Source organism: Bdellovibrio reynosensis (assembly GCF_022814725.1).
Lineage (GTDB): Bacteria > Bdellovibrionota > Bdellovibrionia > Bdellovibrionales > Bdellovibrionaceae > Bdellovibrio > Bdellovibrio reynosensis.
Genome location: NZ_CP093442.1, coordinates 690,612 through 805,529, shown reverse-complemented (window position 1 = coordinate 805,529; position 114,918 = coordinate 690,612). Strand labels below are relative to the sequence as shown.

The following is a 114,918-nucleotide window of genomic DNA, read 5'->3' as shown; positions in this document are numbered from 1 at the left end:
GTAACTTCGTGGTTAAAAATGCAGGTGGTGATTTACTTAGTGCTTACACGAAATTAGGTCTTGGAAGCGCGGGTTTCCAAATAGAAAAAGTACTGGGTGCTGATTTCGCAGCGACAGCGCAATTGCATAAAGGGATTAAATCGGTCGCTTCAGCTGACGCTTTATCAAAATCAAAATTGATTGGCGTTTGTACGAACACGGCTAACGACACTGCGGGTCAGTCAGCACTTCGCCCATTTTATGATTTATCTGGCCCACTAGAAAAAGCGGGCTTAGTAGGTAAAATCTTGCCAACAGTTCACCAAGGATCCAATGCCGAAAATATTAAACCTGTTTTCGGTGCTCCTAATTCGACTTTAGAATTAGCAAGTCTTGATTCCATGTTTGGTGCTTTGAACTATTCAAGTGTTCTAGCAAACAATGGGATCTTAAATAAGAAACAAAAAGATCTTTTAAGCCGCTTTGTGGGTCGTATGACAAAAACCCAAGTGGCAAAATTAAATGCCAAAGATGACGGTATTAAAACAGTTCTTGAAGAAGCCGGTGTAAAACAAGGTGATATTATCGCAGCCGGTGGCGCTTCGGGTGTGGATCCACGCACTGATGCGAATGCCTCTGCAGTTTATAAAATCACGTCAACCACGGCGGCTAACAATGCTGACGCGATTTCCGCGGGGGTTGTTTATAATGCCTTAAAAGGAAATGTTTCCCATGGTCGAATTACTTTAGGTGGTTACGATTACCATGCTCCGGGTATTAGAACTGCGGCAGATCAAAAAGACTTTCAAGCGGGTGTGCAAATTGGTCGCATGCTTGAGCTTGCTAGCCGTATGAAAAAGCCACTTTTCATTCTGGTTACGACGGATGGAGCTTGTTCTTCAGAGGTGTCTGAGTCTGCGACTAGCATCTGGTCGAGTGATTACAGTTCTTCTGTGCAGTTTATTATTGCTTATGATCCGACTGGAAAATTAAAAACCAGCGGGACTCAGATCGGTCACTATTTGAATGATCAAAGTGTGGATACAACAACTCTTGTTGGTTCACGCCCAGACTACGTAGCGGCAGCGATCTTAGCAAATTATCTGAATTTGAATAAAAAATTGGGGATGTTCAAACAGTTGGCTCCAGCAACATTGCAAGCCGATGACGTTGAAAAAGTAGTGAAACTTCACGTAGCTTAAGGGGAAGAAGCGAATGAAGCGAATCAAGCGAATGCATGTGGGGAAAATTGTAGCTATTATTGCCGGAGCCTTGCTTCTGATTACAGCCTTTCAAAACTGTGGTCAGCAATTAGGTGAAGGTTTTCAGATGGACCAAAAGGCTTTGCAAGAGCTAAGTCAAAACGCCGAACTGAATGCTGGCGACAAATCCGCTGATGAAAATGAAGATGAAGAAGAAGTCCCAGAGGAACAAAGCACCGGGGATCTTTGTGAAGATCAACTTTATGCAAAGTTCGGTTCTGGTTATTATGTCTTCTTAAAAAACAACTGCGCTTCCTGTCATAATGGTGACCATGAAGCTCCGGGTTTTGCTTCTAAGAACTCTTTGATGTCCTATCAAGTGTTTAAAGATAAAGGTTATCAGTTGATTTCAACGAATGCGTTGAGTGCAGCCCACAATCCCCCTTACACAGGCACTCACCATACAGGCACTATTTCGTCTTTAAAAACAGAGTGGGAATCGGCTGTAAACAGTTGGGTTGATTGTAAAGGCGGATCTGTAGCGAATAATTCGGTCGTCACCGGTTATAAAACCAATGCGGCGATCTTAGAAAATAAAGCCAATGCAGCTTACTGGGGTGCGCTTTCTTGGAATATGAGTACAGCGGCTGATATGCCGACAAATGCTGCTAAATTTCCTTTGTCTATCAAGATTGAAGCGCAAGTGGCGATGGTCAGTGGTAATCAAGTTGGGTATGCAGTTCGTAATCCTATTATGTCTTTAACGACCGGTACACAAAAATATCGCGTAAAAGGTTTGTTCTTTTATGTAAATGATAAACTTTTAGATTCGGCGACAGTCTATCGCAATATCGATGCGGTGATCTGTGCTGGGACGCCGGTGAATTTAGCCCCAGTGGGTAATGCGCAGTTGTTGGTTCTGTCTTCAATCAAGGCGACTGATAAGTTTGCGTTGCAGTTCTCTTCAATTGAAAAAGTGGATGCTACTGCGAAGTGCGGTACGACTTCGACTGAAACAGTTCCAGTGGATAATACTCCAGCGACAGTGAGCTTTACGCAGCTGGTATCAAACGATCCTAAACTGGGCGTGTTTAAGTCGCAATGCTTAAGCTGTCACACAGGTGCTGGTGCGCGTGCGGGTCTTGATTTAACGAATTACAATGCCGCGAAAGCGAAGGCGAGTGTGATTCTTACGAGAATCAACGATGCCGGAAGCCCGATGCCGACAAATGGACTGATGAGCTCAGCCATGAGAGCCGTGGTCGAAAAATGGGTTTCAACGGGGGCTCCGAAATAAATAGAAATTGAAAATCAAAATATAAAGAATCCCCTGAATAAAATCAGGGGATTCTTTTTTGAACCAAGACAATCCTACACTTATTCCAATAGTATATACCCCTTAGGTGCTTCTAAATCGGTCAGGTCTAGATACTTCATCTACCAATATCGCCATCTTTCAAGCGTAACATGGGCGTGTAATTGTCGGTCAGCGAGATTCAATTCCTGCCTCGCGTTTGTATTTCATTCTGTTATGTTGGGAGCACAGGAGCTGTAAGTTATCTATCGTGTTCATTCCACCAGCCCATTTAGAAGTTTTATGATCTATCTGAAGTGCGAAGGTGCTGTGACATTTAGCTCCCGTATCTTTATTTACGTACTGACAACATTTATCCCGCGCTAAAATGAGCTTTCGCATTTTTGGAGTAATTGATTTTCTTTCTACCACCGAATCGGTGGTGATTATTGCAGGATTGGACATTAATTTCTGCGCTGAAGGACGTACTGATTTTTTGATTTCTTCATGTAGGCTTTTTTGTTGAGGGATACGTGAAGATTTAGGTTTCTTAAACTTCTCATCAAGATATTGATCAGCCAAAAACTCTATGACTTCATTTAATGAAACAGAACCATTTCCTTGTAAAAGAATATGCGCTGCTAGATCCTTGCATCGAAGAAGTTTCTCATGCTGTTCCTTAGTAAGCGTGAATTCAAGTCTCACAGATTCATCTTTTTGAAGTCTTTGTGTATCATAATCCTTCAAAGGTAAATCAAAAATTCGCGCCACTTCATATTGTGTCTCTTGGGCTGTTTTTCCGAAAACAGCAGCAACGAGGTCTTGCTTCTGGAAAGAAGACACCTTTTCTCCAGACAATTTTTCCTTTTCCTTAATGGCTCTAGAAAGTTCACCGATTTGTGAAAGGTTTAAAGTACCCTCTTGAAGGTGCTCAGCAACTTGCGGTACTTCACGAAGAAGTCTAGCAGCTTCAAGTCTTCTCATAGCAGCTGATCCAGAGTATCCCAGCTCTTTAGTGAGATAGTCATAAATAGATGAATAACCTTTAGTGAGATAAATCCTTCGACCATCGATTTCACGAATATGCTCAATGATCACATGCAAAAGCTTTCGCTCTTTTTGAACAAGATCCTTTAAACGTGCTTCAAGTTCTTCATTCGTGAATCGTGAAAGTGGATTCATATAAACCTCCCTGAATTTAAGAAAGGTATATCATGGGTTTTAAATTGATGAATTTATCACGACTGATCGATGGGTGTAGGATCGGTTTATTCGCACACACTTCGCCTCAGAAGAGAGAAATTGATCAGTTTCACTGTTGAAAGAAAAAATGAATACGAAATTGAATCTAGCGAAAGTTAAACCTTAAAAAAACCCGTCAAGTAATTCATGAATGACAAATTAGTTATGACATACAGAGTAACCGAATCGGTGGTAAACGAAGACAATAAATAAATATTTTTGATGTCTACAAAACCAATCGATGTCCCAAAGTAAAGTAAATCGGAACACAAATTTTGATTCTGAATTTATAAGTAAGTACTTTCTGCTTGGTAGTGAGAATAGATACGACACTAGAACAGTAATCGAAAAAGTAAAGATGATGATGAAGTAAGTTAAAGAGTAAGAAAAAAGAAAGAGAAAAGGAAAAGGAAAAGGAAAAGGAAAGAGAATCAGCAGTAATTGATTGTGAGTGGAAAACGAAAAATAGACGACAATAAAAGAGGAGCGGAAAATATAAGAAAAAAATGAAGTAGGAGTAAGTAGAAAAGCAGAGATGGGCGAAAAGCAAGCGGTTGAGGTAGTGGAAGAAAGGAAGAATTAAATTAAAGTAGAAAGAGGAAGTGATAGGGTGGAAAAACAAAACCCCCGATCACTCAGGGGTTTCATCAACTATCTAGCCAGGAATTTGCAGTAAGAAGCTACATACTGCATAGACAAGCCCGATGGAGCTGAAATAGTGTCGCCAGACTCTACCACTTCATCGATACGGATTTGCTTAGAGAATTCTCTTTCCTTACCCACACGTCGTTCCATTTGGAAGTAAACGTATTTAAAATCTTTAGTGCCACCATCATTCGTGTACACACAGTGGTATTGTCCGTCAGAGTAACGAACTTTACCGTAAAAGCTCTCTAAACCCCACTTAGCTGAAGCCGTTGTTGATACAAGTAGTCCCAAAACTGCGATTGCGATTTTCATTTTTTCCTCCGCGAAAAAAGATTTGCCTGGAGGCTAGTGAGCAAAACTACTTTTCGTCAAAACGGCGATGTCGTTTACCAAACTTGTCATGTAAGAGCCTAAAAAATGGCCAAAAATAATGTATTTTGCCCATTGCAAACAAAAAACTAAGTTTGAAAGCGAAAGCTTCAAAAATTCTTCCCCGCGAGGGTCGTGGATGCAGTGCGTTCTAGAGTGAAATACCCCAGGTTGTTCGCTAACTTTTTGACCCTATGTCGAATCAAACTCCGCTTATGAAACAGTTCTGGGATATTAAATCCGTTCATCAAGATAAGATCCTTCTTTTCCGCATGGGGGACTTTTTTGAAATGTTCTTTGATGATGCTGTAAAAGCAGCTCCGGTCATTGGCATTGCTCTGACTCAAAGAAATAAAAAATCCCAAGACGAAACTCCGATGTGCGGAGTTCCCCATCACAGTATCGCGGGACCCATCAACAAACTTTTAGCTGCAGGTTTTAAAGTGGCTATCTGTGATCAGCTTGAAGATCCAAAGATGGCTAAAGGTATTGTAAAGCGCGGAGTGACTCGCGTGCTTACTCCCGGAATGGTTTATGACTCTGATACGTTAGATGGAACAAAGCCACACTATCTTGTGAGTCTTGATTCTTCGTCGATCAGCTTCTTAGACACGACGACGGGGGAAGCTTTCTTTTTTAAATCCCAAAACACGACAGAGCTTTTGCGCTTCGTGCAAATCTTGCCCGTGGCAGAGATCGTTGTTTCTCAAGATGACGAAGCATTACTAAAATCGGTATCAGGCGTTTTGATCAGCTTGCATGAAGATCACGCCGATGCACTTCATCCATTACTAAAGAATGAAGCGCCACTTTCCGCTGCTAGACTTATATCTTATGTTAAGCAGCTTTCTGGTGAAGAGTCCTTAGCGACACTTTCACCGTTTGTTGAAAGAGATCTTGAACACCGCTTAGATATCTCGGGCACGGTCATGCGCCACCTTGAAGTGTTTTCAACTTACAAGGGTGAAGGTCATGGCAGTCTTTTCTATTCTATCAACCGCACGCAAACCTCAGCAGGCAGTCGTCTTTTAAGACAGTGGTTAAGCTTCCCACTCAGAGATGAAAAAGCCATCGAGCAGCGTTTAGACTCTGTCGAATTCTGGCGAAATCACGTGCTTGAATTAAAGCGCGTACGCCAAATCCTAGGCCAGATGGGTGATATCGAACGTCGTCTAGGTAAAATCTCGCAACCTCAGTGCAACGGTCGAGATCTATTAGCGCTAGCTGGTAGTATCCACGCGGGCGTCAGTGCTTTAGAGATTTTCGTAAATGCCGCAAAAACCACGGCGAACTTTGAACCATTAAGAGAGCTTGCTTATAAAATCGAACGCACCATCGTTGAAGAACCGCCTTTAGCGACAAAACAAGGTTACCTGATCCGCCAAGGGATTTCTTCAGAGCTTGATGAGCTTATTGAACTATCAACTCACTCCCAAGCGTTAGTGGCGCGCATGGAAGCTGAAGAAAAAGAAAAGACCGGAATTTCTAGTCTTAAGATTCGGTATAACAATGTTTTCGGTTACTACATCGAAATCACGAACACTCATAAAGATAAAGCGCCTGCCCACTATCAACGTAAACAGACTTTGACGAATGCGGAACGCTATTGCACGGATGAACTGGTTGAGCTTGAACGAAAAGTTCTAAGCGCGAATACAAAACGCGCGGATCTTGAATTTGAATTCTTTGAAGCCTTAAGAAAACAAATCCTAAGCCAATGTCCTGATCTTTTAAAACTTGCGCACGAGTGCAGTGAAGTTGATGTGATCTCAAGCCTTGCATGGTTAAGTCTTGAAGAAAAATATGTTCGTCCAACCTTCAGTAAAGATGGCGCATTAAAGCTTAAAGCCAGCCGCCACCCAGTGGTTGAACAAACAGTTAAAAAGAATTTTGTCGCAAACGACATCGAGCTTCGTAAACATTCTTGTTTGTTGCTAACAGGTCCGAACATGGCCGGTAAATCAACATTAATGCGTCAGGTGGCTTTGACTTCAATCCTTGCGCAAATGGGCTCTTATGTTCCGTGTGATGAGGCTTCACTGCCAATCTTTGATGCGATTTTCACAAGAATTGGGGCTAGTGACCAGTTGTCAGAAGGACTTTCAACTTTCATGGTTGAGATGACTGAAACGTCTGCGATGTTAAAAAACGCGACGAAAGATTCACTAGTGATCTTAGATGAAGTTGGTCGCGGTACGAGCACCTTTGATGGTATGTGTTTGGCGCAATCTATATTAGAGCATCTTTTAAGTGACGTGAAAGCGTTAACGTTCTTTGCGACTCACTATCACGAGCTAACATCGCTTGATCAAAGCTTTGGTCAAATCACCAATGCCCACATGACAGTGGCAGAAAGAAACGGCGAAATTCGTTTCTTGCACACTCTTGTTAAAGGTCCTGCTTTAAAATCCTACGGGGTTCAAGTGGCAGAACTAGCGGGGCTTCCGGCGTCTGTGACTAAGAGAGCGAAAAGCTTATTGCGCGATATTGAATCAAAACGCGTTCAAGCTAGCAGCCAGTTATCACTTCTGGATAGTTTGTCTTTTGAGACGGAAGAAATCCATTCAGATGTCGCTGCACCAGTAATGCCTGAAAACTGGAAAAACCTGATCGATGAAGTTGAAAAACTTCCGCTGATGAATATGAGCCCGCTAGAGGCCATGAATCAAATCGCGAAGTGGAAAGAAATCGTCGCTCGCACAGGACAGGAAGCTTAAAGTATGGCACACCGGTCGTTTTTGACTTCAGAACAATGGCAACAAGCCCAAGAAGCATTAACGCCGCCATTAATGACACCTGATGGAGATGTTCGTCAGGTGTTTACTTTCTCTTCAAGCAACTTTTCTAGTTTACTTGGAGTTAAACTGGAAGAACGCTTCAAAGCTTCACCGCTATGGCAAGAAAGTCATCCGATCATTCTAGGTTCCTGGGCCCGCGGTGAGTTGTGCCCAAAATCGGATATTGATATTTTATTCTGCGGTCCTGAAGAAAAAGTAAAGGCCTTCGTGGATCATATCCAAGAACAAGGTCTAAAGCTTCGTTATCGCATGCCTCATAATCCTGAGGATTGGACCGAGAATGTCGAAGCCTTTGATATCTTAGCGTTGCTTAAAGCTCGTCCGACAACACCAGAAGCTGCGCAAAAACTTTACGAGCAACAAAAGAAAATATGGGCTAAGAAAAAACACTATCGCAGAATTTTATTAAAAGCTGTGAAAGATGAGCGCAAACAACGCGCGCAAAGATTTGATTCCATCACAAATTACCTAGAGCCGAATTTAAAATTCGGTCCTGGTGGTTTAAGAGATTTAGAACAGGGCTTACAGATCTATGAACTCTTCGCAGAAAAGTTCACCCATCCTGGTCATGCTTTAAATGTCTTAAACTACTATCGCAGTTACTTACTGAATATCCGTCAAAGGCTTCATTTAGAAGGCCACGGCGATATACTTTCTAACGCCATTCAATTTGATTTGGGCCGCTGGATGGGATTTAAAACCCACAAAGATTTCATGCGCGATTTGCAGCGCGGTCTTTCGCGAGTGCATTTTTATTCTGACTGGATCGTAGAGGTTGCTGAATCTTCAGATCAAGAACTTCGCAATTTAGAAAATTTAGAATTCAAAAAATTCGAAGACATGGAAGTTGCGTTACATAAGAGTTCTACGGTTTTAGTGCAAAAGAAAGTTCGTGAAAATCTAGATGCCTTGATGCCAGATGCGAAACTAAAAAGTTTCGCGAAACGAAGGGCTGCTGTATTAGAAAACGTGCTTCAGGTTAAAAATACCGATGAGCATCTTGTCAGTATTTTTCGCAGCAGATTTATCGATAAATTACTTCCAGAAATGCGCAGATTAGTAGGTTATGTTCAGCATGATCAGTACCATCGCTTTACCGCTGATTCCCATATCATGCAGGCCTGCCGCGAAGTAAAACGCATTTACAAAAAACCTTCCGAGTTGGGGCCATTAAAGTCCCTGCATACAAAACTCACCCCCGAAGACTGGCGCATCCTTTCCTGGAGCTGTCTGTATCATGACCTAGCGAAAGGTTTAGAAAGTGGAGATCATCACAGTGATCTAGGTGTGACTATTGTCGAAAGAGATTTTAAAACCTACGGTTTTTCAAAATCATTTACTCAGGAAGTAAAATGGATGGTGAAAAACCACCTGGAACTTTCCCAAGCCGCTTTCAGAAAAAATCCAAAAGATCCCAAGGTGTGGCAAGAGCTGCGCGATGCCGGTGTTCAAGAAGCTCGCCTGTATCGCTTAGCTTTATTCACTGCTATTGATATTCGCGCCACAAATCCAGAAGCGTGGAATGAATGGAAGGCTAAACTTTTAAGAGATCTCGTACTTTCACTAGAATCCAAAAAAGCCCAAGACTATTTCGCCTTCCAGAGTCTAGGGAAAAGTAAAAAATTAAAAATCACCTCTGAGGTCATCGAAGAGTTAGGACCTGTTTTATTAGATAGCCTTGCGATGAAGGATCTCGTCGGCGATATGAAAAAAGCCGAACTCAGTGAACACGCCTTAAAGCCTTGGGTTTATCAAACCCGCAAAGGGGAGGTGTGGATACGCTTCCACGAAAAGAAGGACCGTAAAGGCCTTTTAAGCGATTATGTGGGGCAGTTGTATTCACTGGGGCTGGGCGTACGCCATGCCTCTATTCATACTCTTCCCAATGTCGGAGTTTACGACTGGTTCCAGGTTTCCACTTCAAAAAATATTCAGGCCCTTGCGAAAGTTTTAGAAAACTCGCAAGTGCAAAGCAAAGCCGTGCCAGAAGTGAAATTCGATAGCATTCAATTAGTCAGTGCCGATGATAAAGAATGGGTGATCAGCTTTAAAGGACCGGATCAAACAGGATTGCTTGCGAGTGCTGCTAAATCTTTAAGTGATCTGGGGATCAGTGTGAAGTCTGCGCGAGTTCACACTTGGGGTCGTCAGGTGGATGACGTCTTTTTTGTAAAGGCAGCAGGGGAAGCTTCACAGCTGATTGCTGCCCTTAAGGAAAAATACAAAATTAATTAGATTTTTTCTTTGGTGCGCCAGAGATACCAGTGTGGTTTCTCCAGTTGTATTGTGGATCTGTTTTAGTGCGGTTGTGCCAAGCTTCCCATTTTTTCTTTGGAAGTTTGTGGGAAACATTTCCCTTTTCGTCAAAAATTTCTGGATCTTTTCCAACTAAAAAATCACCGATGGCTTTAAGAATTCCCATGAAGCTGCGCTCCTTATATGGCCCCATTATAAGCCAGGCGCAGCAATCAGGGTAGACTGAAACGAGGGACTTATGCTCTTAGTCAAACTTATGAGCGAGGGTTGGCGCACACGTCGATAATGTCTAGACCACGGTCTTCAGACACTTTGCCGGCACCTTTATAAAAGTTAAAGCACTGTTGCGCTGCCATTTCATAAGCTTCTTCATAGCTACCAGCAGCTTTTTTAATCTCTAAAGATTGACCTGAAAGTTTGTATTTAAAAGTAAACTCTTTGCCTGTGGATTCTTTAGAAATCCACGCAAATGAAGTGCAGCTAAAAGCCAGGATCGCGATAGTTACGAAAGTTTTAAATGTTTTCATAAGTTCCCCTTTATCGGTTTCAGTCTTTGTAGAATTAAAGGAGCAAGGGGCGGGCCAGAGATGATCATCTGGCACCGCTAAAAAACCGCGTAAGTAACTGTAAATACAAAGGAAAACAGTCTCATAGTGAGTCACTTTTATGCTCCCTATCTAGGGGCCAAAAATGACAGCCAGGGTAAGGCGGTTGATTAAAGTTTAGTCAGTGCTAAGCTTTTAAAAAAATCAAACAAAGGGACGTGTCGGATGAGATTTTTTGCACTGATTTTTGTAGGTCTTCTTTCTTTAAATGCCCATGCCGTGACTCGCGGTAACTTTATGGGAATCAACTTCATTGTGAATATAACTTCGAATTCCCCGGATGGTTCTAATGATGGATCGCCCCAGGTGCTTTATGGACTTATGAATCGACCTGAACAAAGCTCTATGTTGGGTCCCGGAAAAGCCCTAGAGATTGATAAAAAGACTTTGAATTTTATCTGCGCTAAAAAAGCTGAAAATAACTATCACTGCGCGATCCTCATTCATAAAACCGCGTTTGCCCTAATCGGGCCAGGCAGGGGGAAGTTTGTTATGCAAGGGGAGCAAGCGAAGGCTCTTTTTGATCAATTCCACACCAATGGCGTTTCACTGACGTTTAAAGACGAGGCGGGGAAGACTCTGGTGCACATGACCCCAGAAAGCTTTATTATCGAATATAATGAGCAGGGTGTTTAAATTATCTTAAGGGAAAAACCCTTCCTCAAGTCTTGGGTTTTTATGTTATAAAAGCCTCTCTAAAAAAGGGGAGGCTATTTAATGAAAAACTGGATTGCTTTAGTTATTTTGCTTCTGGGTTTTACTGCAGAGGCACGAACGCTTCTAGTAAGTGACGTAGACGACACCATCAAGCTTGCACACGTTAAAGATATCACCGAGGCCATTAGATTTTCTCGCGACGACGTCAGCCGTTTTGCGGGAATGAATGCGCTTTATGATTTGATCGTTAATGATCAGCCGGATTTAGAGATCGTTTATCTTTCCAATGCTCCAAATTGGCTCATGGGAAATACCCACCGTCGTTTTTTACTGAACGGAAAATTCCCAAGCGGAACCTACATTCCTCGCACTGATTTAAGTGCTGACTTCCATAAGCTTACTCATCTTCGCCGCCTGATTAACGAAGTAAAACCAGACAAAGTTATTTTGCTGGGTGATAACGGTGAAAGAGATGCAGAGTTTTATAATAAAATCTCCCTAGAGTTTGCCCATAAACCGATTCAGTTTTATCAGTTCATTCGCATTGTTTATTCAAATAACTTTATGGATTTCCAAGCAGCCCGTCCTTTGGGTCAGCAAGTGGGTTTCGTGACCCCTTTGGAAGTTTCATTTGAATTAGAAAAAGCGGGTCTACTGACCAGTTCCTCTGTCCAATGGATGATAGATAACTTTGCTCAAAGTATTCTAATGGCACCTAGTTATTCGGCAGGGGCAAGCTCCTTCATGGCGAACGGCGATGTTGTGTTTCCCTATTTTGTAAACTGCCGCGACCTTGCGTGGTCTTGGGATGACAGTCTTTCGCGTTTTGCGATCATGAAAGACGTTAAAGGCAGAATTTTTGATCGCTGTAAGTTGAAGCCGTAAGATGATTTTAAAGTACCAGCTACCGCGCGTTTATGAAAATTTACTGCCGCGGGAAATTTTAGATTTTTCACCCCAGGAAGAAAAAGCGACCTGCGATACTTGTGCGATGTCGAAGCCTCGTCATCGCGGCAAGATTCATTATCGTGAAGATTTGAAGTGCTGTACTTTTCATCCGTTTCTTCCAAATTTCATGGTGGGTGCATTGTTTAACGAGTCGTCTTCCACCGACGCCCACAGAATTTTCCGCGATAAAATCGAACGCCGTGAATACGCGCTTCCGATCGGTATGGTTGCGCCCGTAAAATACCAAGTGGCTTTCAATGCACGCGAAGAAGGTGACTTCGGTCAGCGCGAAGAGTGGCTTTGCCCGTACTACAATAAAGAAAAGCAAAACTGCAACGTGTGGAGAAATCGCGGCGTCGTCTGCACCACATTCTTCTGCAAAAGTTCCTACGGTAAACCTGGTCTTAAGTTTTGGGAAAAGATGGGAAGTTACCTGTGGTACGTAGAGCTTGCGTTGTTAGAGGAAGCTTTAGTGATGCTGGATTTTTCCCCGCGCCAAGTGATGACGCTTCTTGATTATCACAATCGTTTCGAAGGAACTGCTGCTGAAAAGAAATCCTGGGTGATGCCGGAAGCGAAAGCCAAAGAATTATGGAATGGTTATTACGATGACCAAGAAGGCTTTTATAAAAAAGCCTATTCCGTCATCGCCAACATGCAAAAGAAAGACTTCCATGAATTGCTGGGTGAGCAAGGACAGTCCTTAGAAGAAGATATTTTCACCCTGTTACCGACTTTGAAGAAAGTAGATTAGTTCGATGTCCACGATTCAAGATAGACAAGCCAAAGTGATTCAAGATTTTTCAGCGTTAACTGACTGGGAAGATCGCTATAAGAAAATCATCGAAATGGGTAAAGCCTTGCCTGCTATGCCGGAAGCCTTGAAGGTCGAACAAAACGCTGTGAAAGGTTGCCAGTCGCAGGTCTGGCTTGCTGCGAATTTGAATGAAAACAATCAAGTGCTGCTTCACGGGGATAGTGATGCTTTGATTGTTAAAGGTTTAGTGGGTTTGCTTTTGTATGTTTATTCCGGCGCAACTCCATCAGAGATTCTTTCAACTCCACCTGAATTTTTAAAGGCTTTGGGTTTTGAAGGTAATCTTTCACCAAGCAGGGCCAATGGCCTGCACTCGATGCTTAAGCAAATTAAGCTTTATGCAACGGCTTTCGATTACCTGGTCAAATCTAAAAAATAGTTTGTCTTTCCCCCGTTGATTACAGAAAATTTTTGTAAGAGAAGTTCAGGATGAACTCTCAGAGGGGAAAAAGTGAAAAGGAATTCATTTGTAGCAACCATCAGTGTTGCGGTTCTGGCGACGTTTTCAGTTGGATTTGTGAATGTCACACCCAAGGTCATTTATGGTGACGACAATCGTGTCGATGTATACGAAGTAACTCGCAGTGATATCCGAGATATCGCGGATTCCACAGTGGCTTTGATTCCATCCAGAGATGTAGTTAATAAAAATAACGGCTATTTTGAAATTCTGACTGAAAAATACGGCACTCAAATGAACTTGTGCGCTGACGAACCTTATTACCACCAACCGGTGGCAGCGAACTGTTCTGGTTCGTTGGTGGGTGAAGACCTTATTGCGACAGCAGGTCACTGTATCAGCGCTTCTGATTGCATCAACAACTCTTATTCATTCGTCTTTGGTTTCAAAATGACCGATGCGAAAACAGGTCCGCAAATGATTTCGACGGACGATGTGTTTACGTGTAAGGAGATCGTAGCTCGTGAATACACAGGATCGCAAGATTACGCTTTAGTTCGTTTGGATCGCGCTGTTCGTGGTCATCGCGTATTAAAGTTACAGCAAACTCCAGCGCAACCAGGTGATCAGATTTACGTCGTTGGTCACCCAGCGGGATTGCCAACGAAGGTTGCTGATGGTGCTGAAGTTCGCGCACAAAATGGAAACTACTTTTCTTCAAACTTAGACACCTACGGTGGTAACTCGGGTTCAGCGGTATTTAATGCTGCAACAAATGAAGTGGTTGGTATCCTAGTTCGCGGTGCTCAAGATTTTGCCTACGATCGCGCTAACAAGTGCACGCGCAGTAACGTGTGCACGAATGATTCTTGCCGCGGTGAAGATGTAACGAACATCTCTTACATCGTTCAGGCTCTGAACCAATAATCTGACTTCAAGATTTAAAAATAAAAAAAAGAGGAGTACAAGATACTCCTCTTTTTTATTTAACCTCATTCAACCGTTGAGTTGGGAGAGAATGCTTCAGGGGCTTCACTTTTCATGATGGCTCCATCCGCGGGGCAGGTTGTGCTATGAGGTTCAAGTTGAGACATGGTGCGCGCTTCATCTAACTTCGTTTGAGGCGAAGGACAAGGCATAGCACTTGGATCTCGACTTATATAACGATCGCTTTCGCGATTTTCATATTGTTCTTCCATAAGGTCCCGTCGCAAAGTTTCTCTTCTAAAAGATTCGGCATCACCATTAGGTGTTTCCGCAGCAGGCGCAGCGAATGTGACTGGTGTTAGTGCTAAAAGAAGGGCTACCAAAAGAGTGGATCTCATATGACCTCCTTTTTTTTGTTCGTCTTTCATTAGTATTTTATCATGTATCTAAAGCGAGCAGGGGAAGTGTTGGTGAATGCTCTTCGAAGGTATAAAAAAAGCCGGATTTCTTCCGGCTTTTTAATGAACTATTTATGAATTAAGTCTGATCTAACTAGATCGTCGCATGGACTCTGTGAGTGTCATCCATATCATCTAGATAATTTAGGAACTCTTCGACGTCTTTTTTCTGATCGCCATTAAGCTCGGTGATGTTTTTTGCTTTGTAAGAAAGTTCCGCTGTCGTGACTTTCCAGCCGCGTTTTACAAGGGCATCGCGAACTGCATCTAGGTCATCAGAGTTTGTATAAAACTCGTAACCACCTTCGTCGTCAGAAGCAACTTCGTTTGCTCCAGCTTCGATGGCTTCTTCATCTGGATCAAAAGTGCCATCTTTAGTGCCAACGATGTGTCCTACGCGTTCGAACATCCAAGCAACGGAACCCACCTCGCCCATATTTCCTTCGTGGGATTTGAAAGCGTGACGCATGTCTGGAGCTGTTCTGTGTTTGTTATCTGTTTGGCATTCAACGATCACGCCCACACCATGGGGGCCGTAACCTTCGTAGGTAATCTCTTCGATAACTTTGCCGTCATCCAAAAGACCCGCGCCTTTTTTGATGGCGCGTTCGATAGTGTCATTCGGGCAAGACACTTTTTTAGCAGCATCGATCGCCAAACGAAGACGGGAATTGGCTGCGGGATCAGGGCCACCAGCTTTAGCAGCAACGGCGATTTCACGTGCTAGCTTTGTGAAGATTTGCCCTTTTTGTTGGGCTTTTTCTACTTTTCCGGCGGTTTTCCACGATTTTCCCATGAGTATCCTTCCCTTTTTGAAGGTATTCATTGCACCAGTTCAGGAATTATTTGGCAACAAAGGGAGCGGGATGTAAAAAGCCTCTATGTTCAGCTTTTCGACCCCGGATGTCTGGGAAAAGATCAAAAATATCCAAAATACCTGCGAAGAGGCCTTAAAATTGACCTCGCCGTACTTGGTTCCTGAAGACCCAGCCAGAGATATTCAAGTTTTACATCCCAAATTCCATCCCCCAAAGAAGGGTTTTGCCACTATCGAAGGCCAAGCTCGTATGCTTCATGATTTGGCGAGCATTGAACTGCAGGCCATGGAGCTAGGGGTAAGAACGCTGGTGGAGTATCCCGATGCGCCCCAAGGCTTTAAAGAAGAATTATTGGCAGTCACAGTTTCAGAAGCTCAACATTTAAGCATGTGCATCGAAGGCATTGAGTCTTTGGGTTATAAATGGGGTGATTGGCCTGTACACTTGGCTTTATGGAAATCGGTGAGTGTTGAAGACACCCTATTAGATCGTATTTTGATCGTGCATCGTTATCTTGAAGGCAGCGGCCTTGATGCTGGGGATACCTTGATTAAACGCCTGGAAGGCCCCGCAAGTAAAAGCACAATTCAAAATATTGTAAAACAAATTAACTTTGAAGAAATCGGTCACGTTGATTTTGGTTCGCGCTGGTATCGAGAGATTTGTAAGTTAGAAAAATTAGATCCAGCCAATGATTTCCCGGCGCGCATGGATTCTTTGCGAGTTCGTTTGCCGAAGCGGGTAGAGCCGTTAAATCGTGACTTGCGAATGAAGGCGGGGTTTAGCGAAGAGGAAATCGCGTATTACGAAGCTCTTCGCCAGGATTTCCTAAAGCCACGCGGTAAGTGAAAAAGCACTGGCGCCTCCGCTTTGCGCTTGGTACTTTTTGACTTACTACACTGACTCATCTTCTTCGAGGAAGCGCCATTTGCCTTCAGGCAATTTTCCTAGGCGCAAATTTCCAATGCGTACGCGTTTAAGGCCAGTCACTTTAAGTCCCACCATCTCGCACATACGGCGGATTTGACGTTTTTTTCCCTCTTTAAGAACAAAGCGCAGTTGGTCTTCATTTAACCATTCTACTTTTGCTGGCTTTAAAGGTTTTCCGTCCAAAGAAAGTCCGTGATTTAGAAGTTTCAACTTTTCGGGAGGAAGTTTTCCTTCCACGCGCACGATATATTCTTTTTCAACCTTGGTTTCTTCGCCAATGATCTTTTTAGCGATACGACCGTCTTGAGTGAAAAGTAGTAGACCTTGGGAGTCGATATCCAGACGACCTGCTACGGCCAAACCTTGGAAGTGATCTTGATTCAGACGAACTTTAGATTCGCCGAACTGATTTTCTGGAGTGATAAGTTTGATCGCTGGTTGGTAGGGTGGTTCTGGTTGTGCTGAAACCCATCCTACGGGTTTGTTTAGAATGATCGTTGCTAAACGCTTTTGTTGTTTCAGCGCCTGGGCTTCTAAAGTGATTTTTACCTTTGGATCAACCTTGGTACCAAGTTGATCGACTTTGATGCCATCAACAAGAACCAAACCTTTTTCGATATAAGCATCGGCCTCACGACGAGAACAAATGCCTCTTTCCGCCATTAACTTTGATAATCTTACTTTTTCTTCGCTCATAGGCGGATCTCCGTCCATAAATTATCCATTTCATACAGGCGCAGATAGGAAATCTGTTTTTCATCGATGGATAACTTTAATTTCTCTAGCAAATAAAGACTGATGTTTTCCGTGGTCGGGACTTTGTCTTTAAATTCTGGAATCACGAAATTTAAATGCTCATGATCCAAAGGGCTGGTCAAAACTTTAAGGGTTTCCTGATAAAAGTTTCTTTTTTCTAGCTCTAAAACCCCACTGATTTTAAAGCCCACCTCTAGCTTATAGTTATGGCCATGGCCGTATTGCGTATAACAGCGACCAAAGTTTTTTAGGTTCTGTTCTTCCGACCACTCTTTTTGAGCATAAAAATGCGCACTGCTAAAGATGGTTGAAAGAGTCAGGATCATAGGTTGATACCGCCATCCACTGGGACAATGGCGCCCGTGGTCCAACTTGAAAGCTCAGAGCCGAAGAAATAAGCGGCCCTAGCCACATCTTCAGGGGTTCCGATTCTTCCCAAAGGTTGAAGGGACTTCATTTTTTCTAAAGCCGCTGTTTTCTGTGTTGTCTCTAATGAATGAAAACTATGAATAGGAGTGTCGACAATACCTGGGCATAGGCAGTTGGCGCGAATGTTCGCTGGGCCACCTTCGACAGCTAAACTATGAGTCCAATTCACCATGGCGGCCTTACTAGCTGAATACGCTGCCGTTGGGCCATTAGGTCTAAGTCCCAATGTTGAAGAAATATTCACGATGCTTCCGCCGCCGTGCTCTTTAAAATAGGGGAAGAGTGTGCGCACGATGCGGATCGGGGCAAAAAGATTCACCTCAAACTGGCGTTTCCAAATTTCATCAGTCCCAGTTTCCGTGGTGTGGGTTTCATAAATGCCGGCGTTATTCACTAACACTTCGATTTTGTGAATTTTAGAAGAAAGCATTTCATCAAGACGCTTTTGAACAGCAGCCACGTCCGTGATATCGCATGAAAGTAAGGTCGCGCCACTGCGGCAGCGAAGAGCGACTTCTTGAAGTCTTTCTTTATCTCTTCCCATCAAATAAACGAAATATCCGTTTTTTGCGAATTCAATGGCAGTGGCAGCACCGATTCCGCTGCTAGCTCCGGTAATGAGGGCGGCTTTTTTCATAACAACGTTCTCCAGACTGGACTTATGCTAGCAAAAATAAGGACCGATAGGAAGGCATGTCGATGCGCGAAGCGATGAATGTGGCGATAAAATATTTTGTAATTGGCGTTGTGCTATTTGTCGCCTTTTGGGGATCTTTTTAGTTCTAAACACCTTAGATTTTAGAAATAAAAAAAGCCGGGGAGCACCCGGCTTTTTTGTTTCCACGAAACAAAGCGATTAAGACGCTTTTTTCGCAGTGTAGTGATAATGCTTCTTATCGAAGTCCGGAGCTTTCATTCCATCCTTCGTGATAAGACCCGCTTTAAACCAATCAAAGTGTTCTGCGCAGAAACCTGCTTTTTCAGCTTTCTTTTTGCAGCCCTCGCCCGTGCAGCGAGAAGATTCAAGCGACACTACGTTGTTTGGGATTTGTTTTTCGAATTTCTTGTCAGCCATTGTGACCCCCATGTTGTTTCTTAAGCCGTAAAAAAGTCTTAAGACATAGGTCTTATCGGCGTCCCACAAAGGAACTTAACACTCCGACTATTTCTCGCAATTCCCCGTCTCAAAACGAGAAAGCCAAAAGGTGCCTGCTTGCTGCGAGCTCCTGCCCTTGCCCTTCGGGTAAACGCGAAAAAATGCCATCGTAGCATTTATTGCTTTTTAAGGTTTTGCCGCGTTAAGTGCGCGTTTTCTGGAAGGGGTTTTTCGAAAGGTGCCTGGTTCTTTTTGCGGTTTCACTGCGTCAAATGGGTCTCTACCACCGATTCGGTGGTGAATATTGCACGTTCAAAATAAAAAAGGCTGCGAGATGCAGCCTTTTTCTATATTTCTTTTTTAATTAGATCAGTTTTAGAAAGCGACCAAGATCAACAGGTTTCGAGAACAGGTAACCTTGTCCATAACGAGCGCCAAGAGTTTCTAGAACCAAGGACTCTTCATTGTTCTCAATACCCTCTGCGATAATTTCTAAATCCATAGCGTGCGCTAAGTGGATGATAGAACTTACAACGGCTTTTGATTTTGGATCAGAAAGCACTTTCATCACAAAAGAGCGGTCAATTTTCAAGAAGCTGATTGGCATCTGAGTCAAATACTGCAAGCTTGAAAATCCTGTACCGAAATCATCAATAGAAATCGCGTAACCTTGGTTGCGGCACTGATTCAGTGATTCAAGAGCAATCGCGCCATCCATCATCACTCGTTCAGTCATCTCTAATTTAATATTTTTCGTTTGCAGATCATGTTTTTCACGAAGGTCTTCTAAGTTATTCACGAAATCAGAATGCGTGAACTGACGACCAGAGATATTGATACTCATCATAAAATCATCTGCAAGCTTGGTCTTTTTAGCGTCACGCAGTTGATCTTGAATCGTTTTTAAATCTTTCAAAGCTTGATTGATAATCCAATGACCGATGGGAATGACCATCGAAGAATTTTCAATCACATCGATAAACAAATTCGGAGAAATCAATCCATGAACCGGAGAGTTCCAACGAAGAAGCGCCTCGCAACCCATAACTTGCTTGGTTTTTAGATTCACGATCGGCTGATAAAAAAGTTCAAATTCCTTATTTTGAAAAGCCTGAAAGATTTGATTTTCAAGTTTGATTTGATCTAAAGCGCCTTGAGTCCCGTCATCACCAGCACCTGAATTTTCAAACTCTACTTCAGACATTTTAGTGCCAGCAGGAGTATTCAAATTTTTACGGCGTAAACGTTTTAAAAGAACACGCATTAAAAGCTGCACGACTTTATCGGCAGTGGATACGCGCTCTAGGACTTGTTGCTTAGTAACGATCGCTAAACGCACATCTTCAAGAGCACGAACGGAAGCCGATCTATTCTGATTGTCGATCAAGGACATCTCACCGAAGATTTCACCTTCACCTAGAATGGTTAAAGGGATTTCCTCTTTGTCTTTGCTGATGTAAACCAGCACCCGGCCTTTTTCGATGATGTAGGCACAATCTCCTGCATCACCTTCACTAAAAATAATCTGATCTTTATGTATGTCGACGGACTGAGCTGGTGAATTCATGGATCTAATTCTAGGCTTTAGAAGGTGCAGCGACAAGTCCAGGTCCCCGAAATTTTCTAAAAATTTCCGGTAATTATATCTCGGTCGACTCCCATTACAGAGGTTTTAAAGGTCATCCTCTGGACAAGGCTCTGGAGTCTTGATACTTAACCGCCTCGGGAGATTTTTATGAAACTATTTTTAGCTACTGTGATGATAATTCTTTCTGGTCTAACTGCGCAAGCTCGCTCAAATAGCGGTTGGAAGCCAATGGCAAACGAGACGATTTGGCCCAATGCTCCTTTCTTTAGAGATTACCATCTTAATGATGGAAACGAGTATTCGGAAGTGATGATCCAAGTTGATGTGGGAGTCGTGAGAGTTTCACAAGCGATCGTTATGACAGAGTCGTTGCACCAACTTCCATTGTGGAATGTGCAAGGTGATTATGTGTCCCCACGTCGTGGTGGTGCGAGTTTCCCAATTTCAAAACTTCGCTCTTTACGAATTCAAATGCAGAACTTGCAGGGTAACGGTCGTCCAGCTCGCGTAGTTATCTACATCCGCTAATTGGTTTAAAAAATATGAAACAAAAAAAGGCGCCTTACCAGCGCCTTTTTTTTTATTTTGCTTTTAGGTTGGCTAGATCCAGTTGGTTCAGCTGATTGAGTTTCCATCCGGTGAATTCAGGTTTTACTAAGATTGAAAATTGAATCGCGCCTAATGGGATCATCAGATGATTCTTCATTAGGTATTCTGTACCGGCAAGACACGCATTTTTCTGTTCAGCTTGAGTCTTCGCTTTGCCAAGGTTAGCCAAAAGCTTATCGTACTCTGGCGATTTAATTCTGAGATAATTTTCTGGGCTTAAAGGTCCAAAGGTTTCTAAAGCTGCAAGGCAAGTCGGGCGGTCTGCCGCGACACCTTTTCTAAATAATGCCGGAGGATTTTGACCTAAAATCTGCAAGAAAACTTTGTTCTCTTTAACCTCTAAATGCGTTTTAAGTCCCGCATTCTTGCTCCACTGGTTTTGCAGCCATTCAGTAGCTCTTTTATGATCTTCTCCGCCCAAAGCTGAAAACATCATATTATAAGTCTTATCGCTTTTAACTTTCGGTACTTTCTTTAAATCATAATCAAAGCACGGCGCTTTTTCCGGAAACCAAGAGTCGGGAAGTCCGATGCAACCAGGTCTTCCCTCAGAAGAAAAGATCTTTTGCAGTTCCACGTAGTTTAGAGAGTAAGTGAAGGCTTTTCTGACATCCTCTTGATTGGCTAATTCAGGGCCAAAACCAATATAATCTAAACGTGAAACCGGAACCCAATAAAAGTCAGAACGTTTTTTGTAACTTGGAATAAATAATGTCGGAAGACGCCTTAAAAATTGCAGTTCGTTTTTTTCATAAAGCTGCAAAGCTACGGTGTCTTCCTCGATGAAAAGAACTTCTACCAGAGGGCGATCCGGATGACCCATCTTATAAGTCCGATTCGATTCTAAAACAATTTTCTGCCCGCGTTTCCATTCTTTTAATTTGTAAGGACCAGTATACGCATCAAGCTTTTCTTTTGTCGGCGCTAAAATATAATTCGCCAAATTGTGTTCGAAGTCTGGATCAACCTTGCTCAGCTCAAATTTCAAAGTTGTTTTATCAGGAGCGCTCACACCTAAAGAATCCACTGGCTTTTTGCCGGCGTAAACTTCTTCGGCATTCTTAATGCTAAAAAGTAAATCCGCACGGGGGGCGGCCGTTTTAGGATTCAGAATCTTTTTATAAGTTTGAAGGAAATCTGCAGAGGTAATGGGCGAGCCATCACTCCAGGTAAGATCTTTTTTAAGTGTGCAAGTCAGTGTTGCATTTTTCTTATCGCGTTTACAACCTTCACCAAGATCAGGAGTTAAACCCTTAGAATCATCAAATGAAAAAATATTGCGATAAAGGTTGGTCAGCAAATAGCTGGAAGAAGATGTGCGTTGTTTGTTGGGATCAAGCCCGCCAGGCTCGTTCGCCAGATGCAGTCTAAATACTTTTTCTGCAGCAGTACCTGTCGAGCACGCTAAAAGAACTAAAATTGCAAAGATGTATTTCATAGCTAAGATCTTAGCTGTAATGAATTTAAAAAAGAAGCGTCTTTTCCATGAGGCAACCTAAGTGATTGCCCCTGGAACATAATTCTTGGCTTGTTTTAGTATGTCGAGTCTACACAGCTTCCAGCAATAGTTTCTTTGGCGCTTTGAAGCCCTTCCCATGCCTGCCTTTTTTGCTCTTCAATAGAATTAGGACAGCTGTTTGAATAAAGGTTGAACACGTACTCATACATTTTGGCGGCCAGCTTCGCGTTGTAACAAACAGCATCTGGAATCGGTTTAATCTCTAGGGCTGACCATCGATCAAACTCTGCTGAAAGAGCCGCATCATTACACGCCACTGTTGGCGCCTTGTATTTGCCTGTACCGCGCAGACCGGATGTACCAGAATTGGAAGAGCCATTTTCTTGCGGAGGAGTCTTTCTCGGGTCTTGATGACTGCCTCCACGCAGAAGACTCTTTGCTGCCGTCAGAATACGATTGCATTGTGGCATTTTAGAACACTCTTCTTGTGTGGGTGGATAGTAAGTTTGGAATTCAGAATAACGGTGAAAGAGAAGGTACTCTAAGAGGTCTGCTCGCTTCCCGATGACGAAGGGATTATTTGATACTCCGTTCGAAAAACTAAGTACCTCTTGTAAGTTTACCTTTACGGTACCGGAATGAGTTTCCTCATACTCAAGAATACCAATACCATCGGCATTTCCGTTTATACAGGCCCCTTGCCAAGAAGGCTTGACTATTTGTTTGAACCTTTGAGGGTAAGTTAATCTGCAGCCTTCGGCTGTTGTAATTTCATTCGGAGAACTGCGTTTGTTTAATTCTGAAAAGAAGACATCACAGGAAGAGTTTTTAGTTTTGAAGCAGTCTGTAAAGAGAGGATCGTAAAACTCTTTAGCGGTAGAAGTATTAAATAGACCGGCGGATAAATAAATGATTGTTGGATTTTTCATGAATAATCCATTGCTCATTTGAAGAAACAATTGTGGCAACGGGATGCCGTCTGCATTTCGATATCTCAGCCATCCAAAGCCCTCAGCTCTACCATTCGGGCAGGCTCCATCCCAAAGCCAAGAGTTTTTTAGGATGTTTTCAGTTTCGTTTTTATATGTTTCCGGTAATTCAAGTGAGCAATTATTTTCAGTCTTATAAAAAACTGTCTTAATACGCACGGGTTCGCTTTTTTTACCACCGCCAAGCTTCGGCCACTTCCAAGCCTGGGCGTTCAACGAAAGAGTAAAAATCAGAGCGAAATAGACAAGAAACTTCATGAAATTCTCCACGGATTTAAAGTGGAGGTAAATTACTCTATATTTACCAAAAATCAGATTACAAGAAGGCAAATGTAAAAAATATTCTAAGGTGTCAGGATTCTAGACACTGAGAGAAATAAGAAAAAGACGGACGAGTATCAGTTCGTCTCATAGATCTGAATGATATACTCCTGAATTTTTCTTCCTTTCGGATTCAAAGCCAAACACCTCGATGGCTTTGCAGATCTCGTCAATGTTGGAACATAATTTTTCCAGGCGTTTTCTAACCTTTTCATTGCTATTCAATCATAAACAAGAAAGTGATTGTTGTTTACTGCAAGGGCGAATAACTTGCGTCGCTCTTAAACACAAACCCAAGGATACATGATGAAAAAAATCATTTTAATGTTAGCAGTGGCGGCTTTTGGAACTTTGTCAGCGCCTGCATTCGCAGAAGAAGAAACAATCAATTGCATTGAAGCTGAACTGCAAATCGGAAAGCTCAAAGACTCATTACGCATGATGAAAGTGCAGTACGATTATACTCCCGATGCGATGAAAGCCCAAATGCGCGAAATCATGGCGGACCTACAAAAATCCATTGATGATCTTCAAGCCCAAGTGGATGAAAAGTGCAGTACCTACCCAGATGATAATTAGTAGAAAATAAAAAGGGCGAAGACCGTATGATCTTCGCCTTCGAAGTTGCTTTAGCTACGCGGCCCGAAGGCCGCTGCGCTCCGGCGTCCGCCGACTACTTATCCAACTCCATCTTAGCAATCGTTTGCAATTGCATGTTGGTAGTACCTTCGTAGATCTGACCGATCTTAGCATCGCGCCAGAATTTCTCTACAGGGTATTCTTTAGTGAATCCGTTACCACCGAAAAGATCGATCGCTTTAGAAGTGATTTTCTCAGCCGCGCGAGAAGCGTAAAGTTTCGCCATCGCAGCTTCTTCGATGAAATCTTGGCCAGCGTCTTTTAAACGAGCGGCATTGTATACCATCAAACGAGCTGCTTCTAATTCAGTACGCATTTCAGCCAACTGGAATTGAACGCCTTGAAAGTGGGCGATGGGTTTACCAAATTGCTCACGGCCTTTAACGTAACCAAGAGCTGCTTCGTAAGCGCCTTGAGCGATACCGATCATTTGTGCGCCGATACCGATACGACCTTCGTTCAATGTTTCGATCGCGATTTTATAACCTTTACCAACTTCACCAAGAACGTTCTCTTTAGGAACTTCGCAGTTTTCGAATAATAATTCGCAAGTTGAAGAAGCGCGGATACCTAATTTGTCTTCTTTTTTACCAACTGTGAAACCTTTGAAACCTCTTTCAACTACGAAAGCAGTGATGCCTTTGTAACCTTTAGAAGAATCGATGTTTGCAAACACGATGAACACGTTTGCTTCATTACCGTTGGTGATCCAAAGTTTGTTTCCGTTAAGAACCCATTTGTCACCTTTGTCTTCAGCTTTCAATTTCAAAGCAAAAGCATCAGAACCAGATGAAGATTCAGAAAGTGCGTAAGCGCCAACCCATTCAGAAGCCATTTTGCTTAAGTATTTTTCTTGTTGAGCTTCAGTACCCCATTTAAGGAAGGCGTTTGTCGTCAAAGTGTTTTGAACGTCGACTAGAACAGAAACAGATCCATCAACGCGACCGATTTCTTCAACCGCTAAGCACGCCATTGTGAAAGTCGAGCCTGCTCCGCCGAATTTTTCCGGAGTTTCAATACCCATCAAACCCATTTGGAAAAGCTTTTGGATGATTTCAGGATTCATCGCTGCCTTTTCGTCCATGTGTGTCACATGAGGTTTGATTTCAGTTTCAGCAAATGAGCGAACAGCTTCTCTAAATGCTGCTTCGTCTTCAGATAAAGTTGTCAATGCAGGACGTGCATGAGTTACGTTGGACATGTCTTCCCCTTCGTAGAGTCATATAAGTTCAAGTGCGCTCAGGAAAGTATCCGCTTCAAAGAAATTATTCAAGGGGTTGAAAGGACGAGAGCTTTTCTCTTAACAAGATGTGTTACGATGGATGCACTTTATATAAGCAACTGATTGGACACACTAGACAAGGGTCCAGGTGTGCTTTAGCGTGAGGTGATATGGATATGGTCGAAATTGGCGCCAAGATTGGTATTTACTTTATTCCGTTTCTTTTTGCACTGTGCTTCCACGAGTTCGCTCATGGTTGGATGGCAAAAAAACGTGGGGACAACACCGCAGAAATGATGGGTCGTTTAACGATGAACCCTGTGGCCCACATGGATATGATTGGAACACTTGTTCTTCCGATTGTTTCTATCTTGTTTGCAAGCCCCATCTTCTTTGGTTGGGCAAAACCAGTTCCAGTGAACTCAAGAAACTTGAAAAATCCAAGAATTGATATGTTCTGGATTGCGATTGCGGGACCTCTTTCAAATGTTTTATTGGCATTTGTCGGAGCCATCGTCATCGCCGTTGTTGCTAAGTACTTCTTAGCTGCAAGTTACGCTTCAGGTGTTATTGAAATTCTAAAAACATTTATCGTAACGAATTTATTTTTGGCGTTTTTCAATATTTTACCTCTTCATCCACTGGATGGCGGTAAAGTTCTTGCGCGCTTTTTGCCGGCGCAATTGAATTATAAATTAGAACAAAACGAACACATCACCAGCATGGTATTGATGGCTCTAGTATTAACTGGAACCCTAAAAATTCTCTCTGTGCCGGTGATCTGGAGTTACAACCATCTTGTGACCTTAGCTTTAGGAGGCTTCGGGATATGAGTTCTGAACCCAATGTAGAAACCAAAGTAGCTTCTCCACCGGCAAGACGCCAACGCGTTATGTCTGGGATGCGTGTCACTGGCCGCCTTCATATCGGCCACTACTGGGGTGCTTTACAAAATTGGGTGAAACTTCAAGATGACTACGACTGCTTTTTTGGTGCGATGGATTGGCACGGGATGACCACGGCCTACAAAGCGCCCAAAGAAATTGCGCCATGGACTCGCGAGATGATCGCGGAATTCATCGCATGGGGAGTCGATCCAAATAAATCCACTATCTTCATTCAAAGCCGCGTGCCAGAGCATGTGGAGCTTTTCATGATTTTCGCAAACATGGTCCCAATGGGCTGGTTAGAGCGTGTGAATACATGGAAAGATGCGATTGAAGAGATGAAAGCCAATGACACCCACAATTTGGGCCGTTTTATGTATCCGGTTCTGCAGGCTGCAGATATTGCGATGTATCGCGCGCAAAAAGTTCCCGTGGGTGCCGATCAGATTTCACACTTAGAAATCTCGCGTGAGATCATTCGTCGCTTTAATCATTTATATAAAGCGAAACTTCCAGAGATGGAGCCGCTTTTAACTGAAATTCCTCTAGTGCCAGGTTTGGATGGTCGTAAGATGTCTAAATCCTATGGCAACTCTTTGTATTTAACTGAAGATACAGAAAAAGATTTGCGCAAAAAAGTGAACATGATGGTGACCGATCCAGCGCGCGTGCGTCGTGAAGATCCAGGGGAGCCAACAAAATGTTCTGTCTATGGATACCACAAACTTTATTCTTCTGCTGAAGACATCCCGTGGGTTGAACACGGCTGTCGTACAGCCGGAATCGGTTGCGGGGACTGCAAAGCCCGCTTGGCCGAGAATATTGAAAAAGTATCCAAAGGACCTCGAGAAAAGAAAAAAGAATTGTTGAATAATCCAGGTCTGCTTGATTCAATTATCGACGCTGGATGCGAAAAGGCGAGGGCCGAAGCACAGAAGACTCTGCAAATAGTACGTTCCAATATGAAGTGGTAGAGGGGATCCATCATTCATGAGTATTACAGTTCAGTTGCCTAAATTCGAAGGACCGCTGGGGCTTCTTCTTTATCTAATCCGTAAAGAAGAAATGGATATCATGGACATAAAAGTTCATGAGATCACCAAGCAGTACCTTGATTACATCAAGTTGATGAAAGAATTGGATCTGGAAGTGGCCGGCGAGTTTGTCGCTATGGCTTCAACTTTGATTCAAATTAAATCCCGCATGCTGCTTCCTCAGTACGATGAAAACGGTGAGGTTGTTGAAGCGGAAGATCCACGTAAAGAACTTGTTCAAAAACTTCTTGAGTATCAAAAGTTCCAGGAAGCCGCAAAACTTCTTTATGATCGTCCGTTGGTTGGTCGTGACGTATGGTTGCGCGGGACCCGTGAATCATTAACTGAAAAAGAAGAAGAAATTATCCTAGAAGACAATGCTTTGTTTTCTTTAATTTCTAGCTACCGCCGCGTTCTTCGTTCGGTGAAAAAGAAAATTCACCAAGTGGCTGCGAAAGCTCAGTCGATCTCTAGCCGCATCCTTGAAATGAAGGATCGTTTGTTAGTGGGTCAAAAAATCACTTTGATTGAGCTAGTAACAGCAACAGAAGACCGTGCTCGCCAAACTTTGATCACATTCTTATCTTTGCTTGAACTTGGTAAAATGGGCTTTGTTGGCCTTTACCAATCAGAAGCTTATTCTGACATCTGGGTTGATACTAAAAAACCGATTGAGACCGACGTTCTTAGCCGTGTTGAAGAGTACGATTCTATGAGAGCTGATGAAGTCGCAGCGAAGATGATGGAAGATTCCAAAAAGATCGCTGAAGACGAAGATTTGTTGGCGGATACAGAAGAAGAGCAAGCGCAACCAGCACAATTGCAATTGGAACTGGGTGCAGGTCTTCCTGATGGAATTGATTTTTTAGAAAACGCAGCAGACGACATTGCGTCTGATGACGAAATTCTTGCCGCTGAAAATGAATTGTTTAATGAAGAAGTTGCGCCTGTAGAAGTCGCTAGCGAAGTTGGAGTTGAATTAGAATTCTCCAGTGAAGCTAGAGTGGATCAGGTGGCTACTAATGACATGCCGGATGCTGAAGTTTAAGAGGGAACGATGTCAGACGAAAAAGATTTGATGAACGACGAATTAGATCAAGCTGTAGAAACTGAAATCGAAGAAGGTGCTGAACTTTCTTTAGATGGAATTGAGTCTGAAGCTTCAATCTTCCTACAAGAAGAGGAAGAATCAGAAGGCTTCCTTCCTGAAGCAACAGATGAAGAAACTGAAGAAGCTGAAATGGCTGCTGATGACGTTTCTGTTGAAGGTACAGAGCTTGATGGCTTTGATTCAGCTGAAATCGAAGAAGTTGAATTCGTAGAAGAAGAGCGCCTTGAAAGCATCGTAGAAAGCGTTCTTTTCGCGAGCGATCGTCCAGTGAGCCTAGCATCATTAAAATTACTATTTAAAGGCACAAATATCCGCACGGATAAAATCCGTAGAGCCCTTGATCAATTAGCGGTTGAGTACGCGGGCGGGCGTCGTGGTGTTACTTTGGAAGAAGTTCCAGGCGGCTACCAGCTTCGTACCAAAATCGACAATATGGAATTCTTAAAGCGCACTTTGAAAGCTCGTCAATTCAAGCTTTCTGGTCCAGCTTTAGAGGTTCTTTCTATCGTTGCTTATAAACAGCCAACTGTAAAAGCTGAGGTGGATGAAATCCGTGGCGTAGAGTCTGGTCACTTGTTGCGCGCATTGATGGAAAAGAACTTGGTTTGCTTTGAAGGTAAATCAGAACTTCCAGGTCGCCCTATGCAATACGGAACGACTAAAAAGTTCCTAGAAATCTTTGGTCTTCGCACTTTAAAAGAACTTCCAACTTTATCACAAATCGATGAGTTGTTACCGGAAGGTATCGATGAAGTTCAAGCTGAAGAAAAACCAACTCTAGCCTCAATCACAGATTCCATGTCTGAGACTTTCAACGGTTCTTACTCTCAAGGTGAAGAAGAACTTATGAAAATCCAATCTCAGCTTGAAGATATCGCGACAACTTCAAATTTCTTTGAAGAAGAAAAACGTCGCCAAGCTGAAAAACGCGATCAAGAGCGCGCACAAAACATCCGTGATGCTTTGGCATTCGGTGAGCCTGTGTCGACTCGTGATGCGAATTGGTTAAAAAAATACGATGAAGCTTTGGCTGCGGGTACTTCACTTGTAGCAATTGCTGCTGAAAAGAAAGCTGCTTTCATGAAGCCGAAATCGGCGGAAGCCGGCGGTGCTGAAGCGTCAGACGACGCGGAAGCTGAAGCAGCTTCAGAAGAAATGATGGCTTCTGAAGGCGAAGAGTCTGAAGAGATGTCAGACGAAATGGCTGAGGCGATTGAGGACTTCGATAATGACGAAGACCTTGATGAAGCTTCTGATGATCAGCTTTTGGCAGATGCAGAATCTGATGTTGACTCTGACGACGAAGAGTCTTCTGATGAAGATGAGCTGCCATTTTTAGGAGAAGCTGATGACATCGACGAAGAAGGCGAAGCTTCTGTTTAAGGGCTTACTAAGCCTGTGGATCGTTTATAATATATTTACAATGTTCGTAATGCCCAACGTAGGTAACTACTTTGGGCGTTCTGCTTCTAGATTCATAATTCCCTACGCAAACACTGTGGGCTTAAATGCCACCTGGAATTTCTTTTCTCCAGATCCGGCCCACACCATGTACATTCGTTATGTGGCTCGCTTCTATGATCAAGATGGCAATGAGATCAAAGAGTCCATCGAAGGATTTTTCCCTGAAGAAAAAAACAAGGGGATCGTAAACCCCGCTCACAAGCGCGATCTGTACGCCATGCGTTTTATGGTCATTGATCCCAAGCGCCTAAAGATTCTTCTAGGCCCATGGCTTTGCAAACAATACCCGGGCGCAAGTTCAGTTGAAATGGAACACATTATTGAAACCGTTCCTTCTCTTGACCAAGTGGTGACTTTAAAGGAACAGACCTTGGCTGATCTTTCCCAAGAAGTGCAATACATCCGCGAAGAAGTGTCCTGCCGCGGTGGGGCTGATGAGGTGGAGTTATGAAGCGTTTATGGCAGCGTTGGGATGACTTCTGGTTTGCTCCGCAAAGTCTTTTAGGCTTAGCATTCATGCGCATTCTTTTATGCGGAACCATGTTCTATTTATACTCAGTACGTTTATCTAATCTGCATTACTATACCGATGAAAGCTGGATCCCAAAATCCCTGGCAATAGAGGTAATGCCAGAGCTGTCACGCCCGTTATTTTTATGGGCTTTTTGGCCCGATTCTTTCAACCCGCTGATGCACGGATTATTGGTTTTCTTTTTGGGCTGTCTAACTTTAGGTGTAGGCGGAAGAATTTTTGCGGCGCTAGCGTGGGTGATTGGTGCGGGATTTATCCAGCGCAATTATTCGGTGAATTTCGGTGCTGATATCATCGCTAATTTATTTTTATTCTATATGATCTTCGCAAACTCCTGCGAGCGTTTAAGTATTATCAATCTTTTCCGGAAGAAGACTTATTTTAAGAATGCCGACATCTTAAGTTCGCTCATGATTCGCATGATGCAATTTCAAATTTGCGTGATTTACGCTTACACAGGATTTGAAAAATTAAAGGGCGGTAGCTGGTGGGACGGGACGGCCTTATGGAGTGTAATGGCCAATCCGCAAATGACCACCATGGATTTTTCTTTCCTAAGATCCATTCCGTGGATTATCCCTATCATGGCTTATCTGACCATTCTTTTTGAGGTTTACTTCCCTGCGATGGTGGCTTGGCCTAAAACCCGCAACGTCTGGCTTCTTATTGGGGTTGCTTTCCATATGGGGATTGGTGTGTTTATGGGTCTAGGGCCTTTTGCCACAACTATGATGTCGACCTATTTTCTGTTTATTGATCCGCTCATTTTGGAACAGAAAGTCCTGCCCCTTGTCTCAAAACTAGACCGCCGTAGAATCTGATTTAGGTTTTTTGTATATTTCTTTATCCTATCAAGAGGATCCTGCTTCAGCTACGCGGCCCGGGGCCGCTGCGCTCTGCTGGCATCCGCCGACCAGGGGGAAAACATGTCCAAACAAGCACTTAAGATTTTAAGTTTGCTGAGCATTTTATTAATGACGGCGTGTTCTCCGATGGAAGGTCAGTCACTACTTACCAACGAAAGATCTGATGATTCCAGTCATACTTTAGATAAAACGCCAAAGTCTGAAGAGCTTTATTTAAAATCCTACAGTCCCACAATCAACACTATTGCAGGTCAAGCTAAGGCCGAAGTTTCTGGAGAGTGTTATATATCCACTTATCCGAATCACAAAATCGTCGCGTTAGAAAATGGCGTGCAGTTAGATATCGTAGATCTAAATCCCACGACGGACGCCAACGGTAGGTTCGCTGTTTGCAAAAACGGGAAGTTTAATTTAGCTATCAATACTTCAGCTTTGGCTGGAGGTATCCATTCTATTCGCTTGTTATTACAAGCCTATGACGAAAACGGCGCTGTGGTTGTGAATGATGCCCAAGGTGCTAGTGCCATCACTCTTACAAAGTAAAATTAAACTCGGACTTTAACTTTTGTTTAGCTTCGAAATCCTTTTTTTCTAGGATCAAGATGTCCTTTAACTGTAAATTGCGAATGTATTCAGCTCTTCGCTGTAAGGGGATTTCATCGCCGGTAACAGTTGCGAACGTAGAATTAAACGGAGTCTGTAAAAGGTATTTTTCCTGATAATAGGGTGTCGCCAAAGTATCAATAATTTCTAACACCAAGTCTTTATTCTCTGATGTCTGAGGGATCGCGGCTCCCCATACTAACAGTGCGCTTAAGTTAGCAAGTGTATCTTTAGAATCTTCTTTTAACGGAAGCTCAATGGCACCTTCATCTGCGTTCTTAGCAAGAAGCTGATCTAATTGCAAAGTCAGGATTTTCTTTTGGTTTACTTGTTCTAGCAGGCCTTGTTCTTTCCAAGTTTGGAAGTGCTTTAAAAGTAGGTCTTCATCGGCTAGTAAAAATAAAGTGGAAACCTGTTTGTTTTTAAGGAAATTCTGAAAACCAGTTCCATCCGGAGTTTGGATGTGGGTTTTCATCCAGTAAAAGGGCAGAAAGAAAAATCCGTTGTCGTTTTTACCTAAGAAATCAGAGGCAGTTCTTTGTGCTAATTCACCATGACTAGAAAGATCCAAAAGCAGAATTTGCTGTGCAAGTGTATGTGCCCAAAAGGACGGAAGTAACAAAAGATCCACGCCAGGGCTTGCTACGGTGTGCGCAAGTAAACTTTCCCAATCACGACTGACGGTGACAGAAAACTTCACATGCATTTCAGCTTCTAATTCTTTTTGAAGCTGTTCAGGAAAGAATGCTGCGTCTGTTGTGATGATTTGGATTTTTTCAGGGCTAATGAAAACGCTTTTTGAAAGTCCATGGGGAAGAACGCCATGAAGAAAGCCCACACCCATACATACTAGAAAAAAAAGAAACCACAGAATTTTCGTTTTCATTGGGACAATCATAGCCTGTTTCAGATTTTTTTTTAATTGGAAACTTCGGAAGTGTCTTAGTTGATATGAGAACTTCGAACTTTCGATAATCGGAAAATAGCTTTAAAAATAACGATGAAGTTTCTATTGGCAATCCACTCTATACATTTCAAAGCTACAAAAATCACCACCGCTCCGATGACTGTGTGCAGCACCGACGCGGTAGTAAGATTACGTGTAACTATAGGGGCGCCAGGTATCGCTGAGTTAAATGGAATAGAAGTGGGACAGATTTTAAGATTTGGTGGGATTAAAAATAAAAAAGAGCGTCTTGTGAACGCTCTTTTTTTTACTTAAAAAGTCCCAGTCTTCGCTCCTGCAGAGCTACCCTTAGTGAGCCAGCCCTTGAGATCGGCTAGCGGGTAAAAAAAATTAGAATGCTTCGTCGAAAGCAACAGCTCCGCTAACGCCGACTTGGTAAGCAGAAACTCTTCTTTCAAAGAAGTTTGCAAGCTCTTGCATGTCTTGAAGCTCCATGAACGCGAATGGATTTTTCACGTTGTAACGAGGAGCAATGCTTAAGCTTTCAAGGCGTTGGTCTGCGCAGTACTCAAGGTATTGTCTCATGTCTTTTGGTGAAAGACCGGCAACACCCAGTTGAAGTACGTCATTCGCAAATTCCATTTCGCACTCGATAGCATCTTCAAGCATCTGAGTGACCATGTCTTCCATCTGAGAATTGAAAAGATCTGGCTCCTCTTTACGAGCCGTTTTGATCACTTCCATCGCAAATGCCATATGCATAGATTCATCACGGAATACCCAGTTAGTACCAGATGCAAGACCTTGCAATAGACCTTTTGAACGCAAGAAGTATACGTAAGCAAAAGCTGCATAGAAGAACAGACCTTCCACGCAAGTTGCAAAGCAGATCAAGTTCATCAAGAAACGACGACGGTCTTCTTTGGTTTTCAAAGAATCCAATTCGTTGATTGAATCCATCCATTTAAAGCAGAAATCGCCTTTTTTCTTAATAGAAGGAATGTTTTCAATCGCCGCGAAAGCTTCCGCTCTTTCATCTGGATTTGGAATGTAAGTATCCAAAAGGGTCAAATAGAATTGAACGTGTAAAGCCTCTTCATAAAGCTGACGAGACAAGTACATGCGACCTTCAGGAGAGTTCACGTGTTTATAAAGGTTCAATACAAGATTGTTCCCCACGATAGAGTCACCAGTTGCAAAGAATGCCACCAAGCGAGAGATCAAATGTCTTTCTGCTGGAGTCATTTTTGAATGAAGGTCTACAAGGTCTGTAGAGAAGTCTACTTCGTCTACAGTCCAAGTGTTCTTAATACCGTTTTTGTACATTTCGTAAAAAACTGGGTATTTCATCGGGCGTAATGTTAAGTCAAAACCGGGATCTAAAATCATAAAATATATTCCTTAATTGAACCGGAATATCGCAAGATATTCCGGAGCTGCTTCAGCCTACGCGCGCCCGAGAGCGCGCTTCGGCACTGCGGCCTGCCGGCCTACTGACAAGCCTCGCAAGCTTCTGGGTTTTCCAAAGAGCATGCGATCACTTCTGAATCAGTATAAGTTTTCTTCGGAGCTGCTTCCGCAGGAGCTGCATCCATCATGTTCGCTGGAGTTGAATCAAGACCTGCGTTGTTTGAAGTTGCCTTCACTGTAGTCTTAGCGATTTTAGTCGCTGGACGAGAGCGAAGGTAATAAGTGGTTTTTACACCTTTCTTCCACGCGTACATGTACATTGAAGAAACTTTTCCGATTGTCGGGCTTTCCATGAACAAGTTCAAAGATTGAGCTTGGTCAATGTAAGCGCCACGATCAGCAGCCATATCGATCAATGACTTCATCGGGATTTCCCATACGTTGCGGTACAATTCTTTCAATTGTTGAGGAATTGCAGCGACGTCTTGGATGGAACCTTCTTGAAGTTTGATTTCGTTACGAACGTCTTCATTCCAAAGACCAATCGCTTTTAAATCAGAAACCAAGTACTTGTTGATTTGCATGAATTCACCAGAAAGTGTTTCACGTTTAAACAAGTTAGAAACTTGCGGTTCGATGGCTTCGTAGCAACCTACGATAGAAGCGATAGTCGCAGTTGGAGCAATAGCGATAAGAAGAGAGTTTCTTAGGCCATGCTTTTTAATGCGCTCTTTTAGTTTTTCAAAACGCTCTGGTTGAGACGGAGTCACGCCCCAAAGATCGTATTGCAATAAACCTTTAGCCGCTTTTGTTTGTTCGTAAGCGCCATGAGGGCCGTGTTTTTCAGCTAATTCACAAGAAGTTACTAGCGCATTGTAGTAGATCTCTTCTTGGATTTTCATAGACAAATCACGAGCCGCTGCAGAGTCAAATGGAAGCTTCAATTGGAAGAAAGCATCCTGAAGACCCATCACTCCCAAACCTACTGGACGCCATTTGTGGTTAGAGTCCTGAGCAGTTTGAATAGGGTAGAAGTTGATATCTACAACGCGGTCTAGGTACTTCACAGCTGTGCGAACAGATTTCGCAAGCTTTTCAAAGTTGAATTGACCGTTTTCAACGTGTCTACCAAGGTTTACAGAACCAAGGTTGCACACTGCAGTTTCTTTATTTGAAGTCACTTCTAAGATCTCAGTGCAAAGATTTGACAAGTGAATAACGTTGCCAGCTTCGCCAGTTTGGTTGGCTTTTAAGTTCGCAGCGTCTTTAAATGTCATCCAGCCGTTACCAGTCTGCGCAAGAGTTTTCATCATGCGAGAGTAAAGATCACGGGCTTTGATTTGCTTAGAGTAAAGTTTGTTCGCTTCCGCTTCAGCGTAAGCCGCTTCAAACTCGGGACCGTAAGTGTCGACGAAATGAGGCACTACACGTGGGTCAAACAAAGACCACATGCCATCAGTTTCAACGCGTTTCATGAATAAATCTGGAACCCAGTTCGCAAGATTCAAGTTATGAGTACGTTTTGCTTCATCACCGGTGTTATCGCGCATTTCAAGGAACTCTTCGATGTCAGCATGCCAAGTTTCAAGATAAACGCAGGCAGCACCTTTACGTTTTCCACCTTGGTTCACAGCCGCAACGGAAGAATCCATGGTTTTCAACCAAGGAATGATACCGTTTGAGTGACCATTAGTTCCTTTGATCAAAGAACCACGGGAACGAACGCGAGAGTAGGCTACACCAATACCGCCAGCGAATTTAGAAAGCAAAGCGATGTCTGTGTACTTAGCGTAGATCGCAGACAAGTCGTCATCTGGCGAATCCAAAAGATAGCAAGAAGACATTTGTGGGCGAGCTGTACCAGAGTTAAATAGAGTCGGTGTAGACGCCATGTAATCGTGGGAAGAAATCAAACGATAGAACTCGACTGCTTCGTCTACAGATTGCGCCAAACCGCAAGCCACACGCATAAAGAAGTATTGAGGTGTTTCAAACACCTGACGTGAAGTTGGGTTTTTCAATAGATAACGGTCATAAACCGTTCTAAGACCGAAATACTCAAAACGATCTGTGCGATATGGTTCAATTGCGGCACAAAGAGCCGCTTTGTTAGCTTCTACGAATTTATATGTAGCTTCTGACAAAAGGCCTTTGTTGAAACCAAAAGAAACGGAATCAGCAAATGATTGGATTTTTTGAGAACGCACTTCTTCATCGATATAAGTAGAAAGAAGACGGGCAGCCAAACGAGAATACTCAGGCTCTTCACCGATAAGCAAAGACGCTGTCTGAATACAAAGATTATCTAGTTCGTTTGTCGTTGCACCATCATATAGACCACTAATAGCTTTTGTAGCTACGCGAAGAGGGTCTACTTGAGTCAACCCTTGGCAATTTCTTGTAACACGCTCAACGATTTTCGTTACGTCAACCGGCTCAAGTGTGCCATCTCTCTTTTTTACTCTCATGATGTGAGCTGTTGTTTCCAACATGTTGAATCCCCTCTGCCCCGTTCCCTCTGGGCAAAAAAATCCCCGCCCGTCCTTTTACCCCTCGTAAAAAGTCAGGTCGTGGTTAAATAAAAATGTCTAATTGATGAGACTGAGTTGCTATTCCTTAGCGATTTGGTTTCTAGAGTATCTTTGTCTGATCTCTTCGAACCTCCCTCTCTTACCCCCTATATCTAGGGGTGAGTTACAGGCGCCTTGTCCATAAGGCGGGTATCGGTCTCAATTCAAACTTTGTAATTCTTTCCGGGCGCTGGCAAGTATATTTTTGCAGATAACGCTAACTTTTTTGTGACGTTGCTCATCAATTAAGCAATCTTGGAACCCTTGTTGACTTAAATTTCCTGCAAAGAAATGCGGCAAAGGTTTGCCATTTTACCTCTTAAAACCTAAGTCTAGGTAGAAAAGTCTGTTTTTAGCTGTTTTAAACGGTATTTTCTCTGTACTGATCTTACAAGATCTTAAATTGCTGAAAACCTAAACAAGGTTTGGGGACAAAGGCACCGATTTTTTTTGTAAGTAACTTTGGGCCGCAATGTCTTCCGCCGTCGTCGCCACGAAATTCTGCGACTGATAGGCCTTCTGAGCGCGCAAATGATCTATAATATACTGGTGAGTGCCCATTTTATCTTTCGTCCACTCTGGAGCGATCAATTCATCCCAGCGAGACGAATAAGCAGCAAGTCTATGCATCGCAAATTTCGGAGATAAATGTTTTAAAAACACCTCTACACGATGAGCGTAAGTTTCGCGATCAATCGGAGTGAATTCACCCTTCGCATACATCTCTTCAAGTGGGGTTTGTTTTAGGACGTGTAGGTTATGAAGCTTTACATTTGTGATTGGCAGGGTATTTACGATCTCAGCAGTCTTGATGATATGCTCATCCGTTTCGCCAGGATTTCCGAAAATCAAATGAATCCCTAAATCCACTTTCGTAGAGTTCGCAATCTTGTGAACGGCTTCAATCGAAGCTTCCGCAGTGTGCCCGCGACGCATGAATTCTAGTTGGTCATTAAAGAAACTCTGTACACCTAGTTCAACAGCGACAAAGGATCTTTCGTGATATTCCTGCCATAAATCTAAAACCGCTTTCGAAAGACAATCGGGACGAGTTCCTAGGGTAAAACCCTTTACCCACGGATAAGAAAGGGCCACATCAAAGTTGTGACGAAGAGCTGAAACTTTAGTGAATGTATTTGTGTAAGCTTGGAAGTAGATCAAAAAAGCTTTCGCTTTGTAACGATCACCAATCTGAGTCTGATACTTTTCAATTTGCGTGCGTAATTCCATGGAAAGGCTTTCCGCATTGGCCGCTGATCCCCAGACATCGCAAAACACGCAAGTTTGCATGCCCTTAAGGCCACGGCGGTTGGGACAATCATCCACGACAGATACAGGCACCTTATAAACCTTTTCGCCAAAGAGCTTATTGTAGTGCTCACTGATTGTATGATAGGGAAGTCCTAACCAGCCTTTTTCCATAGAACACTTATAGTTTTATTTTGCGGGAAGTCAATGAAGTCATGGGCGGATATCGGGTTTGAGATCGAAATCACGAGGGATGAAAGCCCTTCGTTGCGCTTACTTCATTCTATCGATCCTAATAAGCCTTATGGGGAATCCATGCACCATTCAGGGGGCGCCGCCACTGAAACCTTTCTAATCTATGGAGCCCCGATCAAGGAGACTCTTGAAAAGATCCAGAATCCTCACTTTTTAGTCGTTGGATTAGGGATCGGGTATATTGAGCTGGTTATCGCTAAAGAAGCTTTGCTGCTGGGAAGATCTTCGCAAGATGTGGGATTGATCACAAGTTATGAAAGCCTTCCTGAATTGCGTGAGTATTTTCATAAGTGGCTTCAGGGTCGTACGACAGAGTTACATCCTGAGGTCGTAAAAACCTATGAGGCTGTCGTAGCCGCAGTGTTAGCTGATTCAAACCTTAAAGCGCAAGATTTAAAGAATTTTGTCTTAAATCATTTTAAGTCTGTTGATGATATCCAAACCGCACTGTTGCCGGACTCAAAACCGTTATCAAAATATCACTGCATTTTATACGACGCTTTTAGCTCTAAGACGACGCCGCACCTGTGGGAAGAAGAATTTCTAACGGAGTTTTTTAAAGAAGGCACTGCTGAGAATGCTTTAGTATCAAGTTATGCCTGCAGGGTGAGTTTTAAAAATGCTCTTACCCGTGCAGGCTTTAACCTTGTTATCCGTCCTGGTTTTATGTCAAAACGGAATTCTACGTTAGGTACAAAGAACTTCTAATTATTCCACAGTTCCTAAGCGAATACCTGCGCCTAAAACTGTATAAAGTTGTTCTGACTGATTTAAGCTCCACTCAAGATCATAAAGTTCGCTTTGTCGTGGGTATTGTTGAATCAATGTCTTTAAAATTCCTAATGCTTGTGTGCGATGGAAATTTAAAGTCGTGGCGTTTTGAAGCTTTTGGGATTTCAAACTTTCTGCTCTAAAAATCCACATGTGGACTTGAAACTTTTCGTAAGCATGAAGACTTGGGACATTCTCAAAAATCTTTTTGAAATTATCTTGAGCTTGCGTCAAATCTTGCAACGCCGCAGTTCTATTTTTGTTCATGATATTTTTTGCTGCACGCAAAACTTTGATACGAGCCCACATGAATTCATAGGTGTATTCATAGATATCATTTTCTAATGATTTAGCACGGGCTTGTTCTAAAAGACCTAGTGTGCGATCTAGTCCTGCAATCGTTTTATGATCATGTTCATTACTTAAATAACTCTGAACATAATATTTCATGGAGTCATACCAAAGTTCTTTACCTGGTTCTTCGTAAGCTTTCGTCACACCGATAAATTCAACAGGTGTCGAACCACCAGCACCCAGTCGTAAACCCACAAAGTGTGAACGATTGGTTGGATAAGTTTCAGCGACACTCATCCACCATTCTTGACGGCCTGGAACGATGACATGGGTCGCAGCCGTATAAAGTTTGGTTGTGGTGCGACCAAAAGCTCTAGGTCCCACAAGCTCATCATAGTGACCGGTTAAACGATCAATAACCCATTGTGCATCAATACGGCCTTGGTTTTCTTCCAGCGTGCGAGACACGTGTTTAAAACGTGCGCGAGTTTCTAAAGTTTTATTAAGACTGTATTCATAACCTTCAGCGGAAGTTTCTGCAGCAACGAAGTGATTGCTTTGTGCTAAGTATTTATTCTTCGCACGTCTAGCAACCACGACCGTGTCACCACTAAGTTCAATCGAAGCCTGTTCATCAGATTTAGAATCAGAAACAAAGAAAGTCCAAGCGCCGAAGCCTTTTCTGGTTTTGATAATATGGATGGCATCATCCAAAGTACGCGCTGTTAATAGAACTTTATGTAACAGATACGGTGCAACATCAGACGTTCCATCTGCATAGCGAATTTTTGTGCCTTCAGTTTGCAACTCATGCAGGCTTACTGAAATCCCATAGTTATTAAAACCACTAATTCCACCCGCATAATGAAGACCTGGTGAAGCCAGGCCCACAGCATTTAAGCCACTGCGCTGGCGATTGATAATAACAACTTGTTCAGGTTCATAAAAACTTAAAAGCCCTGTATCAAAGTTTCTGCCGTGAACTAAGTCCGAGCCTGTAAAGGAAGCTGCAGCACTGATCCCTGTGCAACCCATTTTTAATGAGCGCAATCCTTCGGCCAGCTTTTTAAACGGTGATAATAAGGCTTTGCCAATAATGTATGGCGCGCAAGAACCAAAGACTTTAAGTTTTCCCTTTGTGGGGTTTTCCGCAAGCTGTCTTTGCATGGAATCAGCAAAGATCGAAAACTCCACCATGTAATTGGCTTCTTCAAAAGTTTTCCATGGTGTCGTGCCGCCGCCAGCTTTGTATCCTGCATACAAGTTTACTAGGCCGTTCTTGAATTCTTCAGACACGCTGGCGCGATAATTATTAATTACGCATTTGCGAATAAGTTGGATTTGTTCCAGCTCTTTAGCGCTTAATTCCGCAAAGGCTCTTTCAGTGCGCACGATAATTCCTTTTAGAACTCCTGTGTCGATTTCATTTTTCAGAAAGTAACCATGATAATAAGCGGTCTCAGCATAGCCGCCCTTAAGATCTAATACGTGAAAAGACTTATTGGTGCCCGGAGCTTTGCAGGAAAAATGTTTTTGGCCGTTCAGTTCATTTTTTAATAAACATTCAGCACTAGCATAAAATGGAATTAGAAATACAAAGATGAATAATAAATGTTTCATAATAGTTCCAAAGAAAGAATGAATGAAAAGGTTAAAAAGCCATAAGCAGCGATGATTTCGATTTTTCGTAAAAAACGCTCTAGGTGCTTCTGCGCAATTTGCAAAACCCACAGCAAGCTAATAAAGCTAACAAAAAACGCAGCAAGGTAAGAGCCTGCGCCCAATAAAAGTTCACTTCCTGAAGTAGAAGCAAACGGAGCAAAAAGTCCGGCATAAATAAACACCAAGTGAAAGTTGCACAAGGTGATAAAAAGACTGCGCCAAAAGCCGTGACTTTCTGCCAAAGCTGTTTCCACTTTCGCTTTTTTCTTTAAAAGAATTTTCAGTGAATAGAAAACTAGAAATGCGACTGTCAGTAAGGTCAAGACTGACTTGATCTTGGACCCCAGTAGTAGCGGAGTATTTATCAGGCTTAACGCTAGAGCTAGATAAATAATATCCCCCACCATAAAGCCGAAGATTTCCTTCCATGGCCACGTCTTTTTCTGAATGAGATTTTGAATAATATTAAATGTCGCAGGACCCAGGGCAAACGCTGATATGAATCCCAAAAAAGCAATCCACAAAATCATTGCAGGGCTCCTTGGGTATTATCGATGTTTTGGCTTAAGAAGCGCAGATATTCTTCTGCCGTTTCAAAAGTGGTTTTTAATTTAAACTGACCGCGACTGCGGTTTTGTTCAAAGTAAGCTTGCAAGCGATCCGCATTAATAACTGTGACCTTCGCTGGACCTAAAACGCCCACTTCACGGCAGTCCGAATAGTCACCATTCAGTTCCATCATTTTTTTATCTAACGACTGCGCCAGGGCTTCTTCATTTACTGTAGTGTTCGATGGAACAAACAATGTCCAAAGGTAAGACGCTTTACCATCATTGCCTAAAGTCGGCGATAAGAAGAAATGACGCAAATCCACGTTATTAATAGTTTTAGCATTTATATAGCAGTCTAAGATTTCATCATCACTGACCTTTTCAGCAGCTAAGTTCATGCCGGTGCTTTTTCTGCCCACAAATTCAAAGACAAGGTCGCCATTGTATTCTTCAAAGCTAATAACATCCTTCATCGCATAATGAACAAAGCCGTTAGGTGTACCGATGTTGATATAGTAACTTACACCCATTTTAATATCTTTAAGGCCCACCTGTACTTTTTCGCCTTCAACAGGGGTAAAAGAATAAATCAGATCAGGATTTAAAAAATAGCGTTGTCTGCCATTTTGATATTTTTCGTAAGGAAGACCTACGGCCGCTTCAGTCGCTGCGTAAACTCCGTAATAATTAAGCTCATGACCAACCAAACGGTCGATGCGTTCTTGGTATTGTTTAATTGGTGTAGCCGCGTAAACGAAAACTTTTAGATTCGGCCAAATAGCTGCGATATTTTCTTCACCCGTTTTTTCTAAGATCGCTTCAAAAATACTGATGATGTAAGTGGGAATACCACTAACAACATGGATGTCTTGCTTTAAAGACTCCTCAATAAGCATGTCTATTTTTTTATCCCAGTTAGAAATCGTTAAAACTTCCTGGGAAGGATAAGTATTTTTCTTTAACGCTTTTGGAATGCGAGTCGAAAGAATCCCGGAAATATATCCAAATTTAAAACCATTATGGCTATAGACGTAGGGATCAGAACCAAAAGTAAGTCTGGCTACTTTAAGAAAGTTGATGGCTGGTTCTAATTCGCTTAACCGAGAAGCGATGCGCTTTTGAGATTTTAAAAACATACGAATCATTTTTTCGTTATATGGAACTCTTTTGCTGTCTTTACCTGAAGTCCCAGAAGAAAGACCGAAGTGCGCAACTTCATCTTTAAATAGAATGTCGTCGTGACCTGCTGCGATCATATCTACATACGGAGCGTAATCATCGTAATTCCATACTGGGACATGTTGAATGTACTCTTCGTAGTTATGAATGTGGGAAAGGCGCAGGTCCTTATAAAGGCGCGTCCCGGTCAGTGATCTTTTTAAGCTATGGAAATTGCTTTCCTGTTTCGCTAAAAGATCCTGGTGGCCGGTGCTCATGTATTGGGAGTAGGTCTTTAAATATCTTTGCCCTAAGCTGTGAATCATGGAATCTGCAAACATAAATAGGTCTCCTTCTGTGTGAAGAAGAATCTATTGCAAGTAATTCCAGGTGTCCCGAGAACCCATTGACAGAAAAAGCCCAAATCTGTCGAAAACGACCTCTTCCATTGACATAAAACGGAAGTATTTGTCAAAATTGCCAAATGTCGACTCAATCCAAAGAAGATATCTATTTTGCGGTATGTAACGCCATTCTAAAAATGGAAGTGGCCCAAGGTCATCTTCAGTGGACCCTTTCTGAAATTTCCCGGGAATCAGGGGTGACTAGGTCCTTGATCTATTATTACTTCGGTAAAGAAAAAGAATCAGCTCTGCAGGAAGCCTACAAGTTCGTGATCGCCCACTTCTTTAATGTGGAAAGAGTCAAGACCACCAGCCTGCAAGAACGACTTAAGATTATTTTAATGGATATCCGTAAAATGCCATTTCTTTTCGTTTTATTCTTTTTAGAAAAAAACGGTGGGGGAGAGGTCGGTAAACTTTTGCAGCAAGCAGAAAAAATGATGCTGCTAACGATGAAGCAAGAATTCCCGGATTTATCGGACGATCAAATTTTAGCGATTTATCTAAAAGAATTGGGAGCGATTGCTTATCAGCTCCCAACAGAAAAAATTAAAGACGTATTTTAGTCTTCGGCTAAAGCTTTTGGTGTGAAACGCGTGGGTTTTAAGCCTTGATCTAATTTCACTTGGGAAATTAAAATTTCAGTGCCGCGTTTGTTTTGCAAGTTACGGATTTTGATTTTGCCAGCACGAAACTTATTACCGCCGACCTTTTTATAGCCAGTGATATCTAGGACTTTCATCTGCTTACCTTGCTTGTCATAACATTCCGCTTTCACTGGCAAGTAATCATCAGCAGAGATATAGCTCACAACTTTAGAATAATTCGCCGAAGTTGCATTCACGTCACTTTCAACCACGAAGTACTTTTTCCCTTTAACTTCGATCTGTTTTTTTAGCTCGTTCTTTGCGCCTTGCTCGCGATTGAAATCAAAATCTTCCACCGCAAGTTCTGATCCCAGAATTCCACCTTGACCACTTTCGCCCGTTAAACGACGAGTTTGTTTGGTCGATGGAAGGTAAATCCACTTTTCTTCTTGTTCGCCTTTAAGAGTCGCTAGCAAAGCTGTTCCCTTAAGATCTTGGGGCTTTTGCATGCGCACTAAAAGATAGTGTTCTTTCTTGCCAAGACTTAAACGCCAAATTTTCATTTCGCGGTCTTTGCTGGATCCATCAGCCTCGATGATTTTCATCTTGGTGTTGAATTCTTCATCCTTGGTTTTAAGATTTGCACTCATTCTTTCGCCGATTTGTTCAACCGTGACAGCACCCGCCGCAGGTTCCTGGGCGTAGGTTTTCATTGGAGCAAAAGAAATAAAGAACGCGATTAATAAAGAAGCAGCTGTGGCCATAACTCTCTCCTTTTTCCAAGGTACTGAAGTCAATAGCCATGGGCAACTTTTCAACATCGTTGGTAGAAGAATCAAATCTCCCACAAGTCCAGCTGCCATTGATAGCAGCATGTAGAATCCAAAGATGCGGTTCATCGCAAAGTAAGACGCCATAAACACCGAGAATCCCGCTAGCAAAGTTAAACTTGCAATTAGACAAGGATTGCCTTCGCGCCATAGGGCCTTTTCGATATCAAGAGTTTTAGACTTGGATGTTTTCTGAATCAACTTCAGTCGCTCTAACAGATAAACAGTGTTGTTAAACGCCAGACCTAAAGCGATAGAGAAAATAATCGCCACACTTGGTTTGATTGGAGTTTCAGAAAGCGCCAAGAAGCCTAAAAGCGCTGCCGGTGGAACTAGATTCGGAATACAAGCCACCAAGGCCCAACGCAAAGATCTAAAGACAAATACCAACACCAAGCAGATAGCCGCCATAGATTGCCAGAACCCGAAGATCAGTTCATGGGAAAGTTCATTATTTAGATGATGGATCGTGCGACCCATACCTGTTAATTCCACTTTCATTTCAGGGAAGCTGCTTAAAGTAGTTGCTTCAATTTTTGAAACCACTTCCTGCAATTTATTTCCTGGTAAATCTTGAGTACGAACCGACACACGCGTGTTTGAAGAGTCCGTATTTAAGAAGTTCTTTAAAGGACTATTGCTAGATAAAGAATAAAGGAAGAACACCTCGGCGGTCGACGAACGACTTGCTGGCAAACGGTTGTGATGAATGTTGGCTGCAGCCACAAGGTCAGGAAGACCTACAACGCTACCTACACCCTCGATTTTTCTTAAATCAGTTAATAGCTGATCCAATTTACCTAATAGCGCTGGATCATTCCAAGAATCAGGTTGTCCTTTAATGGAAATATCCACGGGAATCATTCCGCCCAGTTCTTTATCAATTGTTTCTGTTGATAAACGAACCTGATGATTCATTGGCAGATCATCAAACAAACGAGCTGACCAAGATAGAGTCTGGCCTTTGAAAGCAAGTGCCGTACACACAAGCACAATCAAGAAAGCCCACACCCCAGAACGACGGAATAAATAAAGACCCCAACGCGCTTTGCTCCATGCCCATTGTCTTGCCTTCGGTGGGTTTAAGAAATGCAAAAGAGGGAACAATGTCACAGTCGTTACAAGCCAACCCAGCATAATCGCGATGGAAGCTGTTAAGCCATAATCTTTAATAAGAGGCACTTTCACCGTTAATAATGCCAAGAAACCAATCATCGTCGTCGTTGATGCGATCAAGTTTGGTCCCAGCAAAACTTTGAAAGTGTAGTTTACCAGCTGATGGTGACTTAAGTGGGGTTGGTTTTTTCGTTCTTCCGTATAGCGAAGAAGCGAATGGATTATCAGCGACACCACATCCACGGTGGTCAGAATTGGAATAGTACTAGATAGAACCGAGAAAGGATATCCTGCTAAAGCCATTACTGCTAATACAATGATGTTCGCACAAATAATAACTATGAAAGCTGCAATCAATGGCGACCAGTTTGCAAACACCAAGCCTAAAACAATAAAGCACGCAAAGAAACCAAGTACAACGAAGTTTCTAATTTCAGTTTGCAGTAATACGCCGACATCAGTCTGCACCGCTGGAGTTCCGCCGATTTCAACCTGCGCAAATGGCACAGAGGCCATCGCAGTCACTTGTAAATTCTGGCGCAATTTTAAAAGATCCTGAGTGTTCAAGGATTTGATATTCACAATAACCGAAGCCGTCTTTCCGTCTTTTGAAATCAAAGTCGGGGAGATCAACGGATTGCTCACTGTTTCGGCCTGCCATTTTTCCTGTGGCAAAGTTTTTAAAAGAGGCCCGACGCTTAAGCCATCTTCATTATTAATAGCGCCTTGAACAGTAGCCAGACTTAATGTGTTCTTCACGCCAGGAAAATGCGCAAGAAGATCTGTGAGTCTTTCTAAGCTTTGAATCTTATCTTTTTCAAACCAGGTCTTTTGGTCGTCAGAAACTTTTGCTGTAATGATGAACGGTTGAGCTTCAGAAAGTTGAAACAACTGTCGCACGTTCTCATCTTTCTTCAAAAGCGGGTTATCCGCAGGAAGAAATTGTTTTAAGCTGTACTGAGTCTGCAACTTAGGTAAAGCAAAAAGACTTAACACGGTCATTGCAAATACAAATAGGAGAGTAGAAATGGAAAGTCTTTTTACAGATTTAGGAAAATTCATCCCTGGTGATTTAGATTTCTTCATCATGATGTCTTCTTTCGATCTTTTTTAAATTTGTCCCTTTAGAAAAACTCAATAGCGCCGTATCTTATAAACATGATGATGGGAAACACGATGAGAAAAACTTGTTTGCAAAATATAAAAAGCCTTTCGGCTGCACTATTCACATTCTTTACATGCTCGCATGCATTTTCAGTTTCGCAAATTAATTCAGAATTTCAACTGTCGATACCTAGACAATTCCAACAAAATTTGATCAACAAAAAATGGGAATCCCTCATGAACAAAGAGTTTCAGGGAAATTGGCAATTTCCTGATCAAGAGGTGATGGCTCAAGCAGTGCCGGTGAAATTTAAAAACATCACAATGAAAGTGAAAACGTTTTTAGAGAAACCTTCACTTGATCCGAACGCCACCGTGTTGCAGTTGAGTTCAAAAAAATTGGAAGCAGAAATTCAAATGTCTGAAGTTTCTGTCGACACTATAGTCGAACGGGAAGTCAGCGGCGTTATCGGACGTTTTAGAATTCAAGCAAGCTGTAAAAACGTTTTGTTATCTTTGAATCCAGGCCAGGGAAATTTTTCGATGATGATTTCGCCGTCGCTAGAAAATTCTACGGCAGGAACTCAACTTCAGTCTGTGAATATCTCATGGCTTCCGGGCAGCTGGACCGCTCAAGGGATGCAATGTGAGGGTGCCCAGGGTTTTGAAACGGTGATCAGAGATGAAATCAATAAGATTGCCAACGACTCTGCACGTTTCGTCGAGCCGCAAAAAGAATTAATTAAAAAGTACGTGCAAGACTATTTAGGTGGATATCAATTCGATTTCTCACAAAGTCGTCAATTGGTCGTAGCTCGACCTGATATCAAGGTCACTATGAAGGTTGATGAGTTTAAAGACGTTGCTAATCAAGGTGCTTTAGTTAAAGGTCGCTTGATTATTGATTTCTTGCAGGCGGCTGATAGTGAAGTCAAAGTGCTTAATCTTTCCCAAGAAGAAGCCTTCGCCGACGCGACGGTAGCTAGCCTACGTCTGCCTAAAGACTTTATTAAAGAAGTTGTTAGCCACGCCTATTCAGCGAACTCTTGGTTGCATAAAGTAACTTCAGACAACCTTCCTGGCTTTTCTAATGTTATGGCTTCTCGTTTTGCTCAGTGGTTTGTATGGCCTGAGTTGATGAGCTATTCTCGTTACGATAAATTCCTTTTCTCAGTTTTTTCATCTAAAGATGTGACAGTGGATGGATCAGGGATGTCTTACCAAGTGAAGGGAACCTTCCTTTCTAAGATGCAGGCACCTAAAGGATCGCAATACGTTCCATTTATGAACTTTGCTATTCCGTTGACCTCAAAGGTGACTTTGAAAGTTGAAAATTCAAAAGCACAAGCTACTTTTGTAAATCCAACTATGGGTCTGACTCCATACTGGGAACCGTCTTACTTAAGCAGATACGGGGCGAACCGTAAATTTAAGGCGTCCACGATTCGCGATAAGATCGTAGGTGGACTTTGGGGAAAAACTGTTTCTGTGGCGATTCCAGATATTCCGCTAACAGAAGGTTTGTCTTTAAAAGTGAAAAAGGTTCTTTCGAGCTCGTCGCAAGATTTAGTTCTAGAGTTAAATCTGTAATAGAAAAAATATTAAGACCTAAATAGAAGGAGCCCGTAAAAAGGCTCCTTTTTTTTTTTAAAACGAAGCGGATAGATTCATACTGAAGGAATCATTCTTTTCGTACACTCCCAAAGGAGTATCGCTTTCACCTGCAATATAACTTCCTGAGACTCCCAAGACCCAGCGATCAAAGAAACGACGACTCAATCCGACTTCATAAAAGTTACTGCCGTGGTTACTATCATACAAGCCGGATAAGGAATAAGTCCAAACTTCAGCCCAACTTAGTCTAAACCCCATCATCCAAGCACTTCGGAAAATCTCACTCACGGAAAGATTGGATTCGCTTTCTTTTTGCGATCTCGTGAAAGAATGCTGAAGGACTGCAACTAAAAGACCTTTATCAAAACTAAATTGTTTTTCGAAGCCGACAACACTGTCGTTACTCCAACCGGGTAAGTAAGGGTCTGTTCCTAAGCTTTGGTTGTAGGCGCTAGCAAGTTTAAAAAGGAATCCAAATTGATTGCTAGTAAATGCAAGGCCCGCATGACGAGTTCGATAGTTGCGGGTGTTTAAAGTGATATCGGGGGCCACTGCGAGGACTGTTTTGGGCGAGACCTCGATGACGTCTCCTGTAACCACAGGCTGAATTATGGGAAAAGCAGCAACGCCTTCATAGAAACTTAAACCCACATCTACTATAGCTCCGTGATACTGCACGCGAAAAGCAGCATTGTTTTTTAAAGCATCATCAAGTTCTGTTTCAGTTCCATACTTATATCGGGGGCGATCGGGCAAAGCTAAGACCAAGTCATTTTCCGGAGCTTCAGGAACATAAATTTCCCGCGGCAGCCACCGGCTTTCTGTTCCTGGCAATATGGCGCCACGGTTTTGCGGAATATAGACCAGCTCAATATCCCAAGAACCGAAGGTCTGAGAATAATCAACAACGGGTGCCCCAAGTTTTCGGCTGTGCAAAGGATCAAAGTATTGTTTAGAGTTAATCACGTCTAAGGGATTATAGCCATCCGTGACTCCCCAAGAAAAAATCGTGTAGCCCACTTGCACAGAGGCGGTTTCGCCTTTGTAGCGTAGGTAGGCTTCGGTGGGGTCAGCGAAATATCTTTCTTCTTCAGAGTTGTTATTGGGATTAGCGATCAGTGTCGGCTTTAAATATAAGCGCAAGGAATCTTTGTATTTCCATTTATAGATAGGGTTTAGTTCCAATTTATAAAGCTCGCGATTGGTATCGTAGCCATAAATTTCAGGAAAATAGGTGCTTTCTATTTTTGAATCTAAATTAAGACTCCATTCAGTCGCGCTGGCTGCCCACGAAAAGACGGGCATGAGTGATAGAAAAAATAAAAGCCATGATTTCATCTTTATAGAAGATCACAGCTTTTGGTTTAAAACTATTTGTGAAAAGACAGGCTTAAGTGGTGGCGAACTTGTTCACGTATTCGATCACGGAACTTTTATATTCTGTTGGTAAATTGATAAAACGCAGTCCCGCATAGCCATCGCCGCCTACGTAAACGACTTCGCAAGTGGCAGGAATAGTGATGAATAAATTCGGACTGGTTAAAGTGCCTTCGAAGCGTTCGCCGATTTGCAAGTTGCGGGCATCGTTGATTCCAATGCCACCTTCACTGATAGAAATCACGCGACAGCTAAAAGACCCCTTCGGACCTTCACAAGCCAATGTCCCGACGATTGGAACCCGTGGGTGTGAACGGCGACTGATTCCTAAATCTTCCACAACTCGTGGAACAGAATAGACTTCTTTCCATGGGGTTTTCTCATCAGGGGAAATATCAACGAACGAATAATCAGAAAGAGTTTTTAAATGGGCGATCAACTCAGAATATTTTCGCGGCGGCAGCTCTTGGCCTTCCACACGAATGCGCCAAAGACCCGGAGGTTCTGCATTTGAAACTTTCATTCCCACGTCATTTAAAGCCTGACGCCATTTTGAAGGAGTCATCCATTCGCTCTGACCGCGGCCCCAGATTTGTGGGTCTTTTGCAGAGCCCAAGCGAGCTTCAATTTCATCTTGATCAAAAGGGCCGGTGGTTTGACCTTCGCTAAGAATAAACCAAATTTTTGGATGCGCCACAGAGTCTCCTAATAATTGCCGCTTGTGCTTTATTACAGCGAAATGTATATCACTTTGTCTAGGAGAATTAATTCATGAAGTACATTATCGCGGGCACTGATCGTCCTGATTCCAACACTCTTAAAATTTCTAAACACATCCAATCGATCTATCAAAGTTTAGGGGAAGCAGTTGAGATCATCGACATGAAGGAAATGAAGTCCCACCTTCATGATGACATTCACTACGGAAAAACCAGCGCAGGCATGCAGCCCTATATCGACAAAGTTTTAGGAAGTGATGGTTTAATTGTTGTCGTTCCTGAGTACAATGGATCTATGCCGGGCGTCCTAAAATACTTCATCGATCACTTGAAGTTTCCAGAGTCTTTTGAGTATCGTCCAGTTTGTTTCGTAGGACTTGGGGGAATGTTCGGCGCGCTTCGCCCGGTGGAACATCTTCAACAAGTTTTTGGTTACAGAAATGCGTTTATCTTTCCAGAGCGCGTGTTCATTATGAATGTGCACAAAATTTTAGCGGCGGATGGATCGGTTCAAGATGAATTGATTAAAAACCTGTTAATGAAACAAGCTCAAGGGTTCCAGAAATTCACTGAGGCGCTGAAAACTTCAAAACTAGATGCCAATGCCGTTATTGCACAGAAAAAGAAGCCTTAGCATTTTTCTCTAAATGTTTTGCGTGAACTCGGCCTTCGAAATAAAGAAGGCCGATCAGTATCAAAGCCGCCAGAAACCATTTCGAATGTAAGATGGACTGTGGAATCATAGGCTTTATGTTCTCGTTCACCCTAGGATCTGGCAACTGAACTTCATGTAATGTAAAAGATCTTTGATTAAATAATCACTAATCTTGCGGGGTCGCGTCATTGTCTCGGTGTCCCAGCTGACAAGCCCCTTTATATTCTCTAAACTTAAGACTTGTGAAAATTTAAAAGGGGTTTCTTTTATAGAAACAGGTCACCACTCAAAAAATAATAATCTTTTAATGCTCTCTCTTGGCGCTCTTGGCGTTGTTTTCGGAGACATTGGAACAAGTCCTCTTTACGCTCTTCGCGAATGTTTTGGTGGTGAGTACGGTCTGCACCCAACGCCGGAAAATATCTTCGGTATTCTTTCTCTGATCTTTTGGACGTTGATCGTCATCATTTGCGTAAAGTACATGGCCTTTGTCATGCGCGCCGATAATAAAGGGGAGGGTGGAATCCTCTCGTTAATGGCTCTGGCCGTACGAAGCCAGCACGATAAAGATGTCGTCAGTCGCCGTCGCGTAATGACTGTTCTGGGAATTGGTGGAGCCGCCCTGCTTTATGGCGATGCTATAATTACCCCTGCGATCTCGGTTCTTTCAGCAATGGAAGGTCTTTCCATCGCTGAGCCTCATTTAGCGCCTTATATTATTCCGCTGACGGTCGTGATTATTAACGGGATTTTCTTAGTGCAAAGATACGGAACCGGTAAAATCGGTGTGATTTTTGGTCCAATGATTTTGATTTGGTTTTTTGTCCTGGGAGTTCTTGGTGTGGGCGGGATTATTCAAAATCCCGTCATCTTAGAAGCGATCATGCCCACCTATGCCCTTGAGTTCTTCTTAAGAAATGGTGTTCATGGTTATTTAGTGTTGGGATCGGTAGTCCTGGTGGTAACCGGTGGTGAAGCTCTTTACGCAGACATGGGACACTTCGGTAAACGACCTATTCGTCTTGCTTGGTTTTTTATCGCACTTCCAGCCTTGCTAATTAATTACTTCGGACAAGGCGCCTTGCTTTTAACTGATCCCGCAGCCATCACAAATCCGTTTTATATGTTGGCGCCTAAGTGGGCCCAGTTTCCGTTAGTCATTCTTGCGGCGTTTGCGACCGTCATCGCGTCTCAAGCCTTAATCTCGGGAGTGTTTTCGATCACTCGGCAGGCCGTACAGTTGGGATTCTGCCCGCGCATTTCAATCATCCATACCTCAAGCCAAGAAATCGGTCAGATCTATGTTCCTGCAGTCAATTGGCTTTGTTTCTTCGGTACGATCTGGTTGGTTATCACATTTAAAACCTCTAGCAACCTAGCTGCGGCCTACGGCATTGCCGTGACTTGCACCATGGTTATTACAGCGATCCTTGCTTTCGAAGTAGCACGCCAAAAATGGAACTGGAGCTTATTAAAAGCTTCAGCCATTTTCGGAAGCTTTATTGTTGTCGACTTTGCCTTCTTTAGTGCAAACATTCGTAAAGTCACCCACGGTGGCTGGGTGCCATTGGTTGTAGGCGCTGGGGTTTACTTAATGATGATGACTTGGCAAAAAGGTCGTCAGATTTTATTCCGTCGTTTAAAAGAACGCTCAATGCCGATTGAAGACTTCTGTCAGAAGCTTCTGCGCGAACCCCCTTTACGCGTTCCAGGAACCGCGATCTACATGTCCGGCGACCCTTGGGGTGTGCCAGTTCCACTGTTACATAATCTGAAGCACAATAAAGTTTTGCACCAGCGCGTGGCAATTCTAACAATTCAAACTCGCGAAGTTCCGTTTGTTTCTAAAAAAGATCGCATCACTATTCAGGAAGTCATTCCAAACATGTACCGTATTTTAGCGAACTACGGCTTTATGGAAATTCCAAAGATGAAGCACATCTTAGAGGCGTGTCGCCAACGCGATATCAACTTCAACGTGAATGAAACAACTTTCGTTCTGGGGCGGGAAACCATCATTGCTGATAAGTCTCAACAAGTCCGAAGCGGTGAGCCGGGCTTAGCCCACTGGCGAGAAAGATTGTTCGCCGTGATGTCGAAAAATGCCCAAAGACCAACAGCGTTCTTCCGCATTCCACCGAACCAAGTTATCGAAGTGGGCATTCAAGTAGAAATCTAAAGGTGCCTGCTTCTTTTTTGGGTCTACGGCGCGTCGACTAATCTAAATCTAAAGGTGCCTGCTTCTTTTTTGGGTCTACAGCGCGTCGACTAATCTAAGATGAGTCTTCGAATTTGATCTTTTTGTTTCATTCCGTCTTCAAAGCCAAGTTGTAAAAGTTGTTTGCAATATTCGGCTTCAAATAACAAAAAACTTGCGATTTCTGTGGCATCGTGAAGTGAGCCTAAACCTTTTAATAGATATCTGATCATTGGTGGAAGGTTTTGCAGTTTGTCTGCTGCGACTTCGCCGACTTCGCGACTTGGGCAAATCCATAAATATTTTATTGGACGAACAGAAAGTGTCGCTCTTTGAGTCTCTGTGAGTTTTTCGATATTCTCGTTAATGCGCTCAATCCTTTCGATATCAATTTCCATCCCATCCATCATCAGCGTATGAAGTAAAACGTTAAGCACTCGACCCACCGTCGGCGGTTTACTATGATTCGTTTGTTGAGCGGAATAACAGAGATCTTGTTTTTTCCTTACGCCAATCGCCAGAATTTTCTGCGCCCCCATATAGATCGCAGGACCGCACGGGGATTGATTCCTAATACTGCCATCACCGAAGTGACGATTGTCGATGGTGACTGGTGGAAACAAGACGGGGATCGATGCAGAGGCAAGCACATGTTTTTCAGTGATAATACTTCTTTCGCTTTGCCTGCGCACTCGTTGCCACATGGGAATTTCGGGGTGACCTTGAACGAATGTCACCGTCGAAGTTGTGAAATAATCCAGCGTTGAAATCGCTAGGGCCTTAAAAGCTTTATTGTCGATGTTGGTTTGAATGTTCGTAAAATTGCAGTGTTCATTAATTAATTTTTTTAGTGGTGACGTATCTAACAAAGCCATTCGCGGAGCATTCTTTTTAAAAGCTCCCAAAGATAAATCCGCCATCAATTGCAAACCACCAAGGGATAACGACAGTGGACTTGTGACGTACACTTGCTCTGCTTGAACGTTGCTCCATAGATCTGCAAGTTTCTTTGCGCCTTCACCGAAATGGCAGTGTGGGGTTGCTGCCAACAACGTGGTGTTAAGAGCGCCTGCGCTTAAGCCTGAATAATAATCAAAGGGATTAGCGATCTTTTCATCAGAGCATATGTCAGCCACAGCAGAAATCACTCCTGCTTGGTATGCAGCCTTAGCGCCGCCGCCAGAAAGGACCAGACCTAGGGATGACATTTCGTTTCCTCTTATTAAAATAAATCTATTCCCCCGAGGCAGTATTTAGAATGGAAATCTGGACTTGTTAGAAAATACAAACAGAGAGACTATAAATGTGTAACCAAGGTCAGATAACCAAAAAGCGTTATCAATCACGTTCCACAAGTTGGAACAAATTCAAGTAGGCCTTAGGTTCACAAAAAAAGGAGAGCCGCAAAAAGCTCTCCTTTTTCTTTGCTTCGAACGGAGACGGATGAAAAGGGCTCAATCGACTGCGTTGTCGGGAACCTTGCTTCTCTCCGACGTACCCTGCGGGTACGCCTCCGTTTCGCAAGAACCCCTCCGCCTTGTGCTTGAACCCTTTTGATCCGTCTTAACTCTCGTTAGGCTTCCTGGCTGGGCTTCGCCTTCGCTGGGGGCGCTCGACTTCGTCGTCGCTGAAAGGTGTCTCGCTTATTTTTTGCTTTTTGCGGTTTCGCTCCGTCGATGACTGGATTTTAGAATTAGCTTTCGTGATTTTTTCTGCACACTTTATTTGGGGTATTAAATTCTATTTTATGGATGAAGGTTTAATTCTCTGTGCTGATTGTTGCTTCGAAAAAAATCTTGGTAAATAGTTTGATGGTGTAAAACAACAAACCACAATTTAGGAGTTTTGTGATGATGAAGTTGGTTTTAAGTGCATTGGTGTTTGCGGCTGCTAGTACTTCTTTCGCGGCTGATGTTTATAAAATTGATACTAAGGCTAGTACAGTTGCTTGGAAAGGTTCTAAGAAAACGGGAAGCTCTCATGATGGTGCTATCGGAGTTAAGGCTGGTGAAGTGACCGTTGATAAAGGTCAAATCACGAAAGGTAATGTTGTTATGGATATGGCAACTATTACTAACGCTGACGTCAAAGATGCTGAGTACAATAAAAAACTTGTGGGTCATCTTTCTAATGAAGATTTCTTTAACGTGACTAAATTCCCGACGGCTACATTTGCGCTTAAAACAGTAAAGCCTTCTGTCAAAAAAGGTGAAGTGACTGTGGTTGGTGATTTAACAATGATCGGTGTGACACAACCTATCGAATTCCCAGCGAAGGTTTCTGTAGAGAAAAACACTGTGACTGGTGAAGCCCTTGTTAAAATCGATCGTACTAAATGGGGTCTTAAATATGGATCTGGTAACTTCTTTAAAGAACTTGCTGGTGATAAGATCATCAATGATGAGTTTGAATTGACGCTTAAATTGATCGCTAAAAAATAGACCGCCACCTCGTTAGTCTAAACCTGAAAGGCTCCAGAAATGGGGCCTTTTCTTTTTTCTCATTCTGAGACTACTCTTGGTCCCGACCAATTCCTTGGCAGCTTAGCGCCTAAAATGTCTTCGCGGGCTTTAATTCTTTCTGTCCTTCTTGTTTCACTGTGAGAATCATCTTTCGTTTCAGGCACTTGTCTGTGCCACTGGCTTGGCCAAGCTGTTGCAATACCTCACTGTGAACAAGGAGTTCACTATGAAAAACCTTAAACTGATTTTTTGCTCTTTAATGATTATGTCTATGACTGCTGCCTGCGCTAAGAAGGATTCTGAATTCGCTGCACGCTATGCAAGAAACAGAATGGGTGCGCCAGTGGCTGATGGTAAGAAAACTCAAGAGGCTGCTGAAAATGCAGAGGCCCAAGGTCTATTAGCTGATGTGGTTCGAATTGAAAGCGCTTATAACAATTCTCAATCTGCAAAAATTGAAGCTTTTGTTCTTATTAATGATCAAGAAATGTTAGTCTCTACGACTCATGCTAGAAATTCAGGAAATTATGATGCTAGCGGCGTTGCTCAAGGTACCGTTGAAAAAGCAGGATTTACTATCGTTTTCCGCAGCTTCTGCGCATCAAATACGGAATTAGCATGTTCGCGCTACTACGCTTCATTAGAAATCTATAAAAACGGTGCCCTAGTTATTCAAGAAGGTGTTCTTAGAGATTTCGTTGATCCAGATAAGAACAGATACCAATGGTATGCTCCAGACAGCGCTAAATCATTCGAAGCTCTTACAAACGTGTTGTATGAAGCAAGCTTAGTGGATGTTGAATCTTTACCCTAAGAGCTAAAAATTTATAAACTTCGCGAGGGAGAGGCTTTCACCAGTCTCTCCCTTCTTTCTTTTTGCAGCTCTTCATCCATGATGTCTGAAAGGTGAGAGTGGCGGGATTTTACCAGGCGATCAATTTTGATCAAATAGGTCGCGAGATGATTAAAGAGTTTTTCTACTTCAGCGTCGGTTTCTAATTTTCCCTGCTCTTCTTTAAGCTCTTCTGTAAGCCGATCTACGATGAAAAGAGCCGCATTCAAAGAAACTCCCACGTCATGCAAGAATTCCTTTTCCTGGGAGTGAACCTTAGTAACCTCAGCCATAAAACCTCCGTGTACTAAGTATTAAAACACCCGAAGAACCGCGCAATCTGTAGGTTTGCAGACCGCAATTAAAGGTGAATAATTTTCACCAGCGAATGTGATTTCAACAAACCAGTGTTGTGGCCAATATTGCACGGCGCGTAATAAAGTCGGACGCATTTGTCTTAGATCGCCTATATTTGATTACAGCTCGTCAAATGCAGAATAAATGGTGTTGAATCGGGACCGAAGTCGTGGCACCTTACTTGCTCATTAGCGTTCGGCGGATCCAATTTGGGACCACAGAATGCTCATGGAACAACACATGGATCGTGGTGTTTGGGGTTTTAGATAAGTTTTAAAAATAAAGTTTCACAAATTAAGAAACAAATAACCACGAATGAAAGGGAATCCAGTGAAAAAACAAATTTTATTATCACTGATTTTGGCGGGATCTATGGTTACTGCTGCTCACGCTGAAGAGCAAGCTAACCAACAAGCGAACACTAGCACTGTAAAAGTGACTGACGTTCAAAACAAAGAAGAAGCAGCAAAAGACATCGATAACGAGATCACAAACGCTAAAATGCGTGCTGAATCTGGTTCTAAATCAAAATGGTCTATGAGCGCTGACCTTACTTACAATGGTGGTAACTTGGTTGATCCATTGGGTAAAGTTCGTCCTAACTACTCTGGCGAAGCAAGTCAACAAGGTGTAACTCAAATGTTTGGTGATATCGGTGTTTCTTACCGTATTGACCCAAAAAACCGTTTGAGCCTTTCAACAGGTATTTCTGTAGTTCACCCTCTTCACAGCTCTGCTGATGAAATCTCTAAAATGTCTTCTGATGGTGGTGCTACTGACGTTTCTACTCCATCTATTTCTTACGGTCACACGGCTCGTATTGGTACGACTCAAAATTCATTCTCTGCTAGCTACTCACATGCAACTGCAGACTATGATGTGAACGTTACCAAATCAATTGGTGCTGTAGGTTTCGGTCACACAATGATCTTTGATATCGCAAACTCAAACTGGCAACCAGGTATCTCTACTTCTATCGGTTACTCTGTGTTTAGCGACGACGCTACTGCTACTGACGTAATCGGCAATAAAAGAAGAAGAAGCGATTACTCATTCGGTGTTTATCCGTTTGCTGAGTACGCTTTCAATGACACTTTCTCTTTCCGCACTGTATTCCGTCCATTCAGCTACAGCCACATGAGATCTGATGAAGCAGGCACTTTCGAAAAGAGCATGTACACTCAATCTATGGGTCTTGGTATCGCGATTACTCGTGACATCTACTTGTATCCAAACATGCAGTTCGCTCCAGAAAACTTGAAGCCAGAACTTACAAACGTTGGTCTTAACACGACTCTTAACGTATTCTAATTTCTGCTATAGAATTAAGTTTCTAAAAAGGCAGCCCTCGGGCTGTCTTTTTTTATGCTCGAATTCATCCAGGATTCTGGAATAGTGGATCTCATATGCAATATATTACATCTGAGGCTGGAATGATCCTTGCGAACCTCTTTATCTAGAGGTGAATATGGGACAGGAGATTCTTAAAAAGTTATATGCCGGTTCGTTCGCAGTCATAGTGATCCTAACCTTTGTAGGTTGTGATCAGAAACTTCACAGTGGCAAGATGCTGGATCTTGAATCAGCCCAAGCTGCAATTGTGGCAGCATCATCAAATCAACTTCCTTATCTTTCGGATAAGGAAAAAGACCTTTCAACAAATTCAAGTTACAGATCCATTCACACGGCAGTAAAGAAATACGACGGATCATTCAATTGCATTCCTGACCAAAACAATGAATGCCCTCAAAGTATAGAACTTCGAAATATTCTTTATAGTGGACAAGTTGTGATTGTCGACGCCAATAAAAGTCCTTGGAATGTGTTGCATTCAGCAAGGGATTTAAAAAATCTTAAAATCGAAGCGGATAAAATCATCGTAAGAACTCGGGTGCATTTCCCCTCGACTCATTTACGTTTAATTGCGGATGAGATCATTTTTGAAGAAAATGGAAAGATTGATCTGACTCCAATTGCTCTTGGTGAAGGACATTCATCAAAAGAAGCGATCGATGGCGCTGCTGGAAGCAACGTCTTTCTTCATACTAAATCATTCAAAGTTCTGGGTGCACAAAACGCGCGAATCATCATTCGCGGCGGGCAGGGTCAAAACGCAAGAAAAGGCACGGGACAGACCCAGGAAGAAATTAATAAGTTTGGCCGCCTTCGAGCAAAAAGTATTGTGCCGATCACTGATGCCGCAGTCCCAAAACAATTCTTAAGTCATGCTAGTTCTATTATTTTTTCTGCCGAACATAGAACACTAGGCAGAGACCTCTGTAAATATACGGGGCCTAAAAATGACCCTATCTTATCCTGCAAAACTCTTATTGATATAGTTAAGGCCCTTGGATTAGAGGGCGTGACTCCCGACGATGGAAAAGATGCAACAGCTGGTGGACTTCCAGGCGCTGGCGGTGCAGGTGGAAATTTATTTCTAAGTGCAGAGTCGAAAAATATTCCTAATATTTATTTTGATTTAACTGTGGGAAATAATGGACTAGGTGATCCGGAAAGATTTGGCTCCTTGGCGGGAACGCCTAATCCTTACTATAAAATTTCTTGGAGAAAAGTTCCAACCCACAGAGATGATTTTAAGGAAGATGTACCTGAGCTCAATGGGCCGTACTATAAAAAAGACGGCGCCTCAGTACTAAGCCCGTCGCAACCAGATCATCAGAATCAGGGCGGTAGAGTTCGTTCTGAACAAAGTCCAAGTTTTTATTTTTCGCGAATCTATTTTGAATTAAATCTTGCAAGAATTAAGGAAGCTTATTTGAAAAATAACTTCGAAGAAGCGGCCGTATTGTTGAAAGCTTTTAAAGAAAAGTTAAAAAATGCTGAAAATCATCCTGACTACTTAACTGTAAAACTAAGTGCCCAAAAAATTAATAATTCCCTTCTAGCGCAGAAAGATTATTTCGGGCGGGGCCTTAACGACGTTCCCAAATTTACTTTCTCTTTTAATGCAGCTCTTTACAAAGCTGAAGTAGATCGAGCTATAAGGTCTTATTACTTAGCTTCCATCTTTAAGAAATCACTAAAAACCAAAGAAGAAAAAGAAGCCGCGGCAAAAAGCGCCATGGAAGCAGTAGAAGCTAATCTAGCGACTACTTTGAAAGAAATTTCCCATGCACAACAGAAATTTACCAACCTTTCTTCGAATCTGGATTTGGCACAAAAAAAAGAAGCTTATCTTGCTGCTTATCTTGAAAACATCAACAAGCAGATTGAGGAAAAGGCGAAGCAAAATGTAATTTCGCGCCAACGAGCTGATCAGTTTAAAAACTTTTTAAAATCAGCCGCCGCCATAGCGAAGGTAATACCCTACGCTCAACCGGCATTAGGGGTTACTGCAGGCCTATTAGAAACAGTGTGGTCAGGACCAGATGCTATGACCCTAGAGGGCTTTGTTGCTCACTATGAAGAAATTCGTGGTCACCTTGATGGATTCGAAAATAAAGCCAAGTTCAATGAATCAAAGGCAGATTGGATTAAATTCAAGGATAAGTTTGATCATTCAAAATTGGATGGTTTGACTATTGAGGAAAAATTCGACCATTACAGTCGTTTACAAAAAGACCTCTATGACACTGCTAAGAAAATTGAGAAAGCAGACATTCCGCTAAAGCAACCTCAATTTCCGCAATCAGAAATCGAACAAGAAATTGCTAAACTTCGCGTGAGCGATCCCGTTTTAGCTCCGATGTTCAATCAATTGACTTCGTTGTTAGAAGATTTAATGCAAACAAAACTGCAAATTCAAAAAGATCATGTTGAGTATAGCAACTTAGTTGAAAAACTTTTCACCCATACCAATGATTTAGTAAAAGCTAGCGGATTGATTTCAAAAAAATATCTTGATGGTGAGTGGAATTTTGATGGGACTCTTCCGAGATTTGCGGAAAATGCAGCGCGGGATGCGGAAGAACGTTTGATTTACTTATTTAGTGAATTAACTCGTTCCTATAAATACCTTACTTTGCAAGAGTATCAGTCAAAGCAAGCTGACAGCCTAAAAGCTTTGCGTGAAAAGCTTCAAGTCGAGTTAGACAAAACTGACACTGAGGTGGCTATTGCACTATTGAAAGATTTTTATTTCGCTCAAATTCAAAGCTTAATCGGAGAGTTGACGACGAATCTTTTAAAATCGAATCACGGTATCACTTTGGCGACGACCGCGCCTCTCACTCTTAACAGTGAACAACTGGCTGTGCTAAATCACTATGGATACGTGGATATCCTGCTTCCTGAGTCAAAATACCAATACTACAAAAACGTTAGAATTTTTGATGTGGATGTTTTAGAGCATGAGGTGGAATTTAGTAAGGTGGAAGATGGCGTAAGCATCAGGCCTACTTTGTTTATGGATTTCCAGTTAGCTGAAAAAGGGACCATCAATGATGGTAGCCAAATTCATACATTCTATTATCCGCGCAACGTGAATCTTTTCCGCTGGGATTTTCAATTTAAATCGACAAGAAACGGTTCTGTTGAAATGAGTAAAAGTAAACTCAGTGACGAAACGAAGGGTATCTTGGGTAATTTAATCACCGATGGCTCTGTCGTTTCGAAGGCTTCCGTGTTCTCGTCCCATGCGGGCGTAACAACCGTAAGAATTAGAATCTCAAATGACTTAGAAGTAGCCGATAGATCGGCCGTGAAAGTGAAGTACCTAAGGGCTTCTCTAAGTTACTCGTACACGCAGTAATGCTTTTAGTGGCGGGGGCGGTCTGTTAAAGTCCCGCCGTCGGCACATGAGGAAGTAGCGGTAGAGGGTCAATGGGCCCTCTGTCCTTGCGAACCTCAAAATGCAAGTGCACTCCCGTGGCTCTGCCAGTTCTTCCCATGGCGCCGATCACTTCACCCTGGCGAACCTTTTGACCTTCAACCACAAGGATCTTATCAAAGTGAGCATACAGTGTTGCCCAGCCGTCGCCAGACTCGATTAGAACCATTTTTCCGTAGCCACGGAACTCACGACCTGCATAGATCACTGTGCCGGTCTGAGAGGCCAATATAGGCGTTCCTTTTGGAGCTGCTAAATCAATCCCTAGGTGCGGTCGTTTCTTGTGAGGTAAAAAACCTCTGGTCATACGAGCGCTGTCTACGGGCCAGTCAAAGGTCATTTCATTTTCGATGTAAGGACTTTGATCTGAGCTAGGATTTCGCGCGGCACTTTGAGTCGGTGGCGGAGATCCGGCAGCAAAATACTCCCGGGAAAGGGGAGTATGAAAGGTTGTGCAGGAACCTAAAGTTCCTACTGAAATAATGCATCCTGCAAGTTTTACGAGCTGTTTCCATCCTGGTGACATGCTTTGAGTATACGACATAAGCCCCTGATTCCAAAGTCTTTATTGAAATTGTGCGGGGCTTTTTTTGTTATCTGCCTGTTTTTAATACAGAGGGAACTGTTTGCATAAAGCTTTAACGTCTTCGTGGATGCGATTTTTAAGACCAACATCCTCTGGATTATTCAGAACTTGAGCAATCCACTTCGAGATTTGCTTCATTTCTTTTGTGCCCATTCCACGAGTTGTTAATGCCGGTGTCCCGATACGAACACCACTTGTGACAAACGGAGAACGTTTTTCATTTGGCACAGTGTTTTTATTAACGGTGATGCCGGCTTCATCCAAAGAATTTTCCGCAAGTTTACCAGTGATCTCCCGGTCGCTTAAATCAACCAAGATCAAGTGATTGTCTGTACCACCTGTCACAAGTTTAAACCCTTCAGAAAGCATTCCTTCCGCCAAAGCTTGCGCATTTTGAATCACATGTTCGCTATACTTTTTGAATTCAGGTTTTAATGCTTCACCGAACGCAACCGCTTTACCAGCAATCACATGCTCAAGAGGTCCACCTTGGATGCCCGGGAAAATGCGTGAGTTGATGATCTTCGCTTTTTCCTCAGAGTTAGTCATGATGATGCCACCACGCGGACCACGCAAAGTTTTATGAGTTGTCGTTGTTACATAATCAGCATAAGGAACCGGAGACGGGTGGTGCCCCGTAGCCACAAGCCCCGCAAAGTGAGCCATATCGACTAGCAGCTGCGCACCAACTTCATCAGCGATTTCTTTAAATTTAGCAAAATCCAAAGTGCGCGGATAAGCGCTATAACCAGCAATGATAAGTTTCGGCTGAGTTTCTTTCGCAGTAGCACGAATAGTATCGTAATTAATTCGACCAGTTTCAGGATCCAATTTGTAAGAAGCCGCTTTGAAAAGCATGCCACTGAAATTCACAGGCGATCCATGAGTCAAATGCCCGCCGTGAGAAAGATCCATACCAAGAATAGTGTCACCCGACTTACAAGCCGCAAGATAAACACCCATATTAGCTTGAGAACCAGAGTGAGGTTGTACGTTTACGTAGTTGATTCCAAAAAGTTTTTTAGCGCGATCAATAGCAAGTGATTCAACTGTATCAACGTTAACACAACCACCATAATAACGTTTGCCAGGATAACCCTCAGCATACTTGTTGGTAAGAATAGACCCTTGCGCTTCCATAACAGCACGAGAAGTATAATTCTCAGAAGCAATCATCTCTAGACCAAGCTCCTGACGTTCAGCTTCTTTATTAATAGCCGCAGAAACTTCAGAATCTACTTCAGCAAGAGGCAACGAGATGGAATGCATATAAGAAACTCCTTTAAGGCGGTCGCCGATAAGGGCCCATCTGACTGCGTTGTGCGGTCTTTCGCTTCTCTCCGACGTACCTTACAGGTACGCCTCCGTTTCGCAAAAGATCCTCCGCCTTGCAGCTGAACCCTTCTCGCCAACCTTGGCATTGTTAGAAAAAATTATTCCCCGAAAGAGGATAAATGAAAAGACTCAACGGAGAGTGTTAGTTTCAAGATTATGTTAAGGTTCATTTTAATATTCAAAATATGATTCACGAGTTCGGAAGTTGAAGGACTCTCGATCAAGAAATGTAGTGCACCCTTTGACGCGGTGAAACCGCAAAAAGCAAAAAATGCCATGACGGCATTTTTTCGCGCCAGCCCGAAGGGCAAGGGCAGGAGCCCGCAGCAAGCAGGCACCTTTTGGTAACACTGCGCAGAACCGGAGCGGTGGTTAAACCTTCCCCATCAGAATCTCGTAAATTTCGAGAACTTCGCGCTGGCTCTTTGGCAGAGTTTATAGGCTTAGTCCTCGGAGCGAGTTCCGCAGACGAGCCAACACACAACCAGCGGTAGCCAAGAGAAAAAGAAACGAGCGAGGACTGTCTGAGCGCAGAGGCCTAAGCCTATAAACTCTGCCAAAGAGCCAGCTAGCAAGGAGCCGACAATTTAGCGACCCGTTTCTGATGACGTCCGCCTTCGAAGCGGCCTTCAAGGAAAGACTTAACCATCTTCACAGCCAAATCCGGAGCCGTGAATCGCGCACTAAGAACAAGTATATTAGCATTATTATGTTCACGACAAAGCTTAGCAATATCCTCATTCCAACAAAGTGCTGCACGCACCTGAGGATTGCGATTTGCCCGAATAGCCATACCTTGGCCTGATCCGCAGATCAGAATACCAATAGCAGGACCATTGATAGAATCTTCGATATTGTTTTTTTGATTTGAAAGTTCTGCTTCGACAACGTGTTTGCAGACCTTGTCGGCATAATCAGGGTAATCAACAGAATCGCCGCTATACGTTCCCATGTCCTTCCATTGAAGATCAGGGAAGGCCGCCATCACTTTAAGTTTTAAATCCAACCCAGCGTGATCACAGCCCGTATATACAACCATTTTTATTTCCCTTGATACTTTGAGAAGATCATCGAGGCGTTTGTGCCACCGAAGCCAAAGCTATTATTTAGAACATTGTTAATGTTTCCACGACGAGCTTCGTGTGGAACATAATCAAGATCGCAATCCTCACTTGGATTATCCAAGTTGATTGTCGGAGGTACGATTTGATCGCGAATCGCCATCACACAGAAAGCAGATTCAATGGCACCAGCCGCACCCAGTGCGTGGCCCATCATTGATTTCGTAGAAGAAACCCAAACGTCTTTAGCATGGTCACCCATCAAGCGTTTGATCGCTGAAGATTCCAAACCATCACCCATCGGTGTACTTGTTCCGTGAGCATTTACGTATTGAATGTCTGAAGCTTTTAAGCCTGAATCTTTAAGTGCTTCCGACATGGCTTTGTAACCACCAGCGCCTTCTGGAGCTGGTGAAGTCATGTGGTAAGCATCCGATGAAACACCGTAACCAGTGATTTCACACAAAATTTTAGCGCCGCGTTTTTCAGCGTGCTCTAAAGATTCAATACAAAGAACGGCAGCACCTTCCGCAAGAACAAAACCATCACGGTCTTTATCCCAAGGACGGCTGGCTTTTTCAGGGGCATCATTGCGAGTTGATAAAGCTCTCATCGCAGCAAAACCACCGACTGCAAGTTTACAGATGGTGCTTTCAGAACCACCGGCCAACATCACATCTGTGTTGCCATCGCGAATATAGCGAACAGCATCACCGATAGAATGTACACCCGAAGCACAAGCCGATGTCACAGAGTAGTTTGGTCCTTGAAAACCCAACTCAATGGAAACCTGGCCTGCTGCTAAGTTTGTGATAACTGCAGGGATGAAGAAAGGGCTGATGCGACCAGGACCTTTCTCCTTCACTTTCAGTGTGGATTCTTCGATGATTTGAAGACCACCGATACCCACACCGATAATCACTCCCGCTTGAGCTTTCACTTCCGGAGTCAGTTCTAATTTCGCCATTTCCACGGCCATTTTAGAAGCTGCAATCGCGTAGTGAATGAATGTATCCATCTTCTTTTGCTCTTTTTTCTCAACGTAAAGATCAGGATTAAATCCTTTCACTTCACCAGCAAAAGTCACATCAAAGCCTGTCGTATCAAAGCGGGTGATCGGTGCAATACCAGATTTACCTGCAATTGCATTAGCCCAGCTGTCCTCAATGGTATTACCAAGGGGAGTCACTGCGCCAACGCCGGTAACGACTACTCTTCTTTGCGGTTTAGATGGACGTTCAAATCGGGAGGTCATAAAAATTAAGCTTTTCCTTTTTTCTCAAGGTAAGAAGCTACGTCTTGAACTGTTTTTAGCTTTTCAGCGTCTTCATCAGGAATTTCAAGATCGAATTCTTCTTCCATTGCCATCACAAGTTCAACGATATCCAAGCTGTCAGCGCCAAGATCGTCGATAAAAGAAGCTTCAGGCTTAACTTTATCTGGATCTACGCCTAATTGCTCAACAATGATATCTTTTACTTTTGGATGAATTGCCATTTTGTTTCTCCTTATAGTGCGTTCATCTTAACAACTGTTTCAAGTCTAGTTACCGTGGGATCTCACAAGTTCAATCTGAGATCCGAATATGAATTAGGAATTGATCCTAGTTCATATGCATACCACCGTTCACATCTAATGTGTGACCAGTGATATATTTTGATTCATCACTTAGCAAAAATCTGACTGCTTGAGCAACGTCGCTGCCTTCACCGATTTTGTTAAGCGGAATACGTTCCATCATTTTGCCTTTAACATCTTCAGAAAGAATATCTGTCATTTCTGTCGCGATAAAGCCTGGAGCCACGTTGTTCACGCGAACATTGCGAGACGCCAATTCCAATGCCACCGATTTTGCAAAGGCAATCGTACCAGCTTTAGAAGCTGCGTAGTTTGCTTGTCCTGCATTGCCAGTTTCACCGATGATAGAAGTGATATTAACGATGGACCCTTTGCGCGCTTTCATCATTGGTTTTGTGAAAGCTTTTGTTACTAAAAAGGTTCCGCGTAAGTTTGTATTAATAACGGAATCAAAGTCTTCCGCTTTCATGCGAAGTAATAGTTGGTCTTTAGTGATGCCGGCGTTGTTCACAACTCCGTCTACTTCAGGCCATTTTTCAAGGATGTGATCTACGGCTTCGTTGACCGATTCCTCGTTTGCGATGTCCATTTTAATATAAAAATGTCCTTCGCCAGAAAGTTGATGTGCCACTTGTTGTGCGGCTTCTTCGCGTGAAGAATAGGTAAATGCAACCTGAGCGCCTTCGTCAGCCAAAAGCTTCACGATAGAGGCACCGATTCCACGGCTGCCACCAGTTACTACGATTTTCTTACCTTGAAGCGATTTTCCGCTCATCTATAGTGTCCTTTTTTGCAAATACAACGCTGTAAAATTCGGATGTTCCGATCAGGGGCGTGTTATTTTGCCCACACTCTGTCTGAACTCCGAATAAATCTCAAGACATTTCAATGACACTAAGCTTTCAAAGAATCTTCAATAGTTTTAAGATCTTCCATGCTTGTTGTCGTCATCACTTTAAAGAAATCACCATCGATTTTCTTTAGAAGGCCTTGAAGCACTTTACCAGCGCCACATTCAAGGACTTGTGCATGGTTCATGGATTTTAAAACTTCCATACTTTGCGTCCAGCGAACAGGTGCAGAAACTTGGCGAATTAAATTTTCGCGCAAAATATTTCCTTCGGTTTCAGCTTTGGCGTGGAAGTTTTGAATGATTGGAAATGCGGCCTTGTTAAACTCCATCGCAGTCAGCACAAGACGCATTTTATCTTCAGCGGGTTTCATCATTTCACAGTGAAACGGAGCTGAAACTGTCAAAGGAATTAACTTCGCGCGCTTAGGAGCTTCAGTGAAGATCACTTCTGGTTTGAAATTATCTTTCAACCAGTTAATAGCTTGTTGCGAGCCAGAGATAACAATCTGCCCAGGGGAATTGAAGTTCGCCGCAGACAAAGGACCAAAGCCAGAGTTTTTCACAACGAAATTGCAAAGTGTTTCTACTTGATCTGGCTCTAAACCAAGAACTGCTACCATTCCGCCTTTGCCAACCGGAACTGCGGATTGCATCGCTTGACCACGAGTGCGAACCGCACGCATAGCTTCATCAAAACGAATGACATCAGCCGCAACAAGGGCCGCGTATTCACCGATAGAGTGTCCTGCAGCTGCAACAGCTTTAACACCAAGATCATTACGCAAAACCTTTTGGGTCGCAGTAGAAACCAACAATAACGCTGGTTGAGTATTTTCAGTCAAAGCAAGTTCAGCTTCAGTGCCATCAAAGCACAGCTTTTTCATATCTTGTTTTAATGCCTCAGAACCTTCTTCAAAAGTTTCTTGAGCGATTTTGAAATTATCAAATAAAAAGCGGCCCATGCCAGGTTGCTGGGAGCCTTGTCCAGGGAATGCTAACGTAAACATGTTTTAATACCTCAAAAGAATGCTGCCAGAAGTAAGACCTGCACCGAATGCGGTTAACAAGATCGTCTGGCCTCTTTTAATTTTTCCGGTTTTTACAGCCCAGTCAAAGGCTACAGGAATTGATGCAGCGGATGTATTGCCAGTTTCATGCAAGTAAACAATCACGCGATCCATTGGGAATTTAAATTGATCAGCCACAGCTTCGATAATGCGTTTGTTGGCTTGATGAGGAACAATCCAGTCCACTTTTTCAGGCGGAAGATTGTTATGTTCTAAAGCTTCACGACAGCAAAGAGCCATAGTGCGAACTGCGTTTTTAAAGATCTCGCGACCTTTCATCGTAACGAAGTTCAATTTGCTTTCTAGAACCTGTTGAGATTGTGGCATGATACTGCCACCACCAGGAACAGTCAGTAATTCAGCTAGGTCACCATCAGAATGAAGGTGACTGCTTTCAATCAGATTTGTTTCGTTTGCTTCAGCACGGGAAACAATCCACGCACCAGCGCCATCACCAAACAGAATGCAGGTTTCACGGTCTTGGTAGTTAACGAAGCGGTGAAGAACCTCAGCGCCTACAACCAGAACATGCTTATACATTCCTGAGCGGATGAATTGATCGGCGACTGAAACGCCGTAAACGAAACCAGAACAGGCTGCATTCAAATCGAAAGATACGATATTTCTGCAACCTAGTTTGCTTTGTAAGTAACACGCAGTAGACGGCATCTGGCGATCACCAGAAACCGTACCTACAACGATCATGTCGATATCATGGGGAGTGAGCCCTGCGTCTTCAAGAGCTCTTTGCGAAGCCTTTAAGCATAAGTCCGATGTGAACTCGCCTTCGGCAGCAATATGACGGCGTTCAATTCCAGTTCTCTCGACGATCCATTGGTCATTAGTGTCCACCATCTTTTCTAAATCAAAGTTGGTAAGCACTTTTTCTGGCAGGTAGGAACCTACCCCTGAAACTCGAGAACGAAATTGTCCAGCCATGGAATCAACCTGTCTTTAAAATTACTTAGCTGCGCTGATTTGCTTGCCTTTGTAGTACAAAGCACCGTCAGCACCTTTGTGTGCGCGGTGAGGGCGAGTCAATTCACCAGTTTTCTTTTCAACAGATACTGCTGGTGCAGACAAACCATCGTGAGAACGGCGCATATCACGTTTAGAACGAGATGTTTTCTTCTTAGGAGTTGGCATTTCAAACCTCTTTTTGAGTCATTTATATTCGAAGCACGTTAATTTAACCAAAGAATGATAAAAATCAACAATTTAATTGATCTTGATATTCTTTAAAACCCCAAAAGGATTAGTTGGCTTTACGCCCGGCATTTCTTCGTCGTAGCTAAAGCTTTGTCCTTTCACGGGAATTTTGCAAATTGAGCAATCTCCATTTTCGTCCTCAGGGCCTGCAGCATTAAAAGGCGCAGCAAGAGCAACGACTTCATGAAGGAATTCACCCATATCAAATATATGGCCATCGTATTCAGATACGTCAGGGCCATCTTCGGGTAAGTCACTGATATGATTGACCTTGGAATATTTACTTCCGCGGGGGTGATCTTGTTTGGGAATTAAGAATTCGCGGTACTTAGAATTCACTGGAAAAGGAAACTCAATCCCGCAACGGGCGCAGGTTTCAGGAAGTTTTGTTTTAATAGTTCCAGTCAGCTCAAAATCACGGGAATTCAAGGGCTTAATAAAAAACTCAGCTTCGTGAGGGGTTTTGCCAATCAGGTCATTTAAAATCTGATTCAATTCACCTGACTGTGTGTCCCAGTGGTAGCTACGGCCTTCTTCAGGGATTTCCATTAAGTTAATTTTCATATAAGGCTCCTAGTTTTCTACAAGGGGTTCGTTTTATGTGAAATGGAACACCAGGTCAAGTAGACAATAGATTAATATACTCCACATCCCTAAGAGTGGCAAAAATCCTAAGGTCTTTAGGAGGGCTTACTCCCAAAGAACCCTATATTTCTTCATAATATCTTCTGATTTTAGAAATTGGTGAAAAGCTCCGCGGCCTTCACGTCGTTTTTGATAAGTTTAAGGTCTTTAAGCTGTTGCACCAGCGTTTGCCAGCGCTCTAGAGTCATCGTTCCTAGGGGTGAACCCTTCGTCTGAATTAGAGGCTTTTGCATTGCTGCGCCCTTATTAAAGCTATCTAAATCCATGGCTTTGTTCAAAGTCGCCATGTGTTTATTAGTGGCCGTTGGGTCTTTTAAATAAGATTCCCAACCTTCGCGGGAGGCTTGTACGAGCTTTTTCGCAATTTCTGGTTTTCTCTTTAAAGTTTCTTCCGTCGCTGCGATCACTACGAGATAGGGATTAAATCCCTCTTCAGCGATGATGAAGTTCTTAGTTTTTGCTCCTGCTTTTTCTGCACTTACTGGTTCAGAAAGAATGAATCCTTGTTGCGAAAATTTTTTGTCATTCACGAAATTCGCAACACCACCAAGATAGGGAACGATCTTCGCTTTTGGCTTACCGAATTTGTTCACTAAAAATCCATAGTAGGGAAGTCCTGATTGCAAGGCGATCACACCGTCACTCATAAAAACTTCTTTAAGATTTTTAAAGTTTCTTTCAGCATGGGTCATGATGATGTACGGAGCTGTATGATAAACCGCGAACAGCGCTTTGACTTTGTTTTTTGGATTTCTATCGTGGGAAAGAATGATTTCATCCGCACTGACGATGGCAAATTCCACTTTATTGTTTGCAAGCATTTGCACTGTCGGAGTTCCAGAGCCACCTTCTTGAATCTTAACATCAAGACCGTGTTTTTTAAACATTCCTTCTAAAGCTGCGGCATAAAAGCCACCAAACTCTGGCTCTGCTTTCCAGTTGAGTGCCAAAGTGATTGTTTCCGCAGTGGCGTTGAAAGAAAGAAGGAAAATTAAAAAGCCAAGAATGTGTTTCATAATTTTTTTACCCCTGATTAGTTCATCGCAAAAGGTCGACGCTTTAAAATCAATCGATTCAGAATTTCTAAAGTTGCTAAAAATAAAAGACCCATCAGTGATAACAATAAAAGGGCTGCAAAGACAATATCTACCCTTTGCTGGGTGCGCGCAGAATCAATCAAGGCGCCTAAGCCCCCGCCGCTGACGAATTCACCAGCAATGGCGCCGATGATGGAAAGACCCGCAGAGATTTTTAAGCCTGAGTAGACATACGAATAAGCAATGGGAAGTTTTAGTTTAAATAATATTTTTAACGGGGAGGCATGATAGATTTTAAACAAATCTTTCTGAGCTTCGCTGGCACTTTCCAGCCCCATCAAAGTATTTGCGATCATAGGAAAGATTGAAACGATAAAGCTAGAAGCAATAACCGTCGGTGCGCCAAAGCCAAAGTAGATCACCAATAAAGGTGCAATTGCGATGATTGGAACAGTTTGAAAGAAAATAGCGAAAGGTAAGATCGCTCTTTTTAAAAGATCTGAGAGTGAAAATATCAAAGCTAATCCGCCACCGAAAACAATACTCATGAGTAGGCCAATGACGACGTTTTTTAATGTTTCAAAAAATGCAGCTAAGAAATCAGCTTGCAGCTCTACCAAAGTTTTTACGACAGTGCTGGGTGCGGGTATTAGGGATTCAGCTAAGAGATCCCATTTTACAGCAAGCTCAAGACCAAGAACCAATAAGCAAAAAAAGACTAAAGCGGGTAAGACCTTTTTCATGATCTAAACCTTTCAGTAAGTTCTTTTAATACGCTGTTAAAAGCTTCAGAGGTTCTTAATTCCAAGTTTCTTTTTGGCGGCAGTGCCAAGTTCATGTCTGAAGAAATAATCGCGCCAGGGGCTTTTAACATGATCACTCGTTGGGATAGGTAGCTAGCTTCGTACAATGAATGGGTCACGAACACCACCGTCATCTTTTCGGTTTCCCATAATTGCAGAAGCTGATCTTGCATTTCAAAACGGGTGTTTTCATCTAAAGCGGCGAAAGGTTCATCCATTAACAAAAGTCTGGGATTACTAACTAAGGCGCGCGCAATGGATACGCGCATTTTCATTCCGCCAGAAAGTTCATGGGGAAATAAGTTTTCACTGCCTTCAAGTTTTACTTTTCTTAAAGCCTCAAAAACTTTTTCGTCGCGGGCTGGTTTAGAAATGCTCTTTAAGTCTTCATCCAACTCAAACGGCAGGCTGACATTTTCTTTTACAGTCTTCCAAGGAAGTAAATTGGCTTCCTGAAAGACGAAGCCAAATTTTTTCTTTCCAGACGGGGAGAGTGCTAACTCCCCTACTGTTGGATTATCAAGACCTGCGATCAGGCGAAGTAAAGTGGATTTACCGCACCCAGAAGGACCTAACAATGTAACAAAGCTGCCAGGAGTAATTTCAACGCTAAGATCTTTGATGACTGTTTTAGAGCCAAAACTTTTCGACAGCGTTTTTATCTTAATTCCCAGGGCTTGTTCCATCCCTACACCCAATCGTAATTAAAGCTGATGCTAATGCGCTCTTTGTCTGAAGCATTTTTAGGGACCTCATGACGAAGCCAGCTTTCAAATAAAACCACATTTCCTTCTTGGGGTTCTAAGGCGTAATGTCTTTGGTTGTGAGTTTTGGCGTTATGTTTTCTTGGTGGGGACGCCATAAAGGAATCAAAGCGCGGATCTTCAAACTTAATTGCTGAACAGTTTTTTGGTGTCTGAACATAATAAGTGCCGCTGATCACTGAAAGCGGATGCAAGTGCATACTGTGAGTAACGTTGCTAGGCATGATATTGACCCAACAGGACGTCATCTTAAGTTCTTTTGGATTAATATCCATCTCAAGATGCTTTACGAATTTTCTTACGTGTTTATCGATCTCTTTTTCTAGCTCTTCAAAAGTCGAAGAAAAGCGATGCAACTGCGCCATGGATCCATAGGAAGTAAATCCCCCTGGATAGTTTTTTTCTGACCACTCTTGGCCTTGTTCATCGATTTCAGCAATTTTTAAGGATTCTTTTTTTAAATCCTTATTAAGCGGACCAAGATCTTTGGATTTTAACGGAGCATAATAAACAAAGGTCGGAAAAAGAGTTTTAATCATGATCCGACGATACAAGCTGAGGTTTGGAGCAGGCAAGAAGAAAAAAGCCCCCTTAGAATCTCTAAGAGGGCCGGTGAAAAACAATACTGTCTTTAACTGTTAAGTTTTTTATCTCCAAGTTATAGACTTAATAGCTGTTTTAGCAGACACGTTGCCCGCAGCATCCACTGCTGCAACTTGATAGTTATAAGTCACGTTTTTAGTGATGTTCATATGTACGTAGTTTAGGGAAGTCGTTTCAGCAAAAACAGAACCGTTCACAAAGATGCGGTATTTAGCCACACCCACATTATCAGAAGACGCAGTCCAAGTTAATGTCACCTTCGCATTCAGACCGTTGTTGTACAATGCTGGGGCAATATTAAAGCTGCCCGGCATTGTTGGAGCCGTCGTATCAGAAGGCACTGGTGTTGGAGTCGGTGTTGGAGCTGGAGCTGGAGCAGGCGCCGGTGCAGCCGCTGCTGAAGCTACCAAAGTCTTCGTTGTTGCATCAGTTGTCATTGGAACACCTGCTGCAGCCATCAAAGTATTACCTACCGACGGATTTACAACGTTGAAAGCTCTTGTAGTTAAAACAGCTCCAGAAGTGCTGTCTTTAGAGATCAGATAGAACTTTTGGGTGTTCACATCTGAAGCTGCTAAAGAAGAGATATCAAAGAAGAAGCTTCCTTCCACCTCTGAAGTCGTTCCGTTAAACGCGTAACCACCACCGCGACCTACGAACGCAAATGGCGTCCATTGTGAAGAGGGGCTCGTGCCAGAAGTGCTTGACTGTCCGAACGCTAAAGAAATTTGCGAACGAAGAGCATGGGACATTCTAACTTCCGCGATCAACTTAGGAGTGTAAGACGTGTAAGTAGAATAAGTCGCATTACCACTTTGGGTTAATTGAATACGACCTGATGGATAAAAATTTGGAACTGTCGTGCTGACGCGGAAAGCATCGTAAGAAGCCCAAGCGTAACCAGCATTTCTCCAAGTGTTACCAAATGAATTGGCAAACTTGAAGGCGCCCAGTTCTGCGGCTTCAACGGCACCGTTACCATTGATGTCAGTCCAGATGTTGTCATCGTAACCAACGATCGTCATTGCGTGACCGCTCACTTTGCCATTCATGTGCGTAGCAATCCATTGCCCTGCAAATGGTGACGAAACGCCAGGACGAACTTGAACTGTGCGGTATTGCCAGCTATTGATGTAAGTACCAACTACAACCACGTGACCGTTGGCTAAAAGTTGTTTTACTGTTGCCATACCAGCGTCCGTATTGATAGTAGCGTAGCTCGCCGCTTTCATGCGCGAGTTAATAGCGCGTTTCCAGTGTTCAGAATTCATATCCCAAGCTCTGTAATCAGAGTCATAGGGGAAATCTGTTTGAGTCGCAGCTCCGTGTTTTTCTAACACTGAAAAAGCGTCAGAAAAGTAAGAACCGTTATCCACGCCACCGTTGATCATGTTGTATGTCCACTTTGGCGAATAGATACGCTGAGCGTAGTTTTTATTGTTACAACCTAACGTCAAGCACACTTCGTGGCTCATCATATAGTAAGTTGTTGCCCACGCTACACACGAACCAATCGAGCCTTGGTTTCCGATCGGTGGAAAGGCAGGATGATTTGAGTTGTCCACTTGGGCCGGAGTCGTTACAGCTGTTGCTGATAGAATCGGTTCTTGAGTGTTTCCACCTTTTTTAGCGCTAGCACCTAAAGAGTCCTCTGTTTCAACTTCTGGAAGATTTGTGTCTTCTGAAATTGGAGCCTCACCGCGAGACTGTCTTTCTTTATTTACGCGCTCAAGACCCAAACGGTTAGGACGAACCTTTTTGATCTTTGTTTTATGAAGTTTTTGGTTTTCTTCAGCTGTCATCTCACGAAGACCAGGATTTTCCGCTGAAGCCAATGCGAAGTTAGGAGAAACGTGCAGAATCATGCTGAGAGCAAGAGTAGCCCCCACAGGCTTAATATAATTTCTCATCAAATTTTTCTCCCTAAAAAATTATTTCCTTTATGTTAAAGAGCAATAGAGCAGAGCCATAGCTAAAAAGTTCCCGCACTTTTGAACACGAGGTGATGTCGTTTCACAGTGACTGAAAGCTAGACGTAAGATTGAAACCGAAGACTAGAAATTTCTAATATGCTGGATTAATTGTCGAAGTTTCAGCATAAGAAAAGTTTGCGAAAAATTCCTGACTCATCTTTGGTAGAGCCGGGGAATTTGCTCTAGTGAAGGATACTGCGAAGGATTTTGTCCCATTCAAAGGAATGACTCTTATATGAGTAGACAGTTTCCTAAGCTTTTTTGATCTGAGAGTCGGTCACTATTTGTAATCTCATTTTGAGACATCTATTCAACACTGTCAGACTCCAGTCGACAGCTGTTAAATTTTTGGTCAGTGTTTTCCGGCTATAAGCGACCAATTGAAAGTAGGCTTGGCACCGCCCTTGCTTTTACTCTTTGTATTCGCAAGGAGTGAATTTATGAAAAAGCAATTACTTGTATCAGTTATGGTTTTGATTCCTGCTATAAGCTTTGCCAAAGAAAAAGTAGATTTTGGTGATTTGATCTCTGAGAACTCTAGAGCTCAATCAGAACTTCACTCCACAGTGAAACACAATCTTGAAGAAGCCCGTGACATCGCGGCGGCTGCAAAAATGCGTGAGCGTATCGTTGTAGTTGAAAATTCAGGTGTCTCTTACAATGCGCCAACAGACCAAGAGCTTTTAGCTTTTAAAAAAGAAAGATCTCACCACAGAGCTTCTGAAGATAAGCAATTTGAACGCTTAGCTAACGAGATTTCTTCTTTCGAAGAATAATCCCTGCGAACCACCACAGTTTAAAACCACCAATAACTCCGGAGTCCTTGCCCGGAGTTATTTTTTTTAAAGAATGAGTTTCTTAAGTTCCTGCTGAGAATAGATGTAATCCGCGTAAACCATCGTATTCGTGATGTTTCGATGCCCCAACGCTACCTGGACCAATCTTAAATCCTTCGTCTTCTGATAAAGCTCGATCGCAAAAGTATGCCTTAAAGCGTGGAATTTTTTAGGCACTGGGCGGTACATTTCCCAGATCTGATAAAGCCGGGGATAGGTGATCGGAAAAACCTTGGTTCCCCCTTGATTTTCGGCGAAACGATGAAGTCGATTAAAAAGGTCAGAATGAAGGGGGATTTCCCGGTCATTAGAGCCTTTTAAACCCCGGATAAAAACACTTTCATCATAGGGATTCAGATCACTTCTTTGGATATTTAAAACTTCCTGGGCCCGGGCCCCGGTTCTTAAAGCTGTCCAAATCATCAAACAATTGCGGGGATCCTTATCCTGGAAATCCCCCAGAATCTTGCGTAAGCGTTCCGTTTCGGGGCTTAAAAGATACTTGTTTTTGTTGAGTTGGTACCGGGATGGCGAAGACATAATTGATGATTCAAAAGAAGGGGCCTATTTGACAAGGCCTTTTCAAAGCTGTATGACGCTGCGCATTCAAAGTAATGATAGGTAAATTATTTCTGTTTAGACGCAGTGAGTCCGATATAGATGCATGGTGTCACGATAAAACCCTCTGACATTACCGCATAAAATAACGAGAAAAATCATATACTTAATGCTATAGCTTATAACTATAAGCTATAGTCAGATTTGAAAAAGGGGTGCCCAGGGGTACCCATGGCAGATTCTTTTGTAGTTTCAATGACTTAGCTTGACACCCTAAATGCCCTTTTGGAATCATATCTGTAAATCACAACGTAAAATATTGCGTAAAACAACATAAATGTTGTGAAGTGCAACGGTCCAGAGGGGTGAAAATGGAGCAGGACGTTTTAGACCAGGTTCGGGAAGGCTTTGAAAACAGCCTTTCAAACGAGGGTTTTTTAGACATCGATTTACACACTGATTTACCCCCTGATTTAAACCCTCGCTCAAAGACATCTTTACGGATGCATTACGAAGCCCAGGTTTCAGTCATTCAAAAGCAGTTAGGAAATCTCGATGAAATTCGTGGGAATTTAGGCCTTTCTCAAAGAAAGATGGCCCAACTTCTTTTGGTCGATCCATCCAGTTGGACCCGATGGACTAAAAATGGGGATGAAGCTCCCCCGCATATTTGGCGTGCTTTGCAATGGTATATGGCTTTAAGGGAGAAAATCCCGGGGCTTACGCCGCAATATTTTATCAGTACAAATCCCCAGGTTTTGCACCAAAAGGCCCTTAAAGAAGTGGAATTAGAGCGCCAGGAACGCTTAGAAACCATGGAAAATCTGTCTTCAAAGCTGCAAATCATTCTGTCAGAGAAAAATCAGCTCTCTAGCGAGCTTTTGCAGATGAAAAAAGACCTGAACTTTCACAAAAAAATCAGTATAGTCGTCCTTTTGGTGAGTATCTCATCGATTGCCACGCTCTTGTTTTGGAAGGGTCTATGATCAAGCACGACGCCGTTCGCCTTTTAGCGACTCAAAAAATCTCTGAAGCCATTCAAAAAATGGGTCAAAACCTTTCTGATGATGAAATCTATAAGGCCCTTGTTGAACCACCACAATCTGAAATGGGTGATCTGGCATTTGGTTGTTTTACTTTGGCAAAAGCGCTTAAAAAAGGTCCTCCGCAAATCGCTGCAGAAATCGCGCAAAATTTTACTGCTGATTCAACAGTTCAAAAAGTTCAAGCAGCCGGTCCTTATTTAAATCTTACTTTCTCGCCGGCATTTCATGGTGAAAAAGTCGTCGCAAGCATCCTTGATGGATCTATGTTTAAAAAACAGCTTGTGGAATCTTCTCCAAAGACAATGTTCGAGTATTCACAGCCGAACACCCACAAAGAGCTTCACGTGGGACATATGCGCAACCTTTGTTTGGGCGCTGCCATTGTTTCCATGCTTAAGTATTCGGGTCGGGATGTGGTTTCATCAACGTTCCCTGGCGACATGGGCACCCACGTGGCGAAATGTCTTTGGTATATGAAAAAGCACAACCAAGAACCTGCTCCAGAAACTGGAAAAGGGGAGTGGTTGGGGCGCATGTATTCAAAGGCCAACCTTTTGCTTGAAGATCAGAATGGTACACCTCAAGAGGTTATCAATCGCCAAGAGTTGACTGCCATCCTTCAAGAGCTTGAATCAAAATCAGGTCCTTATTATGAACTTTGGAAAGAGACCCGGGAATGGTCTATCCAATTAATGAAAAGCGTTTACGCGTGGGCTGATGTTGAATTTGACGAATGGTATTTTGAATCAGAAATGGATGGTCCGTCTACGGCGTGGGTAAAAGAACTTTACGCCCAAGGTAAACTTGAAAAATCCGAAGGTGCCATCGGTAAAAATCTGGAAGCAGAAAATCTAGGTTTCTGTATGCTTTTAAAAACGGACGGCACAGGTCTATATGCCACGAAGGATTTATTGTTAGCCAAACATAAATTCGAAGACGTGCACATTGAAAAAAGCGTTTACATCGTGGATATGCGCCAGGCTTTGCACTTTAAACAGGTGTTTCGAGTTTTAGAGATGCTGGGTTTTGAGCAGGCTAAAAACTGCTTCCACTTACAATACAACTACGTAGAGCTTCCTGATGGAGCAATGAGTTCGCGCAAAGGAAATATCGTTCCATTGACAGAACTTGTTCATCGCATGGAAGACCACGTGAAGACGACTTATTTAAGTCGTTATGAAAATGAATGGTCTAAAGAAGATATCAATACGATTGCGGGTCAAGTAGCAAAGGGTGCGATTTTCTATGGCATGCTTCGCATCGACACTAACAAAAAGATCGTATTTGATATGAATGAATGGTTGAAGCTTGATGGTGAGTCAGGACCTTTTGTTCAGTATTCTTACGCTCGTATCGCAAGCTTGGGACGAAAATTCCCACGCACTGAAGGTGTTAAGATAAACTGGGCCTCTTTAACGCATTCTTCTGAACGTCAGTTGTTGCAAGCCTTGGCATCATTCAATTCCAACATGGCTTTGGCATCTGAAAACTTCAGACCCGCAGCGATGTGTACTTACCTTTATGAGCTGGCGAAAAAGTTTAACGTCTTTTATCACGAATGCCCGATTGGAACTGAGAAAGATGAAACTGTGCGCGCAGCTCGTTTGGCGTTAAGTGCGGCTGTGGGGATGACACTGAAGCAAGGTCTTTCTGTGTTGGGCATCCCGGCTCCAGAAAAGATGTAACATCTAGTTTTCATTTAGAGTCGTTGCGCCGTTATTTTGTTTGTTTTCATAGCAAATTTCGCGGCGCAAGCAATCCACTGCATTAACGCTAGTCTTTTTACTCAAATACAAAGATGATCGGCTCGCAATAAAAATGAAGGAGCCTGATTTTGGGAACTTTTGAGCTTATTTCTAAGCATGGTGACCATGAGCAAGTCGTATTCTGTCACGACCCTCATGTTGGTTTAAAAGCGATCATCGCTATTCACAATACTTCTTTGGGTCCCGCGCTTGGCGGTACTCGTATGTGGAATTATAAAAATGAAGACGAGGCGTTGATCGACGTTCTTCGTTTGTCTAAGGGTATGACTTATAAAGCAGCTGCTGCGGGTCTAAACCTTGGTGGTGGTAAAGCTGTTATCATCGGCGATCCTAAATCACAAAAATCAGAAGGATTGTTCCGTGCCTTCGGTCAATTCGTGAACTCTTTAAATGGTAAATACATCACAGCTGAAGACGTAGGTACTAGCGTTCAAGATATGGAACACATCTACATGGAAACTCCATGGGTGACTGGTATTCCTAAAGACTTCGGTGGTTCAGGTGATCCATCTCCTTACACGGCACACGGTGTATTGATGGGTATCAAAGCTTCTGCCAAAGAAAAATTCGGTACAGACGCTCTTAAAGGTCTGCACATCGCAGTTCAAGGTCTTGGAAACGTAGGTTCTAACCTTGTAAAATACCTTAAAGAAGAAGGCGCGATCATCACAGTGGCTGATATCGACATGAATCGCACTAAAAACATCGCTGAGGCCTTCGGTGCTAAAGCCGTTTCTCCAGACGAAATCTTGTTTGTAGAGTCAGATGTTCTGGCTCCATGTGCTTTGGGTGCGATCGTAAACGATCAAACTATCACTAAGCTTAAAACCAAAATCATCGCTGGTGGCGCGAACAACGTTCTTGCTGAAGCACGTCATGGTGACCAATTGAAAGAATTGGGCATTCTTTACGCTCCAGACTACGTAATCAACGCTGGTGGTTTGATGAACGTATTCGTCGAGCTTGAAGGTTATTCTCCAGAGCGCGCATTTGAAAAAACAAAACGCGTTTACAATAACATCCTTAAAGTTTACGAGATCGCAAAACGCGATAATATCGGTACGCACACAGCTGCTGACCGTTTGGCTGAAGAACGTATCAGCACAATCGGCCGCTTGAAACAGCGCCATCCAGGTAAATCTTCTCGCTCTTTCACGACGCTAAAAGAAGTTTACAACCGTTAAAAACAAGGGGACCGCAAGGTCCCTTTTTTTTATGCGCCGAGTGATGGCGCTTTGATGACTCCCCCTTCACTTGACAAGGTCCCTCGGGCAAAGAACAATCTTTGTCGTAATAATAGGAATAATCCCCGCAAATTCGGGGCCTTAGACACAACGAGGATCAGCTTGAGCACTAAAATTTCTAAAGAAGATTTAAAATCCCCAGACCAAATGACTAAAACCTTACGCGAAGGTTTCGTTTGGACAACTTCACACTCAAAAATGGTGATTGGCGCTATTGGCGCATTTATCGTGATTGGCGTTGGCGTTTCTTTGATGAATTATTTCTCAGAGAAGAAAGAAGTTTCTTCTCAAGAAAAATACTTCCTTCTTGAAAAGACTTACACAGAAAAAAAACGTGGTTTTGAAGAAGCTAGCCGTGCTGAAATCATGCAGGCGCAAGCTAAAGATAAAAAGGCAGCTCCAGCTTTTGATCCTGCTAAAAAAGCTTCTGGTGAACTAGAAAAAGACTATGGCACTGTGGTGAGTGGTTTTGAATCATTCATTTCTGAAAATCCAAAAACAAAAGCCGCGCAAATGGCGGCAGTGAACCTTAGCGATATCTACCTTTCCTATAAAAAGAATGCTGAAGCTTTAACTGCTTTAGAAAAAGTAGAAAAAGGCCTTGATAAGAATGACGTTCTTGCTGGTCTTGTATGGATGCAAATGGGTAACGTGTACGCAGACCGTGGTGACTGCAAAGGTGCGATCTCTAAATGGGAATCTATCACTTCACAAAAAGGTCTAGCGTTTGCTCATGATGAAGCAAAACTTCGCATGGGTCTTTGCTTTGAAACTATGAATGACACTGCAAAAGCGGAAGCTCTTTACACTGAAGTGACTAAAAAAGAAGACGCTAGCACCACTGATTTCGCTGCTTCTAAAGAAGCGCAAAAATACTTGCGCCTATTAAAAGCAAAACAAAATCTGTAGTTGTAAGGACCATCAATGAAATTATTAGCGGTTATTGGTTCGGCATTAGTGCTTACAGGCTGCACCACCATCAATGGTGTGCTTGAAACCTGGAGCTCTAAAAACGATGCTAAACGTGAATACCAAGTTAGAACCGCTTGGGTTCGCCAGACCACAGTGAAAGACAACTTGGGATTCCGTAAAATCAATCGTATGACCCCGGTTTTAGCTGGGGAATTAGTGATTCAAGGAAATGGTTTAGACGGTATTGTTGCTTATGAACGTGAAAGCGGTAAGCAAAAATGGCGTTTAAATATACCCAATGGCGCTGAACCCAGTGCTGCTTTGATCCGTGACCGTCTTTTTGTCGGGGCTAGCGATGGAAATTTCTATTCCATTGAAGCTAGCACGGGCCAAGTGCAATGGACCTTCCCAACGAAGGCTGAAAACCTGTCGACTCCGCTTTTGGATGAAGGCATCGTTTACTTCCTAGCTGGAAACAACGTTTTTTATGCTTTAGATGCGGCGACAGGTCGTCAGTTGTGGCTTTATTCGCGCCAAGATACATCCCAATTTTCAATCCGCGGTGGCAGTCAGGCGGCACTTCATAATGGAACTATTTATGTCGGCTTCACCGATGGATCCTTAGTTGCCTTAAATGCAAAAAATGGATCTGCCGTTTGGGAAGTTCAGCTTAATAACAATAAGCGCTTCCGTGATATTGATGCGACCCCAGTGATTGATGGAAATCAAATCTATATTGCGGGTTATGATGACAAGCTTTACAGCGTTTCAGCTGATAAGGGCGAAGTCCTTTGGCGTATCGACGGCGGCGGGTATAGTGCTGTGACCCTGGCTGGGGATAAATTGTTTTTCCCTACAACGAATGGTGAAGTTTGGGCGCTTAAAAAAGCCAATGGTGAAAAACTTTGGTCTTACAAAGTGAAAGATGGGATTGCTACCCAAGTAAAGACTTATAAAGGCTCTTTAGTATTCGGTGAATCCCAAGGTCGGTTGCAGTTCTTAGATATGAATTCAGGCGCTGTTCTTGGTGGTATGGAACCAGGCAGAGGCATTCTTTCTTCACCTCAAGTGGATGAAAAAGCCAACCGCGTTTATTTTATTTCAGGCGAAGCAAATCTTTACGCCATCGAAGCTGGCTGGACTAAAAAACCTTATTTCACGGAGTAGAAAATGAAGTTTTTGTTCTTAGTTCCTATGTTCTTTATTCTTGGAGCTTGCTCCCATGGCAATTGCCGCGCGCAAAAAGCCCCACAAACCACAGTCACTGATGCCAGCACTAAATCAGCGGCATCTGCAGAGGTCGCTACTATGCCATCATCAGCCGTTGATCGTGTGAAAGTATTTAAAGCCGATGGATCTTTGCAATGTGGTCAGGGAAAAGCTATTCCCGCAGCTGAAATGCAAAAGGAGCTTAAAGGTATCAAGGTGTATTCTGCCACCAATCAAAACGATGGGATGATGAGAATCCAACTTTGCGGATCCCCTACGGGAATGGTCAATGTTTACGAGATCGACCGTAAAGATCTTGATGTAGCTCTTAAAGCGGGCTTTAAAGAATGGACTAACGACTAAAGTTAGAACCGACTAGGGGAGAGCAGCTCCCCTTTTTTTATTCTCAAATTGATACGTCACGGGGCCTGACAGGGCAGTGACAATCTTTGATTTTAATCCCCTTCTCAGAATGAGATTCACTGTTATTTCCACCACTTAAGTTATTCACAGAGTTTGCATTAACGTCCATTGAGGTGTTTTATGCGAAAAATCTATACTCTGTTGTTAGCGTTTTTGATCTCTACAGGTGGAACTGGTGCTCCGGTTTACGCTCAAGTGTCAGCAGACCATAAATCTCAGATCGCTCAGTTAGATTACTTACTGGCGGTGGATCGCTTAGATTTTTATTCTGACGGTCTAGCAGATTATTTGATGGAGCATGAACAAAAGCTTGCGGCTGAGGCGATTCGTAAGATCGAACCAGAAGACTACGCTAAAGAACAATTCGCAGGAAAAGATCTGAACAATCCAGATAAATGGAATGAATTGATTTTATCTGTGTTACATAAAAAATTCCCTGAATTTAAAAATTTAACTCTGCAAGATATCCAGTGGAACTATAACTTCTTCCGTAAAAAATTAATGGAAGGCTTTAAGGCTGATCCCATTTCTTTGAAAAAAGAAGCTTCGGTTTCGTCTTTAAACAATGAACCTGTTCAATTTAACAAAAGAACTATTCCTAAAGTGGATGGCAAAACAATCCTTCTAGATGCTGAACGCTATATCTCTGAAAAAACCACTCGTGCGCTTTTCTGGGATGCAGCTTTAAGCCATAAAGCGATTGAATTCCATTTAGGTACTGAGCGCGACTTCCGCCAAAGAATTTCTCAGGAAGAAAGAGAAGTTATTGCCGAAGTTAAAACCAGAGCAGCAAACTATAACAAAATCTACCTAGTCTTTAATCCGCACACGAAAGAGTACTCTTATGCCTTCACACGCATTTCTGGAAATGACCGTGTGACACATTTAATGGCGCAACTTGGGATTTTAAAATACCAAGGACAAACAGCACTTAAAAATGATTCTGTTCGTGTGTACGGAAATCCAAACAAAGTTCACCGTGCCCAAGAAGAGCGTCTTTCTGAGCTATTTAAAACCCTTCCTAAAGCAGACATGGTTGTCATCGGTCAGAAATCAGCAATCGGAAACGTGATTGCGATGGCAGGTATGATGAGCCAAATCCAACCTGACGTTGGCACGGCGGTGGGTGAAAACAAAACACAAATTCAAAAGTTGTCTCAACGTGTGGCTGAAACTGGCAGCTATTTCTCTGTAACAAGCAAAGCGTCCATCGTTAAAACTGAATTCGAAAAGATCCCAAGCCCAACAGCGCAAAATTATGAAATCTTTAATTCTGAACAACCCAGCCATGATGTTTCTGACGTTTTACTAGAAACTAAAGACGGAAAAATCGTACGCTGGAGATTTATCTCTAACATGTGGGGAGATGAAGTTGTTCCAGTAGCTCGCGCTATTAAAAACTCGGGCCATGATAAAGTGGTTTACATTGGCACTGCCGGTGGAATCATCGGTAAAGGTCTTAAGGTTGGTGACGTGGTTGCCCCATCTAAGACTTACACTCAAGATGGTCGTTTGCTTGAATTAGAAAAGCCGACATACGCTACTGATTTCGTAAAAACTGGCATGACCTTAGGTCAAGTGACATCTCCTTTTGATGAAACTCAGAAATGGCTTAAAAAATGGAATAACAGCATTGACCTTGTTGAGCTTGAGACAGGTTACTTAAAAGACAACTTGGGTTCTAAAGTGAGCTTCCAGCCATACCTTCTTATTTCTGACGTAGTTGGTTCAGAGCATGAATCCCTGGCGGTAGCGGCTGCTGATTCTGGAAAGCGTAAGAACGGTCAATTAAAGCTTTTAGAGAGCTTATTTATCAATAATGGCATCAAAGCTCCGGTTTCAAACTTTGAAATGATCTCAGCAGAACCAGTTGTTAAAGCTATGTATCATAAAATTGATTCTTTAAGAGCGTCTCGCGATGTGACTTCTAAATTGCAACTGACTCAGCTTGCGATTCGTAAAGGTCTTAAAACAGATGCTGAATTAGAAGCGTTAATTAAAGCAGAACCTTCATTTGATCGTCAGATGTTGATGGATAAATTAGAAAAATTCTCTGGCGCCCTTGAAATCATTGCGAAAAAAGTTTCAGGCAGAAGTTTTGCGATCACAGGTGGCGATGAACTTCTGAACGGCACTTGGAACCCGAAAAAAGTCCTGAAGTTGCAAATGATGGTTGGCAATATGTCAGCGACTGAAGCAAAAGCCGCTTACGCGCAAGAGCTTGCGAAAATTGAATCAGTCATGGGTAAAGAATTGCAAATCGAAGTTCTTTCTTATGATGCAGAGAAAACGCGCGAAGCTGTGTTCTTCGGATCACGCTCTAAGAAAGTTCTTGCTGATCACTATGAAAAAAACATTTTAAAGAAACTAGGCCTAACTAAAGAAATCGATAAAAACGGTGGCGTGCGCTTCCGTGAAGTGACTGAATCTGCTGGAGGTATGAGATGCGAAGCCGTACTAATGTAATTACAAAAATGCCTTATCTAGCAGCCGCAGCCTTTGCACTATGCTTAAGTGTAAGTCCAGTGAAAGCGTTGGCGATTGATGTTGAAAAGGATTTTATCCAAGCCTTAGCGACTTCATCTAAAAGCACTTTCACGGCGATGGATTGGTATAATGATCCATTAAGAAAAGTATCTACAGTAATGGCAGAGCGTGTGGATATAGTGAAAACAGAATCGCACACGGAAATCATTCCGGAATATACGGCTGAAGGCCTAAAATTCAAACTTCGTTATGATGCTAAGGCCATCGCAAATCCGAAGTTAGCAATTAAAGATTTAGCTATGATCGCCATTATCACTTCAGGCGGTAATGGGTATGTTGATAACAAAGGCTTTAAAGCGAACTTAGAGCTAAAAAGTAAAGGTCAGGTTGAATCTCCCCATGCAATTGCTGAACTTCTAACGAACGTACAAATGGGAAGTGTCACCGCGAAGGCTCGCTGGGTTCAGCTGCAAGTGGAGCTTTTAAAATCCACTTCCTTGAAACCGCAATTTATTCAAGACCTTGGTGTGAGTTCTAATATTGTCGCTGAAATTCGTGCCGAACTTGAGACGCAACTTCCAGCACTTGAAGCAGAAGCAACAAAACTAGCTAAAAAGCAGCAAAAAGAATTAGATAGCTGGAAAAAAGAAACCCAAGCTTTAGATAAATACGAAGCAATGGAAGAAAAGCTGAACGATTTGATTCTTAAAAACGATCGTAAAGGCGTTCGTAAAATGCTAGAGGCCTATTTACCATGGGCTTTGATGGAACCTGTTGAAGCTAATACTTGGAAAATGTGGTTAGACGCTATTGAAAACCCAAGTAAAGATAAAACAACTGTGGCCTTCCGTGGTGTTAGTTATGACACGGATAAAATTCAGCGTCGCCAAACAGCCCACGGTGAAGTTTATGGATTTATGTCGACAGTTCTTACAAAAAACCAAGGAAATTACACTCGTCGCTTAAGATCGCTAGTTACAAACAGAGAAAAAAATGGTGACCATGGTTTTGAGTTGTTCGGAAGTAAATTCCGCAGCGGTAAAATGACAGATCAAATGACTCAGCACGCTCGTGATCCTGTAGCTTCAAGCTTCTTGTCATTCACTTATGATCCAGGTGTTGCCTATGGTTTCATTGGGAAGGATAAAGTAAAGATCGTTGGTGATGAACGAGTGGTTTCACCTGGTGGCGGATTGTTAGCAGTAAAAATGGATTCAAGACGTCTAGTTCCGAATCTTCCATCTATGTATGGAACTGAAATCGAATTGCTTGCTCCACTGATAATCTTTCCTGATGAGATCATCAAGTACGAAGAAGGATCTAGGACTTTGAGTGATTTAGAGACATTTGTAAAAGAAATCACTGCTAAGACAGGTGTTCACTACAATTTAAATGAACCCGGCGAAGCATTTAAAAAACGTTACGCAGCAGATGGTTATGAGTTCTTAGCAGAGATGAATAAAGTAAAGTCATTTTCTGCTATGAGCTGCTCTAAAATTTTCTAATTACCCGAAGGTGAAAGCAAAGGCCTGAACTCCAGAATCCAGGAATTCGATTTCAAAGGTTCTTTCTTTCACCTCTTTTTCTGGGCTTTGTCGGATCAATTGATAAAGTCTGTTTTCGGTGACAGTTCCAAAACCATTGGCATCCACATCTAAACCACGATCTTTGCCGGGTGGTTTTCCATCAATGGTCACTTTAAAACGGATTTTTGCGCCGGGCTCTTTCGGTCCGAGGACAAGATGTAAATCCCGCGCGTGATATTTAAAATGTATTCTTCCCCCAGGTTTGGTTAAAAGAGCACTGTCTTCTTCAATCAACCAAGTTCCGGCCATGGTCCATTCGTTTGAATAAATAGGTGATACCGGAACATATGTTTCTTCCTGATTTTGTTTTAAATAAGGCTGCAAGCGGCGATTCTCGGCGCGTCTGAAGCCAACATAAGTCTCTGGGGTTTTAATGTCTTTAAATTGTGCGGGGGCCGCGACACCTTTAGCTTCCACTTGCACAAGCTTAGAGTCCATTTCCTCGGAACCGTCTTCTTTTAAAAGGTCCTGAATAACTTTCTCTGAAGCCTCATACTTTCCTTCACCATGATGATAGGCGCGAATCACTCCTTTGCGATCGATAAAATAATGCGCGGGCCAGTAGTTATTTTCGAAGGTATTCCAAATCTGATAATCGTTATCCATCACGACAGGATAAGTGATTTTTAAATCCTCTATGGCTTTTGCGACATTTAAAGGGTCTTTTTCAAAGGCAAATTCAGGTGTGTGCACACCAATAATAACAAGTCCCATGTCTTTGTACTTTTCGTGCCACGCTTTTATGTAAGGAAGAGTTCTTAAACAGTTGATACATGAATAGGTCCAAAAATCGATGAGCACGACTTTGCCGCGAAGTTCTCCTAAAACGAGAGTCGGGGAGTTGAACCATTTGGTTCCCCCTTGTAGATTCGGGGTGATTCGACTTATTAGTTCTGAAGTCTCACCACCTTGAGATTTTGATAGTGGCTTAGCTGGTCTAAAAACTTCAACTAAATAGCTTTCCCATTTCTCAGTTTGAAGCTTTGAAATTTGCGTTAAGATAGTTCTATCTAAATTAAAAACGATAATCACTACACCCGCTAATACAGCAACACCTAGACCCGCTTTTATTTTGCGTTCCATAGGTAAAGTTTTTTTCATGGAGTTCAAAAATTTTCCGCCAGCAACAAGCGCTAACATCAATGACGTCGCTGCCCCCAAAGCATAGGCGAATAAAAACCATACAGATTCCATAGGAGATTCTTGAGTTGCCGCACCTGTAAGAATTAAACCTAGAATAGGACCGGCGCATGGAGCCCACAGTAGTCCTGTGGCAGCACCTAAGACGACAGAATGAAAAACGCTGGGTTCTTTGCCAACAGACGTTGTTAATTTTGCACCAAGCTTATTAAAAGGTTCATAGAATCGTTCAAAGAATTGCGGAAATATCAGCGACAGACCAAAGATGGTTAAAAGAATAATCGCAAGCCAGCGTCCCCATTGATTCAATTGTACTGCCCAAATACCACCTAGAACTGCTAGACCTGAAAACGCGGCAAATGTTAAAGCCATACCAACCAGTAACGGCAAACCACTTTTTCTGAATGGTTGATCTGCTTTTGCGAAGACAAAGGGAAGCACCGGTAAAATGCAGGGACTTAAAATAGTTAAAAGCCCACCAAGATAAGATAGAATAAAAAGTAACATAATAACCCCTAATTACCTTTCACCTTAAACAAGTGCGTATATTCACCGTATCCTTGCACTTCCAATTGCGAAGCTGGAATAAATTTAAGCGATGCAGAGTTCATACAATATCGAAGACCTGAAGGCTCTGGTCCGTCATCAAAAACATGCCCTAAATGAGAGTCAGCATATCGACTGCGGACTTCGATGCGTTCGAAAAAAAGTTTATGATCTTTTTTTGTCGTAATGGCGGCATCATGAATAGGTTTTGTGAAGCTGGGCCAGCCAGTTCCGGAATCATACTTATCTAATGAGCTAAATAAAGGCTCGCCAGAAACAACATCAACATAGATTCCATCTTGATGGTGGTTCCAGTATTCATTCTTATAGGGCAATTCTGTAGAGTCTTTTTGAGTCACATTGTATTGGGACTCAGTAAGAACTTTTTTTAACTCTTCTTGAGAAGGCTTTCTATAAGCGGAAAAATCCTTAGCAAAAGCCGGGGAGAGCATAAAGGGTATAAGTAGTGATAAAAATCCTGCCTTTTTCATAACTCCTCCAATGGAAGCTCCGACTTTGCCGGAAAGGTTTAGCTTCAAAAAACCTGCACAGAATATTTTATAATTGGATGGGAGTTCGTTGGGTTTAAAGCGGCTGTCAATGTGCATAAGCATATTTCAAGGGTGCTTATTATGATCCTAAGTCTAGTAAGTTTAGATATTTTTTATGTTTCATTCGGAATATAGTTTTTTGAAGACCTCAGGATTTCAGATTTAACGAAATATTTTATCCTGTGATTTCTATTAATTTTTCTTAGTTTTCTTTGAGCTGAATCTTTTGAAAATTAACTTTCTAGTTTCTAATTTCATTTTTCATTGATTTTGCTAATTATTTTTTTGCCTAAACTTATATAAAAAGTTTTTGAGAATCCCAAATTCTTTGCGGATTTAAAGTTTCAAATATTGATCCTGAAAAGATCTAAAAACTAATTGATACAAATTATTTAACCAAAATGATTCATCTTAAATATCCATAAAAAAGCCTCTTTAAACGGCCTTTAAACATACAAACGAATCATTATGCTGGGTTTTAGATGGCTTATTAAAACGATCGAATATAAAGGATTTTAGAAGCAGCGAAATAACGATGATTTTGGTAGGTATATTTAATGTTCTAAAAGATGGGATAAAAAATGGGGCACCAAAAAGCTTTGCAGAATTAGAGTCTAGAAATATGTTGAAACTCGGTGATTCAATAAGCCTGATAATCTAAGATCTTAATAAATAAATAAGTAAGAGCTAATATATTGGATTTAATAGCTATAAACGGTTGAAATCAAATCCTGTCCAATACCCATTGTTACATAATATAACTTATCAGAAGAATTTACAGTCCTGTTCGCGGGCCCGTTTATCTTAGATTTTTAACCAATATCGACGGATCAACTCACCTTTATCATCCCTGATTTTATTTTCTAATTCAGCACCTAGTTTTTCAATAATCTTCCACGAAGGAATATTTGTATCCGCGCATGTGATTAAGATCTTTTCTAAACCTAGACTTCGTAAGTAGGGCATAACTTGTTTCACCATCTCGCTAGCATATTGGTTTTTTCTAAATCTTGGTGCCACTGAATATCCGATATGACCACCACGTTGTAAAAGATGATCGTTTAATCTATGTCTCACGCTGACTCGGCCGACAATTTCGCCATCAACAAATGCATAAAGCATGGTGTGCGGAACTTTATCGGCAGCTATCTCAATGCCAGCTTTTTCTTTACGTAGAACTTCTAACATGTCCCCGTAATTCATCCCAGGCTTGTAAGCAAATGTGTACCAAGTGATTTGTTCACCTTGCCATTCGTTCATACCTTGAAAAAAAGCGGATTCATCTTGAGGGGTCAATTCGCGCAAAATTAAGTTCATAACAAGATTATCAGCATTTTTTATCAAATAGGGAAGTGCTATGCACTCCCCGTTTCATTTTTTAAGCTAGACTGAATTAAGCGATGACGATTTTTTCAATCTCGGAAAGATGGGAAATTTCGTAATAAGGTTTAAGAGTGGTTTCTAAAGCTATCTTACCTGGGTTAAACCAGCAGCTAGCGACGCCAAAATTATGGGCGCCTTCAATATCCGTTTCGATGCGGTCACCAATCACCAAGGATGTATGCTTTTTAAAATCCTTCGCCATCTTGGCGCTGTATTCAAAAAAACGAACATCCGGTTTTGCGTACCCGCATTCTTCAGACACACTAATAAAACTTATGTAAGAAGAAATAGGCGAATTTTTAATCCGGCGAATTTGGGTGGCGTGAATACCGTTCGTGATAATGCCAATTTCACCACGCTTGGAAAGCCATTGGCAGATCTCAACTGAATAATCGATAAGCACAACGGTTTCAGATAAGGCGTCTTGATAGCGTTCATTTGCCAGGGTTGGATCTGCTTCTACTTTGAAAGCTTCAAAGATCTTACGGAATCTTTCGACTTTAAGATGTTCTTTTGTCGTCAGGCCTTTTTCAAACTGATTCCACAGTTTGCGGTTTTCACTTTGATAAAGTTCAAACATTGGGTCATTGATTGCAACTCCTAGACTTTGTAAGGCCAATGAAAGGGACTTACGTTCCGAGGCTTTGAAGTCTAATAAAGTATCGTCTAAATCAAATAAGAACAGATCGTATTTCATGAAGTATTTATGCTACTAGAAAACCTAGAAAAAGAATGGGGCACTCCCCGTTTCTAGCTTTTAACTAGACCAAGTCATTAGGTTTCCTGCTGCAAATGAACCCAGTTCCCGCAGGTGTCGTTGATAATAGCGAATTTTCCATGGGGTGAAGTCATTGGCTGCACTTTAAATTCAACATTCTTAGCTGATAGCTTTTGAAATTCTTTATCCAGATCCTCGACCATAAATACCACTGCTGCGATACCTTGCTCAAAAAGTGCCTTTTGATAAGTCTTAGCAATGGGATTTTCGTTGGGTTCTAAAAGTAGTTCTGCTCCATCAGGGTTTTCAGGAGAAATCACAGTGAGCCATTGAAAAGCACCCAGAGGGATATCATGCTTTACAATAAAACCTAAAGTTTCAGTATAAAACTGGCGTGCGTGATTTTGGTCTTCTACAAAGATGTTCGCAAGTTTGATTTTCATACTAAATATTTTTAATTTTAGAACATTAATAAGGCAACAAAGATTGTATCTCTTAGTCTAGCTGCGGGTTTGTTGAATTCCATCTTTCGGGTGCCGCCAGCAAATCCTTTTCTGTGGCTGCTTTGGTGATCGAACTATAAAACTGCTTCTTACCAAATTCACGAGTTTCCGTTTAAGCATTGATTTTTCCTGTGGCTAAATGAGTCCTATGAAAAAACTATTACTACTATCAATCATTATCGCAGGTGCCTTGGGTTGTGCTGAAAATGGAAACGAAACGCCAACCAAGGATGACTCCAACAAATCAGATTCAATCGTTGATGAGGCATCACTTCAAGAAAGAGACCTGATTAACGAACAAATGAACCTGATAAAACAATACGCAGCGGATTTTGCCATCCCTGAGGATCTAAATAGAATCCCTATTGTGGTGGTGAAAAATGCGGAAGTCATCAAAAGGGCTTCCTCAGGCTGTTTATATGCGGGCTCTAAAGGGCTTAAGATTGTCTTAAGTAAGAACTTCTTTACTCAGCGTGTGTATGAAAAGGACACCGGTTTTGCATCCCCTTTATTTAATTTGCTGATCCATGAAATTGGTCACTGTTATAAAAATCGCCAGCATGAATTTGGTGTGCTTCGCAAAAAAGGCTATAAAGCACAGTTTAAAATTCAAGCGGGCAATCAAACTCGCCTAGTTTCTTACTACTCTGTGCAAGCAACGATGATGCACAATACGTATTTCCAAATGCCTAAAAACTTAGAGAAATACTATGTGGGGGAAATTTTCGGTAAATGGAGAGCGCAATCCCTAGAGGAACTGCAAGGTCACTATGACTTTGAGATTGTTCCAGAAGAGGTCGCAGCTTCAGATGAAAGTGGTGATGTCGAGGAAACTCCGTTCCCACACGATCATGATCATATCTTGAACTGATACTTAAAAATTAAATTGAAGTTACTGTAAAGGCCTCTGCATTCAGAGGCTTTTCAGTTTGTGGATTATAAAGCCGTGTTGGCTGAGCTGAAAACTTCTTAAAGAAATCAGCGCGTTCACACACCATGATCGCCGAAGTTCTTTCCGGCATTTGAACTGTGTCTTTATGTTTAAAACAATTCATTTCAGCGTAACGCAGGACCTGTTTGTTGTTCACATCTGGCTCCCCAATGATTCTTTGGGTGCGCGTATCTTGAAACACAAGTTTTGAAAACGCCGCAATAGAGGATGAGGTGTGGGCGCGGCCCAGGTATTCCGCCTCCCCGATCAGAAAATGCAGACCCTGATCAAAAGGCTTGGTATCGATGTAGGTGCCTAGAACATCCTGATCCACCCAATAACGCTCCCAATAGCTTACTGGTTTACCGTTAATCATTCCGATATACAGATGCTGGTGTTTATCTTCCAGCTCAGTGATGAGCTTTTTAGCGAGTTCGTCGCGGGAGCTGTCGAAGCCCCACCATTTAGCAACATAGGGTTGATTCATCCAACGGCAATAGAGTTCGAAATCCTTATCGAATTGCAAAGCACGGAAAGAATAATAGTGCTCGTTACGATGGTTATAGACCTCAAAAATCTCGCCAGACATGGCTCAAGATTTAAAAAAGCAGTGCTAACCTGACAAGGCTCGTCGAAAAAAGCTTTCTTAATGAAAACGTAGTAATAAAATGACTGCGCGCACCAACAAAAAATCCCGGATTATACGGGAATTTCTACAATGGAACGAATCCCAGTTCTGGCCGTCATCGCATGTACGACGGCTCGTAATCCCATGATGGTTTTTCCCTGGCTGCCGATAACCTGTCCCAAATTTTCTTTAGCGCAGTTCACTCGATACACTGTGGTCTTAGGGCCCACATAGGTGCTTACCGAAACAGTTTCTGGATTATCAACCAACAGCCGAACGATATGTTCTACCAGCAGGCGAATTTCTTCGCGATAGGCTTCAGGATCGATGTCTGCACCTTTAGATTTATGATCCTCATACTTGTATGATTCCACATCGTTCATAGCCGTTAATCTCCCTTAATAAAATGTGCTGTCGTTCGACGATTAAACATGCAATGCGGGCCCGGTACTGGAAGCCAAGAGGAAAAAATACTTTTGCCTTGAGCCATATTAACAAACTGTCTAGATCCCTCTTGAAATCCATAGCTGTCTGCCAGACCTATAGTTACTAGGAATTTCGACCGTTTTGTCGATTTATAATTTTTTAATAAATACATAGGGTCGTTATCTTTCCATTCCTGCATCGTCGGAAAAACTTCCCGAGAAATATTAATCATCTTACGCACTAAGAATGGGAAAGCTCTAGTTCGGCGTATATAATTTTTCACTTCTTGTTGAGATGCATGGGGACTGACGGAGGAGAGCGCAGGACATAACAAAGCAACCCGATTAAAAAGTCCCGGATTTTTTAAACTTAAGTGAGCGGCGTTAAAGCCTCCCATGGATTGTCCGATAGCATGACGTTTTCCACCTTGCAGTCCGCCCATTTTCTTTTCAAGACTTGGTATTACTTTGCTTGAAACGAAAGTTGAAAGCTTTGATTTTTTCGTATCATTCAAAAGCCATCGACCACCAAAAGAGATGGTTGCAATTCTTGGCTTATATCCCCAGAATTCCCACCATTTTTGAATTATTAACGTCCCCCACCACATTCTGAACCAGGATTCTTCATCACCAGTAAGGCCATGGAAAAAATAGATGATATCTTTGTTATTTGTATTTTCTGGGTTGCGCAGACAATAGCGGTAATTGATTTTATTTATTGTTTCACTACCGCAAGTAAATTTGGATCTTTCAATACTAACGACATCTTCTTCTAAATCTGTAGCTACTGAAAATTCTGAAACGCACAAAAGGAGTACAATGAGTGAAATGAGTCGCATGGCTCCCCCTTTTTGAAAAAAGGGTCACGCTGCGGCGTGGAAAAATCAATTTGCAATATCGAAATCTTCGCTGACTCTGCGTTTGGACAGCAGAACTTTTTCGCCCGTCTTTAGACACTTTAAATAGAAATGATTGTAGTCAGTCTCTGTAATGACGAATTGGCGGGGTTGAGTAGGAGTAAGCTTCTTTGACAACACAGCGCCCACTTGCAGCTGTTCATATTTGCTTAATAGTTTTTTTGAAATGCGAGAGCGTATGACGTGGGTCCATAAAGCAAAAAACATAAAAGTTCCAGCTAGCGCTACCGAATAGGCCCAGTGAAAACCTTTATTCAACATGATTGAAACCATCACTGGCGTAAACACGGACAAAAGAACCATGGCACCTGTAAGGAACTTCTCTAGTTTTTGATACTTTACAAACTCTTGTCTCATAAGCCTCCGCGCTGGATGTGTTTGAAGATTTATTATGGTGGTGAAGAGACTTAATAAAAACATGAACGCCGAATGACAGCGAGTCCAGATTCAGTCTTTTTTGTAATTGTTTAGTTGTGCTCTGACAGGATTTCGTAAAGGAAGTGTTGAGCAACAAAGAAGCTAAAAAGCGCGAAGTTTTCTCGAGAAATATTTGCGCTCTTTAGTCTTGTTTTAGTTTAGTTTTTATTCTTTAAGCTTTGGCGTAATTATGATTTCTAAGAGTTCGTTTTGACGCTGAATCTTCATGATTGTTTCTTTATTCGGTGTCACCGATTGCAGCGTGTAGACGTAGTCATAAAGGTTCTCAATTTTAGTTCCATTAAATTCAACGATAACATCTTTTTCTTTTAAACCCGCTTTTTCTGCAGGACTGTCTTTTGAAGCACCACTGATACGAACGCCTTTAACACCTTCTTGCGAATAATCAGGAATTGTTCCCAGATAAACGCGGAAGCTTCGACCTTCCAGTTTGTTTTGGCCACCCGCTACCTTAACGTAACTGACAAGATTGGTTTTACTATCGCTTAATAGATCCGTCATAGTTTTTACGGCCTCAAGCACCCGCGCTAGGCCTTCAAAGTTAACCAGGTCTGCTTTGTCGCGAGGGGAGTGATACTCTGCGTGGGAGCCCGTAAAGAAGTTCACCGCGGGGATTCCAGCCATATAAAAAGACAATGAGTCTGTGGGCAAATAAGGATCTTCTTGAACAATCATTGGTACAGCTGAACGCACTGAAACTTCTTCGGCCACTTGATGCCAGTGAGTCCCAGATCCCGCACCTTGAAACATAACTCGATCTTTGAAGCGACCGATCATATCCATGTTAAGATAAGCAGAGATATTATGTTGCTTAATATTTTTAGTAAAATAACTAGAACCTAAATTTCCTAATTCTTCCCCCGACCAAATCGCAAAATATAAATCTTTTTGCATCGATAGCGGCGACTTTGCATTTAAGTTCGCATAATGATGGGCTAACTCTAAAACCCCAGCAACCCCGGAAGCATTGTCATCAGCACCATAATGCGGAAGACCTTGTTCGTTCGTGCGAGCTAGACTGCTACCGGCTTGACCGTGCCCAAGGTGATCTCCGTGGGCACCAATCATCACAGCAGAGCGCGCCCCTTTAGCAGGAAGTTTTGCAATCACGTTCAGACCTTGGGATTTTTGAAATTGCAAATCCACATTGGCTTTTACATAGGTCGACGGAATCACTAGACCTGCATAACCTTCGCCCTTATCTAATGTTTTTTGCAAAGAGCTTAAGTTAACACCTGCATAACTTAAGATGGCTTCCGCTGATTGTTGAGAAAGACGAAGTACTGCTAAATCAGTGTTTGAAAGTGCGCCTTCAAATTTTAATTTCCCAAATTTTTCTTTCATTCCACTTAAAGGACCATAGGCCACCAACAGTCCTACGGCGCCTTCATTTTTTGCGACCGTCACCTTATGCTGCAGTCTTGAATACAAGTTTAAGTAATGGCGTCTTTGCGGCGTGATATCACCTGGCAAGTCAGCAAGAACCAAAACCCATTTTCCTTTTACATAAAGTCCTTTGTACGAATTAAATTCAGGCTCTTTATCGCTAGCAGGGGCTTTGATGCCATAACCCACAAAGACCAGGGGTGCTTCTTTGAATTCGCCGGTCTTAGAAAAAGAAACCGGTTCAAATTCTTTTAAAAGCTCGTAAGTCTTTTTATATGAACCAACAAGTTGAAGTAGATTCTTAGAACCTAGACTGACACCTGAAGTGAATTCGAAGGGTTGCACAAAACTGCCATCGGGGGCTCCACCTTGTAAACCCCATGACTTAAACAACTGCGCGAACTTTTCAGTATATATCTTTTCTTCGCCAGAACCTGTTTTACGCCCCTGGAATTCATCAGAAGCTAAGTAATAAACCCATTTTTTAAGATCCTGAATATTAACGGCAGGCGAAAGATTCGTCACTGTGGGCACTTGCGCCGGAAGCTTTAGAAGGCTGCGAGCCAGAACATCATCCCAATCTGCTATAAGAATCTGTGACTCCCCTTTTTCATTTCTATGGGTCCAGGAAAGTTTGTTTCCATCCGGAGTAAACACAGGAAGGCCATCAAAGCCATTATCAAACGAGACTCTAACCGGAGGTTGTTTTCCGTGGCTATCAACAATGAAAAGTTCGAAGTTAGAGTATCCTAGAACACTGGATCCAAAAATAATGTAATCGCCTGAAGGATGAAAAAAGGGAGCCCAGGACATTGATTTCATCTGGGTGATTTGCTTTTGGTCAGTCCCGTCAACATTCATCGTGAAAATTTCAGCCGTAGAACCATTTGCAGAAAACCTGCGCCAAGTGATCTTTTTCCCATCAGCGCTAAAAAACGGCCCCCCATCATAACCTTTTGATGTCGTCAGACGTTTTACTTGGGACCCATCGGCTTTCATGATGTAAATATCCATCATGTATGAAGGGTCTTGATCAAAAAGTTTTTTATCTTCCCCTTCTAGTTTTTCTAAATAACCTGCGCGATTTGAAGCAAATGCGATCCAGTTGCCATCAGGGCTGTAAGATCCTTCCGCGTCGTAGCCTTTTTCCTTTGTCAGAGCGCGGATGTTTTTCCCGTTTAAATCCGAACTGAAAATGTCATAGGTCTCATCAAAGCTCCAAGAATAACGGGCTTTAACGGCTTTTTTGCGACTGTCGTATTCGTTTTGAGCTTTGTTTTTTGATTCAGGATCTAGATGCGTGGATGAATAAAGGACTTTCTTCATGGATGGATGAATCCAGCCACAGGTGGTTTTACCAACGCCCGGGGATACCATCGTGGTTTTTCCATTTTCTAAATCCAAGATGTACATTTGATAAAATGGATTGCCATCATGTCTTTCGCTTTGAAAGATCATCTTTTTTCCATCCTGACTAAAATAGCCTTCCCCTGATTTAGAACCAACGAAAGTCAACTGACGTGCATTTTGCACAAGCTTGTTTTCTTCAGAAACAAACATGCCGACATTTTTATTGGAATCTTCAGAAGCTGGTTTAGATCCCTTAAATTGGCAGGAAAATAAAGAAACAGCGGCGGAAATCGTAAGAAGAACTTTCACTTTATTCATATGGTGTGTAGGCTAGAATTCAGCCAATTTGATGTCAACTTAAGGGTATTTATGATGCACAACTTTGTTAGCGTATTGATAATCGTATTTTTAACAGCCTGCACCCATAAACCACCGTCCCTCTCGTTAAGAAAAATTGCCTACTCCCCGTCTGAAATCACCACCCAGACCTTTCATGCCGGAAAAGAAAAAAGTTATTTATCGTTGGATCTTGCCTATGCGCCTTTTGAAAAGATCAGAAAAGATTTAGAAGCTCAAGATCAACTGCAACTTCAGCATCGCGGTGAAGCGCACATAACTGTGATCACTCCGCCAGAATTTAAGATCCTACAGAAAAAAGTTTCTATGAAAGAAATCGAAACCCTAGCTGCAGAGATGGGACTGCAGAAGTCGGCACCTCAACTTTTGTGCGTAGGAAAAAGCTCGTTACAGATCAGCGGCAAAATGGAAAGCACTTATTACGTCGTTGTGGAATCAGAACGCCTTTACCAAATTAGAAAGGCCGTGGGTTTGTTGTATCATAAAAAAGGCGGCAAAGAGATCTTTGATGCCGAAAATTATCATCCCCATGTCACTTTGGGTTTTACAAAACGTGATTTGCATATCGAGGATGGCGTTAAGAAAAACGCCAGTTCCTGCTTATATGGGCTAAAGCAAAACTAATAGGTCTTTTTAAGGGCTTTATCCAAACCCTCGTTCCCAGCCGCTCCAGGGCCGAACCACAAGCTGGTTTCTTCGATCATGCTTTGATCTTCAAACACACAGACATTGTATTGATGGCCCTCAGAATCTTTCGCGGTAAAGACCTCTGCATCATACGCTCCGCAAACTCCGCCCTTAGTAAAAGAGGATTTACGATTTTTATAGGCGTCGATAGCCTGCGTGGGTTCAGAGGTTTTGAATTTGAAAAGAGCGTCAGCGCCTACGGCCGCCTCATCAAAAAAGCATAAAGCTAGATCTTTGTCCCCAGCATGTAACAGCCAGAACTGACCATTTTCAATGCGACACGCGCGAATCAGAGGATTATTAGCGGCTACCACCACAAAAGGGCCTAGAAGGATAATGAATGTAAGTAATAAATTTCTCATCAAGACCCCCCTGTCTGCTGTATAATGGTTTCTTAAAGCCATATAATAGTGATAAAGCCGGGGCAAGATTTTGGTTAATAAGTTATCGGAAAATATGAAATTTAACAGGGACACTAAGGTCACTTGTGCCTACCAAGATATTTGCTCAGGATGTCATTTCATTCCCAGTCCTTACCATGAACAAGAAAGTCGCAAAAAAAATCATCTGCTAATTCTATTAAAAGAAGCGGGGCTTCTTGCACAAAATGAAATTGGATTTCTTTCTGCGGGGGCTAGCCATCTCCGGGACCGATTGGATTTCACTCTTGAAGAAGGACGCTTAGGACTTTTTCATAAAACCCGTCGAGAGATTGTAGATATCGAAATTTGCGCTCAATTATCGCCGGCTTTGCAAGAATGGCTGACGGAGTTTAGACAGATTCAATTTCCTTTCAAAAAAGGCTCTGTGCGTTTGCGCGCGGGTCCTGGGGGCCAGAAAGGCGCGTGGCTTGATTTTGCCAACATTGATATTAAAACTTTGCTTGATGAAAAAACCATTCTGGAAAACCTTTTGAATAAGGCCTTTGTTGAAATTGGCCAACGCAGAAAAGTTCCGCTTTGGAATGGGCAAGAATTTAAGTTAAAAGACCCAGAACTTCGCCCTTGGTTTCAGACTTGGGTGCAAGATCAAAGCGTAAATCTACACTGCCAGATTGCAAGCTTTACCCAACCAAGTCTGCAAGCGAATAAAGTGATTTGCGATGTTATTGGTACATGGATTAAAAATTTTAACGGAGCACGGGTTATTGAATTTGGCTCTGGCATAGGTAATCTTACAATTCCTGCGGCAGCGGCTTCGGCAAGCTTGTTGGCTTGCGAGATCGATGAATTGTCACTGCAAGGCCTACAAAGAACGTTAGATTATCTTCCAAGGAACCTTGCGCAGATTAAAGACAAAGTAAAAATTCACCGCGGGGATTTTCAGAAAAAACTCTTTCAAGATTTTTCGCAGTTTGATGGGGTGTTAGCAAATCCCCCACGTTCGGGATTGATGAACTTTTTAAATCCACTAGAGCAATTAGGGCCTTCGGAGCGCCCAGAGTTTTTTATTTATATGTCGTGCTTCCCGGAATCTATGATCGTGGACATGAAACGCTTAGTGGCTTGTGGCTATGAGATTCAAGAATTGATAATCGTGGATCAGTTCCCACAAACAACTCACTATGAAGTTTTAGGTTTACTTCAAAGAAAATAATCGCAGTCCCGTAAACACCCCAGGAATATCTTTCCCGATAATAAGAGACAGCAGCGGCAAGGTGATAAAACCGGTCGCAACGATAAGGGTGCTTCTTAAAACCACTTTTAACAGGTAGCTTGAATGCATTCTTTGTTGAGGTTGACCCAATCTTAAATCACAGGCCCATTCACCGATCGTGGCCCCCATAAGAGTTCTTGTACAAACGGTGTATAGCCACGCACTCACACAAAATACTTCGATGAAAAACAATGTCTGGTGATGGTTTTTAATCAACCCACCCACTAAGGAACCCATTGATGACTTCACGATGAATGAAAAAGCTAAAATAAAAATGCAGCTGATTGAAATCAGAATTAACAAATCTACGAAGGACGCAATCAACGACCATGCCGCCAAGCGCGAACCTTTACGGCGCGCAGAAGGTCCACCATGGAATCCGGTATTCTGATCAAAGTTCAAGGTCTGACGATTTTTAAAAAGCGCGTCGACTTTATTTGGCGCAGGAGCTGGTCCACGACGACGGATTGTCGGGCCTCTTAAAGGCACAGGGGCTTCTCTTTTCAGAGGAGCCCGCTGGGGAATTGATTTCTCGCTGTGCTTATCGATATTCATTTTAACGTACGCCGCCTGCTCTTCCCGGAGTATCAGTTTTCGTTCCGCCTTCGGTACTAACTACCGGAGGTGGCACAACCACTGGTGCGACGCAAATCCCACCCACTAAAGTATTCGGTGCCGGACATGGAGCCGGTGGTGGATTTTCAACCACTGGAGTCGTAGGAGTTGTTGGTGTCGTTGGAGTCGGCTCTGGAACTGGTGCTGGTGGCACATATTCTGGAGATTTCGACTTCTTGTTTTTGTCTTTAGAGAATAACCACCAGAACAATCCAAGAGCTAGAACACCTACGCCCACTGGAATGATCCAAGATTTATTACGGCACCAGAAACCACATGATTCCTTAGCACCAGTACCGCCGGCACCGCCATCACCAATCACGCAGGCTTTAATACGTCTTCCTTCTTCACCCATTTCACCTTGCTTTTCACCATCGTTACAAACGCAAGATTTACCGTCTGCAGAGGGGTGTGAACCCGTCATTTGCTCTGCGCAGTTTCCGTTGTTTGGAATACCAGCTGGCGGCGTTGGAACAACCACAGGTGGTGCAGGAGGTGTTGGTTCAGTTGCGAATTTTTGCAAGTCCATTGCGCGAGTTGATAGCTCAGTACATGCTGATTGCTGATCTTCGCGGGATACTTGAACATCTTTTAGTGGGGCACGACCACACTCAACTACGGCTTGATTAACAAAACCATTGATTGCAGTTAAGTAGTCAGCAATCTCTGCGTATTGAGATTCAGAAACTTTACCTTCTTCATTTAATTTTAAATCTACTGATTTATCTCTAACGCCTTTTAAATAAGACTCGATGATGCGCTTCTTATCTTGGGGACCATTTAAAGGGGATTTACTGTTACAAACTCTTGTCGCATATTTAATATCTGAGCGAGCCACGCAGAACGCGCCTCCGCCAGAATCAAAACCATATACTAACGGATTACAGGCGACTCCGTTATTGGCACAAGATGCACGGTTGGCATTTTGTTGATTTTTAAGATCTTGAGTTCCCACTGTAGAGCCACCGCAAGAACCGTTTTCACCGTATTTAGAAATATAACCAGCCACAATACATGGTTTGCCAGTCAAGTTCGAAGCGGCAAAAGCGTCATCCCCAAACAAGGCCTTTAAAGCGAATTCATACTTGTTATTGAAATCTAAAAGGGCCTGCTTACCATAACGAGTTTCATAAACACGTTGAGCCGCTTCAGCCGTTTGACGAAGTCTAACAAGATATTCTGCCTTCTGACGAGCTGATAAAAGTTTGAACTCTTTGATCGTCATGATGGGTTGCTTACTAAGGTATCCTTGCTGTCCATTCTTCATGGACTTACTTGTGGTCGGATCTTTTTCTGCTAGCTTTTTAGCAATGTCGTTAAAGTTGTTATATTTAAGAAGTTCTTTCTTCGCAAAAGCAACATTGTTCACCTTTAGCGGAGTATCTTCATCGCCTGTGAAAGTTAAATTCGTAGATTGACCGTCTTTTGTAAGTGTCAAACGAACTTGTTCTTTACCATCAGCATCTTTGAAAGTGTTGGCTTCGATAGAAGGCATCAACTCATTGCGGTTGTATTGAACCCATACGTCCATTTGTTTTTGCAAAGTGTATGGATAAACGTGGCGAACCATTCTCCAGAATTCACCCACCGTCATTTTTTTCGTGGTTAAACCAGTTTCTCTTAAATATTCATTGATCAATTTCTTTTGACTTTCCGCCGCTGCACCTTGCGCTACTGGCGCTATACACATTGTCACTATCGACAAGCTTGCCGCGGTTTTTTTGATTAAAGAAACGGGTTTGAAATTCCACTTCATAACGACCTCATGCTTTTGAGTCTTTTCGGTACACATTTCAAAAAACTTAACAAGAACCCGGACTTATCCCTAAACTCTTGACGATGTCTCATTCTGAGATTGAAACCAGTCTAAGATATAGGTCTTCTCTTTGCTTCCAAGCTGCTTAAACTTCAAGTGAAGCGTGTTATCGCCATATTGAACGACTTTGGCGTTGATCTTCACATTTTGAATTTCGGGGAACACAACATCCACGAAGTTGAGTCTTCCCGATGACCTGTCTAGGTCGCGTTTCAGGCGGATTTTTGCACCGTTCACAGAAATAGACTCGGTGATACCTTGATAGATGTCAGAGGCTAAAACGTCAGCCGGGGTTCTAAGTTGATAGCGCTTGGTCTGCGGGAAAAACCACCGAGCGCGGCGATCTAGGTAAGGATAGCGCACGTAATAAAGCACGGCTAAAAAAGCTGCCGTAAACACAATTGAAAATAGCAGCTGAATTTCAAGCATGGCTTCAGAGTCTACAAAAGCACCCGTCAGCAAACGATAAATATTGATAGCTTGAACTGAGGTCAGTGTTATAAGCGCCGCAGCCCAGGTGGACTTGTGGGGTTTATACAAAAGAAGTCCCGTTATAAAAACTAAGGACAACCAAACCCAGTCAAAGTATGAAACCGTCTGCAAAAGTGCCAACAACCAGCCAGGACGATACCATTCGGGCAGTCCACTGGTTGAAAAACTTAATAATAAATTTCCGATAGGAGCGAGAACAAAAAGGGTGGCAATAAAATAAAGTCCCGCGGGCCTCTTAAGCGTAGCCTGAGCCATCCAACCTCCACCCAAGATGCTAAACGAAAGAAAATCCTGAGAGGACCTTTCTTTCGTTTAACTAGACTTTGGTAGGATTAGATTTTTACTTACAAGTGTCGTTTTTAGCAGATTCTGGGGGAGTGTATGTAGAGCTGCCTGGAATTCCGCAGATTTCAACGAGGGTTCCAGTCGGAACAAGGTCGTAGATAAGGTCGATATTAGCGTTTTTCACCGCCACGCAACCTTGTGTCCAGTTAACTCCAGCCATGGTTGCGGCTTCAGAAATAGCAGTTTCACGTTGATCGCTTTTTGATCCGTGAATCATAATAGCGCCACCAGGGCTGATTCCTTTCTTGGCAGCACATTTTGTATCTTGTTTATTTGGATACGAGACATGAAGAGCTCTACGGAAGCTGCTTTTACCTAAATCGTTTTTATAATCGATTGTGTAAATACCTTCCGGAGTTCTGTAATCACCCTCTTGTTGCTTATGACCTTCACGATAGTTCTTACCGAAAACCGCAGGGAAGATTTTTACTTTTTTGTCGTCGGAAATTAAATAAAGCTCTTGCCGACTTTTAGAAACAAGGATTCTTTTTGCTTTGAAACCACTTTCTTTAATGCTTTTTACATCAAGAGTGTCAGGGATAGATTCTAAGTTATCAATTACGGACATTTTGTCACATAAAGTATAATCAGAATCTGAAAGTTCAGATGCTTGGGCAACGTTCGCTAATAGAATTCCGCAAATTAGAACTAATGACTTTTTCATTGAAACTTCGCCTTCTTATTCACTTCGGCTCTGTCGAAGTATTTTATACACTCCGACGACGTCGAAATATTTTTCAAAAAAGTGGATCAATCCGTAAATCCATTAGCAATATCCAGACCTGATGGGTTGCGCTAGGCTTCTATTAGGAAGCAAACAGCTTGAAACAATAACAAATATTGTCCCCGTCTGAAGCAATAGGGGCTTGGTTTAAACCCCTATTCGTTCGATACGAATTACTTAAATCTTACCGTCGCGATTTCGCAAAGAGGTCCTTGAAGGATCGTTGCGCCCGTGTAGATTGTTGCATCTAACACAGATGGATCTTTAAGCTGTTGATCGCGGGATTTTTCACAAGCACTGAAATAGTTTTTGCAAATGCCTGCGCTGTCTTCATTTTCACAAACCCAGTAGAATTTTTTAACAATTTTAGATTCAAATTTTACGTCGGTTTCTGAGTGAAGCTCCACCTCGCAAATGATCTTCGCTTGGCCGTTGGCTTCTAGATCTCTTGACCAGCTATAAACGAAGTTTTCGTATTTCAACTCTACGTTTCTAGACTTAGCGATCACTTTTTTGCGGGCTTCGATATTAGCTAGGAATTTTTCACACTTTTGACCTAACTCATCCACAGTGCCCTTTTTGCTCCACTTCAAAACGCGCTTTGAAGGCTTGCCAGCGATGCATTTCGTACCGTCGTCATTACAGCCAATGCCAGTATAACGAGGAGCTGCTTGAGCGATATTAGCAAATACCACCAAAGCTAATAGAATAGCTGAAGTCATTTTCATAAAAGTACCTTTCATTGTTTTTTGATTCCGCTGGGGTATTAGCTAAATTCACGCCACCCTTAGGAACGACTATATGTTTTTATAAGGAGTGCGAATGTATAGCTTTTAGACGATGGTGCCCAGAAGTGGCTCGGGGTGGATGGGGAATAGTGTTCCGGGGGGAGTCTGTTCCTTCTTAAAATTTGGCCGATCACCAGATGTAAAAGAGCTCCAATCGAGGGACATCCTTTGAAATTGAAAACTTATTACCGCATCGGTAGCTCATGTTGTCATATCAGAATTGTCACATAATTTTGTATTGACGAGTTTTTTCGTCGTTTAATACTGCGACTGAGTTATCCTTTTCTGATTTTCCAGACAAATCGTGTTTCGATGGAGATCTCTTCGAGACTAGCCAATTAGAGCGTTTAACAAGTTCTTTGTCATTAGCCCCGCGCTGGGGAAGATAAGCTCTTCAAAAACCCGTGATATATCATTCTTATCTCGGGAGGTTTTATGATTTCATTATCACATTTATCTAATAGCGCGCTTGAACTTAGTCTGAAAGATTTAGTGCAAAAAGAGCGAAAGCTTTTACATCTAATCTTAGAACATATACGTGAAATTGATAGCCGTAAGCTTTATCTCGAAAAAGCTTATTCTTCTATCTTTGAATACTTAGTTAAAGAACTTGGATATTCCAATTCATCTGCAATGCGACGACTTGAAGCTGCTCGACTTCTGCGTGAGGTTCCCCAAATTGCGGAAGGAATTCAAAAAGGAAGTTTGAATCTTTCACAGATTGGTGAACTTTCTCGCGGCATCAAAGAAAAAGAAAAAACTGGCGCGAAGATATCCGCTGTTCAAAAGCAAGACCTTGTTTCGGTAATTGCGGGAAAAACAGCCCAAGAAACTCAACATGAAGTAGCCAGAATATTTGATTTGCCGGTAAAAGATTATGATTCTCAAAGAGTGCAAAAAGATGAATCTGTAAGATTAGAATTTACACTTTCAAAAGAACAGTATGAAAAGCTTCTTATGTGCAAAGATCTAGCGGCACATAGTCTTCTGCAGAAAAATGGTTGTGTTTCGTTAAACGATGTCATTGAATTTTTAGCTAATCAGTATCTTGATGAAAAGTTAAAGAAACCGAGTACGAAATTATCCGTTTTAAAAAGCGTTAGTAGTCGTGATTTAATTCCCGGCTCATTTTCCGCAGACTCAGATTCTCTGAATATTTCAGCCGAACTCACAGCATTTAAACTTCCAATGCAAAATGATATGCAACATTCCAAAACCGCAATACTTACTACCGATTCGGAAGTAAAACGAAAATCTGTCACTCCGAAATTTCGCCGTTTAATTTTCGAACGAGATAGATGCTGTCAGTACGTTGACAAGAGGACCGGGCGCAAATGTCGCAGTAGTTTTGCTTTGCAGGTAGATCACAAGACTTCACAGTGTGCCGGCGGTGGAAACAGTTTGGCCAACCTACAGTTACTCTGTGCGCAGCACAATCGTGTGAAATATCTAAAGGAAGCGAATATTAGTTAAAGGAATCCATCATTTTCCATTCTAAAAATAGCCTGAGTGATTGAGTTAGTTTTCACGGATGAAATTTATGCTTGAGATTTTAGCGATCGCTAAAAATGACCTTAAATAGTTATTTGAGATCACATCAAGTATATGCAAATGTCTTGTGCGTCCGTATTAATGTTTCAAAAAATCTATTAAAGTGATTAAGTAGGCACGAAATTCATGGAGCGGTTTTCCATGGGCTTCACACTTGTAATGCAAATCATGATCTGAAACTTGCCTCCCCGTTTGAATTTCTCTAGCGTGCGCTTCAAGCAAATTACCAACTAAAGGAGGTTTCTATGAAAACATTGATTCTAGCGGGTTTACTTTTGGTTTCTGGTTCTGCGTTTGCAAGTATGGATAGCGATATCAACACCATGATCAGCTATGCAAGACTTGCGGTAAGAGATCATGCCATTCACGAAGTGGGCATGCATCGTAGTTACACAAAAGTGAAATACGATTATTCAACAGGAATATTCACTGCGAGAGACTCTTATGAAGAGTGTTCTTTCAAAGCGAAAGTAAAAATCTCTTACAGAAGATTGAATACGGGCCATTACTGGAGAGTGGTTGAAATCCCTGGAACTAATACTTGCAATTAGAATGCAGCAACTGCGCGTTGTCTAGTCAACAGAGAAAACTAGCTAAGCTTTTCAAATCAATTTTTTGCAATTAAAATCAAGTCACAAAACTAATCATAATGGAAGGAGTGATGAAAGTTTATCTAATGAAGTTAGAACGATTTAATCACATGTATTTTTAATTATCGTCTTAAAAGAAAAACCCGATTCAACATCCCGAATCGGGTTTTGTTTTTATACTTCAGAGGTCACGCATCAAGGCTAGGCCCATTAAGCCGATGCTCTTCCTGTCTATCTATTCAAAGAATCACAACTTTGAATGCAAGATTCCCGAGCCATCTTCACACGGGGAGCAACACAATCCGCAGTCCCTTTATGACGAACCACTGACAAAGTCCCCACATTCGGAGTGTAAGTTTTGCCATTAAACTTAGATAAACAAGTATAATACGCATACTTCTCTAGACCCGTTTTCATTTTAGAGCTCGTTGGCAAATAATTTCTAGCATCGAAATAATTTAAACCAATCGCACCTTTGCTTGGTGAACTTTGCGCTACTACGAAATCAAAATCTGCCGAAGTTAATTTCGAACAATCACTTTCACGAGTGATTTTGTTAATACCAAATGGATCCGCACCCACTTTATCAATCAAAACCACGTGACCATAAACTGCCACGATGTCGCCGGCCTTCATAGTGTTAGCAGCGGTCACAGAAATTTTATTTAAACACGTTAGACCATTCTGCTGAGGCTCAACATAAGAGCTAGATCCCCACGCCCAAGAATCAGAAGCTTTCAACGTACGACCCGCTTTTAAACGTAGGCCCGCTGTTGCCATTGCCGAAAATACATAACCTGAACAATCGATACCTAAAACACTAGTACCATCACCATTGTTTTTAAATAAATCAATCGCCGAAGTCGTCGCCGTCGTTGCATAAGGTTTTCCACCGTAATCATAAATCAACGGATTCTGACGAACATTGAAACAACCTTCACCGTAGTTAGAAACGTCGCGAATATAATAGTGGCTGGTTTGAACTTTTGAAAGACTGGCGATCGAACGCTTATTACCAACGCCATCAGAATGTTTTCCAATAACGCTGATACCTTGCACATCCGGAGTTTGATCATTCATTGCAGGCAACTGCATAGTTTGACAAGTTTGATAAGCCGTCGCCATGGCCCAACGCCCCCCGAACACGGCAAGATTTGAACCGGCCGACAAAGCCTGGGCTTTATGATACTCATAATCTTTATTGGTATCCTGAGGAATTAGGTTTTCCTCCGGCTCATCAGCAATCGGGGAAGTAACTGCAGGATCATTCGCTGTCTCTTCACAATTCAAATCCAAAGCCTGAACGGTTTTTTGCAACGAATTGAAATTGCCTCGCACTTTATCTTGCATGTAAGATCGGAATACCGTGGTTCGATCACCAACGTCGATAGCTGAAAGCAGCATCAACAACTCTTCTGAAGTTTTCACGCGTTCACCTTCAGGAGCTTCGCTTAAAAGAGTATCAACTAAAGTGTGAAGTTCGCCTTCAAGTTTAGCTTGATCGTTAGAACCAAACTGGGGATTGGATGAAGCCAGTTTTTCAACTTGCTCCGTCATGGCCTGCTTAAAAGTATCTGCTTCCGGCAACGACTTTTGTTCAAGCAAATAGGTTTTTAACCCATCCCATAATTTGCTTTCCATGGCTTTGTCTTTACAAGCGATGTCTTGCACCGTTTGTGAAGCGATATCGTTAGCAACCTCAAACCCCGCTGGGGCGCAGGCTGTTATCATCATCCCTAATGCGATTGTAAGTGTGTGCTTTCTCATGCTTAAGTTATCGGCACACCGGGAACTGGCATTGAGAGGGCTCACAAAATTTAAGACTCGACTAGACTAAAAATTAGTCACTATAATGAAACTTCAAAAGGACCCACTGAGCATGGCAGAAAAGTTTATCAAAATTCAGGCACTGTACGGATTTCTAGAGCTAGAACCCTTCATTTTACTTGGCTGTTTAATCGCCATTACCTGGGTCTTTTATAAATTCTTCTTGCGTGAAGCCAGCGAAGAAAGACATCGCAGCCTGCGCAACCATTTTAAAGTTTTGATCCGCCACTATATTATTTTGAGCTTTTTATTTTTGGCGTTTATTTTCCTGCAAACTTCGGAGGCCCAACTAGCAAGTCTAGCTAAGCTAACCCCCTACATCGCCATTTTGACTTTCATTTGGGGAAACATCGTCTTTGTAAAAACCAGCCGCTTGATCGTGCTGCAATATTTGTTTCTAGGATCGATGAAACATGGAGTGCCTTTACTCCTAGTGAATATCTTTTCTCTGTTACTTTCTATCGTGCTAGTTCTTTGGGGATTAGGCTTTATCTTTAATCTACAGATCGGCCCAATGATCGCAACCTCGGCAGCTGTTTCCGTGATTCTGGGTTTGGCACTTCAGGACACTTTGGGAAATCTTTTTGCTGGCATATCACTGCAGTTAGATCGCAACTTTGAAATCGGCAACTGGCTGGAAATCGTCAACGGTTCCGGAAAAACAGTGGGCCAAGTAAGAGAAATCACCTGGCGCTCAACGACCCTTTTAGGATGGTCTGATGAGTTGATCATTTTACCAAACCGCTTCATGGCCAACGCCACTATTTTCAACTTCTCCCCGCCCGAAAATCCGATAGTTCGTCGCAATGTCTTTAGGCTCGCATACGGGGAAAACGTCACGTTAGCAAAAGAAGTCATTGAAAAAGCCGTAGCAGGAATCGGGGAAATCCGCGGGATCCCTACGCCTTGGGCCTACGTCAGCGACACCACAGAGCACTGGATTGAGCTAAAAGTGATTTATTTCATCGACAGCTATGGTTCGCAATACAACATAGGCGACAAAGTCATGGTTCGCGGCATGGAAGCATTAAATACTGCCGGAGTGAAATTAGCTCGACAAGTCCTTGAGCTATCAGATACAACCGCCAGACCATGACATCGGTTGTAGATTTTAATCATCCCTTAGCAATAAAAATCAGAAAGCAAATCGTCCAAGCCCTTAACGATTTTAACATGATCGAAAACGGCGACAAGGTCATGGTTTGCGTTTCTGGAGGCAAAGACTCTAGCGTTTTATTGGCTTTACTAACAGAAATCCAAAGGCGTTCAGAAAGAAATTTCCAAATCGAAGCCGCCATCCTAGATCAAAAACAACCCGGTTTTGATGCGACAAAATTCAAAACATGGATTGAAAGCCTAGGAGTCAAACTTCACGTCATCGAAAAAGACACTTACTCAATCGTTAAAGAAAAAGTCCAAGGCACAACATATTGCTCACTTTGTTCAAGACTTAGAAGAGCCATTCTTTACGATTATGCCCACGACCGCGGCTTCACAAAACTAGCTTTAGGCCACCATCGTGATGACGTAGTACATACGGCGCTGCTAAACTTATTCTATGTAGGCACAATGGGCGCAATGCCAGCCAAACTAAGAAGCGACGACGAAAGAAATATTCTATTACGTCCGCTAACTTATGTATCTGAAAGAGACATCGAAGAATTAGCAGCAGCCTGGAATTTCCCAATCATCCCGTGCAACCTGTGCGGTTCACAAGATGGCTTAAAACGTGTAAGAGTTAAAAAACTAGTGCGCGACTTAGAAAAAGAAATTCCAAACATTTATGCTTCAATCCAAACAGCGCTTGGAAACATCAAACCAAGCCAACTTATGGACCAAGAACTTTTCGATTTCAAAAATCTAAAAGCAGTATCAGCATCAGATCAAAAGTCCGCTGAACCAACAGAGCCAACTGAAGCAGCTCTACTAGAAGACTCGAAAGTATAACAACATTACGCCGATGCCATTTCCACTACCGCATCGGTAGCGCATCGTGCCTAATAAAATATCATGATTTATTGAAGAAAACTTGGTGGTCTGTACTAGACTCGAACTAGTGACCTCTCCCATGTCAAGGGAACGCGCTACCAACTACGCCAACAGACCAAGAACAACAAAAGTAGCATCCAGGGCGCGCCGACGGCAATCCTGGACGCATAGAGTTAGTGACTGAATATATCCCAATCCTTCAGATTGTACTTCTTAAGGACCTTTTCAAGCTTCCCGCCCTGGCGATTAGACTCAAACCAGTTGTCGATATGACTAGGCAAGTGACCAAAATCAGGCTCTTTAGGATGCGCCACAAGCATCAAGGCATTATACCCGGACAAGGAAGTAGGCTGAACCTCTAACGTCATCAGTTGGCGACGTAAAAGCGTATAGCGAAGTACATTATAATCACCCAGTGCCAAGTCAACACGACGGTCGCCAATCATCTTCATCATACGATCAGCAACGTCACGACCGGTGATTTTCATCGCCTTCTGAAATTCGGTAGGCTGCAGATCTAGTTCTGTTTCATAACCCACGTGAGCAAAAACGATCCGCTTATCACTTAAAGATTCTTTATCAATCAAGCGCACTTTTACTCCAGGAGTAAATAGCGCCCCGGTTGAGATCATCCCTAAACGAGGCCCCGTGATCCGCAAATCAGGCAGGAAACGCACCATCGAAAGCGGAGCTATAATGTAATTCACTTCGCGGTTCTTAAGCGCGCTTAAAAGCTGATCTTGTGGAAGACTTTTAATTTCTAATTTAAAGTTATTCTTCTTGGCAACTTCACTCAAAATGTCATGAACGTATCCGCCCCAAACGCCCGGACCTTGTTCACATAGGTAAGGGCAAATGGCAGTCAATCCCACCTTCACAACAGATTGCTCTTTGGCTGAAAGTTTTGACGGTGGAACTTTTTTAATTTCATCGATCAAAGATTTTTCGCGAGCAGGGGCTATGGGTCTACCCATCCATCCCGGATAATCTTTCAAAGTCTTTTCCGTGATCGGATAAGTCGGAATATAATGGCGTTGAGTGAACGGCTCTTTATTCAAATAAGCAATCACCTTGCGCGCGATCTCACGACCTAATTCTGCACAGAACTGAGCAGAATCAATCACGGTAATGCGTTTGTTTTTAATATTCTCTACCGAAGCTGGATCGCCATCAATCGTGGCTTGGCGAATTTCTTTTCTACCTTTATCCCAAAGTTCTTTTACAACACTAAGCCCGCCACCATCGTTATTGGTGAACAGAACATCAAAGCTATTCTTCTTAGGGAAATCTTTTAAGATTTGCTTACCTGCTTTCTTACCGCTTTCAGGTTCAACAGCTTCATAGCGACCCACAACTTGGAACTTACGCCCCTTGCTGCGAAGAGCATCAAAGAAACCATCCACACGCTCGACGGTCGCAGAAACACGGAAGTATTCAACAACGACGATTTTAATTTCCTGACCTGCAGGGAACAAACTGTCGATGTAAATACCATTATCCCAACCTGCTTGATAGTTATCGCTGGTCACATAGGACGTCATTTTTGCATTCAGGACATATTGGTCATAGACAAAAAGTGGAATATTTAAAGTATTCGCCTCTTGCGCATATTTTGTCAGCGTAGATACATCAGAGGGCTGAATAACGATAGCATCAGGACGAGATTGAACCGCAGACTCAATTTGTGAAATCTGTTTCAGTAAACCTTCACGGCCTTCGCCCGCAATATAGCGAGTTAGAATAATTTTGTTTTTACCTTTGCTTGAAGCGTTATACGCATTGATAACCTCTTCAAAACCTTTACGCATGATCACCTGGCCTTCGATTTTCATGCTCCAATATAGAACTGAAACATTAAAATCTTTGGCCATACCCTCCGCTGCGGCGAAAAGCATGATCAGCAATGAAAATAATCTTAGCATTTTCATCAGTAGCTCTCCTAGCGGTTGAAGATATCCCAATCAGTTAAGTTGTAACTTTTTAAAATTTTATCAAGCTTCCCGGTTTGACGGGCGTTATCGAACCACACACTAAGATGCGCCGGCAGATTTCCAAAATCAGCGCTCTTCGGGTGACTGACTAATGCCAAAGAATTAAATCCAGACATTGAAGTCGGTTGCAATTGAACGTTGAGTTGTGGAGTCTTCGCGATGGTGTAACGAATAACGTTGTAATCACCCAATGCCAAATCCACGCGGTGATCTAAAATCATCTTAATCATTCGATCCGCAACGTCAGCACCGGTTAACTTCATAGCTTTAGAAAAATCCGCTGCTGGAAGATTTAAGTCACTTTCTTGACCTAAGTCCGCAAACACGATTTTTCGTTTCGCCAAAGATTCTTTATCAACGATATCAAGCTTCACCCCTTTAGCGAATAAAGCCCCTGTAAAGCTCACGCCCAATTTCGTATCAGCGATACGAACGTTGTCTAGATAACGAACCAAGTACGCTGGAACGATGATGTAGCTTACTTGGCGAGTTTGCAGTGCTGATACCAGACGAGAATTCGGAAGGCTAACAATTTCAAGGTTGAAGTTATGCATGCGCGAAAGGTCTTTAAGAATATCGTAAAGATATCCACCCCAAACGCCAGGGCCCTTTTCGCACAGATATGGACAGTGCGGAGCCACACCAATCTTTAAAGTCAGGATTTCCTGACTAGAAGACTTAAACGAAGGCAGCATGCTTTTCTTTTCTTCAATTTTGGCTTCGCTTTTCGCCGCTGCCGCGACAGAAGCAATAGGACGACCCATCCAACCTGGATAATCCTTCAATGTTTTTTCAGTGATTGGGAACGTCGGAATAAAATATTTTTGCGGGAATTTTTCGTTATTAAAATGCGCAATCAACTTACGCGCACTTTCACGGCCCATCTCTGCACAGAACTGGGCAGAATCAATATCGGTTTTCTTTGCTTTGATATTTTCAACAGATTCTGGATCGCCATCGACGGTTGCGTAACGCATTTCACGACGGCCTTTTTCCCAAAGAGTTTTAATGATCGTCAAACCACCGCCGTCATTCACGGTGAAGAAAGCATCGACACTGGCTTTTTCTGGGAAGTCTTGAAGGAATTGTTTAACAGCGATCGCACCCGAACCAGGATCCACCGCATTGTAGCGCTTAAGAACCACAAACTTACGACCCTTTTCGCGAAGAG

The 114,918-nt window shown here is 42.5% G+C and carries 106 protein-coding genes and 1 tRNA gene (2 of these 107 running past the window's edge); 45 read left to right on the top strand and 62 right to left on the bottom strand.

Annotated features, from left to right (window positions below; translation table 11 throughout):
- Together MNR06_RS03710 and MNR06_RS03705 are read left to right on the top strand one after the other, a co-directional pair.
- A protein-coding gene (locus tag MNR06_RS03710) for a hypothetical protein (RefSeq protein ID WP_243538683.1) crosses the window boundary here: on the top strand, window positions 1–1,181 show its 3' portion. 229 nt of this gene lie to the left of the window's left edge; 1,181 of the gene's 1,410 nt are visible here — the last part of the coding sequence; the start codon falls outside the window, past its left edge; its stop codon occupies window positions 1,179–1,181.
- 13 nt (window positions 1,182–1,194) lie between these two features.
- Window positions 1,195–2,478: a hypothetical protein gene (locus MNR06_RS03705; protein ID WP_243538682.1), complete on the top strand. Its 1,284-nt coding sequence runs from the start codon at window positions 1,195–1,197 to the stop codon at window positions 2,476–2,478.
- Between the two features lie 189 nt (window positions 2,479–2,667).
- On the opposite strand, the gene MNR06_RS03700 is transcribed toward MNR06_RS03705, so the two are convergent.
- The gene (locus MNR06_RS03700) at window positions 2,668–3,657 is read right to left on the bottom strand and encodes an HNH endonuclease (RefSeq protein ID WP_243538680.1); all 990 of its coding nucleotides are present in this window, start codon (window positions 3,655–3,657) and stop codon (window positions 2,668–2,670) included.
- Between the two features lie 711 nt (window positions 3,658–4,368).
- The gene (locus tag MNR06_RS03695; protein WP_243538678.1) at window positions 4,369–4,677 is read right to left on the bottom strand and encodes a hypothetical protein; all 309 of its coding nucleotides are present in this window, start codon (window positions 4,675–4,677) and stop codon (window positions 4,369–4,371) included.
- A gap of 272 nt (window positions 4,678–4,949) precedes the next feature.
- Between MNR06_RS03695 and mutS the strand changes: the two genes are divergently transcribed.
- The gene (mutS, locus tag MNR06_RS03690; RefSeq protein WP_243538676.1) at window positions 4,950–7,451 is read left to right on the top strand and encodes a DNA mismatch repair protein MutS; all 2,502 of its coding nucleotides are present in this window, start codon (window positions 4,950–4,952) and stop codon (window positions 7,449–7,451) included.
- Between the two features lie 3 nt (window positions 7,452–7,454).
- On the top strand, window positions 7,455–9,767 hold the full coding sequence (locus tag MNR06_RS03685) for a [protein-PII] uridylyltransferase family protein (RefSeq protein ID WP_243538674.1): 2,313 nt from the start codon (window positions 7,455–7,457) through the stop codon (window positions 9,765–9,767).
- Here the strand turns inward: MNR06_RS03685 and MNR06_RS03680 are convergent.
- Window positions 9,760–9,954 (bottom strand): hypothetical protein, encoded by a 195-nt coding sequence (locus tag MNR06_RS03680; RefSeq protein WP_243538672.1) that lies wholly within the window; start codon window positions 9,952–9,954, stop codon window positions 9,760–9,762. The genes MNR06_RS03685 and MNR06_RS03680 overlap by 8 nt on opposite strands.
- A gap of 88 nt (window positions 9,955–10,042) precedes the next feature.
- Window positions 10,043–10,315 (bottom strand): hypothetical protein, encoded by a 273-nt coding sequence (locus tag MNR06_RS03675; RefSeq protein ID WP_243538671.1) that lies wholly within the window; start codon window positions 10,313–10,315, stop codon window positions 10,043–10,045.
- A gap of 243 nt (window positions 10,316–10,558) precedes the next feature.
- On the opposite strand from MNR06_RS03675, the gene MNR06_RS03670 reads away from it, so the two are divergent.
- From MNR06_RS03670 to MNR06_RS03650, 5 genes are all read left to right on the top strand, one after another.
- Complete coding sequence (locus MNR06_RS03670; RefSeq protein ID WP_243538670.1) at window positions 10,559–11,029, top strand: hypothetical protein; 471 nt, start codon at window positions 10,559–10,561, stop codon at window positions 11,027–11,029.
- A gap of 81 nt (window positions 11,030–11,110) precedes the next feature.
- Window positions 11,111–11,935 (top strand): phosphatase domain-containing protein, encoded by an 825-nt coding sequence (locus tag MNR06_RS03665; protein WP_243538669.1) that lies wholly within the window; start codon window positions 11,111–11,113, stop codon window positions 11,933–11,935.
- Between the two features lies 1 nt (window position 11,936).
- Entirely contained in the window at window positions 11,937–12,752 is an 816-nt protein-coding gene (locus MNR06_RS03660; protein WP_243538668.1) for a hypothetical protein, read from the top strand.
- Between the two features lie 4 nt (window positions 12,753–12,756).
- A complete protein-coding gene (locus tag MNR06_RS03655; protein WP_243538667.1) occupies window positions 12,757–13,194 on the top strand; it encodes a SufE family protein in 438 nt (145 codons plus the stop codon).
- A 72-nt stretch (window positions 13,195–13,266) separates the two neighbouring features.
- Window positions 13,267–14,142, top strand: coding sequence for a trypsin-like serine peptidase (locus MNR06_RS03650; protein WP_243538666.1), 876 nt, complete (start codon window positions 13,267–13,269; stop codon window positions 14,140–14,142).
- Between the two features lie 65 nt (window positions 14,143–14,207).
- On the opposite strand, the gene MNR06_RS03645 is transcribed toward MNR06_RS03650, so the two are convergent.
- A complete protein-coding gene (locus tag MNR06_RS03645; protein ID WP_243538665.1) occupies window positions 14,208–14,540 on the bottom strand; it encodes a hypothetical protein in 333 nt (110 codons plus the stop codon).
- A gap of 154 nt (window positions 14,541–14,694) precedes the next feature.
- A complete protein-coding gene (locus MNR06_RS03640) occupies window positions 14,695–15,396 on the bottom strand; it encodes a YebC/PmpR family DNA-binding transcriptional regulator (RefSeq protein WP_243538664.1) in 702 nt (233 codons plus the stop codon).
- A gap of 85 nt (window positions 15,397–15,481) precedes the next feature.
- Here MNR06_RS03640 and MNR06_RS03635 point away from each other — a divergent pair, with 85 nt between their 5' ends.
- Window positions 15,482–16,267 (top strand): DUF455 family protein, encoded by a 786-nt coding sequence (locus tag MNR06_RS03635; RefSeq protein ID WP_243538663.1) that lies wholly within the window; start codon window positions 15,482–15,484, stop codon window positions 16,265–16,267.
- 45 nt (window positions 16,268–16,312) lie between these two features.
- Here MNR06_RS03635 and MNR06_RS03630 read toward each other — a convergent pair whose 3' ends face one another.
- The 5 genes from MNR06_RS03630 to MNR06_RS03610 all read right to left on the bottom strand — a co-directional run bounded on the left by MNR06_RS03630 (window position 16,313) and on the right by MNR06_RS03610 (window position 20,196).
- The gene (locus MNR06_RS03630; RefSeq protein ID WP_243538662.1) at window positions 16,313–17,044 is read right to left on the bottom strand and encodes a pseudouridine synthase; all 732 of its coding nucleotides are present in this window, start codon (window positions 17,042–17,044) and stop codon (window positions 16,313–16,315) included.
- Window positions 17,041–17,430: a 6-carboxytetrahydropterin synthase gene (locus MNR06_RS03625; RefSeq protein WP_243538661.1), complete on the bottom strand. Its 390-nt coding sequence runs from the start codon at window positions 17,428–17,430 to the stop codon at window positions 17,041–17,043. The genes MNR06_RS03630 and MNR06_RS03625 overlap by 4 nt, the downstream gene beginning before the upstream one ends.
- Window positions 17,427–18,170 (bottom strand): SDR family NAD(P)-dependent oxidoreductase, encoded by a 744-nt coding sequence (locus tag MNR06_RS03620; RefSeq protein WP_243538660.1) that lies wholly within the window; start codon window positions 18,168–18,170, stop codon window positions 17,427–17,429. The genes MNR06_RS03625 and MNR06_RS03620 overlap by 4 nt, the downstream gene beginning before the upstream one ends.
- A gap of 219 nt (window positions 18,171–18,389) precedes the next feature.
- Window positions 18,390–18,608, bottom strand: a complete 219-nt coding sequence (locus MNR06_RS03615; protein WP_243538659.1) for a hypothetical protein — start codon at window positions 18,606–18,608, stop codon at window positions 18,390–18,392.
- 385 nt (window positions 18,609–18,993) lie between these two features.
- On the bottom strand, window positions 18,994–20,196 hold the full coding sequence (locus tag MNR06_RS03610; RefSeq protein WP_243538658.1) for an EAL domain-containing protein: 1,203 nt from the start codon (window positions 20,194–20,196) through the stop codon (window positions 18,994–18,996).
- A 168-nt stretch (window positions 20,197–20,364) separates the two neighbouring features.
- Between MNR06_RS03610 and MNR06_RS03605 the strand changes: the two genes are divergently transcribed.
- Window positions 20,365–20,745, top strand: a complete 381-nt coding sequence (locus tag MNR06_RS03605) for a hypothetical protein (RefSeq protein ID WP_243538657.1) — start codon at window positions 20,365–20,367, stop codon at window positions 20,743–20,745.
- A 52-nt stretch (window positions 20,746–20,797) separates the two neighbouring features.
- On the opposite strand, the gene MNR06_RS03600 is transcribed toward MNR06_RS03605, so the two are convergent.
- Together MNR06_RS03600 and MNR06_RS03595 are read right to left on the bottom strand one after the other, a co-directional pair.
- Entirely contained in the window at window positions 20,798–22,264 is a 1,467-nt protein-coding gene (locus MNR06_RS03600) for a peptide ABC transporter substrate-binding protein (RefSeq protein WP_243538656.1), read from the bottom strand.
- Window positions 22,265–22,359: 95 nt separating this feature from the next.
- Entirely contained in the window at window positions 22,360–23,532 is a 1,173-nt protein-coding gene (locus MNR06_RS03595; RefSeq protein ID WP_243538655.1) for a hypothetical protein, read from the bottom strand.
- Window positions 23,533–23,898: 366 nt separating this feature from the next.
- Here MNR06_RS03595 and MNR06_RS03590 point away from each other — a divergent pair, with 366 nt between their 5' ends.
- Entirely contained in the window at window positions 23,899–24,174 is a 276-nt protein-coding gene (locus tag MNR06_RS03590) for a hypothetical protein (RefSeq protein WP_243538654.1), read from the top strand.
- A gap of 94 nt (window positions 24,175–24,268) precedes the next feature.
- Here MNR06_RS03590 and MNR06_RS03585 read toward each other — a convergent pair whose 3' ends face one another.
- Window positions 24,269–25,435, bottom strand: coding sequence for an acyl-CoA dehydrogenase (locus MNR06_RS03585; RefSeq protein WP_243538653.1), 1,167 nt, complete (start codon window positions 25,433–25,435; stop codon window positions 24,269–24,271).
- A 191-nt stretch (window positions 25,436–25,626) separates the two neighbouring features.
- Here MNR06_RS03585 and MNR06_RS03580 point away from each other — a divergent pair, with 191 nt between their 5' ends.
- The 7 genes from MNR06_RS03580 to MNR06_RS03550 all read left to right on the top strand — a co-directional run bounded on the left by MNR06_RS03580 (window position 25,627) and on the right by MNR06_RS03550 (window position 31,893).
- On the top strand, window positions 25,627–26,289 hold the full coding sequence (locus MNR06_RS03580) for a site-2 protease family protein (protein WP_243538652.1): 663 nt from the start codon (window positions 25,627–25,629) through the stop codon (window positions 26,287–26,289).
- Window positions 26,286–27,317 (top strand): tryptophan--tRNA ligase, encoded by a 1,032-nt coding sequence (trpS, locus tag MNR06_RS03575; protein WP_243538651.1) that lies wholly within the window; start codon window positions 26,286–26,288, stop codon window positions 27,315–27,317. Before MNR06_RS03580 ends, trpS begins: the two co-directional genes overlap by 4 nt.
- 16 nt (window positions 27,318–27,333) lie before the next feature.
- The gene (locus MNR06_RS03570; protein WP_243538650.1) at window positions 27,334–28,425 is read left to right on the top strand and encodes a segregation and condensation protein A; all 1,092 of its coding nucleotides are present in this window, start codon (window positions 27,334–27,336) and stop codon (window positions 28,423–28,425) included.
- A gap of 9 nt (window positions 28,426–28,434) precedes the next feature.
- A complete protein-coding gene (scpB, locus tag MNR06_RS03565) occupies window positions 28,435–29,871 on the top strand; it encodes an SMC-Scp complex subunit ScpB (protein WP_243538649.1) in 1,437 nt (478 codons plus the stop codon).
- On the top strand, window positions 29,837–30,403 hold the full coding sequence (locus MNR06_RS03560; RefSeq protein WP_243538648.1) for a hypothetical protein: 567 nt from the start codon (window positions 29,837–29,839) through the stop codon (window positions 30,401–30,403). Before scpB ends, MNR06_RS03560 begins: the two co-directional genes overlap by 35 nt.
- Entirely contained in the window at window positions 30,400–31,305 is a 906-nt protein-coding gene (locus MNR06_RS03555) for an HTTM domain-containing protein (RefSeq protein WP_243538647.1), read from the top strand. Before MNR06_RS03560 ends, MNR06_RS03555 begins: the two co-directional genes overlap by 4 nt.
- Before the next feature lie 105 nt (window positions 31,306–31,410).
- Entirely contained in the window at window positions 31,411–31,893 is a 483-nt protein-coding gene (locus MNR06_RS03550; RefSeq protein WP_243538646.1) for a hypothetical protein, read from the top strand.
- Here MNR06_RS03550 and MNR06_RS03545 read toward each other — a convergent pair.
- On the bottom strand, window positions 31,883–32,839 hold the full coding sequence (locus tag MNR06_RS03545) for a hypothetical protein (RefSeq protein WP_243538645.1): 957 nt from the start codon (window positions 32,837–32,839) through the stop codon (window positions 31,883–31,885). The genes MNR06_RS03550 and MNR06_RS03545 overlap by 11 nt on opposite strands.
- 114 nt (window positions 32,840–32,953) lie before the next feature.
- Between MNR06_RS03545 and MNR06_RS03540 the strand changes: the two genes are divergently transcribed.
- On the top strand, window positions 32,954–33,175 hold the full coding sequence (locus tag MNR06_RS03540; protein ID WP_243538644.1) for a hypothetical protein: 222 nt from the start codon (window positions 32,954–32,956) through the stop codon (window positions 33,173–33,175).
- 75 nt (window positions 33,176–33,250) lie between these two features.
- Here the strand turns inward: MNR06_RS03540 and MNR06_RS03535 are convergent, their stop codons facing one another.
- From MNR06_RS03535 to MNR06_RS03525, 3 genes are all read right to left on the bottom strand, one after another.
- A complete protein-coding gene (locus tag MNR06_RS03535) occupies window positions 33,251–34,249 on the bottom strand; it encodes a ribonucleotide-diphosphate reductase subunit beta (protein WP_243538643.1) in 999 nt (332 codons plus the stop codon).
- 101 nt (window positions 34,250–34,350) lie between these two features.
- A complete protein-coding gene (locus MNR06_RS03530; protein ID WP_243538642.1) occupies window positions 34,351–36,762 on the bottom strand; it encodes a ribonucleoside-diphosphate reductase subunit alpha in 2,412 nt (803 codons plus the stop codon).
- A 492-nt stretch (window positions 36,763–37,254) separates the two neighbouring features.
- Window positions 37,255–38,262, bottom strand: coding sequence for a TIGR01212 family radical SAM protein (locus MNR06_RS03525; protein ID WP_243538641.1), 1,008 nt, complete (start codon window positions 38,260–38,262; stop codon window positions 37,255–37,257).
- Window positions 38,263–38,295: 33 nt separating this feature from the next.
- Here MNR06_RS03525 and MNR06_RS03520 point away from each other — a divergent pair, with 33 nt between their 5' ends.
- Window positions 38,296–39,051, top strand: coding sequence for an MnmC family methyltransferase (locus tag MNR06_RS03520; protein ID WP_243538640.1), 756 nt, complete (start codon window positions 38,296–38,298; stop codon window positions 39,049–39,051).
- On the opposite strand, the gene MNR06_RS03515 is transcribed toward MNR06_RS03520, so the two are convergent.
- From MNR06_RS03515 to MNR06_RS03505, 3 genes are read right to left on the bottom strand one after another with little or no spacing between them, the layout of a single operon-like run.
- Window positions 39,052–41,028: a carcinine hydrolase/isopenicillin-N N-acyltransferase family protein gene (locus MNR06_RS03515; protein WP_243538639.1), complete on the bottom strand. Its 1,977-nt coding sequence runs from the start codon at window positions 41,026–41,028 to the stop codon at window positions 39,052–39,054.
- On the bottom strand, window positions 41,025–41,600 hold the full coding sequence (locus tag MNR06_RS03510; protein WP_243538638.1) for a LysE family transporter: 576 nt from the start codon (window positions 41,598–41,600) through the stop codon (window positions 41,025–41,027). The genes MNR06_RS03515 and MNR06_RS03510 overlap by 4 nt, the downstream gene beginning before the upstream one ends.
- On the bottom strand, window positions 41,597–43,120 hold the full coding sequence (locus MNR06_RS03505; RefSeq protein WP_243538637.1) for a GH3 family domain-containing protein: 1,524 nt from the start codon (window positions 43,118–43,120) through the stop codon (window positions 41,597–41,599). The genes MNR06_RS03510 and MNR06_RS03505 overlap by 4 nt, the downstream gene beginning before the upstream one ends.
- Window positions 43,121–43,263: 143 nt before the next feature.
- On the opposite strand from MNR06_RS03505, the gene MNR06_RS03500 reads away from it, so the two are divergent.
- Window positions 43,264–43,749, top strand: a complete 486-nt coding sequence (locus tag MNR06_RS03500) for a TetR/AcrR family transcriptional regulator (RefSeq protein ID WP_243538636.1) — start codon at window positions 43,264–43,266, stop codon at window positions 43,747–43,749.
- On the opposite strand, the gene MNR06_RS03495 is transcribed toward MNR06_RS03500, so the two are convergent.
- Window positions 43,746–46,805 carry an outer membrane lipoprotein-sorting protein gene (locus MNR06_RS03495; RefSeq protein WP_243538635.1) on the bottom strand — a complete coding sequence of 1,020 codons (3,060 nt, stop codon included), beginning with the start codon at window positions 46,803–46,805 and terminating at the stop codon, window positions 43,746–43,748. The two genes, MNR06_RS03500 and MNR06_RS03495, sit on opposite strands and share 4 nt — an antisense overlap.
- Before the next feature lie 252 nt (window positions 46,806–47,057).
- Between MNR06_RS03495 and MNR06_RS03490 the strand changes: the two genes are divergently transcribed.
- Complete coding sequence (locus MNR06_RS03490) at window positions 47,058–48,410, top strand: hypothetical protein (RefSeq protein ID WP_243538634.1); 1,353 nt, start codon at window positions 47,058–47,060, stop codon at window positions 48,408–48,410.
- 57 nt (window positions 48,411–48,467) lie between these two features.
- Here the strand turns inward: MNR06_RS03490 and MNR06_RS03485 are convergent, their stop codons facing one another.
- Complete coding sequence (locus MNR06_RS03485; protein ID WP_243538633.1) at window positions 48,468–49,772, bottom strand: hypothetical protein; 1,305 nt, start codon at window positions 49,770–49,772, stop codon at window positions 48,468–48,470.
- A 52-nt stretch (window positions 49,773–49,824) separates the two neighbouring features.
- Window positions 49,825–50,508: a PilZ domain-containing protein gene (locus tag MNR06_RS03480; protein ID WP_243538632.1), complete on the bottom strand. Its 684-nt coding sequence runs from the start codon at window positions 50,506–50,508 to the stop codon at window positions 49,825–49,827.
- A gap of 74 nt (window positions 50,509–50,582) precedes the next feature.
- Here MNR06_RS03480 and MNR06_RS03475 point away from each other — a divergent pair, with 74 nt between their 5' ends.
- Complete coding sequence (locus tag MNR06_RS03475) at window positions 50,583–51,164, top strand: NADPH-dependent FMN reductase (protein ID WP_243538631.1); 582 nt, start codon at window positions 50,583–50,585, stop codon at window positions 51,162–51,164.
- Between the two features lie 328 nt (window positions 51,165–51,492).
- Entirely contained in the window at window positions 51,493–53,364 is a 1,872-nt protein-coding gene (locus tag MNR06_RS03470; RefSeq protein ID WP_243538630.1) for a potassium transporter Kup, read from the top strand.
- 89 nt (window positions 53,365–53,453) lie between these two features.
- Here MNR06_RS03470 and MNR06_RS03465 read toward each other — a convergent pair whose 3' ends face one another.
- The gene (locus MNR06_RS03465) at window positions 53,454–54,590 is read right to left on the bottom strand and encodes a patatin-like phospholipase family protein (protein WP_243538629.1); all 1,137 of its coding nucleotides are present in this window, start codon (window positions 54,588–54,590) and stop codon (window positions 53,454–53,456) included.
- A gap of 642 nt (window positions 54,591–55,232) precedes the next feature.
- Between MNR06_RS03465 and MNR06_RS03460 the strand changes: the two genes are divergently transcribed.
- Together MNR06_RS03460 and MNR06_RS03455 are read left to right on the top strand one after the other, a co-directional pair.
- Window positions 55,233–55,823, top strand: a complete 591-nt coding sequence (locus MNR06_RS03460; RefSeq protein ID WP_243538628.1) for a YceI family protein — start codon at window positions 55,233–55,235, stop codon at window positions 55,821–55,823.
- A gap of 247 nt (window positions 55,824–56,070) precedes the next feature.
- Window positions 56,071–56,658, top strand: coding sequence for a hypothetical protein (locus MNR06_RS03455; protein ID WP_243538627.1), 588 nt, complete (start codon window positions 56,071–56,073; stop codon window positions 56,656–56,658).
- A gap of 11 nt (window positions 56,659–56,669) precedes the next feature.
- Here the strand turns inward: MNR06_RS03455 and MNR06_RS03450 are convergent, their stop codons facing one another.
- On the bottom strand, window positions 56,670–56,969 hold the full coding sequence (locus MNR06_RS03450; protein WP_243538626.1) for a hypothetical protein: 300 nt from the start codon (window positions 56,967–56,969) through the stop codon (window positions 56,670–56,672).
- Window positions 56,970–57,363: 394 nt separating this feature from the next.
- Between MNR06_RS03450 and MNR06_RS03445 the strand changes: the two genes are divergently transcribed.
- Window positions 57,364–58,344 (top strand): hypothetical protein, encoded by a 981-nt coding sequence (locus MNR06_RS03445; protein WP_243538625.1) that lies wholly within the window; start codon window positions 57,364–57,366, stop codon window positions 58,342–58,344.
- Between the two features lie 157 nt (window positions 58,345–58,501).
- Window positions 58,502–61,744 carry a coiled-coil domain-containing protein gene (locus MNR06_RS03440; protein WP_243538624.1) on the top strand — a complete coding sequence of 1,081 codons (3,243 nt, stop codon included), beginning with the start codon at window positions 58,502–58,504 and terminating at the stop codon, window positions 61,742–61,744.
- A 25-nt stretch (window positions 61,745–61,769) separates the two neighbouring features.
- Here MNR06_RS03440 and MNR06_RS03435 read toward each other — a convergent pair whose 3' ends face one another.
- From MNR06_RS03435 to MNR06_RS03365, 15 genes are all read right to left on the bottom strand, one after another.
- A complete protein-coding gene (locus tag MNR06_RS03435) occupies window positions 61,770–62,366 on the bottom strand; it encodes a M23 family metallopeptidase (RefSeq protein WP_243538623.1) in 597 nt (198 codons plus the stop codon).
- 63 nt (window positions 62,367–62,429) lie between these two features.
- Complete coding sequence (gene glyA, locus MNR06_RS03430) at window positions 62,430–63,677, bottom strand: serine hydroxymethyltransferase (RefSeq protein WP_243538622.1); 1,248 nt, start codon at window positions 63,675–63,677, stop codon at window positions 62,430–62,432.
- Between the two features lie 634 nt (window positions 63,678–64,311).
- Complete coding sequence (locus tag MNR06_RS03425; RefSeq protein ID WP_243538621.1) at window positions 64,312–64,782, bottom strand: RpiB/LacA/LacB family sugar-phosphate isomerase; 471 nt, start codon at window positions 64,780–64,782, stop codon at window positions 64,312–64,314.
- A gap of 2 nt (window positions 64,783–64,784) precedes the next feature.
- Window positions 64,785–66,059 carry a beta-ketoacyl-ACP synthase II gene (gene fabF / locus MNR06_RS03420; RefSeq protein ID WP_243538620.1) on the bottom strand — a complete coding sequence of 425 codons (1,275 nt, stop codon included), beginning with the start codon at window positions 66,057–66,059 and terminating at the stop codon, window positions 64,785–64,787.
- 5 nt (window positions 66,060–66,064) lie between these two features.
- Window positions 66,065–66,301, bottom strand: coding sequence for an acyl carrier protein (gene acpP, locus MNR06_RS03415; protein ID WP_041871683.1), 237 nt, complete (start codon window positions 66,299–66,301; stop codon window positions 66,065–66,067).
- Window positions 66,302–66,407: 106 nt separating this feature from the next.
- Window positions 66,408–67,157: a 3-oxoacyl-[acyl-carrier-protein] reductase gene (gene fabG, locus MNR06_RS03410; protein ID WP_243538619.1), complete on the bottom strand. Its 750-nt coding sequence runs from the start codon at window positions 67,155–67,157 to the stop codon at window positions 66,408–66,410.
- Between the two features lie 119 nt (window positions 67,158–67,276).
- Window positions 67,277–68,242, bottom strand: a complete 966-nt coding sequence (fabD, locus tag MNR06_RS03405) for an ACP S-malonyltransferase (RefSeq protein WP_243538618.1) — start codon at window positions 68,240–68,242, stop codon at window positions 67,277–67,279.
- Window positions 68,243–68,245: 3 nt separating this feature from the next.
- Entirely contained in the window at window positions 68,246–69,241 is a 996-nt protein-coding gene (locus MNR06_RS03400) for a beta-ketoacyl-ACP synthase III (RefSeq protein ID WP_243538617.1), read from the bottom strand.
- Window positions 69,242–69,262: 21 nt separating this feature from the next.
- Window positions 69,263–69,448, bottom strand: coding sequence for a 50S ribosomal protein L32 (gene rpmF / locus MNR06_RS03395; protein WP_243538616.1), 186 nt, complete (start codon window positions 69,446–69,448; stop codon window positions 69,263–69,265).
- 72 nt (window positions 69,449–69,520) lie between these two features.
- Complete coding sequence (locus MNR06_RS03390) at window positions 69,521–70,075, bottom strand: YceD family protein (RefSeq protein ID WP_243538615.1); 555 nt, start codon at window positions 70,073–70,075, stop codon at window positions 69,521–69,523.
- A gap of 170 nt (window positions 70,076–70,245) precedes the next feature.
- Window positions 70,246–71,172, bottom strand: a complete 927-nt coding sequence (locus MNR06_RS03385; RefSeq protein ID WP_243538614.1) for an ABC transporter substrate-binding protein — start codon at window positions 71,170–71,172, stop codon at window positions 70,246–70,248.
- Between the two features lie 17 nt (window positions 71,173–71,189).
- Window positions 71,190–71,936 carry an ABC transporter permease gene (locus MNR06_RS03380; protein WP_243538613.1) on the bottom strand — a complete coding sequence of 249 codons (747 nt, stop codon included), beginning with the start codon at window positions 71,934–71,936 and terminating at the stop codon, window positions 71,190–71,192.
- Window positions 71,933–72,682: an ABC transporter ATP-binding protein gene (locus MNR06_RS03375; protein ID WP_243538612.1), complete on the bottom strand. Its 750-nt coding sequence runs from the start codon at window positions 72,680–72,682 to the stop codon at window positions 71,933–71,935. Before MNR06_RS03375 ends, MNR06_RS03380 begins: the two co-directional genes overlap by 4 nt.
- A 2-nt stretch (window positions 72,683–72,684) precedes the next feature.
- Entirely contained in the window at window positions 72,685–73,299 is a 615-nt protein-coding gene (locus MNR06_RS03370) for a 2OG-Fe(II) oxygenase family protein (RefSeq protein ID WP_243538611.1), read from the bottom strand.
- A 108-nt stretch (window positions 73,300–73,407) separates the two neighbouring features.
- Window positions 73,408–75,273, bottom strand: a complete 1,866-nt coding sequence (locus MNR06_RS03365; protein WP_243538610.1) for a C1 family peptidase — start codon at window positions 75,271–75,273, stop codon at window positions 73,408–73,410.
- 503 nt (window positions 75,274–75,776) lie between these two features.
- On the opposite strand from MNR06_RS03365, the gene MNR06_RS03360 reads away from it, so the two are divergent.
- Window positions 75,777–76,112, top strand: a complete 336-nt coding sequence (locus MNR06_RS03360) for a hypothetical protein (RefSeq protein ID WP_243538609.1) — start codon at window positions 75,777–75,779, stop codon at window positions 76,110–76,112.
- A 66-nt stretch (window positions 76,113–76,178) separates the two neighbouring features.
- On the opposite strand, the gene MNR06_RS03355 is transcribed toward MNR06_RS03360, so the two are convergent.
- Complete coding sequence (locus tag MNR06_RS03355) at window positions 76,179–76,712, bottom strand: tyrosine-type recombinase/integrase (RefSeq protein ID WP_243538608.1); 534 nt, start codon at window positions 76,710–76,712, stop codon at window positions 76,179–76,181.
- Between the two features lie 389 nt (window positions 76,713–77,101).
- Between MNR06_RS03355 and MNR06_RS03350 the strand changes: the two genes are divergently transcribed.
- The 8 genes from MNR06_RS03350 (at window position 77,102) to MNR06_RS03315 (ending at window position 87,322) form a co-directional block, all read left to right on the top strand.
- Window positions 77,102–77,716, top strand: a complete 615-nt coding sequence (locus MNR06_RS03350; protein ID WP_243538607.1) for a hypothetical protein — start codon at window positions 77,102–77,104, stop codon at window positions 77,714–77,716.
- Window positions 77,713–79,461, top strand: coding sequence for an arginine--tRNA ligase (gene argS, locus MNR06_RS03345; protein WP_243538606.1), 1,749 nt, complete (start codon window positions 77,713–77,715; stop codon window positions 79,459–79,461). The genes MNR06_RS03350 and argS overlap by 4 nt, the downstream gene beginning before the upstream one ends.
- Before the next feature lie 149 nt (window positions 79,462–79,610).
- Window positions 79,611–80,726, top strand: coding sequence for a Glu/Leu/Phe/Val dehydrogenase dimerization domain-containing protein (locus tag MNR06_RS03340; RefSeq protein ID WP_256461060.1), 1,116 nt, complete (start codon window positions 79,611–79,613; stop codon window positions 80,724–80,726).
- A 162-nt stretch (window positions 80,727–80,888) separates the two neighbouring features.
- Entirely contained in the window at window positions 80,889–81,695 is an 807-nt protein-coding gene (locus tag MNR06_RS03335; protein WP_243538605.1) for a tetratricopeptide repeat protein, read from the top strand.
- Window positions 81,696–81,710: 15 nt separating this feature from the next.
- The gene (locus MNR06_RS03330; protein WP_243538604.1) at window positions 81,711–82,865 is read left to right on the top strand and encodes an outer membrane protein assembly factor BamB family protein; all 1,155 of its coding nucleotides are present in this window, start codon (window positions 81,711–81,713) and stop codon (window positions 82,863–82,865) included.
- Between the two features lie 3 nt (window positions 82,866–82,868).
- Window positions 82,869–83,270 (top strand): hypothetical protein, encoded by a 402-nt coding sequence (locus MNR06_RS03325; RefSeq protein WP_243538603.1) that lies wholly within the window; start codon window positions 82,869–82,871, stop codon window positions 83,268–83,270.
- Between the two features lie 180 nt (window positions 83,271–83,450).
- Entirely contained in the window at window positions 83,451–85,796 is a 2,346-nt protein-coding gene (locus MNR06_RS03320; protein ID WP_243538602.1) for a hypothetical protein, read from the top strand.
- Window positions 85,775–87,322, top strand: a complete 1,548-nt coding sequence (locus MNR06_RS03315; protein WP_243538601.1) for a hypothetical protein — start codon at window positions 85,775–85,777, stop codon at window positions 87,320–87,322. The genes MNR06_RS03320 and MNR06_RS03315 overlap by 22 nt, the downstream gene beginning before the upstream one ends.
- Here MNR06_RS03315 and MNR06_RS03310 read toward each other — a convergent pair whose 3' ends face one another.
- The 5 genes from MNR06_RS03310 to MNR06_RS03290 all read right to left on the bottom strand — a co-directional run bounded on the left by MNR06_RS03310 (window position 87,323) and on the right by MNR06_RS03290 (window position 92,184).
- On the bottom strand, window positions 87,323–89,050 hold the full coding sequence (locus MNR06_RS03310) for a cytochrome c biogenesis protein DipZ (RefSeq protein ID WP_243538600.1): 1,728 nt from the start codon (window positions 89,048–89,050) through the stop codon (window positions 87,323–87,325). It lies immediately after the preceding gene.
- A gap of 8 nt (window positions 89,051–89,058) precedes the next feature.
- Complete coding sequence (msrB, locus tag MNR06_RS03305; protein WP_243538599.1) at window positions 89,059–89,580, bottom strand: peptide-methionine (R)-S-oxide reductase MsrB; 522 nt, start codon at window positions 89,578–89,580, stop codon at window positions 89,059–89,061.
- A gap of 864 nt (window positions 89,581–90,444) precedes the next feature.
- Complete coding sequence (locus tag MNR06_RS03300; protein WP_243538598.1) at window positions 90,445–90,957, bottom strand: GNAT family N-acetyltransferase; 513 nt, start codon at window positions 90,955–90,957, stop codon at window positions 90,445–90,447.
- 76 nt (window positions 90,958–91,033) lie between these two features.
- On the bottom strand, window positions 91,034–91,720 hold the full coding sequence (locus MNR06_RS03295) for a YjjG family noncanonical pyrimidine nucleotidase (protein WP_243538597.1): 687 nt from the start codon (window positions 91,718–91,720) through the stop codon (window positions 91,034–91,036).
- Between the two features lie 77 nt (window positions 91,721–91,797).
- A complete protein-coding gene (locus MNR06_RS03290; RefSeq protein ID WP_243538596.1) occupies window positions 91,798–92,184 on the bottom strand; it encodes a VOC family protein in 387 nt (128 codons plus the stop codon).
- A 208-nt stretch (window positions 92,185–92,392) separates the two neighbouring features.
- On the opposite strand from MNR06_RS03290, the gene MNR06_RS03285 reads away from it, so the two are divergent.
- On the top strand, window positions 92,393–93,115 hold the full coding sequence (locus tag MNR06_RS03285) for a hypothetical protein (RefSeq protein WP_243538595.1): 723 nt from the start codon (window positions 92,393–92,395) through the stop codon (window positions 93,113–93,115).
- A 10-nt stretch (window positions 93,116–93,125) separates the two neighbouring features.
- Here the strand turns inward: MNR06_RS03285 and MNR06_RS03280 are convergent, their stop codons facing one another.
- From MNR06_RS03280 to MNR06_RS03260, 5 genes are all read right to left on the bottom strand, one after another.
- Window positions 93,126–93,764: a GNAT family N-acetyltransferase gene (locus tag MNR06_RS03280; protein ID WP_243538594.1), complete on the bottom strand. Its 639-nt coding sequence runs from the start codon at window positions 93,762–93,764 to the stop codon at window positions 93,126–93,128.
- Between the two features lie 110 nt (window positions 93,765–93,874).
- On the bottom strand, window positions 93,875–94,186 hold the full coding sequence (locus tag MNR06_RS03275; RefSeq protein WP_243538593.1) for a KH domain-containing protein: 312 nt from the start codon (window positions 94,184–94,186) through the stop codon (window positions 93,875–93,877).
- A gap of 5 nt (window positions 94,187–94,191) precedes the next feature.
- The gene (locus tag MNR06_RS03270) at window positions 94,192–95,067 is read right to left on the bottom strand and encodes an alpha/beta fold hydrolase (protein ID WP_243538592.1); all 876 of its coding nucleotides are present in this window, start codon (window positions 95,065–95,067) and stop codon (window positions 94,192–94,194) included.
- Between the two features lie 45 nt (window positions 95,068–95,112).
- Complete coding sequence (locus MNR06_RS03265) at window positions 95,113–95,502, bottom strand: hypothetical protein (RefSeq protein ID WP_243538591.1); 390 nt, start codon at window positions 95,500–95,502, stop codon at window positions 95,113–95,115.
- A 225-nt stretch (window positions 95,503–95,727) separates the two neighbouring features.
- Complete coding sequence (locus MNR06_RS03260; RefSeq protein WP_243538590.1) at window positions 95,728–98,637, bottom strand: M28 family peptidase; 2,910 nt, start codon at window positions 98,635–98,637, stop codon at window positions 95,728–95,730.
- A gap of 51 nt (window positions 98,638–98,688) precedes the next feature.
- Between MNR06_RS03260 and MNR06_RS03255 the strand changes: the two genes are divergently transcribed.
- Window positions 98,689–99,300, top strand: coding sequence for a 2'-5' RNA ligase family protein (locus tag MNR06_RS03255; RefSeq protein WP_243538589.1), 612 nt, complete (start codon window positions 98,689–98,691; stop codon window positions 99,298–99,300).
- On the opposite strand, the gene MNR06_RS03250 is transcribed toward MNR06_RS03255, so the two are convergent.
- On the bottom strand, window positions 99,297–99,725 hold the full coding sequence (locus MNR06_RS03250; protein WP_243538588.1) for a hypothetical protein: 429 nt from the start codon (window positions 99,723–99,725) through the stop codon (window positions 99,297–99,299). The two genes, MNR06_RS03255 and MNR06_RS03250, sit on opposite strands and share 4 nt — an antisense overlap.
- A 94-nt stretch (window positions 99,726–99,819) precedes the next feature.
- On the opposite strand from MNR06_RS03250, the gene MNR06_RS03245 reads away from it, so the two are divergent.
- A complete protein-coding gene (locus MNR06_RS03245; protein WP_243538587.1) occupies window positions 99,820–100,959 on the top strand; it encodes a class I SAM-dependent RNA methyltransferase in 1,140 nt (379 codons plus the stop codon).
- On the opposite strand, the gene MNR06_RS03240 is transcribed toward MNR06_RS03245, so the two are convergent.
- From MNR06_RS03240 to MNR06_RS03220, 5 genes are all read right to left on the bottom strand, one after another.
- Entirely contained in the window at window positions 100,942–101,508 is a 567-nt protein-coding gene (locus MNR06_RS03240) for an RDD family protein (protein WP_243538586.1), read from the bottom strand. The genes MNR06_RS03245 and MNR06_RS03240 overlap by 18 nt on opposite strands.
- Window positions 101,509–101,575: 67 nt before the next feature.
- On the bottom strand, window positions 101,576–103,390 hold the full coding sequence (locus MNR06_RS03235; RefSeq protein WP_243538585.1) for a hypothetical protein: 1,815 nt from the start codon (window positions 103,388–103,390) through the stop codon (window positions 101,576–101,578).
- 69 nt (window positions 103,391–103,459) lie between these two features.
- On the bottom strand, window positions 103,460–104,197 hold the full coding sequence (locus MNR06_RS03230; protein WP_243538584.1) for a PilZ domain-containing protein: 738 nt from the start codon (window positions 104,195–104,197) through the stop codon (window positions 103,460–103,462).
- Between the two features lie 85 nt (window positions 104,198–104,282).
- Window positions 104,283–104,951: a L,D-transpeptidase family protein gene (locus MNR06_RS03225; protein ID WP_243538583.1), complete on the bottom strand. Its 669-nt coding sequence runs from the start codon at window positions 104,949–104,951 to the stop codon at window positions 104,283–104,285.
- A gap of 233 nt (window positions 104,952–105,184) precedes the next feature.
- Entirely contained in the window at window positions 105,185–105,739 is a 555-nt protein-coding gene (locus tag MNR06_RS03220; RefSeq protein ID WP_243538582.1) for a hypothetical protein, read from the bottom strand.
- Between the two features lie 495 nt (window positions 105,740–106,234).
- Between MNR06_RS03220 and MNR06_RS03215 the strand changes: the two genes are divergently transcribed.
- Together MNR06_RS03215 and MNR06_RS03210 are read left to right on the top strand one after the other, a co-directional pair.
- Window positions 106,235–107,272 carry an HNH endonuclease gene (locus MNR06_RS03215; protein ID WP_243538581.1) on the top strand — a complete coding sequence of 346 codons (1,038 nt, stop codon included), beginning with the start codon at window positions 106,235–106,237 and terminating at the stop codon, window positions 107,270–107,272.
- A 323-nt stretch (window positions 107,273–107,595) separates the two neighbouring features.
- On the top strand, window positions 107,596–107,901 hold the full coding sequence (locus tag MNR06_RS03210) for a hypothetical protein (RefSeq protein ID WP_243538580.1): 306 nt from the start codon (window positions 107,596–107,598) through the stop codon (window positions 107,899–107,901).
- A gap of 270 nt (window positions 107,902–108,171) precedes the next feature.
- Here MNR06_RS03210 and MNR06_RS03205 read toward each other — a convergent pair whose 3' ends face one another.
- Window positions 108,172–109,707, bottom strand: coding sequence for an NlpC/P60 family protein (locus tag MNR06_RS03205; protein ID WP_243538579.1), 1,536 nt, complete (start codon window positions 109,705–109,707; stop codon window positions 108,172–108,174).
- Window positions 109,708–109,792: 85 nt separating this feature from the next.
- Between MNR06_RS03205 and MNR06_RS03200 the strand changes: the two genes are divergently transcribed.
- Both MNR06_RS03200 and ttcA read left to right on the top strand, forming a co-directional pair.
- Window positions 109,793–110,863 (top strand): mechanosensitive ion channel family protein, encoded by a 1,071-nt coding sequence (locus tag MNR06_RS03200; protein WP_243538578.1) that lies wholly within the window; start codon window positions 109,793–109,795, stop codon window positions 110,861–110,863.
- Window positions 110,860–111,714, top strand: coding sequence for a tRNA 2-thiocytidine(32) synthetase TtcA (gene ttcA / locus MNR06_RS03195; protein WP_243538577.1), 855 nt, complete (start codon window positions 110,860–110,862; stop codon window positions 111,712–111,714). The genes MNR06_RS03200 and ttcA overlap by 4 nt, the downstream gene beginning before the upstream one ends.
- An 83-nt stretch (window positions 111,715–111,797) precedes the next feature.
- Here the strand turns inward: ttcA and MNR06_RS03190 are convergent.
- The 3 genes from MNR06_RS03190 to MNR06_RS03180 form a co-directional block, all read right to left on the bottom strand.
- Window positions 111,798–111,873: transfer RNA gene (locus MNR06_RS03190), tRNA-Val, on the bottom strand.
- 56 nt (window positions 111,874–111,929) lie between these two features.
- Entirely contained in the window at window positions 111,930–113,684 is a 1,755-nt protein-coding gene (locus MNR06_RS03185; protein ID WP_243538576.1) for a substrate-binding domain-containing protein, read from the bottom strand.
- An 11-nt stretch (window positions 113,685–113,695) separates the two neighbouring features.
- Window positions 113,696–114,918: the 3' portion of a substrate-binding domain-containing protein gene (locus MNR06_RS03180; protein ID WP_243538575.1), read on the bottom strand. The gene runs 541 nt beyond the window's last position; the window shows 1,223 of its 1,764 coding nt (coding positions 542–1,764); the start codon falls outside the window, past its right edge — the gene reads right to left on this strand; the stop codon is at window positions 113,696–113,698.

What these genes read in the sequence shown, in the direction of transcription:
- MNR06_RS03315 (WP_243538601.1), top strand. Translation starts at nt 85,775, where the DNA reads ATGCGAAGCCGTACTAATGTAATTACAAAAATGCCTTATCTAGCAGCC.
- MNR06_RS03665 (WP_243538669.1), top strand. Translation starts at nt 11,111, where the DNA reads ATGAAAAACTGGATTGCTTTAGTTATTTTGCTTCTGGGTTTTACTGCA.
- MNR06_RS03620 (WP_243538660.1), bottom strand. Translation starts at nt 18,170, where the DNA reads ATGAAAAAAGCCGCCCTCATTACCGGAGCTAGCAGCGGAATCGGTGCT.
- MNR06_RS03525 (WP_243538641.1), bottom strand. Translation starts at nt 38,262, where the DNA reads ATGGAAAAAGGCTGGTTAGGACTTCCCTATCATACAATCAGTGAGCAC.
- MNR06_RS03645 (WP_243538665.1), bottom strand. Translation starts at nt 14,540, where the DNA reads ATGAGATCCACTCTTTTGGTAGCCCTTCTTTTAGCACTAACACCAGTC.
- MNR06_RS03370 (WP_243538611.1), bottom strand. Translation starts at nt 73,299, where the DNA reads ATGATTAAAACTCTTTTTCCGACCTTTGTTTATTATGCTCCGTTAAAA.
- acpP (WP_041871683.1), bottom strand. Translation starts at nt 66,301, where the DNA reads ATGGCAATTCATCCAAAAGTAAAAGATATCATTGTTGAGCAATTAGGC.
- MNR06_RS03515 (WP_243538639.1), bottom strand. Translation starts at nt 41,028, where the DNA reads ATGAAACATTTATTATTCATCTTTGTATTTCTAATTCCATTTTATGCT.
- MNR06_RS03320 (WP_243538602.1), top strand. Translation starts at nt 83,451, where the DNA reads ATGCGAAAAATCTATACTCTGTTGTTAGCGTTTTTGATCTCTACAGGT.
- MNR06_RS03580 (WP_243538652.1), top strand. Translation starts at nt 25,627, where the DNA reads ATGGATATGGTCGAAATTGGCGCCAAGATTGGTATTTACTTTATTCCG.
- MNR06_RS03605 (WP_243538657.1), top strand. Translation starts at nt 20,365, where the DNA reads ATGAAACTATTTTTAGCTACTGTGATGATAATTCTTTCTGGTCTAACT.
- MNR06_RS03385 (WP_243538614.1), bottom strand. Translation starts at nt 71,172, where the DNA reads ATGAAACACATTCTTGGCTTTTTAATTTTCCTTCTTTCTTTCAACGCC.
- MNR06_RS03355 (WP_243538608.1), bottom strand. Translation starts at nt 76,712, where the DNA reads ATGTCTTCGCCATCCCGGTACCAACTCAACAAAAACAAGTATCTTTTA.
- MNR06_RS03275 (WP_243538593.1), bottom strand. Translation starts at nt 94,186, where the DNA reads ATGAACGATGTGGAATCATACAAGTATGAGGATCATAAATCTAAAGGT.
- MNR06_RS03215 (WP_243538581.1), top strand. Translation starts at nt 106,235, where the DNA reads ATGATTTCATTATCACATTTATCTAATAGCGCGCTTGAACTTAGTCTG.
- MNR06_RS03300 (WP_243538598.1), bottom strand. Translation starts at nt 90,957, where the DNA reads ATGAACTTAATTTTGCGCGAATTGACCCCTCAAGATGAATCCGCTTTT.
- MNR06_RS03245 (WP_243538587.1), top strand. Translation starts at nt 99,820, where the DNA reads ATGAAATTTAACAGGGACACTAAGGTCACTTGTGCCTACCAAGATATT.
- trpS (WP_243538651.1), top strand. Translation starts at nt 26,286, where the DNA reads ATGAGTTCTGAACCCAATGTAGAAACCAAAGTAGCTTCTCCACCGGCA.
- MNR06_RS03285 (WP_243538595.1), top strand. Translation starts at nt 92,393, where the DNA reads ATGAAAAAACTATTACTACTATCAATCATTATCGCAGGTGCCTTGGGT.
- scpB (WP_243538649.1), top strand. Translation starts at nt 28,435, where the DNA reads ATGTCAGACGAAAAAGATTTGATGAACGACGAATTAGATCAAGCTGTA.
- MNR06_RS03350 (WP_243538607.1), top strand. Translation starts at nt 77,102, where the DNA reads ATGGAGCAGGACGTTTTAGACCAGGTTCGGGAAGGCTTTGAAAACAGC.
- MNR06_RS03400 (WP_243538617.1), bottom strand. Translation starts at nt 69,241, where the DNA reads ATGGCTGGACAATTTCGTTCTCGAGTTTCAGGGGTAGGTTCCTACCTG.
- MNR06_RS03235 (WP_243538585.1), bottom strand. Translation starts at nt 103,390, where the DNA reads ATGAAGTGGAATTTCAAACCCGTTTCTTTAATCAAAAAAACCGCGGCA.
- MNR06_RS03455 (WP_243538627.1), top strand. Translation starts at nt 56,071, where the DNA reads ATGAAAAACCTTAAACTGATTTTTTGCTCTTTAATGATTATGTCTATG.
- MNR06_RS03705 (WP_243538682.1), top strand. Translation starts at nt 1,195, where the DNA reads ATGAAGCGAATCAAGCGAATGCATGTGGGGAAAATTGTAGCTATTATT.
- MNR06_RS03225 (WP_243538583.1), bottom strand. Translation starts at nt 104,951, where the DNA reads ATGAAAAAGTCATTAGTTCTAATTTGCGGAATTCTATTAGCGAACGTT.
- MNR06_RS03635 (WP_243538663.1), top strand. Translation starts at nt 15,482, where the DNA reads ATGTTCAGCTTTTCGACCCCGGATGTCTGGGAAAAGATCAAAAATATC.
- MNR06_RS03615 (WP_243538659.1), bottom strand. Translation starts at nt 18,608, where the DNA reads ATGGCTGACAAGAAATTCGAAAAACAAATCCCAAACAACGTAGTGTCG.
- MNR06_RS03390 (WP_243538615.1), bottom strand. Translation starts at nt 70,075, where the DNA reads ATGAAAATTAACTTAATGGAAATCCCTGAAGAAGGCCGTAGCTACCAC.
- MNR06_RS03270 (WP_243538592.1), bottom strand. Translation starts at nt 95,067, where the DNA reads ATGCGACTCATTTCACTCATTGTACTCCTTTTGTGCGTTTCAGAATTT.
- MNR06_RS03250 (WP_243538588.1), bottom strand. Translation starts at nt 99,725, where the DNA reads ATGAGAAATTTATTACTTACATTCATTATCCTTCTAGGCCCTTTTGTG.
- MNR06_RS03500 (WP_243538636.1), top strand. Translation starts at nt 43,264, where the DNA reads ATGTCGACTCAATCCAAAGAAGATATCTATTTTGCGGTATGTAACGCC.
- MNR06_RS03595 (WP_243538655.1), bottom strand. Translation starts at nt 23,532, where the DNA reads ATGAAGTTTCTTGTCTATTTCGCTCTGATTTTTACTCTTTCGTTGAAC.
- MNR06_RS03440 (WP_243538624.1), top strand. Translation starts at nt 58,502, where the DNA reads ATGGGACAGGAGATTCTTAAAAAGTTATATGCCGGTTCGTTCGCAGTC.
- MNR06_RS03205 (WP_243538579.1), bottom strand. Translation starts at nt 109,707, where the DNA reads ATGAGAAAGCACACACTTACAATCGCATTAGGGATGATGATAACAGCC.
- MNR06_RS03590 (WP_243538654.1), top strand. Translation starts at nt 23,899, where the DNA reads ATGATGAAAAAAATCATTTTAATGTTAGCAGTGGCGGCTTTTGGAACT.
- MNR06_RS03230 (WP_243538584.1), bottom strand. Translation starts at nt 104,197, where the DNA reads ATGGCTCAGGCTACGCTTAAGAGGCCCGCGGGACTTTATTTTATTGCC.
- MNR06_RS03280 (WP_243538594.1), bottom strand. Translation starts at nt 93,764, where the DNA reads ATGTCTGGCGAGATTTTTGAGGTCTATAACCATCGTAACGAGCACTAT.
- MNR06_RS03495 (WP_243538635.1), bottom strand. Translation starts at nt 46,805, where the DNA reads ATGATGAAGAAATCTAAATCACCAGGGATGAATTTTCCTAAATCTGTA.
- MNR06_RS03365 (WP_243538610.1), bottom strand. Translation starts at nt 75,273, where the DNA reads ATGAGAAATTATATTAAGCCTGTGGGGGCTACTCTTGCTCTCAGCATG.
- MNR06_RS03680 (WP_243538672.1), bottom strand. Translation starts at nt 9,954, where the DNA reads ATGGGAATTCTTAAAGCCATCGGTGATTTTTTAGTTGGAAAAGATCCA.
- MNR06_RS03380 (WP_243538613.1), bottom strand. Translation starts at nt 71,936, where the DNA reads ATGAAAAAGGTCTTACCCGCTTTAGTCTTTTTTTGCTTATTGGTTCTT.
- MNR06_RS03540 (WP_243538644.1), top strand. Translation starts at nt 32,954, where the DNA reads ATGAAGTTTCTATTGGCAATCCACTCTATACATTTCAAAGCTACAAAA.
- MNR06_RS03465 (WP_243538629.1), bottom strand. Translation starts at nt 54,590, where the DNA reads ATGTCATCCCTAGGTCTGGTCCTTTCTGGCGGCGGCGCTAAGGCTGCA.
- MNR06_RS03450 (WP_243538626.1), bottom strand. Translation starts at nt 56,969, where the DNA reads ATGGCTGAGGTTACTAAGGTTCACTCCCAGGAAAAGGAATTCTTGCAT.
- fabD (WP_243538618.1), bottom strand. Translation starts at nt 68,242, where the DNA reads ATGTTTACGTTAGCATTCCCTGGACAAGGCTCCCAGCAACCTGGCATG.
- MNR06_RS03675 (WP_243538671.1), bottom strand. Translation starts at nt 10,315, where the DNA reads ATGAAAACATTTAAAACTTTCGTAACTATCGCGATCCTGGCTTTTAGC.
- MNR06_RS03610 (WP_243538658.1), bottom strand. Translation starts at nt 20,196, where the DNA reads ATGAATTCACCAGCTCAGTCCGTCGACATACATAAAGATCAGATTATT.
- glyA (WP_243538622.1), bottom strand. Translation starts at nt 63,677, where the DNA reads ATGCATTCCATCTCGTTGCCTCTTGCTGAAGTAGATTCTGAAGTTTCT.
- msrB (WP_243538599.1), bottom strand. Translation starts at nt 89,580, where the DNA reads ATGAAAAAGGCAGGATTTTTATCACTACTTATACCCTTTATGCTCTCC.
- fabF (WP_243538620.1), bottom strand. Translation starts at nt 66,059, where the DNA reads ATGACCTCCCGATTTGAACGTCCATCTAAACCGCAAAGAAGAGTAGTC.
- MNR06_RS03210 (WP_243538580.1), top strand. Translation starts at nt 107,596, where the DNA reads ATGAAAACATTGATTCTAGCGGGTTTACTTTTGGTTTCTGGTTCTGCG.
- MNR06_RS03220 (WP_243538582.1), bottom strand. Translation starts at nt 105,739, where the DNA reads ATGAAAATGACTTCAGCTATTCTATTAGCTTTGGTGGTATTTGCTAAT.
- MNR06_RS03435 (WP_243538623.1), bottom strand. Translation starts at nt 62,366, where the DNA reads ATGTCGTATACTCAAAGCATGTCACCAGGATGGAAACAGCTCGTAAAA.
- MNR06_RS03670 (WP_243538670.1), top strand. Translation starts at nt 10,559, where the DNA reads ATGAGATTTTTTGCACTGATTTTTGTAGGTCTTCTTTCTTTAAATGCC.
- MNR06_RS03255 (WP_243538589.1), top strand. Translation starts at nt 98,689, where the DNA reads ATGATGCACAACTTTGTTAGCGTATTGATAATCGTATTTTTAACAGCC.
- MNR06_RS03360 (WP_243538609.1), top strand. Translation starts at nt 75,777, where the DNA reads ATGAAAAAGCAATTACTTGTATCAGTTATGGTTTTGATTCCTGCTATA.
- mutS (WP_243538676.1), top strand. Translation starts at nt 4,950, where the DNA reads ATGAAACAGTTCTGGGATATTAAATCCGTTCATCAAGATAAGATCCTT.
- MNR06_RS03185 (WP_243538576.1), bottom strand. Translation starts at nt 113,684, where the DNA reads ATGAAAATGCTAAGATTATTTTCATTGCTGATCATGCTTTTCGCCGCA.
- MNR06_RS03660 (WP_243538668.1), top strand. Translation starts at nt 11,937, where the DNA reads ATGATTTTAAAGTACCAGCTACCGCGCGTTTATGAAAATTTACTGCCG.
- ttcA (WP_243538577.1), top strand. Translation starts at nt 110,860, where the DNA reads ATGACATCGGTTGTAGATTTTAATCATCCCTTAGCAATAAAAATCAGA.
- MNR06_RS03560 (WP_243538648.1), top strand. Translation starts at nt 29,837, where the DNA reads ATGACATCGACGAAGAAGGCGAAGCTTCTGTTTAAGGGCTTACTAAGC.
- MNR06_RS03510 (WP_243538638.1), bottom strand. Translation starts at nt 41,600, where the DNA reads ATGATTTTGTGGATTGCTTTTTTGGGATTCATATCAGCGTTTGCCCTG.
- MNR06_RS03640 (WP_243538664.1), bottom strand. Translation starts at nt 15,396, where the DNA reads ATGGGAAAATCGTGGAAAACCGCCGGAAAAGTAGAAAAAGCCCAACAA.
- MNR06_RS03470 (WP_243538630.1), top strand. Translation starts at nt 51,493, where the DNA reads ATGCTCTCTCTTGGCGCTCTTGGCGTTGTTTTCGGAGACATTGGAACA.
- MNR06_RS03425 (WP_243538621.1), bottom strand. Translation starts at nt 64,782, where the DNA reads ATGGTTGTATATACGGGCTGTGATCACGCTGGGTTGGATTTAAAACTT.
- MNR06_RS03375 (WP_243538612.1), bottom strand. Translation starts at nt 72,682, where the DNA reads ATGGAACAAGCCCTGGGAATTAAGATAAAAACGCTGTCGAAAAGTTTT.
- MNR06_RS03295 (WP_243538597.1), bottom strand. Translation starts at nt 91,720, where the DNA reads ATGAAATACGATCTGTTCTTATTTGATTTAGACGATACTTTATTAGAC.
- MNR06_RS03570 (WP_243538650.1), top strand. Translation starts at nt 27,334, where the DNA reads ATGAGTATTACAGTTCAGTTGCCTAAATTCGAAGGACCGCTGGGGCTT.
- MNR06_RS03260 (WP_243538590.1), bottom strand. Translation starts at nt 98,637, where the DNA reads ATGAATAAAGTGAAAGTTCTTCTTACGATTTCCGCCGCTGTTTCTTTA.
- MNR06_RS03505 (WP_243538637.1), bottom strand. Translation starts at nt 43,120, where the DNA reads ATGTTTGCAGATTCCATGATTCACAGCTTAGGGCAAAGATATTTAAAG.
- MNR06_RS03265 (WP_243538591.1), bottom strand. Translation starts at nt 95,502, where the DNA reads ATGAGACAAGAGTTTGTAAAGTATCAAAAACTAGAGAAGTTCCTTACA.
- MNR06_RS03520 (WP_243538640.1), top strand. Translation starts at nt 38,296, where the DNA reads ATGAAGTCATGGGCGGATATCGGGTTTGAGATCGAAATCACGAGGGAT.
- argS (WP_243538606.1), top strand. Translation starts at nt 77,713, where the DNA reads ATGATCAAGCACGACGCCGTTCGCCTTTTAGCGACTCAAAAAATCTCT.
- MNR06_RS03655 (WP_243538667.1), top strand. Translation starts at nt 12,757, where the DNA reads ATGTCCACGATTCAAGATAGACAAGCCAAAGTGATTCAAGATTTTTCA.
- MNR06_RS03630 (WP_243538662.1), bottom strand. Translation starts at nt 17,044, where the DNA reads ATGAGCGAAGAAAAAGTAAGATTATCAAAGTTAATGGCGGAAAGAGGC.
- rpmF (WP_243538616.1), bottom strand. Translation starts at nt 69,448, where the DNA reads ATGCCAACTCCTAAGAAGAAAACATCTCGTTCTAAACGTGATATGCGC.
- MNR06_RS03290 (WP_243538596.1), bottom strand. Translation starts at nt 92,184, where the DNA reads ATGAAAATCAAACTTGCGAACATCTTTGTAGAAGACCAAAATCACGCA.
- MNR06_RS03700 (WP_243538680.1), bottom strand. Translation starts at nt 3,657, where the DNA reads ATGAATCCACTTTCACGATTCACGAATGAAGAACTTGAAGCACGTTTA.
- MNR06_RS03585 (WP_243538653.1), bottom strand. Translation starts at nt 25,435, where the DNA reads ATGTCCAACGTAACTCATGCACGTCCTGCATTGACAACTTTATCTGAA.
- MNR06_RS03330 (WP_243538604.1), top strand. Translation starts at nt 81,711, where the DNA reads ATGAAATTATTAGCGGTTATTGGTTCGGCATTAGTGCTTACAGGCTGC.
- MNR06_RS03325 (WP_243538603.1), top strand. Translation starts at nt 82,869, where the DNA reads ATGAAGTTTTTGTTCTTAGTTCCTATGTTCTTTATTCTTGGAGCTTGC.
- MNR06_RS03695 (WP_243538678.1), bottom strand. Translation starts at nt 4,677, where the DNA reads ATGAAAATCGCAATCGCAGTTTTGGGACTACTTGTATCAACAACGGCT.
- MNR06_RS03555 (WP_243538647.1), top strand. Translation starts at nt 30,400, where the DNA reads ATGAAGCGTTTATGGCAGCGTTGGGATGACTTCTGGTTTGCTCCGCAA.
- MNR06_RS03310 (WP_243538600.1), bottom strand. Translation starts at nt 89,050, where the DNA reads ATGTTACTTTTTATTCTATCTTATCTTGGTGGGCTTTTAACTATTTTA.
- MNR06_RS03550 (WP_243538646.1), top strand. Translation starts at nt 31,411, where the DNA reads ATGTCCAAACAAGCACTTAAGATTTTAAGTTTGCTGAGCATTTTATTA.
- fabG (WP_243538619.1), bottom strand. Translation starts at nt 67,157, where the DNA reads ATGAGCGGAAAATCGCTTCAAGGTAAGAAAATCGTAGTAACTGGTGGC.
- MNR06_RS03625 (WP_243538661.1), bottom strand. Translation starts at nt 17,430, where the DNA reads ATGATCCTGACTCTTTCAACCATCTTTAGCAGTGCGCATTTTTATGCT.
- MNR06_RS03535 (WP_243538643.1), bottom strand. Translation starts at nt 34,249, where the DNA reads ATGATTTTAGATCCCGGTTTTGACTTAACATTACGCCCGATGAAATAC.
- MNR06_RS03485 (WP_243538633.1), bottom strand. Translation starts at nt 49,772, where the DNA reads ATGAAATCATGGCTTTTATTTTTTCTATCACTCATGCCCGTCTTTTCG.
- MNR06_RS03200 (WP_243538578.1), top strand. Translation starts at nt 109,793, where the DNA reads ATGAAACTTCAAAAGGACCCACTGAGCATGGCAGAAAAGTTTATCAAA.
- MNR06_RS03545 (WP_243538645.1), bottom strand. Translation starts at nt 32,839, where the DNA reads ATGAAAACGAAAATTCTGTGGTTTCTTTTTTTTCTAGTATGTATGGGT.
- MNR06_RS03490 (WP_243538634.1), top strand. Translation starts at nt 47,058, where the DNA reads ATGAACAAAGAGTTTCAGGGAAATTGGCAATTTCCTGATCAAGAGGTG.
- MNR06_RS03475 (WP_243538631.1), top strand. Translation starts at nt 50,583, where the DNA reads ATGAAGTACATTATCGCGGGCACTGATCGTCCTGATTCCAACACTCTT.
- MNR06_RS03600 (WP_243538656.1), bottom strand. Translation starts at nt 22,264, where the DNA reads ATGAAATACATCTTTGCAATTTTAGTTCTTTTAGCGTGCTCGACAGGT.
- MNR06_RS03530 (WP_243538642.1), bottom strand. Translation starts at nt 36,762, where the DNA reads ATGTTGGAAACAACAGCTCACATCATGAGAGTAAAAAAGAGAGATGGC.
- MNR06_RS03685 (WP_243538674.1), top strand. Translation starts at nt 7,455, where the DNA reads ATGGCACACCGGTCGTTTTTGACTTCAGAACAATGGCAACAAGCCCAA.
- MNR06_RS03460 (WP_243538628.1), top strand. Translation starts at nt 55,233, where the DNA reads ATGATGAAGTTGGTTTTAAGTGCATTGGTGTTTGCGGCTGCTAGTACT.